The sequence below is a fragment of the Sedimentimonas flavescens genome (assembly GCF_025154035.1).
Classification (GTDB): domain Bacteria; phylum Pseudomonadota; class Alphaproteobacteria; order Rhodobacterales; family Rhodobacteraceae; genus Rhodobacter; species Rhodobacter flavescens.
On record NZ_JAOALJ010000005.1, the window covers coordinates 109,690 to 220,765 of the forward strand.

Below are 111,076 nucleotides of genomic sequence, written 5' to 3' on the forward strand. Positions count from 1 at the left end.
GCGGGTGCGCTTGCCCTTGGTGGGCTTGCCCCACGGGGTCACCGGGTGACGGCCACCCGAGGTGCGGCCTTCACCACCACCATGCGGGTGGTCGATCGGGTTCATCGCGACGCCGCGGACGGTCGGGCGGATGCCCATGTGACGCTTGCGGCCCGCTTTACCGAGGTTCTGGTTCGAGTGGTCAGCGTTCGACACGGCACCGATGGTGGCCATGCATTCCTGACGCACCAGACGCAGTTCGCCCGACGAAAGGCGGATCTGCGCGTAGCCACCGTCACGGCCGACGAACTGGGCGTAGGTGCCCGCGGCACGCGCCAGCTGACCGCCCTTGCCGGGCTTCAGCTCGACGTTGTGCACGATCGTACCGATCGGCATGCCCGAGAACGGCATCGCGTTGCCCGGCTTGATGTCCTGCTTCGCGCCCGCGATCACGGTGTCGCCGACAGCCAGACGCTGCGGGGCCAGGATGTAGGCCAGCTCGCCGTCCTGGTACTTGACCAGCGCGATGAAGGCGGTGCGGTTGGGATCGTATTCGATACGCTCGACCGTAGCCGGAACGTCGAACTTGCGACGCTTGAAATCAACGACGCGGTAGAGACGCTTCGCGCCACCACCCTTGTGCCACATCGTGACGCGCCCGGTATTGTTCCGGCCACCGGTCTTGGTCAAACCCTCGACGAGGGCTTTGACCGGACGGCCTTTCCAAAGCTCCGAACGGTCGATCAGAACCAGCCCACGCTGGCCCGGCGTCGTCGGCTTATACGACTTGAGTGCCATGCTTTCTGTCTTCCGTTAGCTTGCGGCGGGTTGCCCCGCCTGTCTGTGTGTAAAGGGCGCCGAAGCTCCCCAAGTGCAAAAGTCACCGGCCCCGGAACGAATCCGAGGCCGCTAGACAGGCGCGATGTAGCAGGGATGGAGAGAGGTGGCAAGTAAGTAGGTAGAGTTCCACTTAAGATCAGCATCAATGCGTCTACACGCGCCCGCGTTTGCTCTGCCTCACCGATTTGCATCTTGCTATATCGCACCACTGATGCAATATCGCACACTGCATGCGGAATCGCACGATCTTCGTGAGCAACTCATCAAGACGCAAACGGAACTAAGGAGACACTCATGCCAACCACCATTGACACCGTTGCGCCCGCCAAGACCTATGGGAAGGGGGATGCGCTTTACGTTCAAGCGCAGCAAATCTGGATCATCCTCACTGCATTTGTGATGTCGAAGTCGTTCCCTGGGACAAGCTGGGAGAAGTTTGACCACCCGAATGATCGAATCTACTATTCCGAACTCGCCGCGAAAATGGGACGCCCCGGCGCTCAAAGAACTCTTAGCCGTCAACTTGAAATCGTGGGGCGGTACTGCGTAATGAACAACCTTCCCGCACTTAACGCGATCGTCGTGAACAAGACATCTCAGATTCCTGGTGATGGTGTGGTGCTCCATCAAGGTCGCGACGAGTTTCAAGAGATCGCCACGGTCAACAACTTCGACTGGTTCACGGTTCGTCCGCCGACCGTGGGCGCCCTCCGTAAGGTCTATGACTGGATCAACGCGAGTTACTGAGACCGACGGACCCGACCGTGCAGCTCGCGCCTACAAGACTGTTGCATACACAGCGAGCGTGCGGCCATTTCACACACCAAACGAAAAGGCCCCCGCTCGCGCGAGGGCCTTCCCAATTCATGCAACCGAGCCTTAGAGGCCGGTCGAAACGTCGATCGTCTGACCGTCTTCCAGCGTCACGTAGGCTTTCTTGACGTCCGAGCGCACGCCCGGCTGGCCACGGAAGCGCTTCGTCTTGCCTTTGGTGATGGTGGTGTTGACCGCTTTCACCTTGACGCCAAAGAGAGCCTCGACGGCCTCCTTGATCGCAGGCTTGGTCGCGGTTTTCGCCACCTGGAACACGACCGCGCCATTTTCCGAGGCCATGGTGGCTTTCTCGGTGATGACGGGCTTCACGATCACGTCGTAATGTTCGGGTTTCGCGCTCATTTCAGGCGAGCCTCCAGAGCTTCGACACCCGCTTTCGTGATGACCAGGGTCTCACGCTTGAGGATGTCATAGACGTTGGCGCCCATCGACGGCAGAACGTCGAAGCCTTCGATGTTGCGCGCGGCTTTGAGGAAGTTCTCGTTCACCTCGGCGCCGTCGATCACCAGGACCTTCTTCCAGCCCAGCTCCTTGGCGGCTTGCGCCAGCAGCTTGGTCTTGGCTTCGGCCAAATCGGCAGCTTCCAGAACCACAAGGTTACCCGCCTTGGCTTTCGCCGAGAGAGCGTGCTTGAGGCCCAGGGCGCGGAACTTCTTCGTCAGGTCATGGGCGTGCGAACGCGGGGTCGGACCCTTGTACACACCACCGTGACGGAAGATCGGAGCCTTCTTGGAACCGTGACGAGCGCCGCCGGTGCCTTTCTGGCGATAGATCTTCTTGGTCGAGTAGGACACGTCCGACTTGCCCAGCACCGAGTGGGTGCCAGCCTGCGCCTTCGCGCGCTGCCAGCGCACGACGCGGTGCAGGATGTCCGCACGCGGCTCCAGACCGAAGATGTCATCCGACAGTTCGATCGAACCGGCTTTGCCGGCGTCGAGCTTGATCACATCGAGTTTCATGCTTCACCCCCTTCGACCGAAGCTTCTTCAGCCGGAGCAGCAGCGCCCTTCAGACCGGCCGGCATCGGAACGTCCGACGGCAGCGGCTTCTTGACGGCGTCCTTGATGGTGACCCAGCCGCCCTTGGCGCCCGGAACCGAGCCCTTGACGAGGATCAGGCCACGATCGGCGTCGGTCTTGACGACCTGGATGTTCTGCGTGGTGACGCGAACAGCACCCAGATGACCCGCCATCTTCTTGCCCTTGAACACCTTGCCGGGGTCCTGGCACTGGCCGGTCGAACCGTGCGAACGGTGCGAGATCGACACACCGTGCGAGGCACGCAGACCGCCGAAGTTGTGGCGCTTCATCGCACCGGCAAAGCCTTTACCGATCGAGGTACCGGCGATGTCGACGAACTGACCGTTGTTGTAGTGTTCGGCCGAAATCTCGGCGCCCACTTCGATCAGGTTCTCCGGCGACACGCGGAACTCGGCCAGCTTGCGCTTCGGCGCCACGTTCGCTTTCGCGAAGTGGCCGCGCATGGCGGCGGTGGTACGCTTGGCCTTCGCTTCGCCCGCGCCGAGCTGAACGGCGGTGTAGCCGTCCTTCTCTTCGGTGCGCTGCGCGACGACCTGGAGGTTTTCGAGTTGGAGAACGGTCACAGGAACCTGCTTACCGTCCTCGAGGAACAGCCGGGTCATGCCCAGCTTCTTGGCGATAACACCAGAACGCATCGTCGCCTCCTCAGACCTTGATCTCGACGTCGACGCCGGCAGCCAGGTCGAGCTTCATCAGCGCGTCCACGGTTTGCGGGGTCGGATCGACGATGTCGAGAAGACGCTTGTGCGTGCGGATTTCCCACTGGTCGCGCGACTTCTTGTCGATGTGCGGACCACGGAGAACCGTGAATTTCTCGATTTTGTTCGGCAGCGGGATCGGGCCGCGAACCGTAGCACCGGTACGCTTGGCGGTGTTCACGATTTCCTGGGTGCTGGCGTCCAGCACGCGGTAATCGAACGCCTTGAGCCGGATGCGGATGTTTTGACCAGTCATTTAGTCTTGCCTCTCGCAGGGGCTTTCAGGTTGAGAGGCAGACACCGCCGAATGCGACGCCTGCATCGAACCACAATCTCTTGGAGATCAGGGGCGCCGGATATGCGCGTTACCCGAGTCTGTCAAGAGCAAATGGCGCGCCTTTCGGCGCACCACTCATATTCACTCGCGATGTCGCGGACGGGCCCGTTACAGGCCCGTCGAGACGTCGATCACTCGATGATTTTCGAGACGACGCCGGCACCGACGGTGCGGCCGCCTTCACGGATAGCGAAGCGCAGCTTCTCTTCCATGGCGATCGGGGCGATCAGTTCGACTTCGAACTTCAGGTTGTCGCCCGGCATAACCATCTCGGTGCCTTCCGGCAGCTTCACGGTGCCGGTGACGTCCGTGGTGCGGAAGTAGAACTGCGGACGGTAGTTCGCGAAGAACGGCGTGTGACGGCCACCTTCCTCTTTCGTGAGGATATAGGCTTCAGCTTCGAACTTCGTGTGCGGCTTCACCGAACCCGGCTTGCACAGAACCTGACCACGCTCAACGCCGTCACGGTCGATACCGCGCAGCAGCGCGCCGATGTTGTCGCCAGCTTCACCGCGATCGAGCAGCTTGCGGAACATCTCGACGCCCGTGCAGGTGGTCTTCTTGGTCGCGCGGATACCGACGATCTCGAGTTCGTCGCCCACGTTCACAGCGCCACGCTCAACACGGCCGGTCACAACGGTGCCGCGGCCCGAGATCGAGAACACGTCTTCGATCGGCATCAGGAACGGCTGGTCGACAGCGCGCTCCGGGGTCGGGATGTACTCGTCGACAGCGGCGATCAGAGCGCGGATCGAATCCTCGCCGATCTCGTTGTCGCGGCCTTCCATCGCGGCCAGAGCCGAGCCCTTGATGATCGGAATATCATCGCCGGGGTAGTCGTACGACGACAGCAGTTCGCGGATTTCCATCTCGACGAGCTCGAGCAGCTCTTCGTCGTCGACCTGGTCAACCTTGTTCATGTACACGACCATGTACGGAATGCCGACCTGACGGCCGAGCAGGATGTGCTCGCGCGTCTGCGGCATCGGGCCGTCGGCCGCGTTCACAACCAGGATCGCGCCGTCCATCTGCGCCGCACCCGTGATCATGTTCTTCACGTAGTCGGCGTGGCCGGGGCAGTCGACGTGCGCGTAGTGACGGTTCGCCGATTCATATTCAACGTGGGCCGTCGAGATCGTGATCCCGCGAGCCTTCTCTTCCGGCGCGCCGTCAATCTGGTCGTAGGCCTTGAATTCACCAAAGTACTTGGTGATCGCAGCCGTCAGCGTCGTCTTGCCGTGGTCAACGTGGCCAATCGTGCCGATGTTGACGTGCGGTTTCGTCCGTTCAAACTTTGCCTTTGCCATAATGGCCTCCTGTAGTCCTTAAAACCCGTGGGAAAGGCGCCCGGGTTACCCCGGACGCCGTCGCCCTTAGGCGTATTTCTTCTGGATTTCGTCCGAGATGTTCTGCGGAACGGCTTCGTAGTGATCGAAGATCATGGTGAAGACCGCACGGCCCGAGGACATCGAACGCAGGTTGTTGATGTAGCCGAACATGTTCGCCAGCGGCACCATCGCGTTGATCACGTTGGCGTTGCCGCGGGTGTCCTGGCCCTGAACCATGCCGCGACGGCTGGTCAGGTCGCCGATGATGCCGCCGGTGTATTCTTCCGGGGTCACCACTTCGACTTTCATGATCGGCTCGAGCAGCTTCGCACCGGCCTTCTTCAGGCCTTCGCGCATGGCAGCACGGGTCGCGATTTCGAAGGCCAGCACCGACGAGTCGACGTCGTGGTACGCACCATCAATAAGCGCGACCTTGAAGTCGATAACCGGGAAGCCCGCGAGCGGACCCGAGTCCATGACCGACTTGATGCCCTTTTCGACGCCGGGGATGTATTCCTTCGGCACCGCACCGCCCACGATCTTCGATTCGAACGAGTAGCCCTCGCCCGGCTCGGTCGGGGTGATGACGAGCTTGACGCGCGCGAACTGGCCGGTACCACCGGTCTGTTTCTTGTGCGTGTAGTCGATCTCGGCTTCGCGCGAGATGGTTTCGCGGTAGGCCACCTGCGGAGCACCGATGTTCGCCTCGACCTTGAACTCGCGACGCATACGGTCGACGAGGATATCGAGGTGAAGTTCGCCCATGCCCTTCATGATGGTCTGGCCCGACTCGAAGTTGGTCTCGACGCGGAACGACGGGTCTTCGGCAGCCAGGCGAGCGAGGGCGAGGCCCATCTTCTCCTGGTCGGCTTTCGACTTCGGCTCGACCGCGATCTCGATAACCGGATCGGGGAAGGTCATGGTTTCCAGAACCACCGGCTTGGCGGCGTCGCAAAGCGTGTCGCCCGTGGTGGTTTCTTTCAGACCGGCCAGCGCGATGATGTCGCCAGCGAACGCTTCATCGATCTCTTCACGGTTGATCGAGTGCATCATCATCATACGACCGATGCGCTCTTTCTTGCCCTTGGTCGCGTTCAGAACCGAGTCACCCTTCTTCATCACGCCCGAGTAGATGCGGGTGAAGGTCAGCGAGCCGACGAAGGGGTCGTTCATGATCTTGAACGCGAGGCCCGAGAAGGGCTCATCGTCCGTAGCATGACGCTCGATGTTGCGGGTTTCGGTCTCGTCGCCCGGAGCGAAGCCGACGTATGCCGGAACGTCCAGCGGACCCGGCAGGAAGTCGATCACCGCGTTGAGCAGCGGCTGAACGCCCTTGTTCTTGAAGGCCGAGCCAGCGAGAACTGGGAAGAACGCCATCGCGAGCGTACCCTTGCGGATCAGCTTGCGCAGAGTGTCCTCGTCGGGCTCGTTGCCCTCGAGGTAGGCTTCCATCGCGTCGTCATCCATTTCGACGGCGAGTTCGACCATCTTGCCGCGCCATTCGTCGGCGAGGTCCTGCAGCTCTTCACGGATCGGCTGACGGATCCAGCTTGCGCCGAGATCTTCGCCCTTCCAGACCCATTCTTCCATCTTGATCAGGTCGATCTGACCTTCAAGCTGGTCTTCGGCGCCGATCGGGAGCGCAACGGGGCACGGGGTGCCGCCGGTGCGGTCCTTGATCATTTCGACGCACTTGAAGTAGTCCGCGCCGATCTTGTCCATCTTGTTGACGAACACGATCCGCGGAACCTTGTAGCGGTCAGCCTGACGCCACACGGTTTCGGTCTGGGGTTCGACACCGGCGTTGGCGTCGAGCAGGCAGACCGCACCGTCGAGAACCGCCAGCGAGCGTTCGACTTCAATGGTGAAGTCCACGTGGCCGGGGGTGTCGATGATGTTGAAGCGGAACTGGGTGTCCGAGGTGCCCTCTTTGGTCGGATCTTCCTGGCGCTGCCAGAAAGTGGTCGTCGCGGCCGAGGTGATGGTGATACCGCGTTCCTGCTCCTGCTCCATCCAGTCCATCGTCGCGGCGCCGTCGTGGACTTCGCCGATCTTGTGGGACTTGCCGGTGTAGTAGAGGATCCGCTCGGTCGTGGTCGTTTTGCCCGCATCGATGTGGGCCATGATCCCGAAGTTGCGGTAGCGGCTCAGCGGATAGGCGCGTGCCATTTTTCGTGCTCCTGTTACCAGCGGTAATGGCTGAACGCTTTGTTCGCGTCGGCCATCTTGTGGGTGTCTTCGCGCTTCTTCACGGCCGAACCACGCGAGTTCACCGCATCCAGAAGCTCGCCGGCGAGGCGCTCTTCCATGGTGTTCTCGTTACGGTTCTTGGCGGCAGTGATCAGCCAACGAATGGCCAGCGCTTCGCGGCGGGTCGGGCGAACCTCGACCGGCACCTGGTAGGTCGCACCACCCACACGACGCGAACGCACTTCGACCGAAGGCTTCACGTTGTCGAGGGCTTCGTGGAACACTTCGATCGGCTCGCGCTTGAGCTTGCCTTCGACGCGCTCCAGGGCGCTGTAGACGATGCGTTCGGCGGCCGATTTCTTGCCGTCGATCATCAGGTTGTTCATGAACTTGGTCAGCACGCGATCGCCATACTTGGCGTCCGGCAGAACTTCGCGCTTCTCAGCAGCGTGACGACGAGACATCTGGTGATCTCCTTATTTCGGACGCTTCGCGCCGTATTTCGAACGACGCTGACGGCGGTCTTTGACGCCTTGGGTATCCAGCACACCGCGCAGGATGTGGTAACGGACACCCGGAAGGTCTTTCACACGGCCGCCGCGGATGAGCACAACGGAGTGCTCTTGCAGGTTGTGCTTTTCGCCCGGGATGTAGGAGATGACCTCGAAGCCGTTCGTCAGGCGCACTTTGGCGACCTTACGCATAGCCGAGTTCGGTTTCTTCGGCGTCGTGGTGTAGACGCGGGTGCAGACGCCGCGCTTTTGCGGGCACGACTGCAGGTGCTGCGACTTCGAGCGCTGCACCTTGGGCTGCCGCGGTTTGCGGATCAGCTGTTGGATGGTAGGCATTCCGGTTCCCCGTATTTGCTCTGTCAATACTCGCAGCCCGGCAGGGTGGGACCCAAACTGGACTGCGCCACTTCTCGACGACGCTCCACGCGGACCGTGAAACGCCAAACCGCACCCTTCCCTGCCGAGTGGCCGGGTCGAATGCGCCTTAATTTCAGAGGATCGAGGGTAAACCCCGGGATAGTGCCGCTGAAATCTGTCGCCCTTGGGACATACTAAGCCCGTCGGGTAGCGGCGCTATATGGGGAGTCGCGGGTATTGTCAACCGCAGGGTCAAACCCGCTCCTTGCCACCAAGGCGAAACCAACCGAGGCGGCCTTCGAAGGCGGCGTAAAGCAACCAGGCCCCGCTGAGCGTGACCAAGGCCGCAAAGACCGCATCCGAGACGAAATGCCGCCCCGTGACCACCCGCTGCGCGGCGATAAAGGCCGGAATGAACACGGCAACCACGATGGCGTAATTGCCTACCCAACGCTCTATCCGCTCAGCCGAGAAGCGCCAGAGCAGGATCACCAGCGCCAGAGCGACCGCCGCCGAGACCTCGCCCGACACAAACGAGCAGTTGCGCGCACATTGATCGACGAAGCTCCAGGCGGGCGTGAAGGTCAGATCGCCGCCAAACTCGGTGACCGTGGCCGGGCGGGCACGGCCCGAGTAGGCCTTGAGAAAGCCGTTCACCAGCAGGCCGGGCAGCAGAAGGTAGAGCGTAAAGACAAAACCCCAGGCCCGCGCCGACAACCCAAGCACGTTACGACGGCGCGCCAGCGCGCGCCACATCGCGAAGGGCGACAGGAGGAAGACGAGGATTGAGAGATCCCAGATGCGCTGGCGTAGGAACTCCCACATCGGGTTTCCGATCACGCGAAAGCCGTCCCAAGGGTTCCAGAACAGGTTCGACAGCACCAGATCCACCGAGGGCGCGCCGACGAACAGCGCCAGCGCCGCCAGCCATCCGGCCAACAGCCAGCGCCCCGTCATCTGGTAATCAATCGGCGGCATTCAGACACTCCGCATCCACAAGGTAAGGCGCAACTGCCCGGCTCGACCAATATCCCGACAGGGAAAAGGCCGCGAGCGGGGCAACGGGCCCCGCCCCACAATCCGGGGCTGCGGCCTGAATTGCAAGGATGCGTCCGGTAAAGCCTTCGGGAAGCGCGTAGTTCTGCTCGTAATAATGCCGCGCGCGGCCTTCGGGGCGCGGGGCATAGATCGCGATGCCGCTGTCGCGCCCTGTGTAGAGCAGATCGGCCAGGATATCGCGGTTCGCGGCCAGGACCGGAACGCCCTCGGCCCGCGCCAGATCGAGGATCTCGCGGCTCAACTCGGCCCGGCCAAGATAGCGGCGCACGAGCGGCTCGCCGTCGCGCTCGGGCCAAGGGGCCAGAAGGGTCAACAGCGGGAAGGCCACCACGATGATCAAGTTCAGCGCGAGCGCCACACGGCGCCACAGCCCCGGCAGGATCATCGCCGCCAGAACCGTCCCCGGGAAGTAGGCGGCCACCGCCCAATTGGCATAGGCCTGCGAGAGCAGCGCCTGCACCGTCACCGCGACCAGCGGCGGCAGGCTCAGCACCGCCAGCACGCCGCGCACGTTCCGGCGCGCCGTGACGACACCCCAGATCAGAGCAGCCATGGCGATCGGCCCAAAAACCGCGAACTGGCTGGCCAGAAACTCGGCCATCGAGGCGAAATTCAACGTCGCACCACCGCGCACCCAGCCGACATTGTCCATCGTATGCTCGACGGTGGTCAGATCATGGGTCAGGTTCCACAGCACGTTGGGCGAGATCACCGCGCCGAAGGCCAAAGCCGCCAGCAGCGCATTGCGCCAGCCGATGCGGAACTGCGGGGCCAACAGCATGGCCAGCACTAGGCCCGGGATCAGGTAGATCGCGGCATATTTCGCCAGAAACGCAGCACCTGCACTCGCCCCGGCCAGAGCGGCGTCAGGCGCCCTGCCCTCTTGCGCCGCGCGCAGCCAGAACAGCAGCGCCAGCGCATAGAACGGCGCCATGATCGTATCGGTCGAGATCAGCAACGAGCCGACCACCACGAAAGGCAGCGTGACGTAAAGCACCGCCGTCCAGATCGCGGCGCTCCGATCAGCCAACCGCGCCGCGACGGCACCAAGCACCAGCGCGGTCACCCCGTGCAACACCGCCCCCGGCATCCGGACCCAGAACGGGCTGTCCGATCCCGCCAGATCGGTCACGAGCCGGATCGCCCAGCCGATCAACGGCGGTTTGGAGTAGTAGCCAAAATCGAGGTTCTGGCCCCAAAGCCAGTATTGCGATTCATCAACAAACAGGTCCGTCCGGTTGAAGGCCAGCGCCAACAGCCGCAACCCGGAGATCGCGGCGACGAAGACAAACGCTGGCCGGAACCAGCCCTGCGCCTCAGGCTTCATCGCGACGCTTGGCATAGATCAGCCAAAGGTTGCGAATATAGATGATCACGCCAAGTGCCTGCCCGAGAATGAACACCGGGTCAGTGCGGTAGATCGCATAGCTGAGCAGCATGACGCCCCCGGCCAGCGAGAAATACCAAAACGCCAGCGGGATCACGGAATCCCGCGCGCGCTCCGAGGCGATCCACTGCACCAGAAAGCGCGCGGTAAACATCCCCTGCGCAAGGAAGCCAAAGACAACCCACCAAAGCTCGGTCGTGCTGTCCACGTGCAGAACGGTCATCAGCCAGTGCATGGATTACTCCGCGATCTCAGTGGGGCGGGATTTCTTGCGACGACGCAAGAGCCAGGCAACGCCGGCCAGATCGACGACGCCGACAAGCCCGCGTTGCAGGTTGGAATAATGCGAGCGCCCCCCGCCCCGCTGGCGGTGACTGACATCGACATGGGCAACCTGCCAGCCGTCGCGCGCAAACAGAGCGGGCAGGTAGCGGTGCATGTGATCGAAATAGGGAAGGCGCAGGAAAGCCTCGCGGCGGAAGGCCTTGAGCCCGCAACCGGTGTCGCGCGTCCCGTCCTTGAGCACGCGCGAGCGGATCGCGTTGGCGAATTTCGACGCGAGCTTCTTGGACATCGTGTCCTGCCGCCCGACGCGCTGCCCGGCAACGATGCCGATTGCCTCCGAGCCCTCGGCCAGAAGCGGTGCCATCAGCTTGGGAAGTTCCGAGGGCGGGTTCTGCCCGTCGCCATCGAGCGTGCAGATCACAGCGCCTTTCGCGACCAGAACGCCGGAATGCACCGCCGCCGACTGCCCGCCAGAGCGGTCATGACGCAGCACGCGCAGTCGCGGCGCGCGGGCGCGGCGCGCCAGCAAGATCGCGGCCATGCCATCGTCCGAGGCATCATCGACCACGATCACCTCGTAGTCGCACACCGGTTCCAGCGCGGCGTCGATACCGTCCAGAAGCTCCTCGATATTCGAAGCCTCGTTTTTCGCCGGGATTACGATTGTTACGTCCGTCATGGCCCCACAACCATTTGCCACCCTTGTTGGGTTGGCCTCCTCTTACTCGCAGGTCAGGCGGATGTAAACGTCACAGGCGGCGAGGGCGCGCCCCGCCGCCTGTGCAGCGATTAGCCGAACTTGGCGAAAAGCTTGGAATAGGGCACTTTGAGGCCCGATTGCGCGGCGATCCCGGCCGCCAGATCGCCGGCGCGCGCGGCGTCGCCAAACGCCTTGACCGAGGCGGCGAAGCCCTCGGCCAGCGGTGCATAGGCCGGATCGGCCGCCTCTGGCGCGGGATGAGCAAGGATTTCAGCAGCAAGGTGCTCAAGCACCGCCGCCTCGGCCTGCATCCGTGCCATGCCAGCATCACCAAGCGCCGCGAAGTCCGTCTCGAGCACCTCTTCCATCACAGCATGATAGGCGTTCATGCGGTCCGAGAAGCCGACGATATCGTTGCGCATGTGCAGCCCGGCCACGGCCTCGCGCACTTCTTCAAGCGTGAGATGCGCGGTCGGCAAATCCCCTGCCCCGACCTGCTGGCCTGCCGCAGCGATCAGCCCGTTGACGGTGGTGAAGGTCTCTGCCAGCGCAGTGTCCTCGGCATATTGCGGCGGCGGGTCGATCGTCCAGTCAGCGACGATCTGGCTCCAGGCGCCGTCGAATTTCTCGAGCGCTGCGGCGGTTTCAGCCTGTTTGCCCTGGTTGCTCAGGAACAACGCGGCGCGATAGGCGCCATAGGCCTGACGCAGCTGCGCCTCGCCCTCGCGGAACGTCACCGCCCAGGCAGGCATCGCCACCGACATCGCCAATGCGACAGCCAACATCTTTGCGCCTGTGTTCATCTCAATCTCCTTCTGGGCCAATAATCTGTTTCAACGCTATCGCCCGCGACCTCCGTCGCACCTGCGACATTCGGCCCCAGGAAGGAAAAACCCCCGCGCGAGCGGATCGCGCGGGGGTCTGGTTTTACTTGCTCAAGACGCGATTAATCGCGGCTTTCCGGCGTCTCGACCGGACCGAAATCAGCCTCTTCGACGATCGGAGCCGCCAGCGCAGCCGCGGCTTCCGCCTCGGCGCGACGTGCCTCGATGACCTTGTGGTCGCGGTCCGCAGCGATCTTGCGCACGCGGGTGGTCGCGCCACCCGTGCCCGCCGGGATCAGACGGCCGACGATCACGTTCTCTTTCAGGCCGACGAGCTTGTCGCGCTTGCCCTGAACCGAGGCTTCGGTCAGCACGCGGGTCGTCTCCTGGAAGGAGGCCGCCGAGATGAACGAGCGGGTCTGCAGCGAGGCCTTGGTGATACCCAAGAGCACCGGCTCGCCCGAGGCCGGACGGCCACCGCGCGCTTCGACCTTGGCGTTCTCTTCTTCGAACTCCGCCTTGTCGATGTGCTCGCCCTTGAGCAGCGTCGTGTCGCCCGAGTCGAGGATCTCGATCTTTTGCAGCATCTGGCGAACGATCACCTCGATGTGCTTGTCGTTGATCTTCACGCCCTGCAGTCGATAGACGTCCTGCACCTCGTCGATGAGGTAGTCGGCCAGAGCCTCGATCCCCATGATGCGCAGGATGTCATGCGGCGCCGGGTTGCCGTCCATGATGTAGTCACCCTTCTGCACGAAGTCGCCTTCCTGCACCGGGATGTGCTTGCCTTTCGGCACCATGTATTCGACCGGCTCCAGACCTTCCTGCGACGGCTCGATGGCGATGCGGCGCTTGTTCTTGTAGTCCTTGCCAAAGCGCACATAGCCGTCGATCTCGGCGATGATGGCGTGATCCTTCGGACGACGAGCTTCGAAGAGTTCGGCCACACGCGGCAGACCGCCGGTGATGTCCTTGGTCTTCGCGCCTTCGCGCGGGATACGGGCGACAACGTCACCGGCCTTGATCTCCTGACCGTCCTCGATCGACAGAATCGCGTCGACCGACATCGGGTAGGTGACCGGGTTGCCAGCCTCGTTGCGCACCGGTTCGCCATCGGCGTTGACGATGATGATCTCGGGCTTGAGGTCATTGCCTTTCGGCGCCGCCCGCCAGTCCGTGACGATCTTCTGCGTCATGCCGGTCGCTTCGTCGGTTTCCTCGCGCACGGCGATACCCGAAACCAGGTCCACGAACTTCGCCACACCCGCCTTTTCGGCGATGATCGGAAGGGTGTAGGGGTCCCATTCGTAAAGCTTGGTGCCGCGCTTGACCGCGTCGCCTTCCTTGACGTGCAGCTTCGAGCCGTAGGTGAGCTTGTGGCTCGCCCGCTCTTCGCCGTGCTCGTCAATGATCGCCATCTGCATGTTGCGGCCCATGACGATCTGTTCGCCATTGGCGTTGGTCAGCAGGTTGGCGTTGCGGAACTCGATCTTGCCCTCCTGGCTCGCTTCCTGGAAGGACTGCGAACCACCCTGAGCGATACCGCCGATGTGGAACGTCCGCATCGTCAGCTGCGTGCCGGGTTCACCGATCGACTGCGCGGCGATGATACCCACCGCTTCGCCCTGGTTCACCAGCGTGCCGCGCGCCAGGTCACGACCGTAGCAGAGCGCGCAAACGCCCTCGTCGGCCTCACAGGTCAGAGCGGAGCGGATCCGCACCGACTGCACGCCGGCCTGCTCGACCAGATCGGCCTTGCGCTCGTCGATCAGCTCGTTCTTGCGCACGATGACTTCGTCCGAACCCGGAACCAGAACGTCGTCCGCGGCCACACGGCCCAGAACACGCTCGGACAGGGGCGCGACAACTTCGCCATCGTTGACCGCGGCCGAAGCGGTGATCGCACGCTCGGTGCCGCAATCGTGCGAACGCACGATGCAGTCCTGCGCCACGTCCACCAGACGGCGGGTCAGGTAACCCGAGTTCGCCGTCTTGAGCGCGGTGTCGGCCAGACCCTTACGGGCGCCGTGGGTCGAGTTGAAGTATTCAAGAACGGTCAGGCCTTCCTTGAAGTTCGAGATGATCGGCGTCTCGATGATCTCACCCGACGGCTTAGCCATCAGGCCGCGCATACCGCCAAGCTGCTTCATCTGCGCCGGCGAACCCCGCGCACCCGAGTGCGACATCATGTAGACCGAGTTCGGCTCTTTCTCCATGCCCGCATCGTCCACGCGCACGGCCGAGATCTCTTTCATCATCTCGCCGGCCACGGCGTCCGAGCACTTCGACCAGGCGTCGACAACCTTGTTGTACTTTTCGCCCTGAGTGATCAGGCCGTCCATGTACTGCTGTTCGAACTCTTTGACCTGATCGCGCACGCCGTTCACGATGTCCCACTTGGTATCGGGGATCACCATGTCGTCCTTGCCGAACGAGATGCCGGCGCGGAAGGCCTCGCGGAAGCCCATACCCATGATCTGGTCACAGAAGATCACCGACTCTTTCTGGCCGCAGTAGCGGTAGACGGTGTCGATGACGTTCTGAACGTCCTTCTTGCGCAGCAGGCGGTTCACCAGATCGAACGGCGCCTTGGCGTTCAGCGGCAGCAGAGCACCCAGACGCATACGGCCGGGGGTGGTCTCGTAACGCTTGAAGACCTCGTTGCCCTCTTCGTCGATCTGCTTGATGCGCGCACTGATCTTGGCGTGCAGATGCACGACGCCAGCGTTCAGCGCGTGCTCCACTTCCTCGACCGAACCGAAGGTCATGCCTTCGCCCGGCATGCCCTTGCGCTCCATCGTGGTGTAGTAGAGGCCAAGGATCATGTCCTGCGAGGGAACGATGATCGGCGAGCCGTTGGCGGGCGACAGAACGTTGTTCGTCGACATCATCAGCACGCGGGCTTCCAGCTGGGCTTCCAGCGAAAGCGGCACGTGGACGGCCATCTGGTCACCGTCGAAGTCGGCGTTGAACGCCGAGCAGACGAGCGGGTGCAGTTGGATCGCCTTACCTTCGATCAGAACGGGTTCGAAAGCCTGGATGCCCAGACGGTGCAGCGTCGGCGCGCGGTTCAGCAGAACCGGGTGCTCGCGGATCACCTCGTCCAGGATATCCCAAACCTCGGGACGCTCTTTCTCGACCAGTTTCTTGGCCTGCTTCACGGTGCTCGACAGGCCCTTGGCTTCAAGGCGCGAGTAGATGAAGGGCTTGAACAGTTCGAGCGCCATCTTCTTGGGCAGACCGCACTGGTGCAGCTTGAGTTCCGGACCAGTCACGATGACCGAACGGCCCGAGAAGTCGACGCGCTTACCCAGAAGGTTCTGACGGAAGCGGCCTTGCTTACCCTTGAGCATGTCCGAGAGCGACTTCAGCGGGCGCTTGTTGGTGCCCGTGATGACGCGGCCGCGACGGCCGTTGTCGAACAGCGCATCGACCGATTCCTGCAGCATCCGCTTTTCGTTGCGCACGATGATGTCGGGCGCACGCAGCTCGATGAGGCGCTTGAGGCGGTTGTTGCGGTTGATGACGCGGCGATAGAGGTCGTTCAGGTCCGAAGTCGCGAAACGGCCGCCATCGAGCGGCACGAGCGGACGCAGTTCCGGCGGGATCACCGGAAGCACGGTCAGCACCATCCACTCGGGGCGGTTGCCCGATTCGATGAAGCTCTCGACGATCTTCAGACGCTTGATGATCTTCTTGGGCTTCAGCTCGCCGGTCGCTTCCTTCAGCTCTTCGCGGAGCTGCTCGGCGGTGGCGTCCAGATCGATCGCGGCCAGCATCTCGCGGATCGCTTCAGCGCCGATATTGGCAGTGAAAGCGTCGGCGCCATACTGGTCCTGCGCGTCCAGATACTCGTCTTCGGTCAGCAGCTGACCATAGCTCAGGTCGGTCAGACCCGGCTCGATGACGACGTAGTTTTCGAAGTAGAGGATGCGCTCGAGATCGCGCAGCGTCATGTCCAGCATCAGGCCGATGCGCGAGGGCAGCGACTTGAGGAACCAGATGTGGGCGACGGGCGAGGCCAGCTCAATGTGGCCCATGCGCTCGCGGCGCACCTTCTGGAGGGTGACTTCGACGCCGCATTTCTCGCAGACGACGCCGCGATACTTCATGCGCTTGTACTTGCCGCACAGGCACTCGTAATCCTTGATCGGGCCAAAGATACGCGCGCAGAACAGACCGTCACGCTCCGGCTTGAAGGTCCGGTAGTTGATGGTCTCGGGCTTTTTGATCTCGCCGTAGGACCACGACAGGATGCGCTCGGGCGAGGCCAGCGAGATCTTGATCTCGTCGAACTGCTTGGGCGCGGCCAGCGGGTTGAACGGGTTTTGGGTCAGTTCCTGGTTCATCTGTTATTCCTTGAATGAGGGCAGAGGGGAGGGAATGAGGGGTGAACCCCTCACTCCTCGTCCTCCGCATCCAGGAGTTCCATGTTGAGGCCGAGGCCCCGGACCTCTTTGACGAGAACGTTGAACGATTCCGGCACGCCGGCCTCGAAGTTGTCCTCGCCCTTGACGATCGACTCATAGACCTTGGTCCGGCCTGCCACGTCGTCCGACTTCACCGTCAGCATCTCTTGCAGGGTGTAGGCGGCGCCGTAGGCTTCCAGCGCCCAGACCTCCATCTCACCCAGACGCTGACCACCGAACTGCGCCTTACCACCCAGCGGCTGCTGGGTCACAAGCGAGTAAGGACCGGTCGAACGGGCGTGCATCTTGTCGTCGACAAGGTGGTGCAGCTTGAGGAAGTACTTCACGCCCACGGTAACCGGACGCGCGAACTGTTCGCCCGTGCGGCCGTCGAAGACGATCGATTGGCCCGACTTGTCAAAGCCCGCGCGGATCAGCGCGTCATTGACGTCGGCTTCCTTGGCACCGTCGAAGACCGGGGTCGCGATCGGAACGCCGCCACGAACGGTTTCGGCGCATTCCACGAAGCGGTCTTCGTCCATCGCGGCGAAGGCTTCCTCGTAGGTTTCCGCACCGTAGCCGTGCTTCATGGCTTCGCGCACCGGGGTCAGATCGCCCGAACGACGGTATTCCTTGATGGCCTCGTCGATTTGCAGGCCCAGACCGCGCGCGGCCCAGCCCATGTGCGTCTCGAGGATCTGACCGACGTTCATACGCGACGGCACGCCGAGCGGGTTCAGAACGAGGTCAACCGGAGTGCCATCGGCCAGGAAGGGCATGTCTTCCATCGGAACGACTTTCGACACGACACCCTTGTTACCGTGACGACCGGCCATCTTGTCGCCGGCCTGAAGCTTGCGCTTCACCGCGACGAAGACCTTGACCATCTTCATCACGCCCGGAGGCAGGTCGTCGCCCTGGCGGACCTTCTCGACCTTGTCCTCGAAGCGCAGCTCAAGCGCGCGCTTCTGAGCGTCGAACTGATCGTTCAACGCTTCGACTTCCTTGGCGTCGTTCTCGTTTTCCAGCGCAAGCTGCCACCACTGGCCACGCGACAGCGTGCTCAGCAGCTCGTCATTGATCTCCGAACCGGCCTTGACGCCTTTCGGCCCCTTGACGGCGGTCTTGCCGATGATCAGCGACTTCAGACGCGCGTAAATGTTGCGCTCAAGGATCGCCAGTTCGTCGTCCCGGTCGCGGGCCAGACGTTCGACTTCCTCACGCTCGATCTGCAGCGCGCGCTCGTCCTTGTCCACGCCGTGGCGGTTGAACACGCGAACCTCGACGATCGTGCCATAGGCACCCGGCGGCAGGCGCAGCGAGGTGTCGCGCACGTCCGACGCCTTTTCCCCGAAGATGGCGCGCAGAAGCTTTTCTTCCGGCGTCATCGGGCTTTCGCCCTTCGGAGTGATCTTGCCGACGAGGATGTCACCCGGGCCGACCTCGGCGCCGATATAGACGATACCGGCTTCGTCGAGGTTGCGCAGGGCTTCCTCGCCGACGTTCGGGATGTCGCGGGTGATCTCTTCCGGCCCGAGCTTGGTGTCACGCGCGGCAACTTCGTATTCGTCGATATGGATCGAGGTGAACACGTCGTCGCGGTGGATCCGCTCGGAGATCAGGATCGAGTCTTCGTAGTTGTAGCCGTTCCAGGGCATGAAGGCGACGACCACGTTGCGGCCGATGGCCAGTTCGCCCTGATCGGTCGAGGGACCGTCCGCGATGACCTGACCCTTGGCAACGATGTCGCCCACTTTCACGATGGGACGCTGGTTGATGGTCGAGGACTGGTTCGAGCGCTTGAACTTGCGCAGACGGTAGATGTCAACGCCGGCATCGCCCATGCCCAGGTCTTCGTTCGCACGCACAACGATACGCGAGGCATCGACCTGGTCGATGATCCCGCCACGCTTGGCCATGATCGCCGCACCCGAGTCGCGCGCCACGACCGCTTCCATGCCGGTGCCCACATAGGGGGCCTCCGAACGCAGCAGCGGCACGGCCTGACGTTGCATGTTCGCACCCATCAGAGCGCGGTTGGCGTCGTCGTTTTCCAGGAACGGGATGAGCGCCGCACCGACCGAAACCAGCTGCTTCGGCGACACGTCGATCAGGTCCACGGCCTCGGACGGGTTGAGCATGAATTCGCCGCCCTGACGGGTCGAGACGAGCTCATTGGTGAAACGGCCCTCGGCGTCGAGCGAGGCGTTCGCCTGCGCGACCGTGTGGCGCATCTCTTCGGTGGCCGACATGTAGACCACGTCGTCCGTCACCTTGCCGTCCTCCACCTTGCGGTAGGGGGTCTCGATGAAGCCGTACTTGTTCACGCGGGCGAAGGTGGCCAGCGAGTTGATCAGACCAATGTTCTGACCTTCGGGCGTTTCGATCGGGCACATCCGGCCGTAGTGGGTCGGGTGAACGTCGCGGACCTCGAAGCCCGCACGCTCGCGGGTCAGACCGCCCGGCCCGAGCGCCGAAAGACGACGCTTGTGCGTGACTTCCGAGAGCGGGTTGGTTTGGTCCATGAACTGCGACAGCTGCGAGGAGCCGAAGAATTCGCGCACCGCGGCCGCGGCCGGTTTCGCGTTGATCAGGTCCTGCGGCATGACGGTGTCGATCTCGACCGACGACATGCGCTCCTTGATCGCGCGCTCCATGCGCAGCAGACCGACGCGGTACTGGTTCTCCATGAGCTCGCCGACCGAACGCACACGGCGGTTGCCGAGGTGGTCGATGTCGTCGATCTCGCCCTTGCCGTCGCGCAGTTCCACCAGGCCCTTGATGCAGGCGATGATGTCTTCGCGGCGCAGCGTGCGCTGCGTGTCCGGCGCGTCGAGGTCGAGGCGCATGTTCATCTTCACGCGACCAACGGCCGACAGGTCGTAACGCTCGCTATCGAAGAACAGCGTGTCGAACAGCGACGAGGCGGCTTCGACGGTCGGCGGCTCGCCCGGACGCATCACGCGATAGATGTCCATCAGAGCGGAATCGCGGTTCCAGTTCTTGTCCGCGGCCATCGTGTTGCGGATGTACGGACCGACGTTGACGTTATCGATGTCGAGCACCGGAATATCGGTGACGCCATTGTCGAGCAGCGTCTTGACGGTGCCGCCAACAAGTTGGCCTTCCTTGTCGTAATCGGCGGTCAGCTCATCGCCGGCCTCGACATAGATGTAGCCCGTCGACTCATTGATGATGTCCTTGGCGACGAAGCGGCCCAGGATGTGCTCGAACGGCACGAGCAGCTCGGTGATCTTGCCCTCGTCGATCCACTTCTTGACCATCCGCGGGGTGGCTTTCTCGCCCGCCTTCAGGATGACCTCGCCGGTGCCGGCATCGATCAAATCGTAGGTCGGACGGGTGCCGCGCACGCGCTCGGGGAAGAAGCGCGAAACCCAGCCGCGCTTGCCCTCGGCGCGGAAGTTCACCGTGTTGTAATAGGCATCCATGATGCCTTCCTGGTCGAGACCAAGCGCATAGAGCAGCGTGGTCACCGGCAGCTTGCGGCGACGGTCGATACGCGCGAACACGAGGTCCTTGGCGTCGAACTCGAAGTCCAGCCACGAACCGCGGTAGGGAATGATGCGGCAGGCGAACAGCAGCTTGCCCGACGAATGGGTCTTGCCGCGGTCATGGTCGAAGAACACGCCCGGCGAGCGGTGCATCTGGCTCACGATGACGCGCTCGGTGCCGTTCACGATGAAGGTGCCGTTCGGGGTCATGAGCGGCATGTCGCCCATGAACACGTCCTGCTCCTTGATGTCCTTCACCGAACGCGCGCCGGTGTTTTCGTCCAGATCGAACACGATCAGGCGCAGGGTGACCTTCAGCGGGGCCGAATAGGTCAGGTCGCGCTGCATGCACTCATCGACGTCGTATTTCGGCTTTTCCAGCTCGTATTTGACGAATTCGAGAATTGCGTTGTCGTTGAAATCCTTGATCGGGAAAACCGACTGGAAAACGCCCTGGAGGCCCTCGCCGTCCTGCGGCTTTTCGGCTTCACCCGAACGCAGGAACAGATCGTAGGAAGCTTTCTGAACCTCGATGAGGTTCGGCATTTCAAGGACTTCACGGATTTTGCCGTAGAAGCGGCGGATGCGCTTCTGACCAACGTAAGCTTGAGCCATGCTCGTCGTGACCTTTCGTCTCTTCGCGGGTGCGCAACGTCGGGGCCCGGTGCGCGCCGCAGGCGAATGAAGGGGGGCGGTCCCATACCTGCCACCCGTCCCACCGGATGGCTCCCGAACCGCGAACGCCGCCTTGGAGAGGGCTAAAGGGCGATTAGCCCTCTCCGAGACAGGTTCGGCTGGGCCCGGGACAAGCCCGGACCCAGCCAATTTTCAAGCAAGTGGATGCGCAGGCATCCGGCTCGATTACTTGAGCTCGACTTTCGCGCCGGCTTCTTCGAGCTTTTTCTTGATCTCTTCGGCTTCCGCTTTCGCAGCGCCTTCTTTGACCTTGCCGCCAGCTTCCACGAGGTCCTTGGCTTCTTTCAGGCCCAGACCGGTGATCGCGCGGACTTCTTTGATCACGTTGATCTTGTTCGCGCCGGCGTCGGTCAGGACGACGTCGAACTCGGTCTTTTCTTCCTCAGCCGGGGCAGCGGCAGCAGCCGGGCCAGCCATCATGACGGCGCCACCGGCGGCCGGCTCGATGCCGTACTCGTCTTTGAGGATGGTTTTCAGTTCTTGGGCTTCCAGCAGCGTCAGGTTGACGATTTGCTCAGCGAGGGCTTTAAGATCGGCCATTTTTCCGTTCCATTCTGATATAGGGTTTTCCAACGTCGGGCTTATCCCAACGAAGGCAATTGGTTGCTTCAGGCGGCTTCCCGCTCCTCAAGAGTCTTGAGGATGCCCGCGATGTTCGAAGCAGGCGCGCCAATGGCACCAGCGATGTTCGAAGCCGGCGCACCGATGCACGAGACGATCTGAGCGATAAGCTCTTCACGCGACGGCATGGCAGCGACAGCTTTGACACCGGCCGGATCCAGAGCCTCCGTGCCCATGGCCCCGCCAAGGATTGCGAACTTGTCGTTCGCCTTGGCGTAGTCCACCGAGACCTTGGCCGCAGCCACAGGATCCTCGGAGAAGGCAAGGACGGTCATACCCGTCAGAAGGCCGGCCATGCTTTCGCAGGGCTTACCCTCAAGGGCGATCTTGGCGAGCGTGTTCTTGGCAACGCGAACCGAACCACCGGCTTCGCGCATGCGCGAACGGAGATCCTGCATCTGAGCAACCGTCATGCCTTCGTAGTGGGCAACCACCACGACGCCAGAGCTTTCGAAGATCTGGCCGAGTTCCTCGACCACTTTCTCTTTTTGGGCTCTATCCACGGTTACACTCCAAGTATGGGGGTTTCCCCCCGGCTCTCATTTTCCCCCGGGCGAATGCCCTGAGGATCGGGTCCGATCGGTTCCCGAGAAGATCGCCCGAGGTCGCCCTCGGAAATTCTCGTTCCCCATCTCAGGAAGGAAATTAAGCCGGGAACCGGCACCCTCCGTCTCGGACAGGACGGGGCGAGCGAACGCCCCGTCATTCGCCGGTTTCCCGGCAAAATCTTATTTGGCGGTCGCCGAGGTGAGGTCCAGCGAAACGCCCGGGCCCATGGTCGAGCTCAGCGACACCTTCTTGAGGTAGGTGCCCTTGGCGCCCGTGGGCTTGGCTTTCGAAACGGCGTCGACAAAGGCGCGCACGTTCTCGGCCAGCTTGTCTTCCGAGAACGAGACCTTGCCAATACCGCCGTGGATCACGCCGGCCTTTTCGACCTTGAACTGCACTTCGCCGCCTTTGGCAGCGGTCACAGCGGTCGCGACGTCCATGGTCACCGTGCCGACCTTCGGGTTCGGCATCAGGTTGCGCGGGCCGAGGATCTTACCCAAACGGCCGACCAGCGGCATCATGTCCGGGGTCGCGATGCAGCGATCGAATTCGATCTTGCCCGACTGGATGGTTTCCATCAGGTCTTCCGCACCGACGATATCCGCGCCAGCGGCCTTGGCTTCGTCAGCCTTGGCGCCACGGGCGAACACTGCAACGCGCACGGTCTTACCCGTGCCGTTCGGCAGCTGAACCACGCCGCGGACCATCTGGTCGGCGTGACGCGGGTCAACGCCCAGGTTCATCGCGATCTCGAGGGTTTCGTCGAACTTGGCCGAAGCCGCCGACTTGATCAGCTTGACAGCCTCTTCAACCGAGAGATTGTCCTTGCCTTCGAAAGCGGCGCGCGCAGCGGCCGTACGTTTACCGAGCTTGGCCATGGCTTACCCTTTCACCTCGATACCGATCGACTTCGCCGAGCCGAGGATGATCTGCATCGCGGCTTCGACGTCATTCGCCGAAAGGTCCTTCATCTTCGCCTGGGCGATCTCACGCACCTGAGCGACGGTCACGTAACCGGCGACTTCACGACCCGGCTTCGGCGAACCCTTCGGACGGTTGCGCTTGCCAACCGGCTTCAGGCCAGCGGCCTTCTTCAGGAAGTACGAGGCCGGCGAGGTCTTGGTCTCGAAGGTGAACGACTTGTCGGCGTAGTAGGTGATAACCACCGGCACCGGCATGTCTTTTTCCATTTCCTGCGTGCGCGCGTTGAACGCCTTGCAGAATTCCATGATGTTGATGCCGCGCTGACCGAGCGCGGGACCGACCGGCGGCGACGGGTTCGCGGCGCCAGCCTTGATTTGCAGCTTGAGCTGCCCGATGACTTTCTTGGCCATGTGGCCCTCTCCTTGTCACTGTCACGCCGTGCGGCGCGAAGTTTAGTGGTTCGGTCCGGACCTCAGCCCTCGCCTCCCACGGCTCCCACTCAGGCGACTTTCGACACCTGGGTGAATTCCAGCTCGACCGGTGTCGGCCGGCCAAAGATCGACACGGTCACCTTCAGGCGGCCCGCGGCGTCGTCCACTTCCTCGACCATGCCCGAGAAGCCCTCGAACGGACCGTCGGTCACGCTCACGTTCTCGCCCACCTCGAAACGGATCAGGTTGCGCGGCGCGGCGGCCTCGCCCGATTCGTCGACGCGGTTCAGGATCTGGTTCACCTCGGCGTCGCGCATCGGCATCGGCTTGCCCTGCGGCCCGAGGAAACCGGTCACCCGGTTGATCGAGTTGATCAGGTGATAGCCCCGATCGGTCATTTCCATCCGCACGAGCACATAGCCCGGCATGAAGCGGCGCTCCGAGGTGACCTTCTTGCCACGACGGATTTCGATCACTTCCTCAGTGGGAACGAGGACCTCTTCGATCTCGTCCTGAAGGCCCTTTTCTTCCACGGCCTGCTTGATTTGCTCGGCGACTTTCTTCTCGAAGTTCGAGAGAACGCTCACCGAATACCAACGCTTCGCCATGCTCACCATTGCCTTCTTCCACCGACGCGTGAGCGCCGAAATTCCATTACATCAACGGCTTGGCCGTCGCTCTCAGAACAAAAAACAGCGTGCATGACCGAATCGATGCACGCCGGCTCCCCGAAAGTCCCGCCCCTTTACCGCCCGAGTGCCGCTTTTTCAAGGGCATAAAGGCGAAACCGGCGGAACCGAAGGTCTCAGCCGATGATCTGGCTGACGCCGAAACGGATGATCCAGTCTACCAGCGAGAAGAACAGCGCGGTCAGCGCGGCCATGACAAAGACCATCCCGGTGGTCAGCATCACCTCGCGGCGCGCAGGCCAGGTGATCTTGCCCACTTCCGAGCGAACCTGCTGGAGGAACTGAAGGGGGTTTGCCATGCGTCTCATCCTCTCTTTGCAGCGTGGGCGACCCACGCGCGACCGCGTTCAGATACGCGCTCGGACGCGCGAATTCAAGCACCTTGCCGCATGTAGCGGCCGCGCCCCGGATCAGCGCCAATACAATCTGGATTTTCCGGAGGACGACCTGGCAGGGGCAGGGGGACTCGAACCCACGACCCTCGGTTTTGGAGACCGATGCTCTACCAACTGAGCTATACCCCTAGGCCGTAGGCGGGGTGCTAAAGGAGCCGCGCGGGGAAATCAAGAGCGATTTGCACCGCCACGCACAATCGCTTGCGGCTGCCCGCCCTGCCCCACGCAACGCGCCAGCGCACAAAGCAAAAGGGCCGCCCGAGGGCGGCCCTTCCGTCACGATGTGATCGAAATCACTCGATGATTTTCGAGACGACGCCGGCGCCGACGGTGCGGCCGCCTTCACGGATAGCGAAGCGCAGCTTCTCTTCCATCGCGATCGGGGCGATCAGTTCGACTTCGAACTTCAGGTTGTCGCCCGGCATAACCATCTCGGTGCCTTCCGGCAGCTTCACGGTGCCGGTGACGTCCGTGGTGCGGAAGTAGAACTGCGGACGGTAGTTCGCGAAGAACGGCGTGTGACGGCCACCTTCCTCTTTCGTGAGGATGTAGGCTTCAGCTTCGAACTTCGTGTGCGGCTTCACCGAACCCGGCTTGCACAGAACCTGACCACGCTCAACGCCGTCACGGTCGATACCGCGCAGCAGCGCACCGATGTTGTCGCCAGCTTCACCGCGATCGAGCAGCTTGCGGAACATCTCGACGCCCGTGCAGGTGGTCTTCTTGGTCGCGCGGATACCGACGATCTCGAGTTCGTCGCCCACGTTCACAGCGCCACGCTCAACACGGCCGGTCACAACGGTGCCGCGGCCCGAGATCGAGAACACGTCTTCGATCGGCATCAGGAACGGCTGGTCGACAGCGCGCTCCGGGGTCGGGATGTACTCGTCGACAGCGGCGATCAGAGCGCGGATCGAATCCTCGCCGATCTCGTTGTCGCGGCCTTCCATCGCGGCCAGAGCCGAGCCCTTGATGATCGGAATGTCATCGCCGGGGTAGTCGTACGACGACAGCAGTTCGCGGATTTCCATCTCGACGAGCTCGAGCAGCTCTTCGTCGTCGACCTGGTCAACCTTGTTCATGTACACGACCATGTACGGAATGCCGACCTGACGGCCGAGCAGGATGTGCTCGCGCGTCTGCGGCATCGGGCCGTCGGCCGCGTTCACAACCAGGATCGCGCCGTCCATCTGCGCCGCACCCGTGATCATGTTCTTCACGTAGTCGGCGTGGCCGGGGCAGTCGACGTGCGCGTAGTGACGGTTCGCCGATTCATATTCAACGTGGGCCGTCGAGATCGTGATCCCGCGAGCCTTCTCTTCCGGCGCGCCGTCAATCTGGTCGTAGGCCTTGAATTCACCAAAGTACTTGGTGATCGCAGCCGTCAGCGTCGTCTTGCCGTGGTCAACGTGGCCAATCGTGCCGATGTTGACGTGCGGTTTCGTCCGTTCAAACTTTGCCTTTGCCATATCGCGGGCGCCTCTGGTTCGGGGGCCGGAATTGGCCCGAGTCAATATCGCGGGCTACCTATTGCCCCGAAGCAGAAAAATCAAGCCCGCTTCGCGCATTCCGGCGCGTCTTGGCGCAGGTTTGGGGCGGGCCCGTCCCGGATCGGAGATCGGCGACCACGACGGCGGCGCAACAGGCCGCCGCAGCCGCTCGCGCGATCAGTTGAACCGATTGTCGCGCGGGAAGCCGCGCGGCGCCATGCGGCCCGCCGAGGCGCGCTTGGCCAGCCATTCCGACAGGTCGGTCTCGGTGCGGGTGCGCCCGGCGGGGTCTTTCCAGCTCAACCCGTCCGCGAGCGTGAAAGTGACCGCATCCGACAGACCGCCATCCTTGAACTTTTGCAGCCGCACACCCTTGCCGCGCGCCATCTCTGGCAGTTCTTCGAGCGCGAAAACCAGAACCTTGCGGTTCTCGCCGACGCAGGCGACGTGATCGCCCGACACCGGCACGCAAACCTGCGTGCGCGCGCCTTCGCGCATGTTGAGCACCTGCTTGCCCGCACGGGTCTGGGCCACCAGTTCCTCGCCCGGCACGATAAAGCCATCGCCATCGGAGGAGGCCATCAGGAACTTCTCGCCCGGCTTGGGCAGCAGGATATGGGTCACATCGGCCTCGTTCGGCAAATCGACCATCAGACGCACCGGCTCGCCCATGCCGCGCCCGCCGGGCAGGTTCGCCCCGAGCAGCGTATAGGCACGTCCGTTCGAGCCCATCAGCACGATCCGGTCCGTCGTCTCGGCATGGAGCGCGAACAGCGGGCCGTCGCCATCCTTGAACTTGACCTCGGCATCGAGCGCCTGATGCCCCTTCATGGCGCGCACCCAGCCCATTTTCGAGAGGATCACGGTGATCGGTTCGCGTTCGATCATCGCTTCGATCGGCACTTCCTCGACCTCGGTCGCATCCGCAAACGCGGTGCGGCGCGCGCCCGCGGCCGTGCCCTTGCCGAATTGCTTCTGCACATCCTTGAGTTGCCCCGAGATCCGCTTCCACTGGGCCTTGTCGCTGCCCAGAAGGGCCTCAAGCTCGCTGCGTTCCGCCAGCAGGGCGTCGCGCTCGTTGCGCAACTCCATCTCTTCAAGCTTGCGCAGGCTGCGCAGGCGCATGTTCAGGATCGCTTCAGCCTGAACGTCGGTCAGGAACACCCGCTCGCCATCGGTAACGGCCCAGTTCTCGGCCATCAGGGCGGGCTTGGGCTCATCCACGGTGCGGATGATCTCGATCACCCGGTCGAGGTTGAGATAGGCGATGATATAGCCGTTGAGCACCTCAAGGCGGTGCGCGATCTTCTCAAGGCGGTGCTGGCTGCGGCGGCACAGCACCTCGCGTCGGTGATCGAGGAAGGCGCGCAGCACCTCTTTGAGCGAGCACACCTTGGGTACCCGTCCGTCGATCAGCACGTTCATGTTCATGCTGAAGCGCAACTCTAGGTCCGAACTGCGGAACAGCATCCCCATTAGCATTTCGGGGTCGATGGTGCGGGTCTTGGGTTCAAGGACAATCCGCACATCGTCGGCGGATTCGTCGCGCACATCGGCCAGTGCCGGCACCTTCTTAGTCTGGATCAGTTCGGCCAGACGCTCGATCAGCTTGGATTTTTGCACCTGATAGGGGATCTCGGTGACGATGATCTGCCACTGGCCACGACCCAGATCCTCTTTCTCCCACCGCGCGCGCAGGCGGAACGCGCCGCGCCCGGTGCGGTAGCTCTCGCGGATCGACTCCTTCGGCTCGACAATCACGCCGCCGGTCGGGAAATCGGGGCCGGGCACCAGATCAACCAGCGTATCGTCGGAAATGCCCGGATCGCGGATCATCGCCTGACAAGCCTCGACCAGCTCATCGAGGTTATGCGGCGGAATGTTCGTGGCCATGCCTACCGCGATACCGCTTGCGCCATTGGCAAGCAGGTTCGGGAAGGCGGCGGGCAGGACGATCGGCTCTTCCAGCGTGCCATCATAGTTGGGGCGAAAATCGACAGCGTTCTCGGCCAGCCCGTCAAGGAGCGCCTCGGACGGGAAGGCCAGCCGCGCCTCGGTGTAGCGCGAGGCCGCAGGGTTATCGCCGTCGATATTGCCGAAGTTCCCCTGCCCGTTCACCAGCGGGTAGCGCATGGCGAAATCCTGCGCCAGACGCGCCATCGCATCATAGATCGCGGCATCGCCATGCGGGTGATAGTTACCCATCACATCGCCCGAGATCTTGGCCGATTTGCGGAAACCGCCCGTTGGGCTCAGCTTCAGCTCGCGCATGGCAAACAGGATGCGCCGATGCACCGGCTTCAGCCCGTCCCGCGCATCGGGCAGCGCCCGGTGCATGATCGTCGAGAGCGCATAAGTCAGGTAGCGATCACCGATCGCGCGCGACAATGGCTCGGAGGTCAGGGACTGGGGCGGGGTATCTTCGTTCTCGCTCATGCTCTCCGTGTAAATCGGCCCCGCGCCCCGGTCCAGCCTCAAACGCGCAACCGCCTCGGGCTCACGGGGGAACTCGGGCCGCGTTTTCACATTATGCTGACAGCGCCATCGCGCGATCCTGCACCAACTCGCAAGATCACGGAGGTCGCGATGCTGAAACTGACCCTGACCACGCTGGCCGCCGTGTTCATCGTGCTTGCCGTCTGGGGCCAGCCCGACGAAGATCTTGCCGCCTCCCCCGGCTGCGGCGTGGCCTGCGCACAGTCGATCAACGAAAGCGCGCCCGACCCCAACAAAACCGGCGCGCTGATCGTGCCGATCGAATATGCGCCCACCCTGGGCCCCGAGGTTCTGCGCCCCGCCCCCGGAAAGCCCGCCAAACCCTGAACCACATTGAGCCGCTTCCATTCCCTCGGGAAGTCGGCCAAAACTGCCCCCGCACATCAATGCGGGGGCAGTCATGTCGAAAACCATCCTGATCACCGGCTGCTCGTCTGGCATCGGCTACGATGCGGCGCACGGGCTGAAGGCCGCAGGCTGGAAGGTCTTTGCCACTTGCCGCAAGGAAGATGATTGCGAGCGGCTGCGCAGCGAAGGGCTGATCTCGTTTCAACTTGATGTCGCCGACCCCGCCTCGATCGAAGCCGGTTTCAATGAGGCTCTTGCGCGCGGACGCGGGCGCCTTGACGCGCTTTACAACAACGCGGCCTTTGCCTGCCCCGGCGCGGTCGAAGACCTGCCCGCAGATGCACTGCGCGAGATCTTCGAGACCAATCTCTTCGGCCTGCACGACCTGACCGCCCGCGCCATCCAGGTGATGCGCGCGCAAGGCTCGGGGCGCATTCTGCAATGCTCTTCGGTTCTGGGCCTTGTGGGCATCCGCTGGCGCGGCGCCTATGTGGCGACGAAATTCGCCCTTGAAGGGCTGACCGACGTGCTGCGGCTTGAGATGCGCGACACACCCATCAAGATCATCACCATCAACCCCGGCCCAATCCCCTCGAAGATCCGCGTCAACTCGATCCCGCATTTCGAGCGTTGGGTCGACTGGCAGAACTCAGCCCGGCGCGAGCAGTATCAGGCGTCTCTTCTCAAGCGCCTTTACGAGCCCTCGGGCAAGAAAGACCGCTTCGAACTGCCTGCCTCCGCCGTCACCGCGGCAATTCTCGAGGCGCTCGAAGCGCCCAACCCGCGCTCGCATTACTATGTGACCAAGGCCACCCATGCCGCAGCCACGATCCGCCGCCTTGCCCCCGCGCGGCTGCGCGACTGGCTTCTGGCCCGCGCCTGAGTTTTTGTGTCGCATTTCCCGACACGCCCGTTAGTCTGACGCAGCGCCCCCGAGAGGCGCCTGGGAGATTTGAATGCGCGACGACATGTTCTTCATCATCGTTGCCTCCGCATGTCTGGCCGTTCTGGTGATCCTGATGATCGGAATCGGCGGCTTCGCGAAGGGCGGCGAGTTCAACCGCAAGCATGCCAACAAGCTGATGCGCCTGCGCATCGCGGCGCAGGCGGTTGCGATCGCGCTTATTCTGCTGTTTGTCTGGCTGCGCCAGAGCAGCTGATTGAAGGAGGCCGGCCATGGTCGTTCTGAACCGCATCTACACCAAGACCGGCGACGCGGGCGAAACCGCGCTGGTTAACGGCACCCGCGTGGCCAAACACTCGCCCCGCGTCTGCGCCTATGGCACGGTCGATGAGCTGAACTCGGTTCTGGGCCTGTGCCGCCTGCATGCAGAGGGCGAGGCCGACGCAGCCCTGGCCCGCATTCAGAATGACCTCTTCGACCTCGGCGCCGATCTTGCACGCCCCGAGATGGAGAAGGATGCCGAGGCGGGCTATCCCGTTCTGCGCATCGTCGAGCCGCAGGTCTCGCGGCTCGAAGCCGAGATCGACGCGATGATCGCCCGGCTCGAACCGCTGCGCAGCTTCATCCTTCCCGGCGGATCGGCGCTGGCGGCGCATCTGCACCACGCGCGCACCGTGGCACGCCGCGCCGAGCGCGATGCCGTCGCGCTTGCCTCGACCGAAGCGGTCAACGATTGGGCGGTGAAATACCTCAACCGCCTGTCCGACTGGTTCTTCTGTGCGGCTCGGATCGCCAATGAGGAGGGCCGCGCCGATGTGCTCTGGGTTCCCGGCGCCAACCGTTGACCCTCGACAGGGCCGAATCCATCCCGCCCGCCCCTCTTCGGCCGGGTAATCCGCACCGCTAGCGCAAACATCGTTTGCGACGTGACGTAGCGACACCGAAACGGGTCGATTTTACTCTGTCCCTCGACGCGCCCCTCTTGTAACAAAATTGCCGAGAGCTTGTTCAGCCGCCTGTTTTGGGCGGAATCAACAGTAGGGAGACGCACGCCCATGAAGGTATTGGTGCCTGTTAAGCGGGTGATTGACTACAACGTGAAGGTTCGCGTGAAGGCGGACGGGAGCGGTGTCGATCTTGCGAATGTGAAGATGTCGATGAACCCGTTTGACGAGATCGCGGTGGAAGAGGCGATCCGTCTGAAGGAGAAGGGCGCGGCGAGCGAGATCGTCGTGGTCTCGATCGGCGTGAAGCAGGCGCAAGAGACGCTGCGCACGGCGCTGGCGATGGGCGCGGACCGCGCGATCCTGGTTGTTGCCGCCGATGACGTGCATCAGGACATCGAGCCGCTGGCCGTGGCCAAGATCCTGGCCAAGGTTGTCGCGGAAGAGGCCCCGGGCCTGGTGATCGCGGGCAAGCAGGCGATCGACAACGACATGAACGCGACCGGCCAGATGCTGGCGGCGCTGCTCGGCTGGGGTCAGGCGACCTTCGCCTCGGAGATTGAGATTGCCGGCGACAGCGCGAAAGTGACGCGCGAGGTCGATGGCGGTCTGCAGACCATCTCGGTCAAGCTGCCGGCGATCGTGACCGCCGACCTGCGTCTGAACGAGCCGCGCTATGCCTCGCTGCCGAACATCATGAAGGCGAAGAAGAAGCCGCTCGATGAGAAGACCGCCGCCGATTACGGCGTCGACGTGACCCCGCGCCTGAGCGTCGTGAAGACGGCAGAGCCGGCGGGCCGTTCGGCTGGCATCAAGGTGGGCTCGGTCGACGAGCTGGTGGCGAAACTGAAAGATGCGGGGGTTCTGTGATGTCGGTTCTTCTGATTGCTGAGGTGAACAGCCTCGACGCGACCTCGAAGGCGCTGAGCGCGGCCAAGAAGATGGGCCCGGTGACGGTGCTCGTGGCCGGTGCGGGCGTGGATGCGGCACCGTTCGCGGCGCTCGACGGTGTGGCCAAGGTGCTGACCGCCGATGATGCAGCCTATGCGCATGGCCTGGCCGAGCCGCTGGCCGATCTGGTCGTCTCGCTCGCCGGTGGCGTCACCCATATCGTGGCGCCTGCCACGGCCGAGGCCAAGAACGTCCTGCCGCGCGTTGCGGCGCTCTTGGATGTGATGGTGATCTCGGATGTGGTCGGCGTGGTCGACGCAGACACTTTCGAGCGCCCGATCTACGCGGGCAACGCGATCCAGACGGTGAAATCCTCGGACAAGGTCAAGGTCGCCACGATCCGCGCGACGGCTTTCGAAGCCGCGGGCGCGGGTGGTTCGGCCCCGATCGAGGCCGCGGCAAGTGCCGGCGACAAGGGCCTGAGCTCTTGGGTCGAGGACAAGGTGGCGGCCTCGGATCGCCCGGAACTGACCTCGGCCAAGATCGTGGTCTCGGGTGGCCGTGGCGTGGGTTCCGAAGCCGACTTCGCGCTGATCACGGCGCTCGCCGACAAGCTCGGCGCTGCTGTCGGCGCAAGCCGCGCGGCGGTGGACTCTGGCTTTGCGCCGAACGACTGGCAGGTCGGCCAGACCGGCAAGGTCGTGGCGCCGGAACTGTACGTGGCCGTCGGCATCTCGGGCGCGATCCAGCACCTCGCGGGCATGAAGGACAGCAAGATCATCGTCGCCATCAACAAGGACGAAGAAGCCCCGATCTTCCAGGTCGCAGACTTCGGACTCGTCGCCGATTTGTTCACGGCTATCCCGGAACTGACCGGGAAGCTCTGATCGCGGGCGCTACCAACGCAAAGCCCCGCCAATGGCGGGGCTTTTTCTTATCTCAGAGCATCCGAGCGAGAACCGGCGTGATCGCCTCGGCGATCTCGCGATGAACGACGGGGCCGGGCATGGTGCTGGCCGCTAGCTCCTCCATCGGACCGAAGATCATCCCCGCAACCCCCGTGGTACGCGCCGCAACCGATGGCTGCACCTTCACCAGAACATCGGCGAAACCGCTGATCTGGGCGACAAGCCCTTCGTCGAGCAGCAGCGGCTCCGGCCCTAGCGGGTCATGGACCGACGGATCGCGATACTCTCCCAGCCAGAGCAGCACCTTGCGGCCGCCCATCCGCTCCAGAAACGATGACATGCGCGCAACCCATGCTGTGCGCAGTTCAGCCGTGATCGCGCCAAAACGCTCCGGCGCGCGCTCATGCAGCACGCTCAGCAGGTGGCGGGTAAAGTTGAATTCGGCGAAGTCGACCTCGGGGAAGAGGCTGCGCAGCTGGTTCGAGGCCTTCAGGAACCGATCGTTCCGCCGCGGATGGACCGAGTAGAAACGGTTCGACATGTTATGCGCGCCCATCAGCTGGATCACCGTCAGCTTGGCCCGGCGCGAGGCCCCCAGCACGGCGGGTTCGTTGAAGAACACATCGATCCCGGCGTTCAGATAGCCGAAGTTGATGACCGGCAGGCCCAGCTTGGCCTCGACCAGACTGGGCCAGGGGTTCTCGACGAACTTGCCATAGGTCTCGCCACCGCCGAAGGCCGCCAGATAGGGCTCTGTCAGGTCGCGCCTTGGACCCCGAAACAGCAGCTTCGAGGGGCCGTAGCGGCACGGAAAGTAATCAAGGGCACCTTCGCCCGGATATTCGAAAGCCATTTTCCCCACCCAAGTTTCGACTCACCCAAGGGCATGATCGCAGCCAACCCTTGCCAAAGGGCTAAGGGGAAAATGTCGCGCTTTTCCGCAGCAAAACCGGCTGATTGCGCTTGTGCTGCGGCGCAGCAAAGCTATCATTCTGCAACCGCAAACGAGAGGCGAAAATGGGTATTCAATCAGTCGGAATCGTCGGCGCAGGCCAGATGGGCAACGGGATCGCGCATGTCTTTGCCCAGTCGGGCTATGAGGTGCTGCTGAACGACATCGCACAGGAAGGCCTCGACCGGGCTATCGCGACGATCACCAAGAACCTCGACCGGCAGGTCTCGCGCGAGAAGATCACCGAGGCCAACAAGATCGCCGCCCTCAGCCGCATCAAGACCACGCTGACGCTGACCGACCTTGGCCAGACCGATCTTGTCATCGAGGCCGCGACCGAGCGCGAAGCCGTCAAGGACCAGATCTTTGCCGCCCTCCTACCGCATCTGAAACCCGAAACGATCCTGGCGACGAACACCTCGTCGATCTCGATCACGCGTCTTGCCTCGCGCACCGACCGCCCCGAGCGGTTCATCGGCCTGCACTTCATGAACCCCGTTCCGGTCATGAAACTGGTCGAGCTGATCCGTGGCATCGCGACCGATGACGAGACCTACAACATCATGCTGGCCGTGGTGCATTCGCTGAAGAAGACCACCGCCTCGGCCGAGGACTTTCCCGCCTTCATCGTGAACCGCATTCTGGTGCCGATGATCAACGAGGCGGTCTACACGCTTTACGAGGGCGTGGGGAACGTCGAGTCGATCGACCAGGCGATGAAGCTTGGCGCGAACCACCCGATGGGGCCGCTTGAGCTGGGCGATTTCATCGGTCTCGACACCTGTCTGGCGATCATGAACGTGCTGCATGACGGGCTCGCCGACACCAAGTATCGCCCCTGCCCGCTGCTGACGAAATATGTCGAGGCTGGCTGGCTTGGCCGCAAATCGGGCCGTGGCTTCTACGATTATCGTGGCGAAAAGCCCGTTCCGACGCGCTAAGCGATACTCGACAAACGACAAAGGCGCGCGATTTCGCGCGCCTTTTGCTTCTCCGCCCTGGCGGGCTTAGTTCTCTTCGCCGAACCGATCGGCGACCAGCGCCTCAAGCGCATCGGCCAGTTGCTCTGCCTCAAGCCCGTGGGTGGTGACCGCGATGGTGGTCCCCCGGGACGCCGCCAGCATCAGAAGCCCCATAATCGAATCGCCGGACACGCGCATCCCGTCTTTCTCGACCTCGGCACGCGCGTCGTGGGACTCCACCACCTCGACGAACCGCGCCGAGGCACGGGCGTGCAGCCCCTTTTCGTTGACGATCTTCAAGACCTTGGAAACCATTACTTCGCGTCTGTCCCGTATGCCGTATAGCTGTTGATATATTTGCGACCGGCATCAAGAGCCGCCTCGACCGCCGCGTGGACGCCGAGACTGCGCGATTTCGCAAGCTTGATCAACAGCGGCAGGTTGGCACCGTAGATGATTTCCCGCTCGCAGGCCTCACAGGCCAGAAGGCTGAGGTTCGAAGGCGAGCCGCCGAACATATCGGTGACCACGACAACACCGTCGCCCGCATCGACCGCATCGGCGGCCGCCCGGATCTCGGACTGCTTGGCGCTCCGGTCATGGTCGTCTTCGATGGTGATGGCGCGAATACCTTCTTGCGGGCCGACGACATGCTCGACCGCCGCGAGATACTCGCGTGCCAGACCACCATGTGCCACGATCACGATCCCGATCACGCGCCGCTAGCCTCTTTCACCCCGGGCAGAACCTGTGCCTGCCGCTCCAATTCCCTGTGTCGTTTAGACACATGCCACCCTGCTTCCGCAAGCATCTTGGCCATGCTTTCCGTTACGGCAACCGACCTGTGTTGCCCGCCGGTACACCCGAAGCCCACAGACAGGTGGCTCTTGCCCTCTTCAACATGGGCCGGAAGCAGGAAAAGCAAGAGTTCCCGCACCCGGCTCACGAATTCCTCATAACGCGGATCGGCCGCAACATGCCCGGCTACCGAGGCATCAAGACCGCTCAGCGGGCGCAGTTCCGGCACCCAATGCGGGTTGGCGAGGAACCGGCAGTCGAACATCATGTCAAGCCCGCGCGGCACGCCTCGCTTATAGCTGAACGAATGGACGGTCACCGCCAGCCGGTCGCGCTGCCCCATATCGAAGAGGCGTGCGATCTCGGCGCGACAATCGTGGATCGTCATGTCGGAGCTGTCGATCAGCACATCGGCGCGCGCGCGAATGGGGGCCAGCAGGTCGATTTCCTGCGCGATGCCGACCTCGGGCGCATCCCCGGGCGACAGCGGATGGCGGCGGCGGGTTTCGGAATAGCGCCGCAGCAGCACATCGGCCCGCGCATCCATGAAAAGGATCTCAAGCCGCACGGTCGGCGTGCGAGTCAACCGGTCGATCAGCTCGATCAGCGCGATGGCCGAGAACTCGCGGTTGCGCACGTCGATGCCAAGCGCCATGGGCTGCGAAAGCGCCCCGTCCAGCAAGCGCGGCACCAGGCTGAGCGGCAGGTTGTCGATGGTTTCGTAGCCAAGATCCTCGAGCGCCGCGATCGCGGTCGAGCGGCCTGCCCCGGATGGACCGGTCACCAGCACGACACGGCTGGCAGCCTCCCTCGTGGCCTTGCCCTCGTCACTCACGCGTGTCTCCCACCCTTCAGCCATTGCAGAACAGCGAGATCAAGATGACCATGTTGCACCCGCAGCACAAGAGGCAGAAACCTGTCTAAAAGGTTTGTTTCGCGCTTCGGCGGCAGTCTCTCGGTCTCGTCGCGCGACAGATCAACCACAAGGCGAATTCGGGCGGATGGGAGGGGCTGCGCGCGCAGAATCCCAACGCCCCGCGCCTCGATCAGGCCCGAGATCGACTCGGGCGCGCTCGCCACAACATCGGGCCCGTCCGTACGCAACGCGACGCGGTCATCCGCCACCAGATACGCGCCATAGGCCATCAGTTGCAGGGCAAGCGTCGATTTCCCCGCGCCCGAGGGGCCAAGGATCAGCACCCCGTTCAGGGCATCCAGTGCAACACAGCTGGCGTGGAGAATGGACTGCGCGGCGTCCTCCACCCGAACCCCCGGGGTCAGAGCGGCAAGCCGACGACGAAGCGCGCACCGAGCGGCTCCGAAGTGATATCGGCGTCGGTCGGGCGAATATTCTCGGCCCAGATCACGCCGCCATGCGCCTCGACAATCTGCTTCGAGATCGCAAGCCCAAGGCCCGAATGATCGCCGAACTGGCCAACCGGCCGCTGCGAATAGAATCGCTTGAAGACCTTGGTCAGCGCCTCATCGGGGATGCCGGGGCCGGTATCCTCGACGACCACCAGCACGCGATTGTCGCGGCGCCGCGCCCAGATGCGCACCGCATCGCCGTCTTCACAGAACGAGATCGCATTGCCGATCAGGTTGACGAAAACCTGCGCAAGGCGCCCTTCAAGGCCACTGATCACGATAGGATCGCGCGGCAGGTCGATGATGAAGTCGATCCCCTTCTCGGCCGCCTGTTCGCCCAGATGCTTGCCGACGCTGCCGACCATTTTCATCAGATCAAAGGACTGCTCCTCTTCCTTGACCAGTTCCGAATCGAGGCGCGAGGCATTGGAGATATCGCTGACGAGACGATCGAGACGGCGTACGTCGTGGTCGATCACGTCAAGCAGTTTGGTGCGCTGATCGTCGCGCTTGACCATGTGCAGCGAGGCCACCGCCGAGCGCAGACTGGCCAGCGGATTCTTGATCTCATGCGCAACGTCGGCGGCGAACTGTTCGTTCGCATCGATCCGGTCGTAAAGCGCAGCCACCATCCCGCGCAAGGCCGCCGAAAGACGTCCGAGTTCGTCGGGCCGCGCGGTCAGGTCGGGGATGCGCACGCGGGCGGGGCTCATCTTGCGCGCGCCGCGGTCGCTACCGATCTCAGCCGCAGCAGCCAGATCGGCAAGCGGGTTCGCAATCGTCGAGGCCAGAACGAGGCTCAGCCCGATCGAGACGATGATCGCCACGACGAACATTTGCAGCACTTGCTCGCGCTCGACCCGCACCAGCTCGTCGATCTCGCCGGCGGCCGAGGTGATCGCCAGCAGGCCCACCATCCGGTCATTCTGGTAAAGCCCTGTCGCGACAGAAAAAATCGTCGACCCCGCAGGATCGCGACTGGTCGAGATCTGGGTCTTGCCCGGCTCAACCTTGGGCACCAACGCCCCGAGCATCTTCTCGATGTCGAACGACTGGTTGGCACTTTGCGTCGGGCGCATCAGCCCCGTCAGCCAGTCCCATCCGCGATTGAGCAGATCGGTGATCAGCGTGGTACGCTTGTTCGGCTCAAGCCCCTCGACCGTTCCGCGGCTGGCCGTCGGCGCCGAGTCCGAAGAGATCAGCAGGTTGCCGCGCGTGTCGAACAGGTAAAGCTGCGTGCCCTCGGGCAGCTTGATCCCGGCCAATGTGTCGGCCAGGTCGATCCCGTCACCGGCCGCAAGGTTGACGGGCGCCTCTTTCGGCATCCGCGCCTCGAAGACGTCGGCGATCAGCCCGGCCTCGTTCACGATCGCGCTTTCGCGCTGGTAGACGAGGCTGTCGCGGAACGGGTTGAGATAGAGCACCCCGGCAACCATCATGACCATGGCCATGAGGTTGAAGGTGATGATCTTGCGCGCCAGAGGCGAACGGTTCAGCGAGACGACGCCGCGCTGCGCCCGCCCCATGGACAGGTCATCTTGGACGGTGCTTTCGGCACCGGTCCAATCCTCGCCGAGGACGACATCTGTATCACCGCCTCTGGCCTGGCCCAACCCTATCCGTCCCGAAATGCTCATTCTTCGTTGTAACGATAACCGATCCCGTAGAGCGTTTCGATAGCAGAGAAATCATCGTCGGCCGCCCGCATCTTCTTGCGCAGGCGCTTGATGTGGCTGTCGATGGTGCGGTCATCCACATAGACCTGATCGTCATAGGCGACGTCCATCAGCTGATCGCGCGATTTCACGAAACCCGGGCGCAGCGCCAGCGCCTGCAACAGCAGGAACTCGGTCACCGTCAGCGTGACTTCCTTGCCCTTCCAGCTGACCGAATGGCGCAGCGGATCCATGGTCAGATGGCCCCGCACGATGACCTTCGTATCCTCGGTCACGGCAACCTCGCCGGTGCTGATCGCCTCCTGCCGGCGCAGCAGCGCGCGGATGCGTTCGACCAACAGGCGTTGACTGAAAGGCTTCTTGACGTAGTCGTCGGCGCCCATGCGCAGACCCAGAACCTCGTCGATCTCATCGTCCTTCGAGGTCAGGAAGATCACCGGCATGGAGGACTTCTGCCGGATGCGCTGCAACAGCTCCATCCCGTCCATCCGCGGCATCTTGATATCCAGCACCGCCATATCCGGCAGACGCTTTCCAAAAGCCTCAAGCGCCGCCTGGCCATCGTTGAAAGTTTCGACCTCGTATCCTTCAGCCTCAAGCGTCATCGAAACGGAGGTAAGAATGTTGCGATCATCGTCGACGAGCGCGATCCTCGACATGCTCATGCCCTCTATCTGCCTATTCATTATACTTTGGAAACATTCTCTGCTTTCCGTTTCACGGAATCAACCGGCTTGTGCGAATCGGACACCCAAGCCGAATCATTCGTGACGAAAAATTCCTACGATTGACTAAATTGCCGCACCTCAGGTTCTTGGTTGCGCTAAAACGTCGATGGTTGCGCTAACTGCGTCAAACCGTTCTGTTCCTTCGCAGAACCGTCATGTTATAGGGGCCGCATTCGACGCGACCACTCGCGACGGATCGGTATCCCTTTTGGCCGGGGGTGCCGGGAGGAACCCAATGAACGCCGCGCGACGGCATCGGGAGCTACAGATGATCACTGGACGTGTGAACCCGGCGAAACGCCTGGAAGATCAAGGCATCACTGGTCTGGGCAATGTCTATTACAACCTGCTCGAGCCGGCGCTGATCGAAAGCGCGCTCAAGCGCGGCGAAGGCACGCTTGGCAAGGGTGGCGCTTTCTACTGCACGACCGGCGCCCACACGGGCCGTTCGCCCAAGGATAAGTTCGTTGTCCGCACCCCCGACGTCGAAGATACGATCTGGTGGGAAAACAACAAACCGATGGATTCCGCCAAGTTCGACACCCTCTATGCCGACATGCTGGAGCATATGAAGGGCAAGGATTACTACGTTCAGGACCTCTTCGGCGGCGCCGACGCCGAGCATCGTCTGGATGTGCGCGTCGTGACCGAACTGGCCTGGCACGGCCTCTTCATCCGCACCATGCTGCGCCGCCCCGAGCGCGCCGAACTCGACACTTTCGCGCCCGAGTTCACCATCATCAATTGCCCGTCGTTCAAGGCCAACCCGGAACGCCACGGCTGCCGTTCGGAAACGGTGATCGCGCTGAACTTCGACAAGAAGCTCATCCTGATCGCGAACACCGCCTATGCTGGCGAGAACAAGAAATCGGTCTTCACGCTGCTCAACTACATCCTGCCCGGCAAGGGCGTGATGGCGATGCACTGCTCGGCCAACCACGCGATCGGCAACCCCGACGACACCGCCGTGTTCTTCGGCCTGTCGGGCACCGGCAAGACCACGCTTTCGGCCGATCCGTCGCGCACGCTGATCGGTGACGACGAGCACGGCTGGTCGGAAAAGGGCACCTTCAACTTCGAAGGCGGCTGCTACGCGAAAACGATCAACCTGTCGAAAGAAGCCGAGCCGGAAATCTACGCGACCTGCTCGATGTTCGGCACCGTGGTCGAGAACATGGTCTTCGACGACGAAACCCTTGAGCTGGACTTCTTCGACAACTCGATCACCGACAACATGCGCTGCGCTTACCCGCTGCACTACATCTCGAACGCTTCGGAATCGGCGCTTGGCGGTCACCCGAAGAACGTGATCATGCTCACCTGCGACGCTTACGGCGTCCTGCCGCCGATCGCGCGTCTGACCCCGGCGCAGGCCATGTATCACTTCCTGTCGGGCTTCACCTCGAAGACCCCGGGCACCGAAGTGGGCGTGGTCGAGCCGACGCCGACCTTCTCGACCTGCTTCGGCGCGCCCTTCATGCCGCGCCGCCCCGAGGTTTACGGCAAGCTGCTGCAGGAAAAGATCAACACCTTCGGCGCGTCTTGCTGGCTGGTGAACACCGGTTGGACCGGTGGCGCCTTCGGCACCGGCAAACGTATGCCGATCAAGGCGACCCGCGCGCTGCTGACCGCCGCGCTCGACGGCTCGCTGAACGCTGTCGAGTTCCGCAAGGATCCGAACTTCGGCTTCGAGGTTCCGGTCTCGGTGCCGGGCGTCGACGCCACGCTGCTCAACCCGCGCGACACCTGGGCCGACAAGGCCGCCTTCGACGCGCAGGCCTCGAAATTGGTCAAGATGTTCTCGGACAACTTCGCGCAATACGTCCCCTATATCGACGAAGACGTGAAGGCCGCAGCCATCGGCTGATAAACTACGGACAGTGAACACTGACGGGGCCGGGATCATTCCCGGCCCCTTCGCGTTTCTGCCCGCAGGTGCCATAGTTCGCCTATGATGTCCGCGATCTTCATCGCTCTTTTCTGCGCCGCTGTGCTTGGCTGGTGGCTGACGCGCCTTCCGACGCGGGTGGCCGACGCGCCCGGCGCGCCGCCGCTTCCCTCGGGGCGGCTGGCCGCGCTTTGGCCCGATCTGGAAAGCACTGGCATCGCCCCGCTGCCCGAGGCGCTGGAGGCGTTCGCGGCCCGCCTTGCGCTTTGCGATGCCGCCCGTTCCGAAATCTGCGCGCAGTATTACCTGTGGCGCGGCGATCATTCCGGCACGCTCCTGTTCGAGGCGCTCTTGCGCGCGGCAGATCGCGGCGTGCGGGTGCGACTGCTGCTGGATGACAACGCAACCGCCGGGCTCGATGCGCGGCTGGCCTGCCTCGACGCCCATCCGAATATCGAGTTGCGCTTGTTCAACCCCTTCCCCCTGCGCTTCCCGCGCCTGCTCGGCTACCTGTTCGATTTCCCGCGCCTCAATCGCCGGATGCACAACAAGATGCTGATCGCCGACGGGGCCGCCGCGATTCTCGGCGGGCGCAACATCGGGGACGAGTATTTCAACGACCTGTCCTCGATCGGACTGTTCATGGATATGGATGTCTTCGTGGCGGGTCATGCGGTGCGCGCCGCGCAAGAGACTTTTGAGACCTACTGGGCCTCGGAGCCCGCATGGCCGGCCGAACGGCTTATCCGGCAGACGCCCCGTCGGGTGCGGAAAGGTCGCAACGCTCAGGAGAGGGCACTTCAGGCCGCACGGGGGACACGGTTTGCGGCCCTGCTCGCCGAAAGCCTATCGGCCGCCGATCTGGGCACCTCGGCACTGAGCTTGCACGAGGCCCCTGTCCGCCTGATCACCGACCCGCCCGAAAAGGTCCTAGGTCGCGCGCGCAAGCGACATCACCTGTTCCCATCGCTGCGCTTGGCCCTCGGGCGCCCGCAGGAGAGCTACGATCTGATCTCGCCCTATTTCGTGCCCCGACGACGCGACGCAAAGGAAATCCGCGCCATGGCGAAACGCGGCATTCGGGTGCGGGTGTTGACCAATTCGCTTTCGGCCTCTGATACGCCCATCGTGCATACCGGCTACGCCTGGCAGCGCCATGCACTGATCCGCGCTGGCGTCGGCATCTACGAATATTCCGGCGACGGAAAGGTGCAGTTGCGTCGCGGCCTGATCGTGCGCAATCGCCACGGCACCGCCCCGTTTACGCGCAACAAGCTTCATGCCAAGCTATTCTCGGTCGATCGCAAGCGTGTCTTCATTGGCACGTTCAACTTCGACCCCCGCTCGCTGTTTCTCAACACCGAGATGGGAGTGGTCGTGGAAGATCCCGCATGGGCCGAGGATCTGCACCGCACCTTCGATCGAACCGTGCCGGATCTTGCATGGCGAGTGGGGCTGCGGCGCGGGCATCTGATCTGGACCCGCCGGACCGAGGACGGCGGCGAGGAAACCATCCGCCACGAACCCGGCGCGCAATTGTGGCAGCGCGGGCTGATCGTTCTTCTTGCCTGGCTTCCGATCAAGGGCCTGCTTTAGGGTTTCTTGCGCGTGCGCTTGACCTTGCGGGCGATGCCGCGCTCCTTTGCCTTGATCGCGGCAACCTTGCGGCCCCGCCGGAAGGGCTTCTTGCCGCCCTTGCCGGGGCCGGGAAGGCTGGCGCCCTCCAGTTCCAGCAGCTCCAGCTCCAGCCCGCCGGTCATCGGGATCGCCTCGCGCAGGCGCACGAGCACCCGCTGGCCGATGCCGATCACCGTGCCGCTGTCGGCACCGGTCAATTGCTGCGCGTCACGGTCATAGTGGAAGAACTCGCGCCCGATCTCGCGCACCGGGATCAGGCCATCGGCGCCGGTTTCGTCGAGTTTCACGAAAGCGCCGAACTTCTGCACGCCCGAGATACGCCCGGTGAACTCGCTGCCCACGCGATCCGACAGATAGGCCGCCAGATAACGGTCGGTCGTGTCGCGCTCGGCCGCCATTGAGCGGCGCTCGGTCTCCGAGATTTGCTGCGCGGTCTCATCGAGGATCTCGATATCCTGCGCGCTCAGCCCATCCTTGCCCCAGCCGTGACCAAGGATCAACGCGCGATGCACGATCAGGTCGGAATAGCGCCGGATCGGCGAGGTGAAATGCGCGTAGGACCGCAACGCCAGCCCGAAATGCCCAAGGTTCTGCGGCGCATAATAGGCCTGCGTCATGGCCCGCAACGTCGAGATGTTCACCAACTCGTCGAACTCGGAGCCTTCGGCCTGCGCCAGAAGCCGATTGAGATGCGCGGTCTTCAGCACCTGCCCCTTGGCAAGGTTGAAGCCCGATGCCTGCGCAACCTCGCGCAGCGCCTCGATCTTTTCGGGGGAGGGTTCTTCGTGCACGCGGTAAAGCAGCGGGCGGCGCAGCCGTTCGAGTTCCTCGGCGGCGGCAACATTGGCCAGCACCATGAATTCCTCGATCAGCTTATGCGCGTCGAGACGCTCCTTGAAGCGCACCGAGGCGACCTTGCCAGCCTCGTCGATGACGATCTGGCGCTCGGGCAGATCAAGATCAAGCGGTTGGCGTGCCGCGCGGGCGCGCACCAGCGCGTTGTAGCATTCATAAAGCGGTGCGATGACCTCATCGACAAGGGGCGCGGTCTTTTCGTCCGGGCGCCCTTCGCGTGCGGCCTGCACCTGCGCGTATTCGAGCGAGCCGACCGAGCGGATCATGCCGCGCGTGAAGCGATGGCTGAGCTTGTGGCCCGCGCTGTCGATCTTCATGCGCACGGCCAGAACCGCGCGCGGAACGTGTTCGTGCAGCGAGCAAAGATCGCCCGAGAGCCGGTCGGGCAGCATGGGCACGACGCGGTCGGGGAAATAGGTCGAATTGCCGCGCTTGCGCGCCTCGCGGTCCAGCGCCGAGCCGGGGCGGACGTAATGCGCAACATCCGCGATGGCAACCCAGAGGATATGGCCGCCCTCGTTATTGGGGTCATCGTCGGGCATCGCAAGACAGGCGTCATCGCGGTCACGCGCATCGGCCGGGTCGATGGTGAGGAAGGGCAGCTCGCTCAGATCCTCGCGTCCCTCCAGGTCGGCGGGGCGCGCGGCATCGACCTCGGCGATCACGGCATCGGGGAAGTCGTCGGGGATGCCATGCTGGTGGATCGCGATCAGTGAAACGGCGCGCGGCGCGGTCGGGTCACCCAGGCGCTCGATCACGCGGGCACGCGGCAGGCCCATGCGGCCGCGCGGGCCGATCTGCTCGGCCTCGACCAACTCGCCGTCGCGGGCGTCCTGCGTGGCGCCGGCCCCCACGACCCATTCCTTTTGCTCGCCCTTGTCGATGGGCACGATGCGCCCGCCCTCGGCGCCCTTGCGGAAGATGCCGACGACGCGGTGTTGGGCCTCGCCGACCTTGCGGATCAGGCGGGCCTCATAGTCATAGCCCTGCCCCGAGACCTCGGAGATGCGGGCGAGAATGCGTTCGCCCGCCGCCAGCGCCGGGTCGCCCGATTTGGCGATGAACAGGATGACCGGCTCGGGGCCTTCGCCTTCCCATTCGATGGCGCGCGCCCAGAGATCGCCGGAACTGTCGGCCGGGCGGATTTCGAGCACCGAGACGGGCGGCAGCTTGGCGCTGTCGTGGTAGGACTTGCGGCGGCGTTCGAGCAGCCCCTCGTCGGTCATCTCGCGCAGGATGCGTTTGAGTTCGATCTTGGCAGCGCCCTTGATCCCGAAGGCTTTGGCGATGTCACGTTTCGCACCGGCGCCGGGGTGGTCGGCAAGCCATGCGAGGATCTGTTCTTTGGTGGGCAACTGGTTCATGGCTTTGCCTATCATGGGCCTGTGCGGGCGTCACGCGCGAAGCGGGGCGCTGCCCCGCACCCCGGGATATTTCCGCCACATTGAAGATTCAGAGGCGTCTCGACATGTCCCGGTGCGGGATGCCCGCATCGTCATAGATGGGACCGAAGGCCGCAAATCCAAGCTTTTCGTAGAAGGGCAGCGCATGGGATTGCGAGCCAAGCTGCGCCGCGGTGCAGCCGCGGTCTTTCAGGTGCTGGCAGGCTGCCCGGATGAGCGCCGCACCAAGACCCGTTCCGCGCGCTTCGGGCAATACGCAGACCCGGCCGATCTTGCCCGTCTCGTCCTTGATGAAAAGCCGCGCGGTGCCGACCGGGCGATCCTCCACGAGAGCCAGAAGGTGGATCGCGTTGTCATCGAGATCGTCGATCTCGAGTTCCTCCGGGACGCCCTGCTCCTCGATGAAGACTGTGCGGCGCAGTGCGTGGCAGGCCGCGAGGTCTTCGGTCACGACGATCTTCATGCGAAATAGTCCCGCAGGCAGCGCATATAGATCGCCTTGAGCTGGGTGATCTGAGCGATCTCGATGCGCTCATCGACCTGGTGCATGGTCTGGCCGACGAGGCCGAATTCGAGCACCGGGCAGTGATCCTTGACGAAGCGCGCATCCGAGGTGCCGCCCGAGGTCGAAAGCTCGGGCTTGAGGCCGGTCTCGGCCTCGACGGCGCGGGCGACCAGTTCGACGAAGAGGCCGGGCGGGGTGAGGAAGCTTTCCCCTGAAATCTCGGTACGAATGCTCAGTCGCACGCCGGTTTCGGCCTCGACAAGGCGCGCGAGCCCCTCGCCCCATTGGGTCAGCGAAGCGCCGGAGTGGGAGTCGTTGAAGCGGATGTTGACCGTTGCACGGGCCTTGGCGGGGATCACGTTATTGGCCGGATTGCCGCAGTCGATGGTGGTGATCTGGAGCGTCGAGGCATCGAAATGCTCGGTGCCGCTGTCGAGCGGGTTCGCTGTCATGCGGTGCAACAGGTCCACCAGTGCGTGCAACGGGTTCTTGGCGCGATGCGGATAGGCGGAGTGGCCCTGCACGCCCTCGGCCTCGATATAGAAGGTCATCGAGCCGCGGCGGCCGATCTTCATCATCTCGCCCATCGTGTTCGGGCAGGTCGGTTCGCCGACAAGGCAGACCGACATGGCCTCGCCCTCAGTGGCCATCCAGTCCAGAAGGGCGCGGGTGCCGTCATGGCCCACGCCCTCTTCGTCGCCGGTGATGGTCAGCACGATGGCGCCTTCGGGCGGCGTCTGCAGCACGAAATCGATGGCGGCGGCGACGAAAGCCGCGACGCCCGATTTCATGTCGGTCGCGCCGCGCCCCCAGAGCACGCCGTCGTGGATCTCACCGCCGAAGGGATCGTGCGTCCATGCTGCGGCGTCGCCCACCGGCACCACATCGGTATGGCCATTGAAGCCGAAGGTCTTCGCCCCTTTCTCGCCCCAACGGGCAAAGAGGTTGGGGATACCGTTGCGATCGACGCGGGTGCAGGCGAAACCCGCCGTGCCAAGAACGCCCTCAAGCAGTTGCAGCGCGCCGCCCTCGAACGGCGTGACCGAGGGGCAGCGGATCAGATCCGCAGTAAGTTTGACGGGATCGAGCGACATGGCGGGCTCCTTGTTCGAGTTGTCCAAGGCTTAGCTGCGGGCGCGGACAAGCACAACGCCCAGCAATCCGATAACCGCGCACAGATCGGGCTTTCATTCGCGCCGAACTGCGGCATACTGGAGGCATATAAAAACTAGCCCCGAGGCAGGGCGACACGAGCAGGGCAACGTCCCTCCCCTAGACCAGACCGCCACCCCTCAAGGGTCGGCGGCGCGCGTGTTTTCTGCCATCGGCGCGCAAGAGGCACGAGGCAGTCATGCAGGCACATGCGGGTTGGATTGCGGCGCATCTCCCGGGACGGGGGCGGATCATGTTTGACCAGCACCCCCTGCCGGTTTCGGTTGTGCGCGGCAGCTTGATGGTCGAGTTCGCGCTGATCCCCGGCGAGGCCGAGATCCTGCCTCTGGCCCATGTCACCGGACGCGGGGCGCAGGCGCGGTTCTTCTCGCTCGGTTTCACGGCGGATGGACAGGTCTCGGTGATGCAGCGGCAGGGCATGGCGTTTCACGCGCTCTCTCTGGATGCTAGCGACGCATTGGCCTGTGGCGGGCCGATGCGCCTGATCTGGCGTTGGGACGTGGCGGCGGGCGAAAGCGTTCTGGCGCTTGAGTCGCTGACGGATAGCTCCCTGCGCCACCGCGTCGGGGGCCTGCCGCTTGCCATGCCGCGCGAGGATCTTCTGGCGCTGGCCGCTGGAACCGGCACAGCGCGGGTCGGGCCTCGGGTCGAATGGCTGGCCTTTGGCGATCATCGGCACCCGCTTGGGCCCGCGGGCGCACTGGCGCCGTTGACGCAAATCGCCACGCCGCAGGGCTGGCGCGCGGTTGGCGCACTACGCCCGGGCGATCTGCTCGAGACCGCCGATCACGGCGTCCAGCCGGTGCTGTGGTCGGGTCGGGTGCCACTGCCCGCGCTTGGCCATCTACGCCCCGTGCGGCTCTGTGCGCCACATTTCGGCTCCGCCAACGATCTTTGGGTCGCGCCGCACCAGCGCATCGCCCTGCCCGGCGCGGGTGGCGCGCTGACCGAGGCACGCGATCTGGTCGATGGCCTTCACGCCATCCAGCCCGACCGCCCGAATGTGCTGAACTGGCACGGGATCTTGCTGGACCAGCCCGCGCTGCTGATCGCCGAGGGCTGCCTTGTCCAAAGCCTCGACATCGGGCGCTTGCGCCGCCAGCCCGCGCTGGCCGCCCTGAGCGCAATGTCCGACACGGCCTTGCCCGAACACGTGGGCGCCGAGCGGCCGATGCTGACGCGCGAGCAGGCTTTGCAGGCACTTGGCGCTCGGAAAGCTGCCTGACGGCACACTTTGCGCGCGACACATTCGGTCACATTTTGCCGCTGATACGAATTTTTATTGCGCTGCAACTGCAAAACCCCTAAGCACTATGCAACCGCAGAAAGGAACCGATTCATGGCGCATGATGGGGCTGACATGACCAATATCCATATGACCGACCTGCTGGCGCTGACCGAGGCCACGCTGCCCGAAATCGCCAAGATCACCGCCGATGCGACCGACGCGCTGCGCGCCCTCGTGACCCGCGACGGCAAGGTCTCGGGCGCCGCGCTTGAAGAAAACCAGTTTGCCGCACACGCCCTGTCGTGGCTGGCCACCTACAACCAGTCGCTGATCCAGCTGCGCGGTTGGGCCGGTCGCATCGCCGAGGACGGTAAGTTCGGCGCCATGGAAAGCCTGATCCTGCAAATCGGCTTTGGCGAATATCTCGCGCAGATCTCGGGCGGCATTCCGATGAGCCAGGGCGAGGTTGCGCGCCTTGCCGATCTGGGCGTCAGCTGGACCCCGGGCCCCGAGGCCGCCAAGCTGATCGCCGAGGGCAACAGCCCCGCCGCGCGCCAGGCGCTGGTCGCCATGATGCGCGACAATCAGGGCCGTGCGCTCTTTGGCACCTCGGGCCTAGACGAAGACCTCGAGATGATCCGCGATCAGTTCCACCGCTATGCCGAGGAGCGCGTGATCCCCTTCGCGCACGAGTGGCACCTGAAGGACGAGCTGATCCCGATGGACACCATCAACGAACTTGCCGAACTGGGCGTGTTCGGCCTGACCATCCCCGAGGAATACGGCGGGCTTGGCCTGTCCAAGGCCTCGATGGTCGTGGTGACCGAAGAGCTTTCGCGCGGCTATATCGGCGTGGGCTCGCTTGGCACGCGCTCGGAAATCGCGGCCGAGCTGATCCTTTGCGGCGGCACCGAGGAGCAGAAGGCGAAATGGCTGCCTGGCCTTGCCTCGGGCGAGATCCTCTCGACCGCCGTCTTCACCGAGCCGAACACCGGCTCGGATCTGGGCTCGCTGCGCACCCGCGCGGTGAAGGACGGCGATGACTGGGTCGTGACCGGCAACAAGACCTGGATCACCCATGCGCAGCGCACCCATGTGATGACGCTGCTGGCCCGCACCGACCCGAACACCACCGACTATCGCGGCCTGTCGATGTTCCTGGCCGAGAAGACCCCGGGCACCGACGAAAACCCCTTCCCGACCCCGGGCATGACCGGCGGCGAGATCGAGGTTCTGGGCTATCGCGGCATGAAGGAATACGAGCTTGGCTTCGACGGCTTCCGCGTGAAGGGTGAGAACCTTCTGGGCGGCGAGGAAGGCAAGGGCTTCAAGCAGCTGATGGAAACCTTCGAGAGCGCTCGCATCCAGACCGCCGCGCGCGCCGTGGGCGTCGCCCAATCGGCCTGCGAGATCGGCATGCAATACGCCATCGACCGCAAGCAGTTCGGCAAGTCGCTGATCGAGTTCCCGCGCGTCGGCGGTAAGCTTGCCATGATGGCTGTCGAGATCATGATCGCCCGCCAGCTGACCTATTTCTCGGCCTGGGAAAAGGATCACGGTCACCGCTGCGACCTTGAGGCCGGCATGGCCAAGCTGCTTGGCGCCCGCGTGGCATGGGCCGCTGCGGACAACGCGCTGCAAATCCACGGCGGCAACGGTTTCGCGCTGGAATACGCGATCTCGCGCATCCTGTGCGACGCGCGCATCCTCAACATCTTCGAGGGCGCGGCTGAAATTCAGGCGCAGGTCATCGCCCGCCGTCTCCTGGGCTGAGCCTGCAATAATCGAGCAGTCGACGGGGCCTTCGGGCCCCGTTTTGCATTGCGCCTGTCACACATTTGAGCACTGTAGCGGCAAAGGAGCCCGCCATGATCCGCAACGCCACGCCCGCCGACGCCCCCGCCATCGCCGCGATCTACAATGATGCCGTGTGCAACACGACCGCGATCTGGAACGAGATTGAGGTCGATGCGGCGAACCGGGTCGATTGGATGCAGGCGCGTCAGGCGGCGGGGCTGCCCGTGCTCGTGCTAGAAGAGGCGGGCGAGGTCATCGGCTATGCCAGCTACGGCCCGTTTCGCGCCTTCGACGGTTTTCGCGGCACGGTCGAGCATTCGGTCTATATCCGCACGGATTTGCGTGGCGGCGGGCGCGGGCGCGCGCTGCTGGAGGGGCTGATCGAACATGCCCGCGCCGATGGGTATCACGTCATGGTCGGCGCGATCGAGGCGGGAAATGCAGGTTCGATGGCACTGCACAGCAAGCTCGGCTTTACGCATGTCGGGACGATGCCGCAGGTCGGGCAGAAATTCGGGCGCTGGCTGGATCTCGCGCTGCTGCAACTGGTGCTGGACAGGCGCGCTCAGCCCTGACGGGCAAGCGCATCGATCAGACGGTTACGGGCCTCGGGCAGTGCGCGGCGGCTGTGTTCGGCGGCGAAAAGATCGAGAAAATGGCCGGTCAGCTTTAGCCCCTGGACGATTTCGGCAACAGTCGCGGGGCCTTGGCCGAGCAAGCATTGCGGCAGGGGGAGGAGGCGCGGCGCCCAGTCTCCGGCGGCCTGACGCGCGACCGCGCGGCCCGTGCGCGGGCTGACATAGGCGAGATCCTCGCGCCCGCCGGTAAGGGCGCATCGGCTGAGGTCGAGCCCGAAGCCGAGTTCCTCGAGCAGCGCCATTTCCCACTGCAGGTAATCGACGGGCCAGCCCTCATGCGCGAGGCCGATCACGTCGAAAAGCGGTTCGGTCGCAGCATAAAGGCGCGGATGTGGTTCGCGTTCGGGCAGCGCGAAGCCAAGCATGGCGCAGACCGCGTTGAGCCCCATCAGCGCCAGCCGATCAGACATCGCGCCCGCGCGGGAGCGAAGCGGTTCGATCGTGAAACTGCCCAGATGATCTTCAAGCCGCGCGCGCCAGCCAAGCGACACATGGTGGCCCGGTTGCAGCGTGGCCGCCATCTTGCGCGACGCGCCGCCCCGCACGACGCCCGCGTGGCGGCCATGCTCAGCCGTGAAAACCTCGACAATCGCCGAGGTCTCGCCATGCGGGCGGGTGGAAAGAATGGTGCCGCGGTCGTGCCAGTCCATGCCGGTCTCGGGTGGGAGAGGCGGGGGGCTGTCTGCCCCCCGGTCCCCCCGAAGGTATTTCAGCCAAGAAGAAAGGGAAAGTCAGTCGCTCAGCCCGTCCTGCTCGAGCAGGGTCGCACCATCGCGGCTCTCGATCTCGATCACCCAAAGGTCGGGGTCGAAGCTGCGCTGTTTGCGGATTGAGGCGTCGACTTCGGGCTCGGGCCCTTCGGTCAGGGGTACCCATTTGCGCGCGCCGGTCGCAAGATCGAAGCTGCGTTGCCAGAGCGTGGCCTGACCGTCGAGTGTCGCGCATTTGACCATGACGGAGCCCGCATCGGGCTGGCCGCGTGCCGCGAGATAGGCCGGGATATGGGCGAGTTCGAGGCGTTTGAGATAGGCCCGGACCCAGAGCTCCGAGGTCAGGCGGGCCTGCATCTCAATCGCCGTCCTTGAAGTCGAGCCCCATCTCGGAATAACGCTCTGCCTCTTCGAGCCAGTTCGGGCGCACCTTGACCTGCAGGAACAGGTGGACCGGGCGGCCGAGGAATTCGCTCAGATCCGCGCGGGCGGCGGTGGAGATCGCCTTGATCGTCTCGCCGCCCTTGCCCAGAACGATGCCCTTGTGGCCTTCGCGGGCGACATAGATCAGCTGGTCGATGCGGGTGGAGCCGTCCTTGCGGTCCTCCCATTTCTCGGTCTCGACGGTGAGTTGGTAGGGGATTTCCTCATGCAGGCGCAGGGTCAGCTTTTCGCGCGTGACCTCGGCGGCTATCTGGCGCATCGGCAGGTCGGCGATCTGGTCCTCGGGGTAGAACCAGGGGCCGAGCGGGAGTTCCCCGGCGAGCCATTCGCGCAGGTCATCGACGCCGTAGCCGCGCTCGGCCGAGATCATGAAGGTCTTGACGAAGGGGAACTCGGCATTGGCGGCCTCGGCGAGCTCCAAGAGTTTCTCTGCCTTGACCCGGTCGATCTTGTTGATGGCGAGTGCGACCGGCTGGGTGCCCTCGCGCTCTTTCAGGGCCGCGATGATGGCGCGGGTGCCTTCGGTCAGGCCGCGATGCGCCTCGATCAGCAAAACGACGATATCTGCGTCGGAGGCCCCGCCCCAGGCGGCGGAGACCATGGCGCGATCCAAACGGCGGCGCGGGCGGAAAATGCCGGGCGTATCGACGAACACGATCTGGCTGTCGCCCGCCATGCAGACGCCGCGGATGCGGGCGCGGGTGGTCTGCACCTTGTGGGTCACGATCGAGACCTTCGCCCCAACCATCCGGTTGAGCAGGGTCGATTTGCCAGCGTTCGGTTCACCGATTAGGGCCACAAAGCCCGCGCGAGTCGTCATAGGATCTCCTTGATGTTCTTGCGGCTGGCATAGTGGAAATGCGCGCGGCTGGCCAGATTATTCGGCTTTGCCGCGGTCGGGAGCAGAAGGGATCGCAGCCGGCAACAAATGGCCGCCGCATCAGCAGGGCGAAGGCGGGGTGGCGAAATCAGCCCTGAGGGGCCTCCAGCCGTGCCAGAAGGGCCTTGGCGGCGGCCTGTTCGGCCTGGCGTTTGGCCTTGGCGGCGGCGCGTTCGACCTCACCATTGGCCAGTTGCGCCTCGATGGTGAAGACGGGCGCGTGGTCCGGGCCTTCGCGCGAGACGGTGACGTATTTCGGCGGCGGCAGGCCGCGCGCCTGCGCCCATTCCTGAAGCGCAGTCTTGGCGTCGCGGGCATCTTCCTCGACGGCGTCGATCCGGTCACCCCAGAGCCGCAGCACCAGATCGCGGGCAGCCTCGAACCCCGCATCGATATAAACGGCCGCTATCACCGCCTCCATCGCGTCACCCAAGAGGGCCTCTTTGCGGCGCCCGCCCGACATCATCTCGGACCGGCCGAGCTTGAGCACGGCGCCAAGATCGATCTGGCGCGCGACATCGGCGCAGGTTTCCTTGCGCACCAGCGCATTGAAGCGCGGCGCCAACTGCCCTTCGGAGGCGGACTTGTCGGCACGGAACAGCGCCTCGGCCATGGTCAGGCCCAGAACGCGGTCGCCCAGGAATTCGAGCCGCTGGTTGTCGGGCCGCGTGGCCGAGCCGATCGAGGAATGCGTCAGCGCGCGCACCAAAACCTCGGGCCGCGCGAAACGATGCCCGAGGCGCCCCATGAAGGCCTCGATATCTGCGCCGATCTTCACTCGATCGCCTTGAAGAAGCGGTCCGGACGCCAGGTCCAGAAGAAGAAGAGCGAGCGGCCCGCAGATGAGAACATCACCCGGTCGGCGCGGCCGATCAGATATTCCGCGGGCACGAAGCCAAGCCCACCGGCGGCGGCCGGGAAACGGCTGTCTTCCGAGTTGTCGCGGTTGTCGCCCATGAAGAAATACTGGCCCTCGGGGACGGCAAAGACGGGCGTATTATCGGCCACCCAGTTGTTGGTGATGTTCAGGATCGAATGGCTCGCACCGTTGGGCAGCGTCTCGATCTTGCGTTCCTTGATGCAGGTTCCGCCCTGCCCGACCGGATCGTTGGAGCAGCGCGGCATCAACCCCTGCGGGCCTTGCAGGTCCTTCACTTCGGTGAACTGGCCGCCATCTTGCAACTGCACCGGCGAGCCGTTGATTTGCAGCACGCCGTCAATCACCTGTACGCGGTCACCCGGCAGGCCGACGACGCGCTTGATGAAATCGACGCCGCGCGTCGGGTGGCGGAAGACCACGACATCACCGCGCTCGGGCTCGGAGCCAAATAGGCGGCCCTCGATCGGGCAGGCCGAGAACGGGCAGCTATGCGCCGAATAGCCATATGCCATCTTGTTGACGAAAAGGAAATCGCCGATCAGCAGCGTGTCCTTCATCGAGCCCGAGGGGATCCAGAACGGCTGGAAGAACAGGGTGCGGAACACGCCCGCGATCAGCAGTGCCCAGAAGACCGTCTTGATCGTCTCGACAACTCCGCCATCAGTTTTCGTCGCCATGCTTTTCCCGCCCTGGTCTGAAAGTTCCGCCTTCCTTGGCCCGCCGCGCCGCGCAAGTCAAGGAAGCGGCCGCGCCTCGATCACCACGAAGGCCTGCGCCCAGGGGTGATCGTCGGTCAAGGTCACGTGAACGATGGCGGAGTGACCCGGCGGCGTCATCTCGCGCAGGCGTTCGGCCGCCCATCCGGTCAGCTCCATCACCGGCTGGCCCGAGCGCAGATTCGTCACGCCCATGTCCTTCCAGGCGATCCCCATGCGCAGCCCGGTGCCAAGCGCTTTCGAGCACGCCTCTTTCGCCGCCCACCGTTTCGCATAGGTGCCGGCGGTATCGGCGCGGCGCTCGGACTTGGCAATCTCGGTCTCGGTGAAGACACGGTGGCGGAAGCGGTCGCCGAAGCGTTCGAGCGTCGCGGCGATCCGGTCGATATTGGCGAGGTCGGTGCCGATGCCGAGGATCATCCGCTCACTCGCCCCGTGCGGCGTCCATCAGGTGACGCATCTGCTTGATCGCGTTTTCAAGCCCGATGAAGACCGATTCCGCGATCAGGAAATGGCCGATGTTCAGTTCGCGCACCTGCTTGATCTCGGCGATCGGGCCGACGGTCTCGAAGGTCAGGCCGTGGCCCGCGTGAACCTCTAGCCCGAGACTATGGGCATAGGCGGCACCGGCGCGCAGGGCCTCCAGCTCGGCATCACGTTCGGCGAATTGACCGGCATAATGCAGATCGCAGTAATGACCGGTGTGCAGCTCGACCACCGCCGCGCCAATGCGGGCCGATGCCTCGATCTGCCGCGGGTCGTGGCCGATGAACATGGACACCCGCGCCCCCGCTTCGCGCAACGGCGCGATAAAATCGCCAAGACGATTGTCGTCACCCGCCACATCGAGCCCGCCCTCGGTTGTGCGCTCCTCGCGTTTTTCGGGCACAAGGCATACGGCATGGGGCCGCGTCGCGAGCGCGATGCGCTGCATCTCCGGCGTAGCCGCCATTTCGAAATTCAGCGGAATGCCGATCCCTGCTTTCAGAACAGCCATGTCCTCATCGCGAATATGGCGGCGATCCTCGCGCAGATGCGCGGTGATGCCGTCGGCGCCTGCGGCCTCTGCCAGCCTGGCGGCGCGCAGCGGGTCCGGATAGGCTGAGCCGCGCGCGTTGCGAATGGTGGCGACGTGGTCGATGTTCACGCCAAGACGAAGCGAATGGAGCATGATGTCCTCCGAAGATTGCGCGCGGAGTATGCGCGAGAGCCGTGGCGGTTTGAAGGGTATCCCGAACGCTTTGCCAAGAATTCTGGTGGCGTTCAGACGTCTTCGGTCGGCGGTTCCTGGCGGTTGTTCTCTTTGCGCTCTTCGCGCTTGTGCGCAAGTTTGGCGCGGATCTTCTCAAGCCGCTCCTTGAGCCGCGTGCGCCGGCGCTTCTGGTAAGCGTCAATGATCGGCAAAGAGACATAGTAGCAGATCAGCCCCGAGACGATGCCGGGAATGAAGCCGCCGACCAGATAGGGCAGCCAGATATCGTTGAAGAACTGCGCCAGCCCGCCCCATTCGGTCTGGGCGGGCGTGAAGGCTGCGACGATATTGTGCTTCAGATCGTGCCCGGCCGCGAGGAAGGTCTCACCCAGTGTATCGACCTGATGGCCATCCACCGTGCGCCCGAGCATCCACTGCCCCAGCTTGACCGAGCTGACGGCGATGATGGGAAAGGTGATCGGATTGCCGAAGAACGTGGCAAGAAGCGAGGCGATGATATTGCCGCGCACCATGAGCGCGACTGCCGCCGCAGTCAGAAAATGAAACCCGAAAAACGGCGTGAACGAGATGAAGACGCCTGCGAAGACCCCGCGCGCGATACGATGCGGCTGATCAGGAAGGCGATTGACGCGGTGTTTGACGTAGTGAAAAGCGCGGGTCCAGCCGCTGCGGGGCCAGACTGACTCGCGCAGGGTGCTCAGGAAGGGGCGTTTTTCGCGCCGTTTGAAAACCACCGTTCTTCCTTCCGCCCGCCAGGGCTGCCTCAGGGCTTGCGCGCCAGATCTCGCCAGCGCTGGACCTGCGCCACATCTGTCTCGGCCTCGAGCGCCGTGAGCAGCGTATGCAAATGTTCCACATCCCGCATCTCGACTTCAACCATCAGCGAGTAGAAATCCGGCTTGCGGTCCATGAATTGCAGATCCGAGATATTTGCCTTCTGCTGCCCGATCAAGGTGCAGATATGGCCCAGCACCCCGGCATCGTTCGAAATCGTCAGCTTGAGCGTGGCCGAGTAAACCGGCGGGTGCTGTCCGGGCTGCCAGTGCAGATCCACCCAGCGACCCGGCTGCTCTTCGAATTCCTCAAGCGCGGGGCAGTCGATCGCGTGGATGACCACGCCCTGACCGCGATAGGTGATGCCAACGATCCGCTCGCCCGGAAGCGGCTGACAGCAACAGGCCCGGCGGAAGCTCTGATCCGCGCCAAGGCCGATCACCGCGCGCGTCGGCTCGATCGTTTCGGCGCCGCGGGCGATAAGTTCGGGGTACAGCGCCTCCAGCACCTCGCGCGCGGTCAATTCGGCCGAACCGAGGCGGGCCAGCAGTTCGATGTCGTCGGGTAGCCCGAGCGCCTTGGCCGCGGTGCGCAGCGCCTTGTCGGTGACCTTGCGCCCGACATGCTCGAAAGCCACGCGGGCAAGCTCGGCCCCGAGCTTGACGAAGCGCGAGCGATCCTCTTCGCGCAGGCTCTTGCGGATCGCGCCCTTGGCGCGGCCGGTCGCCACGATATCAAGCCAGGTCGGCTGCGGGCGCTGCCCGGCGGCGGTGATGACCTCGACCGACTGACCGTTCTTGAGGCGGGTCCAGAGTGGCACGCGAATGCCATCGACCTTGGCGCCGACGCAGGAATTGCCGATCCTGGTGTGGATCGCATAGGCGAAGTCGATCGGTGTCGCGCCCTTGGGCAGCTTGATCACGTCGCCCTTGGGCGTGAAGCAGAACACCTGATCGGAATACATCTCGAGCTTCACGTTCTCGAGGAACTCGTCGTGATCGCCCTCGGCAAAACGTTCGGTCAGCGAGTTGAGCCACTTCGCCGGATCGACCGCAAAGGGGTTCTCGGCGCGCTGCCCGTCCCGGTAGGACCAGTGCGCCGCCACGCCCGCCTCGGCGACCTCGTGCATCTGCCGGGTGCGGATCTGCACCTCGACGCGCTTGCCATCGCGGCCCGACACAGTGGTATGGATCGAACGGTAGCCGTTCGTCTTGGGCTGGCTGATGTAATCTTTGAACCGCCCCGGCACCGCGCGCCAGCGGCGGTGGATCAGCCCCAGAACCCGGTAGCAATCCATCTCGGAGGCGGTGATGACGCGAAAACCGTAGATGTCGGAGAGCCGCGAGAAGGCAAGCTGCTTTTCCTCCATCTTGCGCCAGATCGAATAGGGGCGCTTGGCGCGGCCAAAGACATCCGCGTCGATCTGCGCCTCTTCCAGCAGGTGGCGGATGTCATGCGTGATCTTGGGAATCACGTCGCCCGATTCCTTTTGCAGGCTGACGAAGCGACGGATGATCGAGGTGCGCGCCTCGGGGTTGAGGACCTTGAAGGACAGATCCTCCAGCTCCTCGCGCATCCATTGCATACCCATGCGCCCGGCCAGCGGCGCGAAGATCTCCATCGTCTCGCGCGCCTTCTGCGCCTGCTTGTCCACACGCATCGACTTGATCGTGCGCATGTTGTGCAGACGGTCGGCGAGTTTCACCAGGATCACCCGCAGATCCTTGGACATGGCCATGAACAGCTTGCGGAAGTTCTCCGCCTGTTTCGAGGCGTTCGAGGACAGTTGCAGGTTGGTCAGCTTGGTCACGCCATCGACCAGTTCCGCAACCTCGATGCCGAACAACTCGGAGACCTCGGTATAGGTCGAGCGCGTGTCCTCGATCGTGTCGTGCAGAAGCGCGGTGATGATCGTGGCGTCGTCCAGTCGCTGCTCGGTCAGGATGGCGGCAACGGCGACGGGATGGGTGAAATAGGGCTCGCCCGAATGCCGGAACTGCCCTTCATGCATTTTCAGACCGTAGGCATAGGCCTTGCGGATAAGTTCGGAATTTGTGCGCGGGTTATAGTTGCGAACGAGCGCGATCAGGTCTTCGACGTCGATCATTTCGCGCTGCGATCCCCCCTCGCGCCTGTTTCTTGGCGATCAGCCGCGACCCTGCGCGTCCATCAGCGCGCGCAGCATGCGCTCTTCGCTCATGTCGTCTTCCTTCGGACGATCCATCTCACCGCCCATGAGCAGCGACATGGCGTCATCTTCCGGCTCGTCGACCTCGATCTGGGTCTGGTTCGACTCGATCAGACGCTCGCGCAGATCGTCTGCGGCCTGGGTCTCTTCGGCGATCTCGCGCAGCGCCACGACGGGGTTCTTGTCGTTGTCGCGATCCACGGTCAGCGCGGCACCCGCGGCGACTTCGCGCGCACGGTGGGCAGCGAGCATCACCAGCTCGAACCGGTTCGGAACCTTGTCAACGCAATCTTCAACCGTCACGCGGGCCATCTGCAACTCCAATCAGACTTGGGAGGTGTGAGGGGCCTATTTAGGCGCTCCAAAAGGTATTGACAAGCGTTTCATCCACAGACTTCGCCGGGTCAAACGCTTGCAGCCCCGCTTTTTCCGCCTCGGGCAGGGCCGAGACCATCTCTGCAACCGTCTTTCCGCTAACCGGGTGGCGCCAGAGCGGCGCGATCTCGGCAAGGGGAATCAGCACGAAAGCCCGATCCGCCATGCGCGGATGCGGCACGATCAGTTGATCGGGCGTCTCGCACTTCTGCGCCTCAAGCGGCAGGTTCGTCCACCGGGTTAAGGTCTCGGGATCGGGCAACACCGCATCGCCCATCGCCAACAGATCAAGGTCGATCTTGCGGGCCTCCCAACGATGGGTGCGCGAGCGTCCAAGCGCCTCTTCTACCCGATGCAGCGCCGCCAAGGCTTCGGGCGCGCCCATATTCCCCCGCACGACGGCGCAGGCGTTCACGAAATCCGGCCCCGATCCGGCGGGAAAAGCAGGCGAGCGGTAGAAGCGACTCACCGCCATAAGATGAAGCCCTTCGGCTGGTAAGTTTGCCAGCGCGGATCGGACAGTTTCCGCCGAGTAGCCTGTTTCCGAAGGCAGATTTGACCCTAGGGCAACCAAAAACGTGTTACTATACATAAAGGTAGATACCCTCGCGCCGCGGCTGTTGCTATGTCCTAACATGCTAATCGTGCCCTGTCGGCGTAATTGGTCAATTTTATTTTCCGCGCCAACCACTCAACGGCGTCATCGGCAGGCCTGATGGAAAGGACATTTTGATGTTTTACAAAGACGAACGGCTTGCGCTGTTCATCGATGGTTCGAACCTTTACGCAGCGGCTAAGTCGCTCGGGTTCGACATCGACTACAAACTGCTCCGACAGGAGTTCGAGCGCCGCGGCAAGCTGGTTCGGGCCTTCTATTATACTGCCCTGCTCGAGAACGAAGAGTATTCGCCGATCCGTCCGCTGGTCGACTGGCTGCATTACAACGGCTACGCGATGGTGACGAAACCGGCCAAGGAATACACCGACTCGATGGGGCGCCGGAAGGTCAAGGGCAACATGGACATCGAGCTTGCCGTGAACGCGATGGAGCTTGCGCCCCGTCTCGATCACGCGGTCCTGTTCTCGGGCGACGGCGATTTCCGCCCGCTTGTCGAGGCGCTTCAGCGCCAAGGCGTGCGCGTCTCGGTCGTTTCGACGATTCGCTCGCAGCCGCCGATGATCGCGGACGAGCTGCGCCGTCAGGCCGATAATTTCATCGAGCTGGATGCGCTGCGCGACGTGATCGGACGCCCGCCGCGCGAGCCGCGCGAAACCGAGACCTCGACCAACGCCTGATCTCTTTCTATATCTGCCGCGCCGGGTGCCTGCCGCGCCCTGAGGAAGACGATGGAAGAGACCGCCTCACTGTTGGGACTGTTTTTCTCGGCGATGCTGGCGGCCTCGCCGATCCCGATGCAGTCGGAAATTGTCTTCGTCGCGATGCAGACGGCGGGGCTGGCACCCGTGTGGCAGATGCTGCTGGTTGCCGGTGTCGGCAATACGCTTGGCGCGCTGATCACCTACGGGTTTGGGCGCGGAGCGAACCACTGGTCGGACCGGCGCTGGTTTCCGGCTACGCCGCAGCAGATGGAGCGCGCGCATCGCTGGTTCGAACGCTGGGGCATCTGGGTTTTGCTGCTCAGTTGGGCACCGGGGGGCGATCTGGCCTGCCTTGTCGCGGGCGTGTTGCGCATGAACCTGTGGATCTTCATTCCGATGGTCGCGCTGGCCAAGACCGGGCGCTATGCCGCCGTCGCATGGGTGACGGCACAGGCCATGGGTGCGGGCTGACACATCCCCTCTGGACCTGGGGCCGCCCGCCGCATACCTGTGGGACAACAGGAGATGCCGATGAAGCCAGCACTGACCCTTTATCTCGCCGCCCCGCGCGGCTTTTGCGCGGGCGTGGATCGCGCCATCAAGATCGTCGAGATGGCGCTCGAGAAATGGGGCGCGCCGGTCTATGTCCGCCACGAGATCGTGCATAACAAATTCGTCGTGGACAGCCTGCGCGACAAGGGCGCGGTCTTCGTCGAGGAACTGGACGAATGCCCCGATGACCGCCCGGTGATTTTCTCGGCGCATGGCGTGCCGAAATCGGTGCCCGCCGAGGCGCGGCGCCGCCACATGGTCTTTGTGGACGCCACCTGCCCGCTTGTGTCCAAGGTCCATATCGAGGCCGAGCGCCACCACGCCGAGGGCCTGCAAATGGTCATGATCGGCCATGCCGGTCACCCCGAGGTTCTGGGCACCATGGGCCAGCTGCCCGAAGGCGAGGTGCTGCTTGTCGAGACTGTCGCCGATGTCGCCACGCTGACGCCGCGCGACCCGGATCGCCTGGCCTTCATCACCCAGACCACGCTTTCGGTCGATGACACGGCAGGCATCGTGGCTGCCCTACAGGCGCGTTTCCCAAGCATCGTCGGCCCCGCCAAGGAAGACATCTGCTACGCCACCACCAACCGTCAGGCCGCGGTCAAGACCATCGCGCCGCGGATCGAGGCGCTCCTGGTGATCGGCGCGCCGAACTCGTCGAACTCGCGCCGCCTGGTCGAGGTGGGCAGCGCCGCGGGCTGCGGCTATTCACAGCTTGTGCAGCGCGCCACCGACATCGACTGGCGTGCACTGGGCAGCGTGCGCACGGTCGGCGTGACCGCCGGGGCCTCGGCCCCCGAGGTGCTGATCAACGAGGTCATCGACGCTTTCCGCGACCGTTTCGATCTGACGGTTGAACTGGTTGAGACCGCGCGCGAAGATATCGAATTCAAGGTTCCGCGCGTTCTGAGGGAAGCTTCATGAGCATCGAGTATTTCCTGACCGTCCTGATCGTCTGCCTCGCGCCGGGGATTGGCGTGGTCTACACGCTCTCGGTCGCGCTTGGGCAGGGGCTGCGCGCGGGTATCTGGGCCTCGGTCGGCTGCACGCTGGCGACGCTGGTGCATCTGGGCGTGGCGATGGCGGGGCTGGCGGCGGTGCTGCACAGCTCGGCCGTGCTGTTTCAGGCGGTGAAATTCGCGGGCGCGGGCTATCTGATGTGGATGGCCTGGGGCACGCTGAAGGGCCAGGGCGGGCTTGAGCTGCGCGCGGCAGAACCCGAGAACGTCGCCCGAATCGTGCGGCGTGGCGTGACGCTGAACCTGCTCAACCCCAAGATTCCGATGTTCTTCATGGCCTTCCTGCCGCAATTCATGGCGCCCACCGACGGGATCGAGGTGATGGCGGCGCTTGGCGGAGGCTTTGCCGTTATGACCTTCGCGGTCTTCGTGGGCTACGCGACGCTTGCGGCCTCGGGGCGGCAGGCCGTGTTGTCGCGCCCCGCTGTCATGGCCTGGCTGCGCCGCGCCTTTGCTGCCTCTTTCGCGGCCCTTGGCCTGCGACTTGCGATGGAGCGCGCCTGACCCATGCCCGATCTTTACGCATGGACCGATGGCGCCTGTTCGGGCAACCCCGGCCCCGGTGGCTGGGGGGTGCTTCTGCGCGCAATGGATGGCGAGCGCATCGTCAAGGAGCGTGAGCTTTCGGGCGGCGAGGCCGACACCACCAACAACCGGATGGAACTGCTGGCCGCGATCAACGCGCTTGAGCGCCTCAGCCGCGATGTCGCCATAACGATCACCACCGACTCGGCCTATGTGAAGAACGGCGTGACCAGCTGGATCCACGGCTGGAAGCGCAACGGCTGGAAAACCGCCGACAAGAAGCCGGTGAAGAACGTCGATCTGTGGCAGCGCCTTGATGAGGCGCAGGCCCGCCACCGGGTCACCTGGAAATGGATCAAGGGCCACGCCGGCCACGCCGAGAACGAGCGCGCGGATGAGCTTGCCCGCGCCGGCATGGCGCCCTTTAAGGTCAAGGCATGAGCGGGCTGGCGGGCCTGCCGGTCGGGGCGATCCTCGATTATGCCTCGGTGCTGATCTTCGCGCTGACCGGGGCGCTGGTGGCCTCGCGCCAGCAACTTGATGTCGTGGGTTTCATCTTCATCGCCGCGCTGACGGCGGTCGGCGGGGGCACGCTGCGCGATCTGCTGCTGGGGCGCGACCCGGTATTCTGGGTCGGGCGACCGGGTTTCATCCTGTTGATTGCGGCCGCCGCTGTTCTGGTATTCTTCACCGCGCATCTGCTGGAAAGCCGCTATCGCGCGCTACTCTGGCTCGATGCCTGCGCGCTGGCGGTGGCGGTGCCCGCGGGTGTTGCCGTGACGATGGCGCTTGGCCATGGCCCGGTGATCGTGCTGATCATGGGCGTCATCACCGGCAGCTTCGGCGGCTTGATGCGCGATGTGGTCTGCAACGAGGTTCCACTGACCCTGAAACAGGGTGAGCTGTACCTAAGCTGCGCCTTTGCCGGTGCCGCCGCCGCGCTGATCCTGACGGCGCTTGGCTTTGCCGGGTTGCCTGCGCTGATCGGCTGCGGGCTGGTAACGTTTGCACTGCGCGCGGGCTCGTTGCGGTTTGGCTGGAGCCTGCCGGTCTACAAGGCCCGCCCGCCCCGCACGCGCGGCTAAAGGAACAGACTCAGCACCAGCGGCGCAAGGAAGGCGGTCAGCACCGCGTTCAGCCCCATGCCGATCGAGGCAAAGGCCCCCGCCGTATCATGCACCTGAAAGGCGCGCGCCGTGCCGATGCCATGCGCCGCGACCCCCGTGGCAAAGCCGCGCGCGCGCCAGTCTTTCAGTCTTAGCGCGTTCAACATGGGCGTGACGAAAATCGCTCCGATCATGCCGGTCAGCAACACCAGCACGGCGGTCAGCGTCGGCGCCCCGCCAAGTGATTCCGAGATCCCGATGGCCACCGGCGCCGTGGCCGATTTCGGTGCGAGCGCCGCCAGAAGCGCGGTATCCGCCCCGAATGCCCAGGCAATCGCCAGCGCCGAGAAGACCGCCGTGAACGACCCCGCCAGCAGCGCCACCACGATCGGCACCAGCGCCCGCCGCACCGCACCCAGGTTGGCCTGCAAGGGCACGGCAAGGCAGACCGTCGCCGGGCCGAGCATGAAGTGGACGAACTGCGCGCCCTCGAAATAGCTTTGGTACTCGGTGCCGGTCAGCCCCAGCAGCACCGCAAGCAGGATGACAGCGATCATCACCGGGTTGGCCCATGGCTTGCGCCCCGAGCCGCGAAAGATCGCATCCCCCGCCCAATAGGCAAAGAGCGTCGCGCAAAGCCACAGGAGCGGCTTTGAGGCAAGGTAGGACCAGATCAGCGCGGCGTCAGTCATCGGCGCGGCTCCCGACAAGGCGCGCGACCCAGGTGAAGGTCACCGCCCCCACCACGATGGCCAGAAGCGTCGAGACCACCAGCGCCACCGCCAGCGCCACCCCGTGAGAGGCGAGCGTGGGCATATGAGCCACCACCCCCACGCCCGCAGGCACGAACAGCAGCGACAGGTTCTGCAACACCCCCTGCGCCGTTGGCCGGATCAACTCGCGCAACCGCGTCGACACGGACAGCGCGACCACCAGCCCGACCATCCCCAGCACCGGTCCGGGCAGCGGCAAATGCCCCGCGCGCGAAATCACCTCGCCCGCAAGCTGGAACAAAAGAATGATGGCAAGTGCCCCGACCATGCGCGCCCCCTTTGGTTTCCCGTTCCTAGGCTAAGCCCGATTGCGCAGGCCCGAAAGCCGAAATCCGCGCATATCTTGTGGATAAGCCGCGCGAAACCGCCAGATCATGGGGCACGGCGTTGACTCAGAGGGCCGTGCGCCCGACACTCGGCACTGTTTCAGGATTCGGAAAGGCCCCGGCTTGCGTTTCACCCGCCTCAGACTGAATGGCTTCAAAAGCTTCGTGGACCCCACGGATCTGGTGATCCATGACGGGCTGACCGGGGTCGTGGGGCCGAACGGCTGCGGCAAGTCGAACCTGCTTGAGGCGCTACGGTGGGTGATGGGCGAAAACCGCCCCTCGGCCATGCGCGGCGGCGGGATGGAGGACGTGATCTTTGCCGGTGCCGCCACCCGTGGCGCGCGGCACTTCGCCGAGGTCTCGCTACAGATCGACAATACCGAGCGCCTCGCCCCCTCGGGCTTCAACGAGGCCGACACGCTGGAAATCGTGCGCCGGATCACGCGCGACGCGGGCTCGGCCTATAAGGTCAACACCAAGGATGTGCGCGCGCGCGACGTGCAGATGCTGTTCGCCGATGCCTCGACCGGCGCGCATTCGCCCGCGCTGGTGCGGCAGGGCCAGATCGCCGAGCTGATCAACGCCAAGCCCAAGGCGCGCCGCCGCATCCTTGAGGAAGCAGCCGGGATCTCGGGCCTCTACCAGCGCCGCCATGAGGCCGAGTTGAAGCTGAACGGGGCCGAGCAGAACCTGCTGCGCGTCGATGACGTGATCGAGCAATTGGGCCAGCAGCTTGCGCAGCTTGCCCGTCAGGCGCGTCAGGCCGCGCGCTACCGCGAGATCGGCGACGATCTGCGCAAGGCCGAGGGCGCGCTGCTCTATCGTCGCTGGCGCGAGGCCGAGGCCGCGCGGGGTGAGGCCGAGGGCCTTTGGCGCGAACGGATGCAGGGTGCGGCGCAGGCCGAACTCGCCGCCCGTGCCAGTGCCAAGGACCGCGCCACCCGTGAAGACGCCCTGCCCCCCCTGCGCGAAGAAGAGGCGATTGCGGGTGCGATCCTCCAGCGCCTAGTCGTGCAGCGCGACCAGCTGACGGATCAGGAAACGCAGGCCGCGCAGCGCATCGAGACGCTGAAATCGCGCATCCTGCAACTTGACCGCGATATGGAGCGCGAGGCGGGCCTGAACCGCGATGCGGGCGAGACGATCGAACGGCTCGACTGGGAAATGGGGCAGCTGCTCAAGGCCGCCGAGGGACATGAGGACAAGCTGTCGGCCGCCGCCGATGCCGCGTCGGAAGCGTCCTCGGTCCTGCAAGACCGCGAGGCCACGCTGAGCGAGTTGACCGAAGATGTCGCCCGTTTGGCCGCGCGCCACCAGTCGGCGCAGCGTCTTGTCGCCGACAGCCGCACCACCGCCGAGAAGTCGGAAGCCGAAGCCGCGCGTGCCAGTGAGGCCGCCGAAGCCGCGCAAGAGGCGCTCGATCATGCGGGCGAGGCTTTCGAGGCGGCGCAATCCGCTCAGGAAGAGGCCGTCGAGGCCGCCGAGATCGCCGAAGAGGCGCTGGCCGCCGCCGAAGAGGTCCGCGCCGAAGTGCAATCGCGCGAAAGCGCCGCCCGCGCCATGCGCTCGGAGGCCGAGGGCGAGGCTGGCGCGTTGCGCGCCGAGGTTGCCGCACTTGCCCGCCTGGTCGAGCGCGAGGCCGCGACCGGCAAGCAGTTGCTTGACCGTGTGCGGGTGGACAAGGGCTATGAGGCCGCGCTTGGCGCCGCGCTCGCCGACGATCTGCGCGCCCCCGAGGTGGACGCCGGCGCGAAATCCGGCTGGGGTCTGCTGCCCGACTATGACGCCGCGCAGGGCCTGCCGGCTGGGGTCGAACCGCTCTCGCCCCATGTCGATGTACCCGCGGTTCTGGGCCGCCGCATCTCGCAGATCGGGCTTGTGGCCGACCGCGACGAGGGCACGCGGCTACAGGCGCAGTTGAAACCCGGCCAGCGGCTGGTGTCGATGGCGGGCGATCTGTGGCGGTGGGACGGCTTCCGCGCCGGGGCCGAAGATGCGCCGACGGCCGCCGCCCTGCGTCTGCAACAGCTCAACCGCCTAGTCGAACTCAAGCGCGACCTCGAAGAGGTCGCCGCCCGCGCCGAGGGCGCGCGGCAGGCGCATGAGATGCTGACCCGGCAACTGGCCGATGCCTCGGCCGCGGATGCCCGCGCCCGCGAGGCCCGCCGTGCCGCTGACCAGCGCCTGGCCGAGGCGGGCCGCGCGCTGAGCCGGGCCGAGGCCGAACGCTCGATCTCGGCGGGCAAGGTGGAAAGCGCGCGCCTTGCCGTGAAGCGCCACGAGGAAGCTGCCAGCGCTGCGCGCATGGCGCTGGCCGAGGCCGAGGGACAACTGGCCGCCCTGCCCGATCTCGATGCCGCTCGCTCCGAGGTGGATGCGATCAAGATGACGGTCGAGGCCGCGCGCGTGACCATGCTCACCCGCCGCTCGGCCCATGATGAGATCCGCCGCGAGGGCGAGGCCCGCCTGCGCCGCCGTCAGGAGGTGACCAAGGAAATCTCGGGCTGGAAGCACCGCCTTGAGACCGCCGAGAAACGCTCGGCCGAACTGGCGCTGCGCCGCGAAGAGACCGAGGCCGAGTTGGAAGACGCGGCCGCCATGCCCGAAGAGCTTGCCGCCAAGCGCGAGGAGCTGAACGAGGCCATCGCCACCGCCGAGGCGCGCAAGGCCGCGGCGACTGACCGGCTTTCTGCCGCCGAGGGCGCGCTGCGCGAGGCCCAGATTGCCGAGCGCGAGGCCGAGCGTCTGGCCGGCGAGGCCCGCGAGGCCCGCGCCCGCGCCGAGGCCCGCGTCGATGCCGCGCGTGAAACCGTCGCCTATGCCGCCGAGCGGATCATGGAAGAGACCGAGCAAACGCCCGAGGCGCTGCTTGAAACGCTTGGCTCCGACCCCGACAAAATGCCCGACTCCGAGACGCTCGAGGTCGAGGTCGCCCGCCTCAAGCGCCAACGAGAGGCGCTTGGCGCGGTCAACCTGCGCGCCGAGGAAGACGCCCGCGAGGTGCAGACCGAGTACGACACGTTGGTCAAGGAAAAGTCCGATCTCGAAGAGGCCATCCGCAAGCTGCGCGCGGGTATCGCGGGCCTTAACCGCGAGGGGCGCGAGCGCCTGCTGACCGCCTTCGAGCAGGTCAACGAAAGCTTCCGCACGCTCTTCACCCACCTCTTCGGTGGCGGTACGGCGAACCTGCAACTGGTGGAATCCGACGACCCGCTGGAAGCGGGACTTGAGATCATGTGCCAGCCGCCGGGTAAGAAACTCTCGACCCTCTCGCTTCTGTCGGGGGGCGAGCAGACGCTGACCGCGATGGCGCTGATCTTCGCGGTGTTCCTGGCCAACCCGGCGCCGATCTGCGTGCTCGACGAGGTGGACGCACCGCTTGACGACGCCAACGTCACCCGATTCTGCGACCTGCTGGATGAAATGACGCGCCGCACCGACACGCGTTTCCTGATCATCACCCACCACGCAGTGACCATGAGCCGGATGGATCGCCTGTTCGGTGTGACCATGCAGGAACAGGGCGTCAGCCAGCTCGTCTCGGTCGATCTCAAGCGCGCCGAGCAGCTTGTAGCCTGACGGGAACCGAAATTACCCCGATCTCGCCCAGATCGCGCCCAGATTGGTGAACAAAGTGTAAGGAGCCCGATAGAAAGGACTCCGGCCATGAAGTTCCTGTCCAAGACCTCCGAAATGATGCACGCCTCCAGCGCCCGCCTGACGGGTCTGCATGGGATCGGGGTTTTCGCGGCGGGGTTCGTGCTGATGCCGATGGCGATCATGCGCGGCGACAACATCTTCTTGCTGGCGGCGGTGCTGTTTGGCTCGCTGATCCCGAGCATGGGGCTGGCATTGCGGCACCGGGTACCCGACTGGCTCTATCATCCGGTGGGCATCAAGCAGGCGCTGATGGCGCATATCCTGCTGACCGTGGCCCTGCTGATCGAAATCGGCGCCTCGGCTGCCGTCATCCTGCTGCTGCCGGTCGAGTCCCTGACCGAAGCGCAGGGCCTGATGATCTTCGCCGTCATCCCGCTGACCATCTATTGGGAAATGAGCTTCCTTGCCCTCATGCTGACCCCGATCACCAAGGCCTTCCGCGTCGCCTCCGCGAAACTCTCGCAGGTTCTGGCCGGACCGGCGATCCCGCAAACCATTGCGGTGCATAACGGCTCTTGAGCGTCCACGCGCCTGCGCCTAACCTCCGTGCAACACCAGCACGGAGGTTTTTCATGTCCCGCATCGACGCCCGCCTGAGCGAACTCGGCATCACCCTGCCCGGCGCGCCCGCGCCCGCGGCCAATTACGTGCCCTTCGTGCGCAGCGGAAACCAGCTGTTTATCTCGGGCCAGATCTCGAACGGCCCCGAGGGGCTGATCAAGGGCCGCCTTGGCGCCGATATGGATGTGAGCGAGGGCGCGCTGGCTGCACGGTTCTGTGGGCTGGCGCTGATCGCGCAGGCCAAGGCCGCGCTTGGCGATCTCGACCGGATCAAGCGTGTGGTCAAGCTGGTGGGTTTCGTGAACTCGACCCCTGACTTCATCGACCAGCCCAAGGTGATCAACGGCTGCTCCGACCTGATGGTCGAGGTCTTCGGTGAGGCAGGACGCCATGCGCGTTCGGCGGTCTCGGCGGCCTCTCTGCCGCTTGGCGTCGCCATCGAGATCGAGGGGATCTTCGAGGTCGAATGATGCTGCCCGAGGCGTTTCTGCGCGCCCCGATCGCGCATCGCGCGTTGCATGACCGTGCAGCGGGCCGCCCCGAAAACAGCCGCGCTGCCGTGCGCGCGGCGGTTGCGGCGGGGTACGGGATCGAGATCGACATCCAGCCCTCGGCCGACGGGGTGCCGATGGTGTTTCACGACTACGACCTACGCCGTCTGACCGGCGTGCCGGGCCGCGTGCGGGCCTTTACCGCGCGCGAACTTGGCGCCACCAGCCTGCTTGATGCCGAGGATGGCATTCCTACATTGGCCGAGGTGCTCAAGATCGTCGGCGGCGCCGTTCCGCTGCTGATCGAACTCAAGGACCAGGACGGCGCAATGGGGACCGATGTTGGCCCGATGGAGCGCGCCGTCGCCGAGGCCCTTCGCGACTATCAGGGACCGGTTGCGGTGATGTCCTTCAATCCGCATTCGGTGGCAGCCTTCCACGCGGCGGCGCCCGGGGTTCCGGTCGGCCTGACGACCTCGGCCTATCGCGCCGAGGGCTGGCCGCTGCTGCCCGCCGCAGTACGTGCGCGGCTGGCGCTCATCCCCGATTATGACGCCGTGGGGGCCTGCTTCATCTCGCACGAGGCGGCCGATCTGGGCTCCGCGCGCGTGACCGAACTGAGATCGCAGGGGGCGGCAATCCTGTGCTGGACGATCCGATCCACCGATGCCGAGGCCCGTGCGCGCAAGGTCGCCCAGAATGTCACGTTCGAGGGATATGCAGCGTCGCTCCCTTGACGTGACGCCACGTCATGCCACCTTTGGCAAAAGGAAAAGGCATGAGCGAAGCAGTTGAAATCACGCTTTTATCCGGGGTTCGCGAACTCCCGGCGGCGGTCTGGGACGCTTGCGCCTGTCCCGAGGCCGAGGACGGGCGCGCCCGCGACCCGTTCACCACCCACCGTTTCCTGAGCGCACTTGAGACCTCCGGCTCGGTCGGGCCGGGAACCGGGTGGGAGCCGCGCCCGATGATCGCCTCGAAAGGCAGTGAGATCATCGCCGTGGCGCCGCTTTACCTCAAGTCGCACAGCCAGGGCGAATATGTCTTTGACCATTCCTGGGCCGATGCCTTCGAGCGGGCCGGCGGGCGCTACTATCCCAAGCTGCTATGCGCGGTGCCTTTCACACCTGTCACCGGGCGGCGGCTGCTGACCCGACCGGGGCATGAGGCCGAGGGGCGCGCGGCGCTGCTGGCGGGAATGGCGCAGATCACCGCCAATGCCGGGATCTCCTCGGCCCATGTCACCTTCTGCACCGCAGATGAGGCTGCCCTCGGCACCGGCGCCGACTACCTCTATCGGCTTGGCCAGCAGTTTCACTGGTTCAACCGCGGCTATGGTTCATTCGACGATTTCCTGGAGGATCTGTCCTCGCGCAAGCGCAAGGCCATCCGCAAGGAGCGCGCGCGGGCGCAGGCTTTCGGCGGCACGATCCGCGCGCTGACCGGCGAGGCGATCGAGCCCGCGCACTGGCAGGCGATGTGGGAATTCTATCAAGACACCGGCAGCCGCAAGTGGGGTCTCCCCTACCTGACGCGGGCGTTCTTCGATCTGCTGCACGAGATGCGCGACGATGTGCTTTTGGTGATCGCCGAGCGCGATGGCCAGCCCGTCGCCGGGGCGCTGAACCTGATCGGGCGCGAGGCACTTTTCGGCCGTTACTGGGGCTGCGTCGAAGACCATGCCTTTCTGCACTTCGAGCTTTGCTACCATCAGGCGGTGGACTGGGCCATCGCGCAGGGGCTGGCGCGGGTTGAAGCGGGGGCCCAGGGCGCACACAAACTGGCGCGCGGATACCTTCCCGTGCCGACCCATTCGCTGCACTGGATCGGGCACCCGGGCCTGCGCCACGCCGTCGCGGATTATCTTGAGGCCGAGCGCGCGGCCGTTCAGGAAGATATCGCCGCACTCACCGATCTTGGTCCGTTTCGCGGCGGCTAAGAAATGCTTGGCCGACCGCGGCGGCGCGCTATGTGGATAAAAAAGGAGGATACCATGGCGAAGGTTGAACTTCTTTCCCTCGATGAGCGGCAGGCTCTGCTGCCACCTTTGGAAGAGACCGGCTGGCGCGCCGACCCGGAGGCGGACGCGATCCGCAAGGTCTGGAAATTCCGCAGTTTCTCACAGGCTTGGGGGTTCATGTCCCGCGCGGCGCTGATCTCCGAGAAGATGAACCACCACCCGGACTGGCGCAACGTGTTCAATGTCGTGGATGTCACGCTCAGCACGCATAGCTGCGGCGGGATGAGCATTCTCGATGTGGAACTGGCCCGCGCGCTGGATGCGCTGCCGTCCGAGGCGGTGATCGAGCAGGACCATTCGCAGCCCATCGCCTGTCTTTGCGGTCAGGCCTGATTGCGCCTGCCTGCGCAGGCGCCCGGGGGCGGCGCGCTGCGCGCGCCGCCCCCGCCTGCCCTTGTCAGAACGACTCGAGCATCGTCTCGCCCGAAGAGGTTTCGCACACGCCGCCGTTCTCCTCCTTGTTGAGTACCTTGACGACACCGTCCTCGACCAGCATCGCGTAGCGCGACGAGCGGTTGATCAGGCCGATCGGCGGGGCGGTGAAATCCATCCCGATCGCCTTGGTGAAGGCACATTCCGAATCGCCCAGCATGGTGATGCCCGCCGCCGTCGCGCCGGTGAACTCACCCCAGGCCTTGAGCACGAAGGGATCGTTGACCGCGAGGCAGATGATCTCATCCACACCCTTGGCCATCAGCTTGTCCTTGGTGCGGATGAACGAGGGGACATGGGCGGTCGTGCAAGGCCCGGTGTAGGCCCCCGGCAGACCGAACAGCACCACGCGCCGACCCGCGAGCTTGGCGCCCAGATCGACGGCTTCCGGCCCGTTCTCTCCCATTTTCAGCAGCGTGGCGCCGGGAAGCTTGTCCCCTACCGTAATACCCATGTGTTTCTCCCTTCGCGTTGCACAGGTTTGCCCGGAGGATATAGGGTCGGCGCGGAAAGTGACCAGAGGTGATGGTATGGCAGGCATCGTGATTGTGGGGGGCGGGCAGGCGGCGGCCTCGATGGCGGCAAAGCTACGCACGCTTGGCTATGCGTGGGAGGTGACGATCATCGGCGACGAACCGGTGCCCCCCTACCAGCGCCCGCCGCTCTCGAAGGCCTATCTGCTCGGCGATATGCCGCTGGAGCGGCTGACCCTGCGCGCTGACGACTGGTGGGCTGCCAACAACATCCGCCTGATGACCGGCACGCGCGTGACCGCGATCGACCGCGCCGCGCGGCAGGTGCGGATGGGCAGCGAGGTGCTTGGCTATGACCAGCTTGCGCTCTGCACCGGCGCCACGCCGCGCTGGCTGCCGGAGGGCATCGGCGGCCGCCTTCCCGGCGTTCATGTCGTGCGCACCTTGGCCGATGTCGATGCTATGGCGCCCGAGTTTGTCGCGGGGCGGCGCCTTGTGGTGATCGGCGGGGGCTATATCGGGCTTGAGGCCGCCGCCGTCGCCCGCAAGCTTGGGCTGACCGTCACCGTGATCGAGGCCGCTCCGCGCATCCTTGGGCGCGTGGCCTGCGCTGAGACAGCCGACGCGATCCGCGCGCTACATACCTCCCATGGAGTTGAGATCATCGAGGGCACCGGCCTCACGCGCCTGACCGGAGCCGACCGCGTGACCGGTGCAGAGCTGGCCGATGGCCGGGTGATCGAGGCCGATTTCGCCATCGTCGGGATTGGCGTCACCCCGGCCAGCGCCCTCGCCGAGGCAGCAGGTCTGGAGGTCGAGAACGGGATCAAGGTGGATGCCCACTGCCGCACCTCGGACCCGGCGATCTGGGCGGCGGGCGATTGCGCCTCGTTCCTCTCCGCAGATGGGCGCATCCGGTTGGAATCGGTGGGTAATGCCATCGACATGGCCGAGACCGTGGCCGAGAACATGCTGGGGGCGAGCCGCGCCTATGCTCCGAAAGCGTGGTTCTGGTCGGACCAATTCGACGCCAAGCTGCAAATCGCCGGCCTCAACGCGGGGTACGATCAGGTCGTGACCAGAGGCGGTGATGGCCAAAGCTTCTGGTACTTCCGCGCAGGGCGATTGATCGCGGTCGACGCGCTGAACGACGCCCGCGCCTACATGATCGGTAAACGTCTGATCGAGGGGGGCAAGCAGGTCTCACCGGACGAGGTTGCCTCTACGACCGACCTGAAGGCGTTGATGAAATGAGGATCATCGGAGGCGAGAAACGCGGCCTGAAACTGGCCGAGGTGGGCGAAGGCGACGCGCGTGCACATCTGCGTCCGACGACGGATCGCGTGCGCGAGTCGATCTTCAACCTGCTCATCAACGGCACCCACGGCAACCCGGTGCCCGGTGCGCGCGTGCTGGACATTTTCGCCGGCACCGGCGCACTCGGGCTCGAAGCACTCTCGCGCGGCGCGGCGCGGGTGGCTTTCGTCGATGACGGCGCGGCATCGCGCGCGCTCTTGCGCCGCAATATCGAGTTGATGCGGGCCATGGGCATGACCGATGTGTGGCGACGCGATGCGACGAACATGGGGCCCTGCCGGGGCGCGGGCTACGATCTGATCTTCCTCGACCCGCCCTATGGCAAGGGGTTGGGGGAGAAAGCCCTGGCTTCCTGCCTCGAGAACGGCTGGATCGCGCCTGGCGCGATGATCGTCTGGGAAGAAAGCCTGCCCCCCGCGGTGCCTGCGCCGCTCGAACAGATCGACCAGCGCAAGTATGGCGACACGCTCGTTACCCTAGCCCGGATGCCCGCATGAAACCATCGGCCGTTCTCTTTGATTGCGACGGCGTCCTTGTCGACAGCGAACCCGCGACCTTTGCACTGATCCAGGAGGATTTCGCCACCTACGGCCTCAAGCTCAGTATCGCGGAACTGGAGCAGATGTTCATCGGCGGCACCATCGAAGGGGTCGCCCGTCAGGGCCGCGCTCTGGGTGCCCATCTGCCCACCGATTGGGTGGAAAGCTATTATGAGAGGCTCTACGCGCGCCTGCGCTCGGGGATAGAGCTTATGCCGGGGATACGGGATCTCCTCGATAGGCTCGACGCGAAGGGCATTCCCTACGCAGTCGGCTCAAACGGCCGGATGGCCAAGATGGAGGCGACCCTCGGGCAACACTCCGATATCAGGGCGCGGCTCGCGGGGCGGCTATTTTCGGGACAGGATCTGGGCTGTCCGAAGCCCGCGCCCGACCTCTACCTGATTGCGGCACGCAGCCTTGGCGCCGATCCATCGCGCTGCGCCGTTATCGAAGACAGCCCGACGGGCGCCCGGGCTGCCCGTGCCGCGGGCATGCGTTGCCTTGGGTACGCGCCTCATGGACCCAATCCAAGACTGGCCGCCGAAGGAGCAGAAATCTTCGCGTCGATGCACGAAGTTCCTTCGCTCCTTGGGATCTGACGCTACAGCTGGGGGCTTCGCGCCCCCGGACCCCCGCGAGGTATTTTCGCCAAGAAGAACGCGGCATTTCTCCTTGTTGAAATACCTCGGGGGTGAGGCGTGAAGCGCCGAGGGGGCAGCGCCCCCTTCCCTTCCCAACCGAGAATGTACCGCGTAACGGTGGAAGGCTTGCGAATCCGGAGACATACCCCTATATCGACCCGCGAGAGGTTGGCGCGGGCGAGCGCCTCGCCAACCCGGTCAGGTCCGGAAGGAAGCAGCCGCAACGAGCCCCGCTTGGGTCGATGTCCAGCCTCTCACCCTCTCTCCACATCGGTTTGACTTGGCCCGCCCCGCGGATAGACTGCGGCGCGACGAGAGGAGACGCGCATGTCCGACACGCCCGAGACCGGCTATCAGGTTCTGGCCCGCAAGTATCGACCGGCGACCTTTGCCGACCTGATCGGGCAAGAGGCGATGGTGCGCACGCTCAAGAACGCTTTCGCCGCCGACCGGATCGCCCATGCTTTCGTGATGACCGGCGTTCGCGGGGTGGGCAAGACCACCACGGCGCGGATCATCGCAAAGGGCCTCAACTGCGTTGGCCTCGATGGCAAGGGCGGCGCCACGACCGACCCCTGCCTGCAGTGCGAGCATTGCAAGGCCATCGCCGAAGGGCGCCATGTCGATGTGATGGAGATGGACGCGGCCTCGCGCACCGGCGTGGGCGACATCCGCGAGATCATCGAGAGCGTGCATTACCGGGCGGCCTCGGCGCGCTACAAGGTCTACATCATCGACGAGGTGCACATGCTCTCGACCAGTGCCTTCAACGCGCTACTCAAGACGCTTGAGGAACCGCCCGCCCACGTCAAATTCATCTTCGCCACGACCGAGATCCGCAAGGTTCCGGTCACGGTGCTTTCACGCTGCCAGCGTTTCGACCTCAAACGGATCGAGCCCGAGGTGATGATGGCCCATCTGGCCCGTGTGGCCGAGAAGGAAGGCGCGCGGCTTGCGCCCGACGCAATGGCGCTGATCACCCGCGCCGCCGAAGGCTCGGTGCGCGATGCGATGTCGCTGATGGATCAGGCGATTGCCCATGGCGCGGGCGAAACCACGGCCGAGCAGGTGCGCGCAATGCTGGGGCTGGCGGACCGGGCGCGGGTGCTCGATCTCTTCGACATGATCCTCAAGGGCGACGCGGCGGGTGCGCTGACCGAGATCGGCTCACAGTATTCCGACGGGGCCGACCCGATGGCGGTGCTGCGCGATCTGGCCGAGATCACGCATTGGGTCTCGGTCATCAAGATCACGCCCGAGGCGGCTGACGATCCGACCGTTCCGCCCGAGGAGCGCACGCGCGGTCAGGCGCTGGCCGCCGCGATCCCGATGCGGGTGCTGAGCCGCTTCTGGCAGATGCTGCTCAAGGCCATCGAAGAGGTCGCCAATGCGCCCAATGCGATGATGGCCGCCGAGATGGCGATCATTCGACTGACCCATGTCGCTGACCTGCCGGACCCTGAGACGCTGATGCGCAAGATCCAGTCCGGGCCGGGCGGCGCGAGCGGGCGCGGATCGGCGCCGGGCGGCGGGCCGGGGAATGGGCCGACCGCACAGGCAGAGCCAATGGCCGGGGCAACCATGCGCGGGATCTATGGCACGCCTGTTGCGCGGGCGGGCAACGCGGCCGTGGCGCGGGCCGCGCAGACCGAAACCGCGCTGGCGCGCTTTGCCCGCTTCGAGGACGTGGTCGAACTGATCAGCCGGATGCGCGACGTCAAGCTGCTGCTCGATGTCGAGAAATGCGTGCGCCTTGTGCGTTACGCACCCGGCCGGATCGAGTTCCAGCCGACCGAGGACGCGCCGCGCGATCTGGCGGCAACGCTCTCGCAGCGGCTTGCGGGCTGGACCGGGGCGCGGTGGGGTGTTTCGATCGTGTCCGAGGGCGGCGCGGAAACCATCGCCGAGATCCGCAACGCCGACCGCCGTGCCGCCGAGGCCGAGGCGCGCTCGAACCCGGTGATTGCGGCTATTTTCGAGGCCTTCCCGAAGGCCGCCTTCGACGATATCACCACCGCCGCACAGATCGCTCTTGAGCAGCAGGCCGAAGCCCTGCCCGAGGTCGAAGACGAATGGGATCCTTTCGAGGACAATTAAGGAGAACACGATGTTCAAGGGCTTGGGCCAACTGGGCGACATGGCCAAGATGATGAAGGCCGCCAAGGATATGCAGGAGCGCATGGCGGCGCTTCAGGAAGAGCTGAGCACGATCATCGTCGTGGGCGAATCCGGTGCGGGGCTGGTGCAGGCAAGCGCCACGGCCAAGGGAGAGCTGACCGGGCTGTCGATTGACCCCTCGATCCTCGTGGCCTCGGAAAAGGAAGTGGTCGAGGATCTGATCCTGGCCGCGATCAAGGAAGCGCAGCACAAGGCCAAACTGCGCGAGATCGAAGAGCAGAAGAAGCTGCTTCAGGAACTCGGCCTGCCTGCCGACATGCCGCTGCCAACCTGAGATGAGCGGCGCGCGCGACGAGATCGAGGAGCTGATCGCGCTGATGGCGCGACTGCCGGGGCTTGGGCCCCGCTCGGCCCGGCGCGCGGTGCTGCATCTGATCCGCAAGCGCGCCGGGTTGATGGCGCCGCTTGCACAGATGATGGCCCATGTGGCCGAGACCGCCCGCGAATGCGCATGTTGCGGTAATATCGCGGTCGGGGCTATCTGCGACATCTGCGAGAACCCGGCCCGCGCCACCGGCGAGATCTGCGTGGTCGAGGATGTCGCCGATCTCTGGGCGATGGAGCGTGGCGGCGCCTTCAAGGGGCGCTACCATGTTCTCGGCGGCACGCTGAGCGCGCTGGATGCGGTCGGCCCCGAAGAACTCGGCATCCCGAAACTGATCGAGCGCGTCGGCGCCGAGGGCGTGCGCGAGGTGATCCTGGCCCTCAATGCCACGGTCGAGGGGCAGACCACCGCGCATTACATCGCCGAGGCACTCGAGGGCCGCGATCTGCGGATCACGAGCCTCGCACAGGGCGTGCCGATCGGCGGCGAGCTTGATTACCTCGACGACGGCACGATTCAGGCCGCGCTTCGCGCCCGGCGCAGTTTCTGATGGCGACATCCCCCGAAACCGCGGCATTTCTGCTGGAGCAGTTGGGGGATCGGGTCCGGCTGCGGCGCATGTTCGGCGAATATGCCGTCTATGCGGGCGGCAAGACAGTCGCGCTGCTCTGTGACGATGCGCTTTTCGTGCGGCAAATCCCCGAGGCCAGCGCCTATCTTGGCGATCCTGTCGCGAGTTTTCCCTATCCCGGCGCAAAGCCCTGGTGGCGGGTTGAGGCGGACCAGTGGGAGGATGCCAACTGGCTGAAGGGCCTGATCGCGGTCATGGAGGCAGCACTGCCCGAGCCTGCGCCGAAGAAACGGCGGAAATCCGGGCAAGAGGCGCGCGGAGCGGGCGGCAAGGATTGAACGCCCCGCGCCCGCCCGCTATCAGGGTAGAAACCCGTTTCACCCGAGTATCCTCATGAACCGACTTTATCACGTCGCGCTCTCGCCCTTTTGCCGCAAGGTCCGGCTGACGCTGGCCGAGAAGAAGATCGAGGTCGAGCTGGTCGAGGAGCGCTACTGGGAACAGCATCCCGATTTCCTGCGCCGCAATCCGGCGGGCAAAGTTCCGGTCTTGCGTATCGACAGCCGGGTGATGAGCGAAAGCCAGGCGATTTGCGAATACCTGGAAGAGACCGTTCCGCAGCCGCCCCTGATGCCGCGCGACGCCGAGGCGCGCTATGAAGTGCGCCGCCTCTGCGCCTGGTTCGACGACAAGTTCAACGAGGAAGTCACCCGCAAGGTGATGGGCGAGCGGGTCTGGAAAAAGATCATGAAGAAGGGTTATCCCGACAGCAAGACCGTCAAGGAAGGGCTTGGCGCGATCAAGTATCACCTCGATTACATGGGGTGGCTCTTGGATCAGCGGCGCTGGCTGGCGGGGGACAACATGACGCTGGCGGATTTCGCGGCGGCCGCGCATCTGAGCTGTCTGGACTATATCTCGGACGTGGACTGGAACCGCTCGGAAACCGTCAAGGACTGGTATGCCAAGATCAAGTCGCGCCCGGCCTTCCGGTCCTTGCTGGCCGATCAATTGCCGGGAATGCCGCCCTCGCCGCAATATGCCGAGCTGGATTTCTGAGCGCGACCGGGGGCGCTGCCCCCGGACCCCCGGGATATTTTCGCCACATTGAAGGGAAAGACCCGTGACGGATCTGAAAGCCGCGCTGAGTAGGAAAGCCCTTGAGGAAGGGTTTTCGAAGCTGCGCGTGACTCGTCCCGATGCGGTTCCCGAAATCGCGGGGCGGCTGGAGGCTTTCGTTGACGCCGGGATGCACGGGCAGATGGGCTGGATGGCCGAGCGCATGGGCTGGCGCGGCGACCCGGCGGCGCTTTGGCCCGAGGCGCGTTCCGTAGTGATGCTGGCCGAGGTCTATACGCCCGACGAGGATCCGATGGCGGCGGTCGCGCACCGGGACCATGGGGCGATCAGCGTTTATGCGCGGGGCAAGGATTACCACGATCTGGTCAAGAAGCGGCTGAAGCGCGTCGGGCGCTGGCTGCTTGAGGAAGCGACACGGCATGGAATTCAGGGCGAGATCAAGGTTTTCGTCGATACCGCGCCGGTGATGGAAAAGCCGCTTGGGCAGGCCTCGGGGCTTGGGTGGCAGGGCAAGCACACGAACCTGCTGGCGCGCGATCTGGGCAGTTGGTTCTTTCTGGGGGCGATTTTCACGACGCTGGAGCTGGCGCCCGATGAACCCGAGGTCAGCCATTGCGGGAATTGCCGTGCCTGCCTCGACGCCTGCCCGACTGGGGCCTTTCCGGCGCCCTACCGCCTGGATGCACGGCGCTGCATTTCCTACCTGACAATCGAGCACAAGGGACCCGTCGATCCCGAGTTGCGTCCGCATCTGGGCAACCGGATCTACGGCTGCGACGATTGTCTGGCCGCCTGCCCCTGGAACAAGTTTGCCGCCCAAGCGCGCGAGATCGGCTATGAGAACCGGATCGGCGCGCCGACACTCGCCGAACTGGTCGTGCTGGACGATGCCGCCTTCCGTGCGCGATTCGCAGGCTCGCCCATCAAGCGGATCGGGCGCGACCGGATGGTGCGCAACGTGCTTTATGCGATCGGCAACTCGGCGAACGAAGCGCTGCGGCCGCTGGCGCTGGCGCTGCGGGACGACCCCGATGAGGCGGTGGCGGATGCCGCGCGTTGGGCAGCCGAGCGACTGGCACCCTGATCCGGCGCGCAGAATTGTAAGGGATACAGCCTTTCCGCTTTTCTTCGCGAACATCCGGGCTACCGTCGCTGCATGAAACCGAGCACCCCGATACCGGCGGCTTCAAGCCTGCAGAACTCGCCCCTGACCGGCATCCTGTTCAAGCTGGTCTCGGTGCTGGTGTTCATTGTCATGTCGGCGCTGATCAAGGCCACCGGAGGCGCCATCCCGGCGGGTGAGACGGTGTTCTTCCGTTCGGCCTTCGCGATTCCGGTGATCCTAGGCTGGCTGGCCTGGCGGCGCGAGCTGGGTCAGGGGCTGCGTGTCACCAACCCGATGGGTCATGTCTGGCGCGGGGTTGTCGGCACCTCGGCGATGGGCTTCGGCTTTGCCGGTCTGGTGCTGCTGCCGCTGCCCGAGGTCACCGCGATCGGCTATGCGAGCCCGCTGCTTGTCGTGATCTTCGCCGCGATGTTCCTGGGAGAGGAGGTGCGCGCCTTCCGCCTGTCCGCCGTTGCGCTTGGGCTGGCGGGCGTGCTGATCGTGCTCTCGCCCCGGCTTGGCGCGGTGGGCGAGTCTGGCCACCGCGAGGCACTTGGCGCGATGCTGGTGCTGATGGGGGCATTATGTGCCGCGCTGGCGCAGGTCTTCATCCGCAAGCTTGTCGCGACCGAGCGGACCTCGGCCATCGTCTTCTGGTTCTCGATCACCTCGACCCTGCTGTCGCTGATCACCATTCCCTTCGGCTGGGTCATGCCGACGCCCACCGAGGCCGCGCTGCTGGTCGCAACGGGTCTGCTGGGTGGCGTGGGGCAGATTCTGCTCACCTCCAGCTACCGCTACGCGGATGCCTCGATCGTGGCGCCCTTCGACTATGCCTCGATGATCTTCGCTCTGCTGATCGGCTATTTCGTCTTCGACGAGGTGCCGACTCTGGTGATGTTGGCAGGTGCCACGCTGATCATCCTGGCGGGCGTGATGATCATCTGGCGCGAGCGGCAACTGGGCCTGAAGCGCGCGGCGCAGCGAAAGGTAATGACCCCACAGGGCTAGGTCCGGATGCGGCAGCCGGTCCGGTCGCAGAATCGGCTGAGTTGTGCTAGGGTTCCTCACTGAGCAAGCTGAGGAGGCCAAGATGACCCGTCATATTACCGACCACGCTGCCCCGAAGGCCGAAGGCACCCGGACCGAGCAATTCGTGGATATCGAACGCAAGAAAGGTATCCATCCCGCGGTGGCAGAGCTGAACCAGCGGGCGGCAGATCGCAGCCCGCGCAAGGTTCAGGAGTTCCTGCGCATCGACCGCGAGCAGAAGGACGCAGTCTGAGCCCGTTCCGAGCTTCGCGAGACCGAAAATGCAAAAGGCGCGCCCCGGGGCGCGCCTTTCCATTTCTGCTCTCGTGCATCAGGCGCGCACGAGACGCTCATAGCTTTCCGAGATATCGCGGGTCAGCGCACCCACTTCGAAGTGGAAGTCGCCGATCTGGCCCACCGGAGTGACCTCGGCGGCGGTGCCGGTCAGCCAGCACTGCTCGAACCCGGCCAGTTCCACCGGCTCGATGTGACGCTCGTGCACGGTGACGCCCTTTTCCTTGAGCATCTGGATCACGGTCTGACGGGTGAGACCGTTGAGGAAGCAATCGGGCTTGGGCGTATGAACCTCGCCATTCTTCACGAAGAAGACGTTCGCGCCGGTCGCCTCGGCCACATAGCCGCGATAATCCATCATCAGCGCGTCCGAGCAGCCCTTGGCCTCGGCGGCGTGTTTGGACATGGTGCAGATCATGTAAAGACCGGCGGCCTTGGCCTCGGACGGGATCGTCTTGGGGTCGGGACGGCGCCATTTCGAGATGTCGAGCTTGGCGCCCTTCATCTTGGCGTCGCCGTAATAGTTGCCCCACTCCCAGCCGGCCACAGCCAGACGGACCGGGTTGCGCTTGGCCGAGACACCCATGTCGTCGCCCGCGCCGCGCCAGGCAACCGCGCGCACATAGGCGTCTTTCCAGCCATTGGCGGCCAGCATGTCGTACTTGGCCTTCTCGATTTCCTCGACCGAGTAGGGGATCTCCATATCGAGCAGGTTGGCCGAGCGGTGCAGACGCTCGGAATGCTCCACGCTCTTGAAGATCTTGCCGTTGTAGCAGCGCTCGCCCTCGAAAACGGACGAGGCATAGTGCAGCGCGTGGGTCAGGACGTGGACCTTGGCGTTACGCCACTCCACCATCTGACCGTCCATCCAGATCCAGCCATCGCGATCATCATAAGCCCCGGCCATTTTATCCTCCTTCGGATCACCCGGTTTTTCGAATATTGCGCAGAAAATGTCCGCTTCGGACATAATATTGCGCAAATTGTGGGCTTCGGTAGCAATTGATTCTTGGAAAGTCAACATCGCTGACATAAAGTCACCGAAAAGAGAGGGTGATCAATGGCAGACAGCGGCACGCAGGGAGGCGAGACCCTGCTGTTCCTGACGGACGAGCAGTTGCGCAAGGGGATCGAGGCGATGTTCTTCGCCTATCGCGGCTTCACCGCCGACCCGGACCGAATCCTCGAGAAATACGCCTATGGGCGCGCCCATCACCGTGCCATTCACTTCATCAACCGTCAGCCCGGCCTGACGGTGACGACCCTCTTGTCGGTTCTGGGCGTGACCAAGCAGTCGCTCAACCGGGTGCTGCGCACGCTGATCGAGGATGGGCTGGTCGAAAGCCGCGTGGGCCGCAAGGACAAGCGCGAGCGGCATCTGTTCCTGACCGAAAAGGGCGAGGCGCTGGAGCGCGAACTCTCGGGCGCGCAGCGCGAGCGGATGCGCGCGGCCTATCGCGCCGCCGGGCCGCAGGCCGTCGCGGGCTTCCGCCAGGTGCTTGAGGCGATGATGGATTTCGAGATGCGCCGACACTACCAGATGATGAAGGACGGCACTTGATGGGCGGAACGGCAAATTCTCCGCATTTGCTGATCGTGGATGATGACGAACGCATCCGGGGGCTCTTGCACAAATTCCTAGCACGCAACGGTTTTCTGGTCACCGCTGCGCGCGATGCCGCCCATGCCCGGCGGCTGCTGGCGGGGCTGGAATTCAACCTGATCGTGCTTGATGTGATGATGCCGGGCGAGGACGGGCTGAGCCTGACGCGCGACCTGCGCGCCCGCAAGGTGGCCACGCCGGTCCTGCTGCTGACCGCACGCGGCGAGACCCGTGAGCGGATCGAGGGGCTTGAGGCAGGGGCCGACGACTATCTTGCAAAACCCTTCGAGCCGAAAGAACTGCTGCTGCGCATCAACGCGATCCTGCGGCGCGTCCCGACCGAAATTCAGACCGGGCCGAAATACATCAGCCTCGGGCCGCTGCGCTACGATCAGGACCGGGGCGAATTGTGGCAGGGCGAAGCGCCGGTGCGCCTGACGGCAACCGAGGTCGCGCTGATGCGCATCTTCGCCGCGCATTCCGGCGAGGTCGTCAGCCGCGCCGAACTGATCGACGAGTTGGGCCGCGATCGGGCTGGCAGTTCGGACGAGGGCGCAGGCGACCGCGCCGTCGACGTCCAGATCACCCGCCTGCGTCGCAAGATCGAGCCGGACCCGCGCGAGCCGCGCTATCTGCAGACGGTTCGCGGGCTGGGATACATGCTCGCCCCGGACTGAGTCGCACCGGCAACTGGGAACTGGCGGCCTCAGCGCCTTGCGCCATGGGCTTTCGCAATGTTTGCGCAAAACATACGCGCCATTTGCGGCAAAACACCCAAGCTACTGTTGCATCGCGGCAATTGGCCACGTCTGCACGTGAATGTCTGCTGGACTGACAGGTTTGTGATTGCTAAAGAACCCCCCATGTTCGGCGGCACTTAGTGCGGCCCGGCAAGTCGTATCGGCCTGATTTTCAGGCCCGGGAAGGGAGAAGATACGTGTCCCACGCAGAAGATCACGCAGGCACCCGGAGGGATTTCCTCTACTACGCGACCGCCGGCACCGGCGCCGTGGTTGCGGGCGCGGCCGTCTGGCCGCTTGTGAACCAGATGAACGCATCGGCTGACGTCAAGGCACTCGCCTCGATTTACGTCGATATCTCGGGCATCGAGCCCGGCACCCAGCTGACCGTCAAATGGCGCGGCAAGCCGGTGTTCATCCGCCGCCGCACCTCGGATGAAATCGACGCCGGACGCGCCGTCGATGTCACCACCCTTATCGACCAGTCGGCCGAGAATGCGAACAAGCCGGGCGCTGACGCCTCGGATGAGAACCGCACCCTCGACGACGCTGGCGAATGGCTGGTGATGATGGGCGTTTGCACCCACCTGGGCTGCGTCCCGCTTGGCGACGCTGGCGAATTCGGCGGCTGGTTCTGCCCCTGCCACGGCTCGCACTACGATACCGCCGGCCGCATCCGCAAGGGCCCCGCGCCGCGCAACCTCGATATTCCGGTGGCCCAGTTCACCGATGAATCCACGATCCTGCTGGGCTGAGGGAGAAGCTAAATGGCTGGAATTCCGCACGACCATTACGAGCCCAAGACGGGCATCGAGAAGTGGCTGCATTCGCGTCTGCCGATCGTGTCGCTGATTTACGACACCATCATGATCCCGACGCCGAAGAACCTGAACTGGTGGTGGATCTGGGGCATCGTCCTGGCCTTCTGCCTCGGGCTTCAGATCGTCACCGGCATCGTTCTGGTGATGCACTACACCCCCCATGTGGACCTGGCCTTCGCCTCGGTCGAGCATATCATGCGTGACGTGAACGGCGGCTACGCCATCCGTTACATGCACGCCAACGGCGCCTCGCTGTTCTTCCTTGCCGTCTACATCCACATCTTCCGCGGCCTCTACTACGGTTCGTACAAGGCCCCGCGCGAAGTGACCTGGATCGTCGGCATGGTGATCTATCTGATGATGATGGGCACCGCCTTCATGGGCTACGTGCTGCCGTGGGGCCAGATGTCGTTCTGGGGCGCCACCGTTATCACCGGTCTTTTCGGCGCGATTCCGGGCGTTGGCCCCGCGATCCAGGACTGGCTGCTTGGCGGACCGGCCGTGGACAACGCCACGCTCAACCGCTTCTTCTCGCTGCACTACCTGCTGCCCTTCGTGATCGCGGCCCTCGTCGCCGTTCACATCTGGGCCTTCCACACCACGGGCAACAACAACCCGGCCGGTGTCGAGGTGCGTCGCGGCTCGAAAGCCGAAGCCCAGAAAGACACCCTGCCCTTCTGGCCTTACTTCGTGGTGAAGGATCTCGTCGCGCTCGCGCTCGTCGTGACCATCTTCTTCGCGGTCGTCGGCTTCATGCCGAACTACCTCGGCCACCCGGACAACTACATCGAGGCGAACCCGCTCTCGACCCCGGCGCATATCGTGCCCGAATGGTACTTCCTGCCGTTCTACGCGATCCTGCGGGCCTTCACGGCCGACGTCTGGGCGGTGATCCTGGTCAACAAGATCACCTTCGGCATCGTTGACGCGAAGTTCTTCGGCGTTATCGCGATGTTCGGCGCGATCATCGCGATGGCCCTGGCTCCGTGGCTGGACACCTCTAAAGTCCGCTCAGGTCAGTTCCGTCCGATGTTCAAGTGGTGGTTCTGGCTGCTGGCGATCGACTTCGTCGTGCTGATGTGGGTTGGCGCGATGCCGACCGACGGGATCTACCCCTACATCTCGCTGATCGGCGCGACCTACTGGTTCGCCTACTTCTTCGTGATCCTGCCGCTTCTGGGCATCATCGAAAAGCCGCTGCCGATGCCGGCCACGGTCGAAGAAGACTTCAACAACCACTACGGCAACCCGGCCGAGTAAGAAACAGGACCTGAAATCATGAAAAAACTTCTGATCTCTGCCGTTTCCGCGCTCGTGCTTGGCGCCGGCTCGGCCTTTGCCGCGGGCAGCGAGGGGCATATCGAAGATATCGCCTTCTCGTTCGAAGGACCCTTCGGACGCTACGACCAGCAGCAGCTGCGCCGTGGCTTCCAGGTCTACCGTGAGGTCTGCGCCGGCTGTCACGGGCTCAAGTTCGTCCCGATCCGCTCGCTTGCGGATGAGGGCGGCCCGCAGATGAACCCCGACTGGGTGCGTGCCTTCGCGGCCGAACTCGACGAGGCCATCGACAAGGACACCGGCGAGCCGCGTCCGCGCAAGGAAACCGACATGTTCCCGACCCGCCAGGGCGAGGGCATGGGACCGGACCTGTCGCTCATGGCGAAGGCTCGTGCGGGCTTCCACGGCCCCTACGGCACCGGCATCAACCAGCTTGTCCGCGGCATCGGTGGCCCCGAGTATATCAGCGCCATCCTCACCGGCTTCAGCGGCGAGGAAAAAGAGGAAGCGGGTTCGTTCTTCTATGAGAACCACGCATTCCCGGGTGGCTGGATCGCGATGAGCCCGCCGCTCTCGGAAGACCTGGTCGAGTATGAAGACGGCACCCCGGCGACTGTCGAGCAGATGGCTGAGGACGTTTCGGCCTTCCTGATGTGGACCGCCGAACCCAAGCTGATGGGCCGCAAGAACATGGGCTTCACCGCCGTCATGCTTCTGGGCCTGCTGACCGTCCTGCTCTACCTGAGCAACAAGCGCCTCTGGGCGCCGTACAAGGGTAAGAAAGCCTGATCTCTCAGGTGATCGACTAAACGGCAACGCGCCCCCTCGGGGGCGCGTTTTCGTTTCCGCACTCGCGCGGTTGCTTTCCCATGGCAGCGCCTGCGGCAATGACCTACGATGCCCCCAATTCAAGGAGACCTCATGCCCGCCACTCGCGCCCCCCGTCTGTGCGTCCTGATCGACGCCGACAATGTCCCCGCAAGCTATGCCGAATCCATCTTCGAAGAGATCTCGGGTCTGGGCGAGGCTTCGGTTCGCCGGATTTATGGGGACTGGTCCTCGGCCCGGCTGACCGGGTGGGCGAAAAAGGTCAACGCGCTTGGCATGGTCGCCGATCAGCAGTTCTCGAACACCAAGGGCAAGAATGCCTCGGATATCGGCCTGGTGATCGCAGCGATGGATTTCCTGCACTCGGGGCTGTTCGACGGCTTCGTGCTGGTCTCGTCTGACAGCGACTTTACCCGCCTCGCCTCGCGTATCCGCGAGCAGGGGCTGGATGTCTATGGCATCGGCGAGCAGAAGACCCCCGAGGCCTTCCGTAACGCCTGCAAACGCTTCATCTATGTCGAGAACCTCGGCGCCGAGAACGCGCCAGCCGACACCTCGCCGCCGGAACCCGGCACCCCGGCCACCGAGCCGCCACGCAGCGAAACGACGAAGCTGCCGCCCTCGAAGGCCATCCCCATCGTCGTCGCCGCGATGAAGCGCATCGGGCTTGAGGAGGAATGGTATTCGCTTGGGCAACTGGGGCAGTTCATCACCCTGTCGCATCCCGACTTCGACACCCGCACCTATGGCGCGGCGAAGCTTTCGGACCTGCTCAAGAAGACCGGCCGTTTCGAAGTCAAACAGGGCCCGGGCAACCACCTGATCGTGCGCGACAAGGCCTGAGTGCGCTCAGCGCGCAGCCCCGTAGCGGGCCATGAACATCTCGATGGCTCCGTCGATAGTGCGCTTTACGTCGCGCGGCGCACAGCAGCTATCGACGCCGAAGATCAGCCGCGCGTGGATGTCTGCCTTGCACAACTCGGCGAACTGGTCTGCGGCCAGCTCAAAATCCTCAATCACCAGCTCGCCCCGGCTTGCCGCCTCGCGCAGGTAGTCCACCAGCCGCTCGCGCACCATGATCGGGCCGGAGTGGTAGAATTCATGCCCAAGCTGCGGGAAGCGGTCGCTTTCGGCGACACAGATGCGGAAGATGCCGCGCCCGAAATCCGAGGACATGAAGGCGATGATCTTCTCGGCGGCAAAGCGCAGCACGTCGCGCACCGGGGCCTGTCGGTGGATCAGTTCCACGGCCTCATCGGCCTGCCGCGCGCATTCGGTCTTGGCGACTTCCATGAACAGAAGCTGCTTGTCGGGGAAATAGCTGTAGAGCGTGGCTTTCGAAACGCCTGCTTCGCGCGCGATGTCATCGACCGAGGCCCCCTCGAACCCATCGCGCAGAAAGACCGTGCGTGCACCGTCCAGCACCTGAGCGAACTTGCGGCCCTTGCGGATCTTCGGTTTGGTCTCTGCCTCGGCCATGGGTCCTCCGTTCCGGCCACGCGCCGGACGGCCCAACATAAACCGTGCAGTTCAGCCGGGGCAAGGCCGGGCGATCAGCCTGCGATCAACTGCTCATCCCATTCCGCGACGGCGCGCAGCGAGGGGCGCGCCATGACCCGCGCCACCCAGTCGCGGATGACCGGCACGTCGGGCATGATCTGCGGAAACCAGCCGAAGGGCGAGAAGACCAGCAGATCGGCTGCGGTGAAGCGCTCGCCCATCAGGTAGGGGCCTTTCTCCAGCGCGGCGCGCAGCGTGTCGGCCATCTCGGCCGGGCCCCGGAACGTGGCGCGAAAAACCGGATGATCGACCTCCATCACCTGCCCCACCAGCACGGGTTCAATCACGCCCTGGTAGTAGAACAGCCACGAGAGGAACTCCCCCCGCCCCGCCTCGCCGGGGGCCGGGGCAAGGCTGGCCTCAGGGAAGGCCTCGCACAGGCTCAGCACGATGGCGCCGCGTTCGCGCACCGGGCCGGTCGGGGTGACGAGATAGGGCACCTTGCCCTCGGGGTGCGGATTCAGCGGGTCGCGTCCGCCCGAGCCATCCTGTCGCGGAATCGAAACCGGGCGGATCTCGACCCGGTCCGTGGCGCCAAGCTCATGGATCAGCGCAACGATGGTGGACGAACGACTACGCGGCGCGTGATAAAGGATCATGATCTGCCTCCCGACTCTGGTCGGCAGAGCATCGCACAGAACCGGCCCGCCCGCGAGAGATCAGCCGATGCGGCCGCGCACGCCACCGGTCTGGGCGCGATCCAGCAGCAGGTGATCGAGGATCACGCAGGCCATCATCGCCTCGGCCACCGGCACGGCGCGGATGCCCACGCAGGGGTCGTGGCGGCCCTTGGTGATCACCTCAACCTCTTCGCCCGCCGTGTTGATAGAACGGCGCGGCGTCAGGATCGACGAGGTCGGCTTAACCGAGAAGCGCACGACGATGGGCTGGCCAGTGGTGATCCCGCCAAGGATGCCGCCTGCGTGGTTCGACAGATACTCGGGGCCGTTCGGACCCATGACGATCTCGTCGGCATTCTCGATGCCGCTCAGCGCGGCGGCAGCCATGCCCTCGCCGATCTCGACACCCTTCACGGCGTTGATCGTCATCATGGCGGCAGCAAGGTCGCTGTCCATCTTGGCATAGATCGGCGCGCCGAGGCCGGGCGGGCAGCCCTCGGCCATCACTTCGATCATCGCGCCGACCGAGCTGTGCCCCTTGCGGATCGCGTCGAGATAGTCTGCCCATTCGGCGACCACGGCAGCATCGGGGATGAAGAACGGGTTACGCAGGATCTCGTCGCGGTCAAAGCGCGCGCGGTCGATATGCTTGGCGCCCATCTGCACCATATAGCCGGTGATCCGCAGATCGGGCGCCAGCGCCCTGAGCACCGCCTGCGCCACACCGCCGGCCGCCACCCGCGCCGCGGTTTCCCGCGCGCTGGAACGCCCGCCACCGCGATAGTCACGGATGCCGTATTTCTGGTGATAGGTGATGTCGGCATGGCCGGGGCGGAACTGCCGCGCGATCTCGCCGTAATCCTTGCTGCGCTGGTCGGTGTTCTCGATCATCAGCTGAATCGGGGTGCCGGTGCTCTTGCCCTCGAACACGCCCGAGAGGATGCGCACCTGATCGGGTTCCTGCCGCTGCGTGGTCATCTTGGACTGACCCGGACGGCGGCGGTCGAGGAAGACCTGGATGAACTCTTCCGTAATCTCGATGCCGGGAGGGCAGCCATCTACCGTGGCCCCAAGGGCGGGCCCGTGGCTTTCGCCCCAGGTGGTGACGCGGAACAGGTGACCGAAGGTGTTGAAGCTCATGGCGGCTCTCCTTTGGCCCTCGGATAAAGGCGCGGCGGGCCACACTCAAGCGATTTCCCTTGCGGGAAGCGCGCTTTGCCCTATGTTGCGCGCTACCTCGGGGTGCTGTGGGCGGTTTTGCCCAAGCTGAGATGCGCTATGCGAACCCGTTGAACCTGAACCGGTTAAGACCGGCGGAGGGAAGGTTTCCGGCTCGTCCCGGCCCCGACTCCGCCCGTCGGCTTTGGAGGACGAGATGAAGAAAACTCTGATGCTTGCGGGTCTTTTGGCTGCCAGCCCGGCGCTGGCCGACGAAAAGCCCGTGCTCACTGTCTATGCGCCCGAGTATTTCACCAGCGAATGGGGGCCGGGGCCTGCCATCGAGAAGGGCTTTGAAGAGGTCTGCGCCTGCGATCTGCAATTCGTGGCGGGCGACGTGCTGCCGCGCGTTCTGCTCGAAGGCGACAAGACCGAGGCCGATGTAGTGATCGGGCTGAACACCGACGTTCTGGCGCGCGCCCGTGCGACCGGCCTCTTTGCGCCGCATAACGAAGACACCTCGGCCCTGACCCTGCCGATCGCGTGGGATGACGACACCTTCCTGCCCTTCAACTGGAGCGAGACGGCCTTCATCTACGACAAGACCAAGCTCGCCAACCCTCCCGCCTCCTTCCAGGAGCTGCTGGATGCCCCGGACGATGCCTACAAGATTGCCATTCAGGATCCGCGCAGCTCGATCTCGGGTCTGGCGCTTCTGCTCTGGGTCAAGTCGGTCTATGGCGATCAGGCCGGTGAGGCTTGGGCCAAGCTTGCCCCCAAGATCCTGACCGTCACACCCGGCTGGTCCGAGGCCTATGGCCTCTTCACCGATGGCGAGGCCGATATGGTGCTCAGCTTCACCACCTCGCCCGCCTATCACATCATCGCTGAAGAGGATGACACCAAGGTCGCCGCGATCTTCCCAGAGGGGCATTACTTCATGACCGAGGTCGCCGCGCAGATAAAGACGACCGACACCCCCGAGCTGGCGCAATCCTTCATGTATTACATCCTGTCAGATGCATTCCAGGGCATGATCGCCACCGCGAACTGGTCCTATCCGGCCGTCATCAAAGAGGGCTTCCTGCCCGAGGGCTTCGCCGCCCTGCCGCGCCCGAAAAAGACCTTCTTCTATCCCGAGGATGAGGCCGAGGCCCTGCGTGTCCCGGCACTGGCGGAATGGGAAGCGGCGCTCGCGCACTGATCTGGCCCGCACTGGCCGCCACGCTGGTCGCGGCGCTGGTGCTGGTTCCCCTCGGCGCGGTGACGATCCGCGCCGGGGGTTTTGGCGGCTTGCGCGGGGGGGATCTCTCGGCGCTGTGGTTCACGCTCTGGCAGGCGGCGGTTTCAGCCGCGCTTTCATGCCTCTTGGCCCTGCCCGTGGCCCGCGCGCTGTTTCGGCGCCGCTTCACCGGGCGCGGGTTGCTGATCTCGCTGCTCGGCGCGCCCTTCATCCTGCCAACCGTGGTCGCGGTGATCGGGCTGATCGCAATTTTCGGGCGGCGCGGCATGGTCAACGCCGCACTTGGCGGGCTCGGCCTGCCCGAGTTCTCGATTTACGGCGCGCATGGGGTCATCCTTGCCCATGTCTTCTTCAACCTACCCTTGGCCACGCGCATGGTGCTGCATGGCTGGCAGGCGATCCCGTCCGAGCGGTTGCGTCTTGCCGCCTCGCTCGACTTTGGCCCGCCCGAGATCCAGCGCCATCTCGAATGGCCGATGCTGCGCAGCGTGCTGCCCGGCGCTTACCTTGCGATCTTCCTCGTCTGCCTGACGTCATTTGCCGTTGCGCTGATTCTGGGCGGCGGCCCCGGCGCCACCACGGTCGAAGTCGCGATCTATCAGGCCTTCCGCTTCGATTTCGACCTTGGACGCGCGGCCTCGCTGGCGCTGATGCAAGTGGCGATCTGCGTCGCGGCGCTAGCCCTTACCGCTTGGATCACCCGGGGCGAGAGCTTCGGCGCGGGCCTTGACCGCCCGCTGGCCACACCACTTGGGCAAGGCGCGCTCCTGCGGATGCAGGACGGGCTGGCGATCTCGGCGGCAACGGCGTTTCTCTTGCTGCCCATCGGCGCGATCCTGGCACGCGGCCTGCCCGCGCTGACCGATCTGCCGCCCTCGATCTGGGCCGCCACGCGCATCTCTCTCACCCTCGCCGGCGCATCGACCGCACTGACGCTGGCGCTTGCCCTGCCGCTCGCGCTGGCGGCCCCCCGCCACCGTTGGGCCGAGACCGCTGCGATGCTGCCCATGGCCGCCTCGGCTCTGGTCGTAGGCACGGGCCTCTTCCTGATCGCGCGGCCCTTCGTGAACCCCACAAGCCTGACGCTACCCGTCACCCTCATCGCCAACGCAACGCTCAGCCTGCCCTTCGCGGTGCGTATCCTGCTGCCCGAGGTCCGCACCCTGCAAAACGACTATGACCGGCTGGCGGCCTCGCTTGGCCTAAGCGGATTTGCCCGCCTGCGCTACCTGACGCTACCGCGCCTTGCCCGCCCACTGGGGTTCTCTGCGGGGATCGCGGCGGCATTCTCGATGGGCGATCTGGGGGTGATCACGCTCTTCTCAGACGGCCGCACACAAACCCTTCCCCTTGCGCTTTTTCAGCTGATGGGCGCCTATCGAATGGATCAGGCCGCCGCCGCCGCCTGCCTGCTCATGGCCCTCACCTTTGCCCTCTTCTGGGCCTGCGACCGGATCGGACACCATGCTGACCCTCGATAAGCTGCGCATCGAACAGGGCGAGTTCTCGCTGACCGCCGACCTGAGCGTGCCCACCGGCGCGCGCGTCGCGGTGATGGGCCCCTCGGGGGCAGGCAAATCAACGCTTTTCTCGACCATCGCAGGCTTCATCCAGCCTACCGCCGGGCGCATCCTGTGGAACGCCACCGAGCTGACCGAGATGCCCCCGGGCAGCCGCCCGCTCTCGATCCTCTTCCAGGACCAGAACCTGTTCCCGCACCTCAGCGTCGCGCAAAACCTCGGCCTCGGCCTCGACCCAAAGCTGCGCCTCAGCCGCACCGACCATGCCCGGATCACAGAGGCCCTCGCCCGTACCGGCCTGCAAGGGTTGGAAAACCGCAAACCTGCATCCCTCTCGGGCGGTCAGCAATCGCGCGTCGCATTGGCCCGCGCACTCCTGCGCGCGCGCCCGCTCCTGCTGCTCGATGAGCCTTTCGCCGCCCTCGGCCCGGCACTCAAGGCCGAGATGCTCGCCCTCGTGGCCGAAATCGCCGCCGAGCAGGGCACGACCGTCCTCATGGTCTCGCACGACCCCGACGACGCCCGCACGATCTGCCCCGACACGATCCTCGTGGCGGATGGCACAGCCCTCCCGCCCCAACCGACCGAAAGCCTGCTGAATAACCCACCCGAGGTCCTCAGGGCCTATCTCGGCCCCTGAGATTCTTCTTGGCCGAAATACCTTCGGGGGTCCGGGGGCAGACAGCCCCCGGCCTTGGCCTCAGTAAATCACCACCGCCCGGATCGATTCACCCTTGTGCATCAGATCGAAGGCCTCGTTGATCCGCTCAAGCGGCATGGTGTGAGTGATCATCGGGTCGATCTCGATCTTGCCGTTCATGTACCAATCGACGATCCCCGGCACATCGGTCCGCCCGCGTGCGCCGCCAAAGGCCGTGCCCTTCCATACCCGGCCCGTCACCAGTTGGAACGGACGGGTCTGGATCTCAGCCCCCGCAGGCGCGACGCCGATGATGACCGATACGCCCCATCCGCGATGCGTGCATTCCAGCGCATCGCGCATCACTTTCACATTGCCGGTGCAGTCGAACGAGTAATCCGCCCCGCCGATCTGATCGAAGGGGGTCTTGGTCAGATCGACAATATGCTGCACGACCGAGCCTTCGATCTTCGAGGGGTTCACGAAATGGGTCATGCCGAAATGCTCGGCCATCTCGCGCTTGCCGTCATTCAGATCGACGCCGATGATCATGTCGGCCCCGGCCATCTTGAGGCCCTGGATCACGTTCAACCCGATCCCACCTAGTCCGAAGACCACAGCCTTGGCACCGATCTCGACCTTGGCCGTGTTGATCACCGCGCCGATACCCGTGGTCACGCCGCAACCAATGTAGCAGACCTTGTCAAAGGGCGCGTCGTCGCGGATCTTGGCCAGCGCGATCTCGGGCATCACCGTGTGATTGGCGAAGGTCGAGCAGCCCATGTAGTGATAGATCGGCGTGCCATCGAGCATGGAAAACCGCGTCGTGCCGTCCGGCATCAGGCCTTGGCCCTGCGTTGCGCGGATCGCGGTACACAGGTTCGTCTTCTGGCTCAGACAGCTCGGGCACTGGCGGCACTCGGGCGTGTAGAGGGGAATCACATGATCGCCGGGCTTGAGCGTGGTCACGCCCTCGCCGACTTCCAGCACGATTCCCGCGCCCTCATGGCCCAGAATCGCCGGAAACAGGCCTTCCGGATCGGCTCCCGACAATGTGAATTCGTCAGTATGGCAAATGCCAGTGGCCTTAATTTCCACCAAAACCTCGCCGGCCTTCGGTCCTTCAAGGTTCACTTCCATGATTTCAAGCGGTTTCCCGGGGGCAACGGCAACGGCGGCACGGGTTCTCATCGGCAATTCCTCCTAGTATAGATTTTGACAAAGCCTGTGGTATTGCCCAGGCAAACGCAAGAATAGGTACGACATGATGCTCAGAATTACCGTCATGACGGTCGCGGCGCTGACGCTGGCGGCCTGCCAGTCCGAACCGATCGAAGAGGCCCCGCCGGTCATGCCGGCGCCCTATATGACCCCCGCCGTCACGCAGACCGGCGGGCTTGAGCAGCGCGAGCCCGACACCTGCCAGGCAGTCGATTACATCTCGGCGCTCGGCCAGCCCGGCGCGATCATCCCGACGCTCGGCATCACGCGCCCGGTCAACGTTGTGGAATGGCGCGGCATTGAGCCCCAGGAATACAACCCGCAGCGTATCGTCTTCCGCCTGGATGCGGCGGGCAACATTTTCAACATCGATTGTGGTTGAGCCATGCGTAACATCGTTTCAAGCCTGATGCTCGTGTCCGCCCTTGCGGCGTGCTCGCCCGAGGAACCGGCGCCGACCGACTGCACCGCAGCCGATCATCAGGCGCTCATCGGGCAATCGGAGACCGTTCTGGAAACCATGACCTTCGCCGTGCCCGTGCGCGTCATACATCCCGGCGATATGGTCACCATGGACTTCCAGCCGAACCGGCTGAATTTCCACATCGACGCGGGCGGCAAGATCGAAAAGATCGAGTGCAACTGAGCGCGGTTACATCTTGAAGCGGCCGTGGCAATCCTTGCAGGCCGCATTCACCGCATTCATCGAGGCCGCAAGGCCGCGCGCGCTTTTCCAGTCGAGGCCGATAGCAGCCTTGTAAAGCCGGTCGGCCTTCTGGTTGAACTCGCCCCGGTAATACCAGATGTCGGGCAGCGCATCCGAGGCCGGGTCGTCCTCCTCGGCATCGAACACCACGGGGATCAGGTCGGCGGTCGTTGAAAACGCCGCCGCGGTTTCCTCGGCCAGCGCGGCGTCATAGGGCACCTTGCCCGCAGCCATATCGCCCAGGATCGTCACCTGCGCCTTCATCGCCCGCATGACCTGCACGCGCTTGAGCACCGCCGGATTGGTCGGATCTTCCTTGGCAAGGGCGACGCCAGCAACAAGCATCAGCCCCAGGGCAATCGTCAGGCGGGTCGGTTTCACGCGGGCCTCCGTAGCAACAATGGGCGCAGGATGGGGCGAAACGCGGCCAAGGGCAATCGTCGGGCGCAAAAATGCCTGTGATGCGCCCCGGCAGGGCGAACGGTGGGGGCTGTTGACCGCCCTGCCGGGGACTTAGCGATTTCCGCTATCCCCAATCTCGCCCGCAAACACGGCAGCTTTGGGGTGCGCGCCCGGGCGAGACCGCGAAGATTCCGTGGCAATTTCGCGACCAGCGACCGCCCCCTGCGCGCGAGGGTTGATTTGGCGCAGGCCCGGTGTCACCATTCTGACATGACCATGCAGCCGCCGACCCCGTTCCCCGGCCCGCGCCCTGCCCCCGAGCAGGTCGCCTTCGATCGGGCCGAACTGGGGGCCATCCTGTCAGTCTATGGGCGCATGGTGGCGGCAGGCGAATGGCGCGACTACGCCATGAGCTTCCTGCGCGAGATGGCGGTCTTCTCGATCTTTCGCCGCGCGGCCGAGCATCCGATCTACCGTATCGAAAAGCGCCCCGCGCTGCGCAACAAACAGGGAATGTATGCGGTCGTGGGCATGGACGGGCAGATCCTCAAGCGCGGGCAAGATCTGCCGACGGTGCTGCGCGTGCTGGAACGCAAGCTGATCCGCCCGATCGACTAGGCGGGGCGCTTGATCCCGTAGAACGTCCCCTCGCCCGCGGCTTCGATCCGTGCAAGACACGCGCCGATCTCTTCATAGGCGACGCTCATCGTATGGCCATTGGCATGGATCAGCCGCTCGGGCGAGACCGCGATGGCGACATGGCCGCGCCAGAAGAACAGATCGCCGCGCAGCAGCGGGGTGCCGGGCGAAAGGAAGGCACCGAACTCGGCCCGCTGCAGATCGGAATCTGCTGCACAGGGGCGGTTGCAGGCATGGAGCGCCACCTGCACAAGGCCCGAGCAATCGATGCCGTCGCGCGAATTCCCGCCCCATAGGTAGGGCGTTCCAAGCAGGCTCTCGGCAAGCGTAACGGGATCGGCGGGCGGATCGTCCAACGCGCGCAGGTGCTGGAGCGGAATGAACCCTTCGGGTGTGCGGGCAAAGCCGCCCTCCTGCGCCAGAACGGCCACGCGCGCACCCAGTGACAGGCGCATCGCCTCGCCGCGCTTGATCGAGGCCTCGCGATAGACATGGGTTGCGGGCGCGATCACCCGATGCGTAGCGAGCTGCGGCGCGGCCAGGCAATCAGCCGCCACCCAGCCGCAATAGCCATCGGCAACCGATTGCACGAAGACATGCGCGCCCTGCCGGTCAATCACCACCAGATCGGCGCCGAACAGCAGTTGGCGGTCACGCAGCCCCTCGGGGCTGGCGAGCAGATCGGCCACCGGACAAGCCAGCCGTGCGGCATCGCCCTTGGTGAAGGCGGCAGCCTCGACCTGCCCGCGCAGGGATTCGAGCGCGACACGGCCGGAAAACGGGGTCAGGCGGCGGTCGCTCATAGCTCCAGCACCTCGGGCAGCGCGGCCAGAATCGCGCGCGCGCCCTGCCCCACGCCGCCCTTTGGCCGCCCGGGCTTTGCGGCAGGTTGCCAGCCGTAGATGTCGAAATGCACGAAACGCTCGGTCTCGGTCACGAAGCGGCGCAGGAACAGGGCTGCTGTGATCGACCCGGCCATCCCGCCCGAGGGCGCATTGTCCAGATCGGCGATGCCCGGCTCGATCATTGCCTCATAGGGCGCCCAGAACGGCATCCGCCAGAGCGGATCGGCGACCTGAGCGGAAGCGCGCGCCAGCGCCCCGGCGAGATTGTCGTCATCGGTGTAGAAAGGCGGCACATCGGGGCCAAGCGCGACCCGCGCGGCCCCGGTCAGCGTCGCCATGCACAAGATCAGGTCGGGCGCCTCCTCATCGGCATGGGCCAGCGCATCGGCCAGCACAAGCCGCCCCTCGGCGTCGGTGTTGTTGATCTCGACGGTCAATCCCTTGCGCGAGGTGTAGATGTCCTGCGGGCGGAAGGCATCGCCGGCCACCGCGTTCTCCACCGCCGGGATCAGCACACGCAACCGCAGCGGCAGGCCATGTCCCATGATCATATGCGCAAGGCCCAACACTGTGGCCGCCCCGCCCATATCCTTCTTCATCAGGCCCATTGAGGCGGCGGGCTTGAGGTCGAGCCCGCCGGTGTCAAAGCACACGCCCTTGCCCACCAGCGTCAGTTCTGGTCCGCTCTCGCCCCACCGCAGGTCGATCAGCCGCGGCGCGCGGGTGCTGGCGCGCCCGACCGCATGGATCAGCGGAAAGCCCTGCGCCAGAAGCGCCTCGCCCTCGACCGTATGCACATGCGCACCATGACGCGCGGCCAGTGCCCGCGCGGCGCCCTCAAGCTCGACCGGGCCGAGGTCATTGGCGGGGGTGTTGATCAGATCGCGGGTCAGCGCCTCTCCCTCGGCGATGATCTCCAGCCGGGCGGCATCCACGCCCTCGGGGCAGACCAGCCGCGCCTTCGGGGTCGACCCTGCCGCGTAGCGCCGATAGCGATAGCCTTCCAGCAACCAGCCAAGCGCCGCTTCCTCGGCCTCTGCGTCGGAGGACAGCCCCTCGATCCGCCAATTGCCCTCGGGCAGGGCGCTTGCCGCCTCGGCTACAGCGAACCGCCCGCGCGCGCGCTTTGCGGCGCTACCGATACCGAACAGCGCCCCTGCAACCGCGCCACCTTCGGCTGGCAACAGGCAGAGCTGCCCCAAGGCCCCGGTAAAGCCCTGCGCGGCCGCCCATGCGCTTTGCGCGGGTGTCAGCGCCTCGGGTCGGGCCTCTGCCTCGCACAGCCAAAGCGGCAGGCTGGCCGCATTTGTCGGGGCAAAGCGCATCTCGGGACGGTCGGGCAAGAACGGCAGGGCGGTCATCGGGGTCTCCGGATAAGGCGGCCTTTGGGCCACCCTAGCGCGGACGCCGCCATCCGCAAGGCCCTAGCCCGTGCCCGCCCCGCCGGGCGAATGCCCCAGCCGGGCGCACAAGCGGCGCTGCCGATCCAGCCGCCATATGCCGCTTTCTCGACCCCACAGACCCAGGGCGACGCCTCAAGTTACACCGCGCCCGCGCCAAAAAATTCTGTTGAACAGCACAAGAATCCTCTCGAAAATCAAAATCCCCGCCCCTATGTATCTGCAGCCATCGGAAAGGGACGAAAATGAAGGAACACGTGCGGCCACTGCCCAACTACCTCGTTCAGCGTTTTCAAGGGTGGAAGGCCACCACCTACAATGAAAATCGCTCCTGGTATCGCCGTCTTGCCGAAGACGGGCAACATCCCCGCGCCATGGTGATCTCGTGCTGCGACTCGCGTGTCCACGTGACCTCGATTTTCGGCGCGGACTCGGGCGAGTTCTTCCTGCATCGCAACATCGCCAACCTCGTGCCGCCCTATAACCCGGACGGTGATCACCACGGCACCTCGGCGGCGGTCGAATATGCCGTGCGCGCGCTCAAGGTTTCGCATCTGATCGTTCTGGGCCATTCGCAATGCGGCGGCGTTGCGGGTTGTCATGCGATGTGCACTGGCAAGGCCCCCGAGCTTGAGGAGAAGACCTCGTTCGTGGGCGCTTGGCTGAACCTGCTGCGCCCGGGGTTTGAGCGCGTCAAGGATCTGCCCGAGGCCGAGCAGGTCAATGCGCTTGAGAAACAGGCGGTCGTCATCAGCCTCGAGAACCTGATGACCTTCCCCTTCGTGCAGGCCGCGCTTGAGGCTGGCGACATGACCCTGCACGGGCTGTGGCACGACATCGGCGAAGGCGGGCTGAGCCAGTTCCTGCCCGAAGAAGGCATCTTCGAGGCGCTCTGAAGATTGACGGCCCCGCCAGCGCGGGGCCGTTTCATTTCAGCGCAGCACCTGACCCGCAGGCCAGCGGATCGTGGTCTCCAGATCGACCGTCTGCTTGGCTCCGGCCTCCAGATCGAAGCGCCAGGCCAGCAGGCCGCGCTTGTCGTCGTAATTCTCCTCGGTGGCTTTCGGCGTAGCGCTGTAGCTGATCTCAAGGTCTTCCTGCTCGCCATAGGGCACGCGGTCGATCAGGCGCACCGGCCAGGTCTCGCCGGTCAGATTTTCGACCTCGATGCGCACGGTCTCGTTGCGCTCGTTGGATTTCGAGATCACACCGCGGTCGCCCTCCTGCGCTTGCTCGACGATGTGGCGTAGCTGCATCCCGTCGATGGCCCCGAAGCCAAGGCGCAGCTCGGCCCCCGCCGCCACCAGCGGCAGGTGAGTGGCGCCGATGACCGCGCCATCGAGCCAAAGCGTTGCCGGACCGGGCAGCAGAACCTGCCCGCCTTCATTGCGCGCCTCGGCGATGCGATACGCGGTGGAGTCGAGCATCGGCACCGCCTCGGCCAACACCTCGGCGGGCAATTCCAGCCGGTCCAGTTGCAGGCGCAGATCCTCGACGCCATCGCGGATATCGACCGCACTGTCATAGCGATAGGTGACCGTCTCGCCGACCATCTCAAGCGCGCCTGCACCAACCAGGCTCTCATCGGCTGCGGCCATGGGTGCGGCCTCCATCGCATAGCCACGCTCGACCTTGGCAAGCTGTCGCGGCTCCTCGGGCGGGCCAAAACGCAGGAACTCGGGCCACAACTCCGAGGGCGCGCTGCGTTCGGACGGGCGCTCCGTCGAAAGGGTCAGGGAGACACCGTTCCAATCCTCGCCGCTGGCCTGGCGCACCGAAACGAGGCGATCGAGCGAAAGCACGCCCTGCGCACGATCCAGACGCACATCATAGGCGGGCTGCCAGCCGGCATCGGAAACGAAGGTGGTAATGGTCACCGTTCCCACCCCGCTGACCTGCATCAGCACGGCATCGCTGTCGCGCGCGGGGTGTTCCAGTGCGGCCAGCGCCTTGCGGGCTTGCTCAAGCGCCTCGCGATCGGGGCGCAGGGCCAGATCGGCCGCGCGCGCTTCGGCCTCGGCGGCCAGCGCCTGACGCGAGGCCTCCAGCACCCCCTCGGCCACGGTCGCGGCAAGGGCGGCGACCTGATCGGGCGGGGTATTGGCCGTATCGAGCCTGTTGAGGAACGCGACCCGCGCCTGCGCGGCCTGCGCCTGAGCCCGGATCGCGGCGACGGCGTCCTCGCCTGCGGCCAGCGCAGCCTCCAGCCGCTCAACCTCGGCGCGCGCGGCCTCAATCTCGGGCGAGGTGATCGCGTCGCTTGCCGGTTGACGCTCGTCGATCAGGGTGACAGCGCCGATCCGCACGCCCTCGCCACTGACGCGCAGCGAGGCGATATCGGTGCCATCGGGCAGGTTCGGCACAAGCACCTCGGATTCACCCTCGGCCACGGTCACGCTGCGGCTGACCTGCGCGCCCCAGGGGAAGAGGGTCACGGCGTTGATCTGGGCGGGGTGTTCGACCGGAGCCGCCAGAAGCGCCGAGGGCGCGGCGGCCAGCAACAAAACGGTGGTGAGCGAAAATTTCATGCGGGGCCTCCCGGAATACCTGCGCGCAGGGTCACCGGGGGGCAGCACAAAAGCAAGAGGGCGCCGATCAAGGCGCCCTCACGTTTGGGTCAGCAGATCGCGGCGCGATCAGCCCTTCTTGAGGCAGCGGTTGCCAAGCGTCTCGGCGATCTGCACGGCGTTCAGTGCGGCGCCCTTGCGCAGGTTGTCCGACACGCACCACAGGTTGATGCCGTTCTCGATGGTCGAGTCCTGACGGATGCGCGAGATGAAGGTCGCGTAGTCGCCCACGCATTCCTTGGGCGAGATGTAGCCGCCCGCTTCGCGCTTATCGACGACCATGATGCCCGGCGCCTCGCGCAGGATGTCACGGGCCTCGTCTTCGTCGAGGAACTCTTCGAACTCGATGTTCACCGCTTCCGAGTGGCCCACGAAAACCGGCACGCGCACGCAGGTCGCGGTCAGCTTGATCTTCGGATCAAGGATCTTCTTGGTCTCGGCGGTCATCTTCCACTCTTCCTTGGTGGAACCGTCGTCGAGGAAGACGTCGATATGCGGGATCACGTTGAAGGCGATCTCCTTGGTGAACTTCTTCGGCGGCACCTCGGCGGTCGGGTTGTAGACAGCCTTGGTCTGCTCCCACAGCTCGTCCATACCATCCTTGCCCGCGCCCGACACCGACTGGTAGGTCGAGACGACGACGCGCTTGATGCGCGCGCGGTCATGCAGCGGCTTGAGAGCCACCACCAGCTGCGCGGTCGAGCAGTTCGGGTTCGCGATGATGTTTTTCTTGCCGTATTGCTCGACAGCCTCGGGGTTCACCTCCGGCACGACCAGCGGGATCTCCGGGTCGTAGCGGTAGAGCGACGAGTTATCGATGACGATGCAGCCCTGCGACGCGGCGATGGGGGCGTATTTCTTCGTCGCCTCCGAGCCAATAGCAAAGAGAGCGATATCGTAGCCCGAGAAGTCGAAGCCCTCGATATCCTTAGTCTTCAGGGTTTTATCGCCAAAGCTGACCTCAGTGCCAAGGCTCCGGCGCGAAGCCAGAGCAACAACCTCATCGGCAGGAAACTGGCGCTCGGCCAGGATGTTCAGCATTTCGCGGCCCACGTTCCCCGTGGCGCCGGCGACGACGACTTTATAGCCCATCAGGACCTCCTTGCTCAAAAGAACGAGGCCGCTTAGCGAACATTGCGCGATTTGGAAAGGGATTCGTTACGATTTACGCAATGTGATGCGGGAATCCCGCGCCACCAAATCGGCCGCCCAATCGGCCTCGGAGGTGAAGTCATGCGGCACCTGCTCGGCCGTGCGCCGCCCCGAAAGCGAGAGCGAGGCGAAGAAGTCGAAGCCGTAAAGCGTGAGCGAGGACATGGCGCTGCGCGCGATCAGGTCGATCATCATCGCGCCGGTCGTGGGCGGGGCGCCAAGGGCTGCGTGCAGCCGCGCGTAATCGGCCAGCGGATGCAGGTAGAAACCGGGGCTTGTGGCAGTTGACCAGTCCAGCCGCTTACGCTTGGGGCTCATCCACAGATAGCGGGCAGGGCCGATCCGGGCCCGGTCAGCGGCACTGAGGCGCGTGGCCAGCGCCAGCCAGTCAGTCCGCGTGCCATGGCTGCGCGGGGATGGCATCGGCGCGCGGTTGATGCGGATGACCAGATCGGCACCGTCGATCTCGGCGCCGCAGTCGGTCTCGGCCAAGGCGCGGGCATTGCCGATCAGCGCGACACGCTTGCCCGCCAGCGTGGCCAGAAGGTCCGACTGCGCGACGGAAAGCGTTGCCAGAGGGGCCTCCCGGCGCAGGGTGCGCGCCAGCAGGAACGCCAGCCGGCTCACGCCAGCATCTCGCGGTAGATGGCGATGAGGGCGGCGGCTTCGCGCGCGATCGAGAAGTCGCGCAGTACATGGGCGCGGCAGGTTTCGCGCATGGTCGCCAATGCTTCGCGGTCGTCGATCAGGATGCGCAGGGCCTCGGTCAGTGCCTTGGCATCGTCGGGCGCGCAAAGCATCCCGGTCTCGCCCGGCAGGATCTGCGCATCGAACGCGCCAACGCCATGGCAGGCCAGCGCAGGCGTGCCGCAGGCCATCGCCTCGATCGGGGTCAGACCAAAACCCTCCCACCGCGCGGGGGCAACGAACAGATCGATGGCCTGGTAAAGCTGCACAACCTCTTCCCAGGGCCGCTCGCCCAGGAAGCGCACGCGGTCGGACAGGCCCGCCGCCGCAAGGCGCTCTTCAAGGTCCCGCTGATAGGCCTCGTGCTCGGCCGTAGCTCGGCCGGTGAAGACGATATGCGCATCGGGGCGGGAGGGCAGCAGTTCCAGCGCGGCCTCGACAAGCAGATCCTGCCCCTTCTGATGCCGGATACGCCCGAAGCAGCCGATCACCAGCCCCTGTGGCAGCCCAAGCGCCGTGCGCAGGGCGTCTCGGTCGGAGGCCGGCCGAAACACCTCGGTGTCGATGCCGTGCATGATCATCTCAGCTTCGCGTTTCAGATACGAGGCCGCCTGCGGCGAGGTCGCCACCAGCCGATCCATGCGCCGGATCAGGCCCTTGGTGAAGCCCGAGTGGTCGCGTTGCGCGGCGGAGGTGAAGAGCAGCTTGTAGCGCAGGCCGATCGCGCGCAGCATCAGGCCCAGAACCATCTCGGTATTGCGCCGTGCGTGCCAGACGCGCAGGCGGCGCGGCAGGAAAGGCACCCGCCAGAGCGGGATATGCGGCACCTCGGGCGGCAAGCCCGGCCCAGTCGCCACGATCCCGATATCGCGCGCCTGCACCGGCACAAGGCGCAGCACCGTCGTCGTAACCCCCGACAGGCGGTGCCTGAGGTTCGGGGCGATGACGTCGATCTGATCGGGCTTGGGTATCTGCATGGCGGCGTTCTAGCTTGTCTGATCCGGCTTGTCTCGAGTGAAGAGGTAGAAGCACAGGCCGATCACCACCGGCACAAGGAAGAACAGGAACAGCGTCGCATAGGCGGCCTGGGGTGAGCCCTCAGCCGCCGCGTATTCATAGACAGGACGCGAGGCGAACTGCGCCAGCGCGACCCCGGTGATCGAGAACATGTTGAGCAGCGTCACCCCGCGCCCGACCAGATGCGGCGGGAAGAAGGCCCGCCCATGCGCCATGATCGCCGGGAAGGAGGCGCCGAAGAACCCCACCACCGCCAACATCGCCGTCGCCGTCCACAGCCCCACGCCTGGCGCCAGCCACAGCGCCGCCAGCGCGACGGCCAGCACGGCGTTGCCTGCCAGCACGACCCGTTTATGGCTGCCCAGCAGGCGGTCGGCAGGGCCATAGGCGAAATTACCCGCGATCATCGCTAGCCCCATCACCAGCGTCACATTGCCGATCAGCACCGCATCCGCGCCATGCACCGAGGTCAGATACGGCCCGGCCCAGAGCCCGCGGATACCCGCCGCGGCCGCATAGTTCGCTGCCGTCAGCGGCAAGAGCAGCCATAGCCCCGGCAACCGCAGGATATCCAGAACCGAGCCGCGCTTGCCCGTGGGCTGCGGCAACCGCTCGGGGTCACGGGTGAAGACAAAGACCGCCGCCGCCACGGCCAGCGTGATACCGGTCAACGCCCAGAGGGTGGCGCGCCAGCCGATGGCCTCAACCGTGGCCGCCAGCGGCGCCGCGCCGGCCAGATTGCCAAGGCTGCCCACGCCGATGACGGCGCCCGCCAGAAACCCGAAGGCCGCCGGAGGGAAGCTGCGCGCAAAAATGTAGTAAGACCCCATCAGCACGGGCGAGCAGCCGATCCCGATCAGGATCATTGCGAGATGGATACCCCATGGCCCGCCCGCCATGGCAAAGGCCGCAGCGCCGCCACCGCCGCCAAGCGCCAGCAAGATGCCCACCGTCCGGCGCGGGCCGATGCGATCCAGCGCCTCGCCCACCGGGATCTGCATCAGCCCGAAGGCCACATACCAAAGCCCCAGCGAAACCGCGAGATCACCCGCGCTCGCCCCCAGTTCGGTCTTGAGAACCGGCGTCAGAACCGCAAGACACGCACGGTAGAATTGGCTGAGCACATAGCCCGCCACAAGAAAGGCAATGGATAGGCGCATAGGTTCCCTCGAAGATCGCGCACAAGCTGCCGTATGGGCGCGGGATGCGCAAGGGGCCGCGACCTTGCCAAGCAAGCGCCCAGCCGACAGGATGGCGCCAATCGAAGGAGACCCCGATGACCCCGACCCGACTGATGCTGCGGCTTTATTTCGGAGAGCTGATGCTTGGCCCCGGCAAGGCCGACCTGCTTGCGGGGATCGCGGAAGAGGGCTCGATCTCGGCTGCCGGGCGCCGCATGGGCATGAGCTACAAACGCGCCTGGATGCTGGTCGAGGCGATGAACGCAGGCTTTGCCGAGCCGCTCGTCGAAAGCGCGCGCGGGGGGACAAAGGGTGGCGGCGCGGCGCTGACCGAGGCGGGGCAGCAGGTGCTGGCCGCCTATCGCACGCTGGAAGCCAAACTGCGCGAGGCGGGCGCGGATGAGCTGGCGACGATCGGCGCGCTGGTGCGCAGCGATATGTCCGATGGGAAATAAGGCTTGCACCCTCACGCACCGCACTGTTATGTCCGACAAAACATATCGAGTCCAAGACCCCATGCGCCTTCTGCCCATTCTTGCCCTGACCATGGCCCCGCTTGTCGCCCAGGCCGATGAGGTTCTGGTCTTCGCGGCGGCCTCGATGCAGACCGCGCTCGATGAGATCGCCGCACAATGGCACGCCGAGACCGGCCATACCGCGACCCTCGCCTATGGCGGCAGCGCCAAGCTGGCGCAGCAGATCGCGGCCGGGGCGCCTGCGGATCTGTATATCTCGGCCTCGACCCAATGGATGGACAGCCTTGAGGCCGCAGGCGCACTGGCTGAGGGCTCGCGCCGCGATCTGCTGGGCAACCGTCTGGTGCTGATCGCCTCAACGCCGGGGCCGATCACGCCGGAGGCTCTGCCTGATCACCTAGGAACTGGTTATCTCGCGATGGGCCTGGTCGAGGCTGTTCCGGCCGGGCAATACGGCAAGGCCGCGCTGGAGCATCTGGGGCTGTGGCAGACCCTCGCCCCGCAGGTCGCGCAGACCGACAACGTGCGCGCAGCCTTGGCGCTGGTGGCCACGGGCGAGGCGCCCTTCGGGATCGTCTATGCCACCGATGCGGCGGCAGAGCCGCGCGTGCATGTCGCCGCCGAGTTCCCCTCTGACAGCCACCCGCCCATCTTCTACCCCGTTGCACAGATGCACGATGCCCCTAACGCCGATACCGCCGATGCGTTTCTGGCCTTCCTTGGCTCGGCACAGGCATCCGATATCTTCACCGCGCAGGGCTTTACGGTGATCGCGGCCCCATGACCGGATTGACGCCCGAAGAAGCTACGGCCCTGATGCTCTCGCTGCGCGTGGCGGGGGTGGCGGTGCTGGCCTCGCTGCCGGTCGGGCTGGCCGTGGCGATGGTGCTGGCGCGGGGGCGCTGGCCAGGGCTGTGGCTGCTGAATGCGCTGGTGCACCTGCCGCTGATCCTGCCGCCGGTCGTCACGGGCTACTTCCTGCTGCTGGCCTTCGGGCGCAAGGGGCCGGTGGGCACCTTTCTTGAACAGGCCTTCGGGCTGGTCTTTGCCTTTCGCTGGACGGGCGCGGCGCTCGCGGCGGCGGTCATGGGCTTTCCGCTGATGGTGCGCGCCATGCGGCTGGCGATCGAGGCTGTGGACCCCAGGATTGAAGAGGCCGCGAGCACCCTTGGCGCCTCGCGCCTTGCGGTCTTTCGCAGCGTGACCCTGCCGCTGATCCTGCCCGGCGTGATCGCGGGCGCGGTGCTGGCCTTCGCCAAGGCGATGGGCGAGTTCGGCGCCACCATCACCTTCGTGTCGAACATTCCGGGGCAAACGCAGACCCTGCCCTCGGCCATCTACACCGCACTTCAGGTGCCGGGCGGGGATGCCGCCGCCGGACGGCTGGCGCTGATCTCGGTCATCGTCGCCATCGGCGCGGTGCTGCTGTCCGAGTTCATCGCGCGCCGCGTTGCCGCGCGGATCAGGGGGGCGTGATGCTGGCGGTCTCGCTGCGCCATGATTTCGGCGGCTTCGCACTGGATGCGGCCTTCACCGCGCCTGCCGGGGTCACGGCGCTGTTTGGCGCCTCGGGCAGCGGCAAGACGACGGTGGTCAATACGGTCGCCGGGCTGATGCGCCCCGATGCGGGCCGGGTGGTGGCGCAGGGCGAGGTCTTGCTCGATACCCATGTCGGGATCTGCCTGCCGCCGAACCGCCGCCGCATCGGCTATGTCTTTCAGGACGCGCGGCTCTTTCCGCATCTGGACGTGCGTGCGAACCTGTTGTTTGGTGCGCGCTTTGCCCCGCGCGGCGCCACGGGCCCCGCCTTCGACCGCGTGGTAGAGATGCTTGGCATCGGCGCGCTGCTTGAGCGCCGCCCCGGCGCGCTCTCGGGCGGCGAGAAGGCGCGCGTCGCCATTGGCCGTGCCCTGCTGTCCAAGCCGCGCCTGCTGCTGATGGACGAGCCGCTGGCCGCCCTCGACGCCCCGCGCCGGGCCGAGATCCTGCCCTTCGTCGAGCGGCTGCGCGATGCGGGCCTGCCGATCCTTTACGTCAGCCATTCGGTGGCCGAGGTTGCCCGCCTTGCCGATACGCTGGTAGTGCTGGGGGAAGGCCGCATCCTGGCCTCTGGCCGGGCCGAGGATGTTCTGGCCGACCCCGCGCTTGCCGCGCAGTTCGGCGCGCAAGAGGCCGGCGCCCTGCTGCGTGCCCGCGTTCTGGGAACCGACGCCGACGGGCTGACACGGCTGCAAACCGCGACCGGAACAGTCTGGGTCTCGCAACCCGCGCCGGTGGGGTCCGAGCTGCGGATCCGCATCCACGCCAGCGACGTGATCCTTGCGCGCGAGGCGCCGCAGGGCCTCTCGGCGCTCAATATCCTGCCCGGAACGGTCGAGAAGATTGAAACCGACAGCTGCCAGCGCGCCTGGGTTCAGCTGCGCATGGGCGACGAGGCGATCCTTGCGCGGCTCACCCAACGCTCGGTCACGGCGCTTGGGCTGGCACCCGGTGTGCCCTGCCATGCGATCCTGAAATCGGTGGCAGTGGCGCGTGACGATCTGGCAGAGACGCATAAATGAAAAGGCGCGCAGGCCCCTGCCCGCGCGCCTCAAGGGATGGGGGAAGCTCTTAGGCCTCCAGCGTCTCGACGGCCTTGGCCTCGACGGTGCTCGGCCCGGCAATCTCGATCCGGCGGGGTTTCAGCGCCTCGGGCACCTCGCGCACCAGTTCGATATGCAGCATCCCGTCGGCATGGCTCGCACCCGTGACCTTCATGTGATCGGCCAGCGCAAAGCGGCGCTCAAACGCGCGGGTGGCGATGCCGCGGTGCAGGTAGGTGCGGGCGGCCTCTTCCTCGGCCTTTTTGCCGGAAACGATCAGCGCGCCTTCCCGCAATTCCACGTTCAGCTCATCCGAGCCGAAGCCCGCGACGGCGATCGAGATGCGATAGGCGTTCTCGTCGGTTTTCTCGATGTTGTAGGGGGGATAGGTCGGCTGGGCCACCTCGGCCGAAAGCACACGATCCATCATGTCGGCCACACGGTCGAAGCCGACGGTGGCACGGTAAAGCGGCGAAAAGTCAAAACTACGCATGGTCTCATCCTCAACTGAGCGATGTCGTCTAGCCCTCCGCATCGGGACGGGCGGTTCATCCAAGGCCCTTGCGGCGCCCCGGTGAGACTGATCTGGGGAAGGTGAAACGCGGTTTCAAGACCCTCAGGGCCGCAGGAACTTGGCCCCGTCGCTACGCGTCGCAAGCGAGCGCGTGGCCGGCGCGCGATTGGCCATCACCGCCTCGATATCGGCCACGCGGCTGACCAGCGTGCCCAGAGAAACCGGCTGGTCATTCAGCCGCGCCTTGGCCGAGATGACCGAGACGATCCGCATCACCCCGTCGCGCAGCGCAAAGACCGGCGCACCCGAAGACCCGAAGTCGATCGAGCAGTCCATCAGCACGACATCATCGGGCCGGTCGAGCACCTTGCACAGCTTTTGCAGCGCGGGCGCCTCGGCCCGGTCATGAGCATAGGACACGACGCCCACATCCTCGCCCCGGCGCGGAGGGGTGTCGATCGCGAAGGGTTGCAACTGGGGCAGACGGATCGGCTGGTCCAGCTCGACCAGCGCCAGATCCCAGGCGACGCGGTCGAAACGGTCCGGCCCCTGATAGAGGTATGAGGGATGCGCAACCGCGCGCCGCGCGCCGCGATAGGCCACCGCGCGCCCGTTGCGCAGACCCGCGCTGAACTCGATCTTATCAGCCGAGATCATCTGCCCGGTGTGGCTGTCGAACAGGCAATGTGCTGCCGTCAGCACGAGATCGGGCGCGATCAGCGTTCCGGTGCAAAACCCCGTCCCGCCAAGATCGAGCCGCCCGACCGCCTCCCAGCCACGGCTGTCCGAGCCCGTGGTCAGGCTTTGCAGCGCGCTCGGCTCGGCCCCGGCGGGCGCGGCAAGCAGCAAGATGGCCAGGATCAGTCGGAGCATGGGTGCCTCGTGGGTTGACCCTTTCTAGACCGGCCCTTGGGCGAGATTAAGGCAAATCGGCCAGCGCGCGCGGCTTTGGCCCGCCGGTGGCCCAATCCAGCAACTCGACCGTATGCACCACCGGCACCCCGGTGCCCGACCCGATCTGGATCATGCAGCCGATATTGCCCGCCGCGATCACCTGCGGCGCCTTGGCCTCCAGCGTGGCAACCTTGCGGCGCTTGAGTTCGGCCGAGATCTCGGGCTGGAGCAGGTTGTAGGTGCCAGCCGAGCCGCAGCACAGATGACTGTCGGCGGGTTCGACCACGGTAAAGCCCACGCGTTTGAGCAGATCCTTCGGCGCGGTCTTGACTTGCTGGCCGTGTTGCAGCGAACAGGCCGCGTGATAGGCCACGCGCAGATCCTTGGGCGCGCCTTCGGGCAGACCGATACGCTGGAGAAACTCGCTGATGTCGCAGGTCAGCCCCGAGACCTTGGCGGCCTCGACAGCCATCGGATCGTTGCGGAACATATGGCCGTAATCCTTGACGGTCGTGCCGCAGCCCGAGGTATTGATGACGATCGCGTCCAACTCGCCCTCGCCCAGATAGGCGCGGATATTGCGCGCGGCCTGATCGTGGCTTTCGCCCTCGCGGCCCATGTGATGCGTCAGCGCCCCGCAGCAGCCGAGGTTCTTCGGGATTACTACATCGCAGCCCAGACGGCGCAGCAGGCGGATCGTCGCATCGTTGATATCGGTGTTCAGCGCGCGCTGTGCGCAGCCGATCTGCAAGGCTACGCGGTAGCGCCGCTCTCCCATCGCCGGGAAGGTCTGCGGATCGTCATTGCGGCTGACCGGGGGGATCTCTTTCGGCGCCATGGAAATCATCGCGCGCAGCCGCGCATCGGGCAGAAGCCTCGCGAAGGGCTTGGCGATCTTGGCGCCCAGCATCGCCAGCCGGAACCGCCCCGGATAAGGCACGATCTTCGCCAGCGTCCAGCGCAGCAGCCGGTCGAACGGCGGACGCTTGTAGGTCTTCTCGACATGGGCGCGCGCATGGTCGATCAGATGCATGTAATGCACCCCCGAGGGGCAGGTGCTCATGCAGGCCAGACAACTCAGGCAGCGGTCGATATGCTTGACGGTCTTGGCATCGGCGGGACGCCCGGCCTCAAGCATATCCTTGATCAGGTAGATCCGCCCGCGCGGGCTGTCGAGTTCATCCCCCAAGACCTGGTAAGATGGGCAAGTGGCCGTGCAAAACCCGCAATGCACGCAGGATCGCAGGATCTCATTGGCGCGCGCCACGCCCGGATCGGCAAGCTGCTCAGCGGTGAAATTCGTCTGCATCAGCCCATCCTTCCGGGGTTGAGAATACCGCGCGGATCAAAGCGGGCGCGCAACCCTCGCGACAGCGCGGCAACGGGCGCGGCCTCCGGCTCGAAGGCCGCAGCCTGCCCGCGCAGGCAAATCGCATGGCCGCTATAGGGTGCCGCTTTCGCACGAACATCGGTGCCCTCGGGCAGCAGCGCCCAGATCAGCCCGCCGCCCCAGTCCAGCACCACCTCGCCGCCAAGCCGTGCGACCACACCCGGCGCGTCCGAGGGCTTGATCGAGAACCGCCACAGATCGCCAGAACGTCCATGGAAAGGCCGCACCTCGGCCAGATCGGCCCAGATCGCAGCGCTTCCGTCACGTTCGATCCGCGCACCATAGGGCGCCAACAACGCAGCCAGCCGCTCCGCGCGATAGGCGACCGACTCCGCCAGCCCCTCGACCCGGACGACAGCGCCGATTCCTGGCAACCACCCCGCACCCGAAACGTCATAGGGCGAGCCAAGCGCGCGCGACAGCGCCGCCACCGCCTCACCCGCGGGAATGTCCATCACCACGCTCGCCTGCGCTGGCGCCGCGGGCAACAGCTTGAAGGCCACCTCGCTCAACACCCCCAAGGTGCCCCAGCTTCCGGCCATCAGTTTTACCAGATCGTAGCCGGTAACATTCTTCATCACCCGCCCGCCGTTCTTTACCACGGTCCCCGACCCATCGACGTAGCGCACCCCGATCAGACTGTCGCGACAAGCCCCGGCCTGCACCCGCCGCGGCCC

118 protein-coding genes, 1 tRNA gene, 1 other RNA gene and 1 riboswitch (2 of these 121 running past the window's edge) are annotated in these 111,076 nt (G+C 64.7%); of the genes, 54 read left to right on the plus strand and 66 right to left on the minus strand.

The window, feature by feature from the left end; genetic code table 11:
- Positions 1–777, minus strand: the 5' portion of a protein-coding gene (gene rplB, locus N3C64_RS10605) for a 50S ribosomal protein L2 (protein ID WP_218630881.1). It extends 60 nt beyond the left edge of the window; 777 of the gene's 837 nt are visible here — the first part of the coding sequence; its start codon is at positions 775–777; the stop codon falls past the left edge of the window.
- A 336-nt stretch (positions 778–1,113) separates the two neighbouring features.
- Here rplB and N3C64_RS10610 point away from each other — a divergent pair, with 336 nt between their 5' ends.
- Positions 1,114–1,566 (plus strand): hypothetical protein, encoded by a 453-nt coding sequence (locus tag N3C64_RS10610; protein WP_260014318.1) that lies wholly within the window; start codon positions 1,114–1,116, stop codon positions 1,564–1,566.
- 132 nt (positions 1,567–1,698) lie between these two features.
- Here the strand turns inward: N3C64_RS10610 and N3C64_RS10615 are convergent, their stop codons facing one another.
- From N3C64_RS10615 to parC, 24 genes are all read right to left on the minus strand, one after another.
- The gene (locus N3C64_RS10615; RefSeq protein ID WP_218630883.1) at positions 1,699–1,995 is read right to left on the minus strand and encodes a 50S ribosomal protein L23; all 297 of its coding nucleotides are present in this window, start codon (positions 1,993–1,995) and stop codon (positions 1,699–1,701) included.
- On the minus strand, positions 1,992–2,612 hold the full coding sequence (gene rplD / locus N3C64_RS10620; RefSeq protein ID WP_218630884.1) for a 50S ribosomal protein L4: 621 nt from the start codon (positions 2,610–2,612) through the stop codon (positions 1,992–1,994). The genes N3C64_RS10615 and rplD overlap by 4 nt, the downstream gene beginning before the upstream one ends.
- A complete protein-coding gene (gene rplC / locus N3C64_RS10625; protein WP_218630885.1) occupies positions 2,609–3,328 on the minus strand; it encodes a 50S ribosomal protein L3 in 720 nt (239 codons plus the stop codon). Before rplC ends, rplD begins: the two co-directional genes overlap by 4 nt.
- Before the next feature lie 10 nt (positions 3,329–3,338).
- Positions 3,339–3,647 (minus strand): 30S ribosomal protein S10, encoded by a 309-nt coding sequence (gene rpsJ, locus N3C64_RS10630; protein ID WP_218630886.1) that lies wholly within the window; start codon positions 3,645–3,647, stop codon positions 3,339–3,341.
- Between the two features lie 212 nt (positions 3,648–3,859).
- Positions 3,860–5,035, minus strand: coding sequence for an elongation factor Tu (gene tuf / locus N3C64_RS10635; RefSeq protein WP_218630887.1), 1,176 nt, complete (start codon positions 5,033–5,035; stop codon positions 3,860–3,862).
- Positions 5,036–5,101: 66 nt separating this feature from the next.
- A complete protein-coding gene (fusA, locus tag N3C64_RS10640; protein WP_218630888.1) occupies positions 5,102–7,225 on the minus strand; it encodes an elongation factor G in 2,124 nt (707 codons plus the stop codon).
- Positions 7,226–7,239: 14 nt separating this feature from the next.
- Positions 7,240–7,710: a 30S ribosomal protein S7 gene (gene rpsG, locus N3C64_RS10645; protein ID WP_218630889.1), complete on the minus strand. Its 471-nt coding sequence runs from the start codon at positions 7,708–7,710 to the stop codon at positions 7,240–7,242.
- 12 nt (positions 7,711–7,722) lie between these two features.
- Positions 7,723–8,094, minus strand: coding sequence for a 30S ribosomal protein S12 (rpsL, locus tag N3C64_RS10650; RefSeq protein ID WP_010399029.1), 372 nt, complete (start codon positions 8,092–8,094; stop codon positions 7,723–7,725).
- Between the two features lie 273 nt (positions 8,095–8,367).
- On the minus strand, positions 8,368–9,093 hold the full coding sequence (locus N3C64_RS10655; protein ID WP_260014334.1) for a phosphatase PAP2 family protein: 726 nt from the start codon (positions 9,091–9,093) through the stop codon (positions 8,368–8,370).
- The gene (locus tag N3C64_RS10660; protein ID WP_260014336.1) at positions 9,080–10,501 is read right to left on the minus strand and encodes an ArnT family glycosyltransferase; all 1,422 of its coding nucleotides are present in this window, start codon (positions 10,499–10,501) and stop codon (positions 9,080–9,082) included. The genes N3C64_RS10655 and N3C64_RS10660 overlap by 14 nt, the downstream gene beginning before the upstream one ends.
- Positions 10,491–10,796, minus strand: a complete 306-nt coding sequence (locus tag N3C64_RS10665) for a lipid-A-disaccharide synthase N-terminal domain-containing protein (protein ID WP_260014338.1) — start codon at positions 10,794–10,796, stop codon at positions 10,491–10,493. Before N3C64_RS10665 ends, N3C64_RS10660 begins: the two co-directional genes overlap by 11 nt.
- Positions 10,797–10,799: 3 nt before the next feature.
- Entirely contained in the window at positions 10,800–11,525 is a 726-nt protein-coding gene (locus N3C64_RS10670; RefSeq protein ID WP_260014340.1) for a glycosyltransferase family 2 protein, read from the minus strand.
- A 110-nt stretch (positions 11,526–11,635) separates the two neighbouring features.
- Positions 11,636–12,349 carry a hypothetical protein gene (locus tag N3C64_RS10675; protein ID WP_260014342.1) on the minus strand — a complete coding sequence of 238 codons (714 nt, stop codon included), beginning with the start codon at positions 12,347–12,349 and terminating at the stop codon, positions 11,636–11,638.
- 143 nt (positions 12,350–12,492) lie between these two features.
- On the minus strand, positions 12,493–16,719 hold the full coding sequence (gene rpoC / locus N3C64_RS10680) for a DNA-directed RNA polymerase subunit beta' (RefSeq protein WP_218630895.1): 4,227 nt from the start codon (positions 16,717–16,719) through the stop codon (positions 12,493–12,495).
- Positions 16,720–16,769: 50 nt separating this feature from the next.
- The gene (gene rpoB, locus N3C64_RS10685) at positions 16,770–20,906 is read right to left on the minus strand and encodes a DNA-directed RNA polymerase subunit beta (protein WP_218630896.1); all 4,137 of its coding nucleotides are present in this window, start codon (positions 20,904–20,906) and stop codon (positions 16,770–16,772) included.
- A 246-nt stretch (positions 20,907–21,152) separates the two neighbouring features.
- Positions 21,153–21,527, minus strand: coding sequence for a 50S ribosomal protein L7/L12 (gene rplL / locus N3C64_RS10690; protein WP_218630897.1), 375 nt, complete (start codon positions 21,525–21,527; stop codon positions 21,153–21,155).
- Between the two features lie 68 nt (positions 21,528–21,595).
- Positions 21,596–22,111: a 50S ribosomal protein L10 gene (gene rplJ / locus N3C64_RS10695; protein ID WP_218630898.1), complete on the minus strand. Its 516-nt coding sequence runs from the start codon at positions 22,109–22,111 to the stop codon at positions 21,596–21,598.
- 225 nt (positions 22,112–22,336) lie between these two features.
- Entirely contained in the window at positions 22,337–23,035 is a 699-nt protein-coding gene (gene rplA, locus N3C64_RS10700; protein WP_218630899.1) for a 50S ribosomal protein L1, read from the minus strand.
- 3 nt (positions 23,036–23,038) lie between these two features.
- The gene (gene rplK, locus N3C64_RS10705; protein WP_218630900.1) at positions 23,039–23,491 is read right to left on the minus strand and encodes a 50S ribosomal protein L11; all 453 of its coding nucleotides are present in this window, start codon (positions 23,489–23,491) and stop codon (positions 23,039–23,041) included.
- An 89-nt stretch (positions 23,492–23,580) separates the two neighbouring features.
- The gene (gene nusG, locus N3C64_RS10710; RefSeq protein WP_218630901.1) at positions 23,581–24,120 is read right to left on the minus strand and encodes a transcription termination/antitermination protein NusG; all 540 of its coding nucleotides are present in this window, start codon (positions 24,118–24,120) and stop codon (positions 23,581–23,583) included.
- 197 nt (positions 24,121–24,317) lie between these two features.
- On the minus strand, positions 24,318–24,500 hold the full coding sequence (gene secE, locus N3C64_RS10715; RefSeq protein WP_218630902.1) for a preprotein translocase subunit SecE: 183 nt from the start codon (positions 24,498–24,500) through the stop codon (positions 24,318–24,320).
- A gap of 149 nt (positions 24,501–24,649) precedes the next feature.
- Positions 24,650–24,725: transfer RNA gene (locus N3C64_RS10720), tRNA-Trp, on the minus strand.
- Between the two features lie 164 nt (positions 24,726–24,889).
- Positions 24,890–26,065, minus strand: coding sequence for an elongation factor Tu (gene tuf, locus N3C64_RS10725; RefSeq protein WP_218630887.1), 1,176 nt, complete (start codon positions 26,063–26,065; stop codon positions 24,890–24,892).
- 198 nt (positions 26,066–26,263) lie between these two features.
- A complete protein-coding gene (gene parC, locus N3C64_RS10730; RefSeq protein WP_260014347.1) occupies positions 26,264–28,522 on the minus strand; it encodes a DNA topoisomerase IV subunit A in 2,259 nt (752 codons plus the stop codon).
- A 150-nt stretch (positions 28,523–28,672) separates the two neighbouring features.
- Between parC and N3C64_RS10735 the strand changes: the two genes are divergently transcribed.
- The 6 genes from N3C64_RS10735 to N3C64_RS10760 all read left to right on the plus strand — a co-directional run bounded on the left by N3C64_RS10735 (position 28,673) and on the right by N3C64_RS10760 (position 32,556).
- A complete protein-coding gene (locus N3C64_RS10735) occupies positions 28,673–28,909 on the plus strand; it encodes a hypothetical protein (RefSeq protein WP_218630904.1) in 237 nt (78 codons plus the stop codon).
- Positions 28,910–28,982: 73 nt separating this feature from the next.
- Complete coding sequence (locus N3C64_RS10740; protein WP_260014349.1) at positions 28,983–29,813, plus strand: SDR family NAD(P)-dependent oxidoreductase; 831 nt, start codon at positions 28,983–28,985, stop codon at positions 29,811–29,813.
- A 73-nt stretch (positions 29,814–29,886) separates the two neighbouring features.
- The gene (locus tag N3C64_RS10745) at positions 29,887–30,090 is read left to right on the plus strand and encodes a twin transmembrane helix small protein (RefSeq protein WP_218630906.1); all 204 of its coding nucleotides are present in this window, start codon (positions 29,887–29,889) and stop codon (positions 30,088–30,090) included.
- Positions 30,091–30,106: 16 nt separating this feature from the next.
- Positions 30,107–30,679: a cob(I)yrinic acid a,c-diamide adenosyltransferase gene (locus tag N3C64_RS10750; protein WP_260014351.1), complete on the plus strand. Its 573-nt coding sequence runs from the start codon at positions 30,107–30,109 to the stop codon at positions 30,677–30,679.
- Between the two features lie 210 nt (positions 30,680–30,889).
- Positions 30,890–31,648, plus strand: coding sequence for an electron transfer flavoprotein subunit beta/FixA family protein (locus N3C64_RS10755; protein WP_218631619.1), 759 nt, complete (start codon positions 30,890–30,892; stop codon positions 31,646–31,648).
- The gene (locus N3C64_RS10760; protein ID WP_260014353.1) at positions 31,648–32,556 is read left to right on the plus strand and encodes an electron transfer flavoprotein subunit alpha/FixB family protein; all 909 of its coding nucleotides are present in this window, start codon (positions 31,648–31,650) and stop codon (positions 32,554–32,556) included. The genes N3C64_RS10755 and N3C64_RS10760 overlap by 1 nt, the downstream gene beginning before the upstream one ends.
- Before the next feature lie 52 nt (positions 32,557–32,608).
- Here the strand turns inward: N3C64_RS10760 and N3C64_RS10765 are convergent, their stop codons facing one another.
- On the minus strand, positions 32,609–33,430 hold the full coding sequence (locus N3C64_RS10765) for a DUF6473 family protein (protein WP_260014354.1): 822 nt from the start codon (positions 33,428–33,430) through the stop codon (positions 32,609–32,611).
- A 164-nt stretch (positions 33,431–33,594) separates the two neighbouring features.
- On the opposite strand from N3C64_RS10765, the gene N3C64_RS10770 reads away from it, so the two are divergent.
- The gene (locus N3C64_RS10770) at positions 33,595–34,470 is read left to right on the plus strand and encodes a 3-hydroxybutyryl-CoA dehydrogenase (RefSeq protein ID WP_260014355.1); all 876 of its coding nucleotides are present in this window, start codon (positions 33,595–33,597) and stop codon (positions 34,468–34,470) included.
- Between the two features lie 66 nt (positions 34,471–34,536).
- Here the strand turns inward: N3C64_RS10770 and N3C64_RS10775 are convergent, their stop codons facing one another.
- Genes N3C64_RS10775 through N3C64_RS10800 form a run of 6 tightly spaced genes read right to left on the minus strand, consistent with a single transcriptional unit; the run spans position 34,537 to position 38,992 of the window.
- Positions 34,537–34,806: an HPr family phosphocarrier protein gene (locus tag N3C64_RS10775; RefSeq protein ID WP_260014356.1), complete on the minus strand. Its 270-nt coding sequence runs from the start codon at positions 34,804–34,806 to the stop codon at positions 34,537–34,539.
- Positions 34,806–35,207, minus strand: a complete 402-nt coding sequence (locus N3C64_RS10780) for a PTS sugar transporter subunit IIA (protein WP_218630505.1) — start codon at positions 35,205–35,207, stop codon at positions 34,806–34,808. Before N3C64_RS10780 ends, N3C64_RS10775 begins: the two co-directional genes overlap by 1 nt.
- On the minus strand, positions 35,204–36,124 hold the full coding sequence (gene rapZ / locus N3C64_RS10785) for an RNase adapter RapZ (protein ID WP_260014357.1): 921 nt from the start codon (positions 36,122–36,124) through the stop codon (positions 35,204–35,206). The genes N3C64_RS10780 and rapZ overlap by 4 nt, the downstream gene beginning before the upstream one ends.
- On the minus strand, positions 36,121–36,552 hold the full coding sequence (locus N3C64_RS10790) for an HPr kinase/phosphorylase (RefSeq protein WP_260014359.1): 432 nt from the start codon (positions 36,550–36,552) through the stop codon (positions 36,121–36,123). The genes rapZ and N3C64_RS10790 overlap by 4 nt, the downstream gene beginning before the upstream one ends.
- Positions 36,553–36,566: 14 nt before the next feature.
- Positions 36,567–38,294, minus strand: coding sequence for a sensor N-terminal transmembrane domain-containing protein (locus N3C64_RS10795; protein ID WP_260014360.1), 1,728 nt, complete (start codon positions 38,292–38,294; stop codon positions 36,567–36,569).
- A complete protein-coding gene (locus tag N3C64_RS10800) occupies positions 38,291–38,992 on the minus strand; it encodes a response regulator transcription factor (RefSeq protein WP_218630638.1) in 702 nt (233 codons plus the stop codon). Before N3C64_RS10800 ends, N3C64_RS10795 begins: the two co-directional genes overlap by 4 nt.
- 337 nt (positions 38,993–39,329) lie before the next feature.
- Between N3C64_RS10800 and N3C64_RS10805 the strand changes: the two genes are divergently transcribed.
- Together N3C64_RS10805 and N3C64_RS10810 are read left to right on the plus strand one after the other, a co-directional pair.
- Positions 39,330–40,928, plus strand: coding sequence for a phosphoenolpyruvate carboxykinase (locus N3C64_RS10805; protein WP_260014361.1), 1,599 nt, complete (start codon positions 39,330–39,332; stop codon positions 40,926–40,928).
- Positions 40,929–41,015: 87 nt separating this feature from the next.
- Positions 41,016–42,545, plus strand: a complete 1,530-nt coding sequence (locus N3C64_RS10810) for a phospholipase D-like domain-containing protein (protein WP_260014362.1) — start codon at positions 41,016–41,018, stop codon at positions 42,543–42,545.
- Here the strand turns inward: N3C64_RS10810 and rnr are convergent.
- From rnr to dapE, 3 genes are all read right to left on the minus strand, one after another.
- Positions 42,542–44,806, minus strand: coding sequence for a ribonuclease R (gene rnr, locus N3C64_RS10815; RefSeq protein WP_260014363.1), 2,265 nt, complete (start codon positions 44,804–44,806; stop codon positions 42,542–42,544). The two genes, N3C64_RS10810 and rnr, sit on opposite strands and share 4 nt — an antisense overlap.
- 88 nt (positions 44,807–44,894) lie before the next feature.
- The gene (locus tag N3C64_RS10820; RefSeq protein WP_260014364.1) at positions 44,895–45,308 is read right to left on the minus strand and encodes a GNAT family N-acetyltransferase; all 414 of its coding nucleotides are present in this window, start codon (positions 45,306–45,308) and stop codon (positions 44,895–44,897) included.
- Positions 45,305–46,444 (minus strand): succinyl-diaminopimelate desuccinylase, encoded by a 1,140-nt coding sequence (gene dapE / locus N3C64_RS10825; protein WP_260014365.1) that lies wholly within the window; start codon positions 46,442–46,444, stop codon positions 45,305–45,307. Before dapE ends, N3C64_RS10820 begins: the two co-directional genes overlap by 4 nt.
- A 311-nt stretch (positions 46,445–46,755) precedes the next feature.
- Here dapE and N3C64_RS10830 point away from each other — a divergent pair, with 311 nt between their 5' ends.
- The 3 genes from N3C64_RS10830 to N3C64_RS10840 all read left to right on the plus strand — a co-directional run bounded on the left by N3C64_RS10830 (position 46,756) and on the right by N3C64_RS10840 (position 50,123).
- Complete coding sequence (locus N3C64_RS10830) at positions 46,756–47,748, plus strand: Hint domain-containing protein (protein WP_260014367.1); 993 nt, start codon at positions 46,756–46,758, stop codon at positions 47,746–47,748.
- A 114-nt stretch (positions 47,749–47,862) separates the two neighbouring features.
- Entirely contained in the window at positions 47,863–49,524 is a 1,662-nt protein-coding gene (locus N3C64_RS10835) for an acyl-CoA dehydrogenase family protein (protein WP_260014370.1), read from the plus strand.
- Between the two features lie 95 nt (positions 49,525–49,619).
- A complete protein-coding gene (locus N3C64_RS10840) occupies positions 49,620–50,123 on the plus strand; it encodes a GNAT family N-acetyltransferase (RefSeq protein ID WP_260014372.1) in 504 nt (167 codons plus the stop codon).
- Here N3C64_RS10840 and recO read toward each other — a convergent pair.
- The 11 genes from recO to folK all read right to left on the minus strand — a co-directional run bounded on the left by recO (position 50,114) and on the right by folK (position 59,003).
- Positions 50,114–50,836, minus strand: a complete 723-nt coding sequence (gene recO / locus N3C64_RS10845; protein WP_218630517.1) for a DNA repair protein RecO — start codon at positions 50,834–50,836, stop codon at positions 50,114–50,116. The two genes, N3C64_RS10840 and recO, sit on opposite strands and share 10 nt — an antisense overlap.
- An 81-nt stretch (positions 50,837–50,917) precedes the next feature.
- Positions 50,918–51,253 carry a DUF1491 family protein gene (locus N3C64_RS10850; protein ID WP_260014374.1) on the minus strand — a complete coding sequence of 112 codons (336 nt, stop codon included), beginning with the start codon at positions 51,251–51,253 and terminating at the stop codon, positions 50,918–50,920.
- Position 51,254: 1 nt separating this feature from the next.
- Positions 51,255–52,160 carry a GTPase Era gene (gene era / locus N3C64_RS10855; RefSeq protein ID WP_218630519.1) on the minus strand — a complete coding sequence of 302 codons (906 nt, stop codon included), beginning with the start codon at positions 52,158–52,160 and terminating at the stop codon, positions 51,255–51,257.
- Positions 52,161–52,308: 148 nt separating this feature from the next.
- Positions 52,309–52,998, minus strand: a complete 690-nt coding sequence (gene rnc / locus N3C64_RS10860) for a ribonuclease III (protein ID WP_218630520.1) — start codon at positions 52,996–52,998, stop codon at positions 52,309–52,311.
- The gene (gene lepB, locus N3C64_RS10865) at positions 52,995–53,777 is read right to left on the minus strand and encodes a signal peptidase I (RefSeq protein WP_260014376.1); all 783 of its coding nucleotides are present in this window, start codon (positions 53,775–53,777) and stop codon (positions 52,995–52,997) included. Before lepB ends, rnc begins: the two co-directional genes overlap by 4 nt.
- A 57-nt stretch (positions 53,778–53,834) precedes the next feature.
- Positions 53,835–54,236 (minus strand): holo-ACP synthase, encoded by a 402-nt coding sequence (gene acpS, locus N3C64_RS10870; RefSeq protein ID WP_218630522.1) that lies wholly within the window; start codon positions 54,234–54,236, stop codon positions 53,835–53,837.
- 4 nt (positions 54,237–54,240) lie between these two features.
- Positions 54,241–54,987 carry a pyridoxine 5'-phosphate synthase gene (locus N3C64_RS10875; RefSeq protein ID WP_218630523.1) on the minus strand — a complete coding sequence of 249 codons (747 nt, stop codon included), beginning with the start codon at positions 54,985–54,987 and terminating at the stop codon, positions 54,241–54,243.
- Positions 54,988–55,079: 92 nt separating this feature from the next.
- Positions 55,080–55,763 (minus strand): DUF2062 domain-containing protein, encoded by a 684-nt coding sequence (locus tag N3C64_RS10880; protein ID WP_260014377.1) that lies wholly within the window; start codon positions 55,761–55,763, stop codon positions 55,080–55,082.
- Between the two features lie 29 nt (positions 55,764–55,792).
- Complete coding sequence (locus N3C64_RS10885; protein WP_218630525.1) at positions 55,793–57,910, minus strand: RelA/SpoT family protein; 2,118 nt, start codon at positions 57,908–57,910, stop codon at positions 55,793–55,795.
- Between the two features lie 39 nt (positions 57,911–57,949).
- Entirely contained in the window at positions 57,950–58,303 is a 354-nt protein-coding gene (gene rpoZ, locus N3C64_RS10890) for a DNA-directed RNA polymerase subunit omega (RefSeq protein ID WP_218630526.1), read from the minus strand.
- Positions 58,304–58,343: 40 nt separating this feature from the next.
- Positions 58,344–59,003, minus strand: coding sequence for a 2-amino-4-hydroxy-6-hydroxymethyldihydropteridine diphosphokinase (gene folK, locus N3C64_RS10895; RefSeq protein ID WP_311201876.1), 660 nt, complete (start codon positions 59,001–59,003; stop codon positions 58,344–58,346).
- 95 nt (positions 59,004–59,098) lie between these two features.
- Between folK and N3C64_RS10900 the strand changes: the two genes are divergently transcribed.
- From N3C64_RS10900 to N3C64_RS10925, 6 genes are read left to right on the plus strand one after another with little or no spacing between them, the layout of a single operon-like run.
- On the plus strand, positions 59,099–59,662 hold the full coding sequence (locus tag N3C64_RS10900; RefSeq protein WP_218630527.1) for a LabA-like NYN domain-containing protein: 564 nt from the start codon (positions 59,099–59,101) through the stop codon (positions 59,660–59,662).
- A 51-nt stretch (positions 59,663–59,713) separates the two neighbouring features.
- Positions 59,714–60,157: a YqaA family protein gene (locus N3C64_RS10905; protein ID WP_218630528.1), complete on the plus strand. Its 444-nt coding sequence runs from the start codon at positions 59,714–59,716 to the stop codon at positions 60,155–60,157.
- A gap of 54 nt (positions 60,158–60,211) precedes the next feature.
- A complete protein-coding gene (gene ispH, locus N3C64_RS10910) occupies positions 60,212–61,165 on the plus strand; it encodes a 4-hydroxy-3-methylbut-2-enyl diphosphate reductase (protein WP_218630529.1) in 954 nt (317 codons plus the stop codon).
- Complete coding sequence (locus N3C64_RS10915; RefSeq protein WP_260014378.1) at positions 61,162–61,764, plus strand: LysE family translocator; 603 nt, start codon at positions 61,162–61,164, stop codon at positions 61,762–61,764. The genes ispH and N3C64_RS10915 overlap by 4 nt, the downstream gene beginning before the upstream one ends.
- Positions 61,765–61,767: 3 nt before the next feature.
- The gene (gene rnhA, locus N3C64_RS10920; RefSeq protein ID WP_218630531.1) at positions 61,768–62,226 is read left to right on the plus strand and encodes a ribonuclease HI; all 459 of its coding nucleotides are present in this window, start codon (positions 61,768–61,770) and stop codon (positions 62,224–62,226) included.
- Positions 62,223–62,870, plus strand: coding sequence for a trimeric intracellular cation channel family protein (locus tag N3C64_RS10925; RefSeq protein ID WP_260014379.1), 648 nt, complete (start codon positions 62,223–62,225; stop codon positions 62,868–62,870). The genes rnhA and N3C64_RS10925 overlap by 4 nt, the downstream gene beginning before the upstream one ends.
- Here the strand turns inward: N3C64_RS10925 and N3C64_RS10930 are convergent.
- Both N3C64_RS10930 and N3C64_RS10935 read right to left on the minus strand, forming a co-directional pair.
- Positions 62,867–63,583 (minus strand): LrgB family protein, encoded by a 717-nt coding sequence (locus tag N3C64_RS10930; RefSeq protein WP_260014381.1) that lies wholly within the window; start codon positions 63,581–63,583, stop codon positions 62,867–62,869. The genes N3C64_RS10925 and N3C64_RS10930 overlap by 4 nt on opposite strands.
- A complete protein-coding gene (locus N3C64_RS10935; RefSeq protein WP_260014383.1) occupies positions 63,576–63,932 on the minus strand; it encodes a CidA/LrgA family protein in 357 nt (118 codons plus the stop codon). Before N3C64_RS10935 ends, N3C64_RS10930 begins: the two co-directional genes overlap by 8 nt.
- Positions 63,933–64,113: 181 nt before the next feature.
- Here N3C64_RS10935 and smc point away from each other — a divergent pair, with 181 nt between their 5' ends.
- The 6 genes from smc (at position 64,114) to N3C64_RS10965 (ending at position 71,058) form a co-directional block, all read left to right on the plus strand.
- On the plus strand, positions 64,114–67,572 hold the full coding sequence (gene smc, locus N3C64_RS10940) for a chromosome segregation protein SMC (protein WP_260014384.1): 3,459 nt from the start codon (positions 64,114–64,116) through the stop codon (positions 67,570–67,572).
- A gap of 87 nt (positions 67,573–67,659) precedes the next feature.
- Positions 67,660–68,172, plus strand: a complete 513-nt coding sequence (locus tag N3C64_RS10945; protein ID WP_218630536.1) for a hypothetical protein — start codon at positions 67,660–67,662, stop codon at positions 68,170–68,172.
- Positions 68,173–68,225: 53 nt separating this feature from the next.
- Complete coding sequence (locus tag N3C64_RS10950) at positions 68,226–68,684, plus strand: RidA family protein (protein WP_260014387.1); 459 nt, start codon at positions 68,226–68,228, stop codon at positions 68,682–68,684.
- Entirely contained in the window at positions 68,681–69,442 is a 762-nt protein-coding gene (locus N3C64_RS10955; protein WP_260014389.1) for a glycerophosphodiester phosphodiesterase family protein, read from the plus strand. Before N3C64_RS10950 ends, N3C64_RS10955 begins: the two co-directional genes overlap by 4 nt.
- Before the next feature lie 41 nt (positions 69,443–69,483).
- Entirely contained in the window at positions 69,484–70,644 is a 1,161-nt protein-coding gene (locus N3C64_RS10960) for a GNAT family N-acetyltransferase (RefSeq protein ID WP_260014391.1), read from the plus strand.
- 54 nt (positions 70,645–70,698) lie between these two features.
- Entirely contained in the window at positions 70,699–71,058 is a 360-nt protein-coding gene (locus N3C64_RS10965) for a 4a-hydroxytetrahydrobiopterin dehydratase (protein WP_260014393.1), read from the plus strand.
- 64 nt (positions 71,059–71,122) lie between these two features.
- Here the strand turns inward: N3C64_RS10965 and N3C64_RS10970 are convergent, their stop codons facing one another.
- Positions 71,123–71,611, minus strand: coding sequence for a peroxiredoxin (locus N3C64_RS10970; RefSeq protein WP_218630541.1), 489 nt, complete (start codon positions 71,609–71,611; stop codon positions 71,123–71,125).
- Between the two features lie 76 nt (positions 71,612–71,687).
- Between N3C64_RS10970 and N3C64_RS10975 the strand changes: the two genes are divergently transcribed.
- The 12 genes from N3C64_RS10975 (at position 71,688) to N3C64_RS11030 (ending at position 80,674) form a co-directional block, all read left to right on the plus strand.
- On the plus strand, positions 71,688–72,884 hold the full coding sequence (locus N3C64_RS10975) for an NAD(P)/FAD-dependent oxidoreductase (protein ID WP_260014395.1): 1,197 nt from the start codon (positions 71,688–71,690) through the stop codon (positions 72,882–72,884).
- Positions 72,881–73,444 (plus strand): 16S rRNA (guanine(966)-N(2))-methyltransferase RsmD, encoded by a 564-nt coding sequence (gene rsmD / locus N3C64_RS10980; RefSeq protein WP_260014397.1) that lies wholly within the window; start codon positions 72,881–72,883, stop codon positions 73,442–73,444. The genes N3C64_RS10975 and rsmD overlap by 4 nt, the downstream gene beginning before the upstream one ends.
- Entirely contained in the window at positions 73,441–74,088 is a 648-nt protein-coding gene (locus N3C64_RS10985; RefSeq protein ID WP_260014398.1) for an HAD family hydrolase, read from the plus strand. The genes rsmD and N3C64_RS10985 overlap by 4 nt, the downstream gene beginning before the upstream one ends.
- A gap of 203 nt (positions 74,089–74,291) precedes the next feature.
- An RNA gene (ffs, locus tag N3C64_RS10990) (signal recognition particle sRNA small type) lies at positions 74,292–74,390 on the plus strand.
- 67 nt (positions 74,391–74,457) lie between these two features.
- Entirely contained in the window at positions 74,458–76,227 is a 1,770-nt protein-coding gene (locus N3C64_RS10995; RefSeq protein ID WP_260014400.1) for a DNA polymerase III subunit gamma/tau, read from the plus strand.
- 10 nt (positions 76,228–76,237) lie between these two features.
- The gene (locus N3C64_RS11000; protein ID WP_260014402.1) at positions 76,238–76,582 is read left to right on the plus strand and encodes a YbaB/EbfC family nucleoid-associated protein; all 345 of its coding nucleotides are present in this window, start codon (positions 76,238–76,240) and stop codon (positions 76,580–76,582) included.
- A gap of 1 nt (position 76,583) precedes the next feature.
- Complete coding sequence (gene recR, locus N3C64_RS11005) at positions 76,584–77,183, plus strand: recombination mediator RecR (RefSeq protein WP_260014404.1); 600 nt, start codon at positions 76,584–76,586, stop codon at positions 77,181–77,183.
- Positions 77,183–77,542, plus strand: a complete 360-nt coding sequence (locus tag N3C64_RS11010) for a TfoX/Sxy family protein (protein ID WP_260014405.1) — start codon at positions 77,183–77,185, stop codon at positions 77,540–77,542. The genes recR and N3C64_RS11010 overlap by 1 nt, the downstream gene beginning before the upstream one ends.
- A 55-nt stretch (positions 77,543–77,597) precedes the next feature.
- Positions 77,598–78,263, plus strand: coding sequence for an FtsZ-binding protein FzlA (fzlA, locus tag N3C64_RS11015; protein ID WP_218630549.1), 666 nt, complete (start codon positions 77,598–77,600; stop codon positions 78,261–78,263).
- A 64-nt stretch (positions 78,264–78,327) separates the two neighbouring features.
- A complete protein-coding gene (gene queG, locus N3C64_RS11020) occupies positions 78,328–79,368 on the plus strand; it encodes a tRNA epoxyqueuosine(34) reductase QueG (RefSeq protein WP_260014406.1) in 1,041 nt (346 codons plus the stop codon).
- A gap of 72 nt (positions 79,369–79,440) precedes the next feature.
- On the plus strand, positions 79,441–80,400 hold the full coding sequence (locus tag N3C64_RS11025) for a DMT family transporter (RefSeq protein WP_260014407.1): 960 nt from the start codon (positions 79,441–79,443) through the stop codon (positions 80,398–80,400).
- Between the two features lie 82 nt (positions 80,401–80,482).
- On the plus strand, positions 80,483–80,674 hold the full coding sequence (locus tag N3C64_RS11030; protein ID WP_218630552.1) for a hypothetical protein: 192 nt from the start codon (positions 80,483–80,485) through the stop codon (positions 80,672–80,674).
- 78 nt (positions 80,675–80,752) lie between these two features.
- On the opposite strand, the gene N3C64_RS11035 is transcribed toward N3C64_RS11030, so the two are convergent.
- Positions 80,753–81,622, minus strand: coding sequence for a branched-chain amino acid aminotransferase (locus tag N3C64_RS11035; RefSeq protein ID WP_218630553.1), 870 nt, complete (start codon positions 81,620–81,622; stop codon positions 80,753–80,755).
- Between the two features lie 153 nt (positions 81,623–81,775).
- Here N3C64_RS11035 and N3C64_RS11040 point away from each other — a divergent pair, with 153 nt between their 5' ends.
- The 6 genes from N3C64_RS11040 to N3C64_RS11065 all read left to right on the plus strand — a co-directional run bounded on the left by N3C64_RS11040 (position 81,776) and on the right by N3C64_RS11065 (position 86,828).
- Entirely contained in the window at positions 81,776–82,276 is a 501-nt protein-coding gene (locus N3C64_RS11040; protein WP_218630554.1) for a MarR family winged helix-turn-helix transcriptional regulator, read from the plus strand.
- Positions 82,276–82,995 (plus strand): response regulator, encoded by a 720-nt coding sequence (locus N3C64_RS11045; RefSeq protein WP_218630555.1) that lies wholly within the window; start codon positions 82,276–82,278, stop codon positions 82,993–82,995. The genes N3C64_RS11040 and N3C64_RS11045 overlap by 1 nt, the downstream gene beginning before the upstream one ends.
- Positions 82,996–83,255: 260 nt before the next feature.
- The gene (gene petA / locus N3C64_RS11050; protein ID WP_218630556.1) at positions 83,256–83,813 is read left to right on the plus strand and encodes a ubiquinol-cytochrome c reductase iron-sulfur subunit; all 558 of its coding nucleotides are present in this window, start codon (positions 83,256–83,258) and stop codon (positions 83,811–83,813) included.
- Positions 83,814–83,825: 12 nt separating this feature from the next.
- The gene (petB, locus tag N3C64_RS11055) at positions 83,826–85,139 is read left to right on the plus strand and encodes a cytochrome b (protein WP_218630557.1); all 1,314 of its coding nucleotides are present in this window, start codon (positions 83,826–83,828) and stop codon (positions 85,137–85,139) included.
- Between the two features lie 15 nt (positions 85,140–85,154).
- The gene (locus tag N3C64_RS11060; RefSeq protein WP_218630640.1) at positions 85,155–85,946 is read left to right on the plus strand and encodes a cytochrome c1; all 792 of its coding nucleotides are present in this window, start codon (positions 85,155–85,157) and stop codon (positions 85,944–85,946) included.
- 132 nt (positions 85,947–86,078) lie between these two features.
- A complete protein-coding gene (locus tag N3C64_RS11065; protein WP_260014412.1) occupies positions 86,079–86,828 on the plus strand; it encodes an NYN domain-containing protein in 750 nt (249 codons plus the stop codon).
- A gap of 6 nt (positions 86,829–86,834) precedes the next feature.
- Here N3C64_RS11065 and N3C64_RS11070 read toward each other — a convergent pair whose 3' ends face one another.
- The 3 genes from N3C64_RS11070 to aroC form a co-directional block, all read right to left on the minus strand.
- Positions 86,835–87,464: a TetR/AcrR family transcriptional regulator gene (locus N3C64_RS11070; protein ID WP_218630559.1), complete on the minus strand. Its 630-nt coding sequence runs from the start codon at positions 87,462–87,464 to the stop codon at positions 86,835–86,837.
- Between the two features lie 74 nt (positions 87,465–87,538).
- Complete coding sequence (locus N3C64_RS11075) at positions 87,539–88,144, minus strand: glutathione S-transferase family protein (protein WP_236021185.1); 606 nt, start codon at positions 88,142–88,144, stop codon at positions 87,539–87,541.
- 60 nt (positions 88,145–88,204) lie between these two features.
- Positions 88,205–89,305, minus strand: a complete 1,101-nt coding sequence (gene aroC, locus N3C64_RS11080; protein WP_218630560.1) for a chorismate synthase — start codon at positions 89,303–89,305, stop codon at positions 88,205–88,207.
- Positions 89,306–89,393: 88 nt separating this feature from the next.
- Positions 89,394–89,504: riboswitch (TPP riboswitch) on the plus strand.
- A gap of 36 nt (positions 89,505–89,540) precedes the next feature.
- Between aroC and thiB the strand changes: the two genes are divergently transcribed.
- Genes thiB through N3C64_RS11095 form a run of 3 tightly spaced genes read left to right on the plus strand, consistent with a single transcriptional unit; the run spans position 89,541 to position 92,726 of the window.
- Positions 89,541–90,527, plus strand: coding sequence for a thiamine ABC transporter substrate binding subunit (thiB, locus tag N3C64_RS11085; RefSeq protein WP_260014415.1), 987 nt, complete (start codon positions 89,541–89,543; stop codon positions 90,525–90,527).
- On the plus strand, positions 90,503–92,047 hold the full coding sequence (locus N3C64_RS11090) for a thiamine/thiamine pyrophosphate ABC transporter permease ThiP (RefSeq protein ID WP_260014417.1): 1,545 nt from the start codon (positions 90,503–90,505) through the stop codon (positions 92,045–92,047). Before thiB ends, N3C64_RS11090 begins: the two co-directional genes overlap by 25 nt.
- Positions 92,031–92,726, plus strand: a complete 696-nt coding sequence (locus N3C64_RS11095; protein ID WP_260014419.1) for a thiamine ABC transporter ATP-binding protein — start codon at positions 92,031–92,033, stop codon at positions 92,724–92,726. The genes N3C64_RS11090 and N3C64_RS11095 overlap by 17 nt, the downstream gene beginning before the upstream one ends.
- 60 nt (positions 92,727–92,786) lie before the next feature.
- Here N3C64_RS11095 and N3C64_RS11100 read toward each other — a convergent pair whose 3' ends face one another.
- Positions 92,787–93,917 carry an S-(hydroxymethyl)glutathione dehydrogenase/class III alcohol dehydrogenase gene (locus N3C64_RS11100; RefSeq protein ID WP_218630564.1) on the minus strand — a complete coding sequence of 377 codons (1,131 nt, stop codon included), beginning with the start codon at positions 93,915–93,917 and terminating at the stop codon, positions 92,787–92,789.
- A gap of 73 nt (positions 93,918–93,990) precedes the next feature.
- On the opposite strand from N3C64_RS11100, the gene N3C64_RS11105 reads away from it, so the two are divergent.
- On the plus strand, positions 93,991–94,329 hold the full coding sequence (locus N3C64_RS11105; RefSeq protein ID WP_218630565.1) for a hypothetical protein: 339 nt from the start codon (positions 93,991–93,993) through the stop codon (positions 94,327–94,329).
- Between the two features lie 3 nt (positions 94,330–94,332).
- A complete protein-coding gene (locus N3C64_RS11110; protein WP_218630566.1) occupies positions 94,333–94,593 on the plus strand; it encodes an I78 family peptidase inhibitor in 261 nt (86 codons plus the stop codon).
- Positions 94,594–94,599: 6 nt separating this feature from the next.
- On the opposite strand, the gene N3C64_RS11115 is transcribed toward N3C64_RS11110, so the two are convergent.
- Positions 94,600–95,034 (minus strand): c-type cytochrome, encoded by a 435-nt coding sequence (locus N3C64_RS11115; RefSeq protein WP_218630567.1) that lies wholly within the window; start codon positions 95,032–95,034, stop codon positions 94,600–94,602.
- Between the two features lie 291 nt (positions 95,035–95,325).
- Here N3C64_RS11115 and N3C64_RS11120 point away from each other — a divergent pair, with 291 nt between their 5' ends.
- Entirely contained in the window at positions 95,326–95,673 is a 348-nt protein-coding gene (locus N3C64_RS11120; RefSeq protein ID WP_218630568.1) for a DUF2794 domain-containing protein, read from the plus strand.
- On the opposite strand, the gene N3C64_RS11125 is transcribed toward N3C64_RS11120, so the two are convergent.
- Both N3C64_RS11125 and N3C64_RS11130 read right to left on the minus strand, forming a co-directional pair.
- Positions 95,670–96,497, minus strand: coding sequence for a C40 family peptidase (locus tag N3C64_RS11125; protein WP_260014421.1), 828 nt, complete (start codon positions 96,495–96,497; stop codon positions 95,670–95,672). The genes N3C64_RS11120 and N3C64_RS11125 overlap by 4 nt on opposite strands.
- Positions 96,494–97,900, minus strand: a complete 1,407-nt coding sequence (locus N3C64_RS11130; protein WP_260014422.1) for a leucyl aminopeptidase family protein — start codon at positions 97,898–97,900, stop codon at positions 96,494–96,496. The genes N3C64_RS11125 and N3C64_RS11130 overlap by 4 nt, the downstream gene beginning before the upstream one ends.
- Positions 97,901–98,184: 284 nt before the next feature.
- Between N3C64_RS11130 and N3C64_RS11135 the strand changes: the two genes are divergently transcribed.
- The gene (locus N3C64_RS11135; protein ID WP_260014423.1) at positions 98,185–98,835 is read left to right on the plus strand and encodes a carbonic anhydrase; all 651 of its coding nucleotides are present in this window, start codon (positions 98,185–98,187) and stop codon (positions 98,833–98,835) included.
- Between the two features lie 36 nt (positions 98,836–98,871).
- Here the strand turns inward: N3C64_RS11135 and N3C64_RS11140 are convergent, their stop codons facing one another.
- The 5 genes from N3C64_RS11140 to N3C64_RS11160 form a co-directional block, all read right to left on the minus strand.
- A complete protein-coding gene (locus N3C64_RS11140; protein WP_260014424.1) occupies positions 98,872–100,467 on the minus strand; it encodes a DUF4139 domain-containing protein in 1,596 nt (531 codons plus the stop codon).
- Positions 100,468–100,575: 108 nt separating this feature from the next.
- Positions 100,576–101,598: an aspartate-semialdehyde dehydrogenase gene (locus tag N3C64_RS11145; RefSeq protein WP_218630572.1), complete on the minus strand. Its 1,023-nt coding sequence runs from the start codon at positions 101,596–101,598 to the stop codon at positions 100,576–100,578.
- A 66-nt stretch (positions 101,599–101,664) separates the two neighbouring features.
- The gene (locus tag N3C64_RS11150; protein ID WP_260014425.1) at positions 101,665–102,285 is read right to left on the minus strand and encodes a glycosyltransferase family 29 protein; all 621 of its coding nucleotides are present in this window, start codon (positions 102,283–102,285) and stop codon (positions 101,665–101,667) included.
- Complete coding sequence (locus N3C64_RS11155; protein WP_260014427.1) at positions 102,282–103,322, minus strand: glycosyltransferase family 4 protein; 1,041 nt, start codon at positions 103,320–103,322, stop codon at positions 102,282–102,284. The genes N3C64_RS11150 and N3C64_RS11155 overlap by 4 nt, the downstream gene beginning before the upstream one ends.
- Positions 103,323–103,331: 9 nt before the next feature.
- Positions 103,332–104,522, minus strand: coding sequence for an MFS transporter (locus N3C64_RS11160; protein WP_260014429.1), 1,191 nt, complete (start codon positions 104,520–104,522; stop codon positions 103,332–103,334).
- A gap of 116 nt (positions 104,523–104,638) precedes the next feature.
- On the opposite strand from N3C64_RS11160, the gene N3C64_RS11165 reads away from it, so the two are divergent.
- The 4 genes from N3C64_RS11165 (at position 104,639) to modC (ending at position 107,580) form a co-directional block, all read left to right on the plus strand.
- Positions 104,639–104,998: a winged helix-turn-helix domain-containing protein gene (locus N3C64_RS11165; RefSeq protein WP_260014431.1), complete on the plus strand. Its 360-nt coding sequence runs from the start codon at positions 104,639–104,641 to the stop codon at positions 104,996–104,998.
- A gap of 61 nt (positions 104,999–105,059) precedes the next feature.
- Positions 105,060–105,803, plus strand: a complete 744-nt coding sequence (modA, locus tag N3C64_RS11170) for a molybdate ABC transporter substrate-binding protein (protein ID WP_260014433.1) — start codon at positions 105,060–105,062, stop codon at positions 105,801–105,803.
- Positions 105,800–106,495: a molybdate ABC transporter permease subunit gene (gene modB, locus N3C64_RS11175; RefSeq protein ID WP_260014435.1), complete on the plus strand. Its 696-nt coding sequence runs from the start codon at positions 105,800–105,802 to the stop codon at positions 106,493–106,495. The genes modA and modB overlap by 4 nt, the downstream gene beginning before the upstream one ends.
- On the plus strand, positions 106,492–107,580 hold the full coding sequence (gene modC / locus N3C64_RS11180) for a molybdenum ABC transporter ATP-binding protein (RefSeq protein WP_260014437.1): 1,089 nt from the start codon (positions 106,492–106,494) through the stop codon (positions 107,578–107,580). Before modB ends, modC begins: the two co-directional genes overlap by 4 nt.
- A 49-nt stretch (positions 107,581–107,629) precedes the next feature.
- Here the strand turns inward: modC and N3C64_RS11185 are convergent, their stop codons facing one another.
- The 4 genes from N3C64_RS11185 to N3C64_RS11200 form a co-directional block, all read right to left on the minus strand.
- A complete protein-coding gene (locus N3C64_RS11185; protein WP_260014439.1) occupies positions 107,630–108,094 on the minus strand; it encodes an Hsp20 family protein in 465 nt (154 codons plus the stop codon).
- Positions 108,095–108,217: 123 nt separating this feature from the next.
- Complete coding sequence (locus N3C64_RS11190) at positions 108,218–108,988, minus strand: trypsin-like serine peptidase (protein WP_218630581.1); 771 nt, start codon at positions 108,986–108,988, stop codon at positions 108,218–108,220.
- A 46-nt stretch (positions 108,989–109,034) separates the two neighbouring features.
- On the minus strand, positions 109,035–110,318 hold the full coding sequence (glcF, locus tag N3C64_RS11195; RefSeq protein WP_260014441.1) for a glycolate oxidase subunit GlcF: 1,284 nt from the start codon (positions 110,316–110,318) through the stop codon (positions 109,035–109,037).
- Positions 110,318–111,076, minus strand: the 3' portion of a protein-coding gene (locus tag N3C64_RS11200) for an FAD-binding protein (protein ID WP_260014443.1). 315 nt of this gene lie beyond the right edge of the window; 759 of the gene's 1,074 nt are visible here — the last part of the coding sequence; its start codon lies beyond the right edge, outside the window — the gene reads right to left on this strand; it ends in the stop codon at positions 110,318–110,320. The genes glcF and N3C64_RS11200 overlap by 1 nt, the downstream gene beginning before the upstream one ends.

Coding starts and splice junctions, on each gene's coding strand:
- N3C64_RS11000 (WP_260014402.1), top strand. CDS start 76,238: ATGTTCAAGGGCTTGGGCCAACTGGGCGACATGGCCAAGATGATGAAG.
- N3C64_RS10670 (WP_260014340.1), bottom strand. CDS start 11,525: ATGACGGACGTAACAATCGTAATCCCGGCGAAAAACGAGGCTTCGAAT.
- N3C64_RS10985 (WP_260014398.1), top strand. CDS start 73,441: ATGAAACCATCGGCCGTTCTCTTTGATTGCGACGGCGTCCTTGTCGAC.
- N3C64_RS10885 (WP_218630525.1), bottom strand. CDS start 57,910: ATGATCGACGTCGAAGACCTGATCGCGCTCGTTCGCAACTATAACCCG.
- acpS (WP_218630522.1), bottom strand. CDS start 54,236: ATGATCCTCGGCATCGGCACCGACCTCGCCAATATCGACCGGATCGCC.
- N3C64_RS10975 (WP_260014395.1), top strand. CDS start 71,688: ATGGCAGGCATCGTGATTGTGGGGGGCGGGCAGGCGGCGGCCTCGATG.
- N3C64_RS10905 (WP_218630528.1), top strand. CDS start 59,714: ATGGAAGAGACCGCCTCACTGTTGGGACTGTTTTTCTCGGCGATGCTG.
- N3C64_RS10945 (WP_218630536.1), top strand. CDS start 67,660: ATGAAGTTCCTGTCCAAGACCTCCGAAATGATGCACGCCTCCAGCGCC.
- rnr (WP_260014363.1), bottom strand. CDS start 44,806: ATGAACCAGTTGCCCACCAAAGAACAGATCCTCGCATGGCTTGCCGAC.
- N3C64_RS10965 (WP_260014393.1), top strand. CDS start 70,699: ATGGCGAAGGTTGAACTTCTTTCCCTCGATGAGCGGCAGGCTCTGCTG.
- folK (WP_311201876.1), bottom strand. CDS start 59,003: ATGTTAGGACATAGCAACAGCCGCGGCGCGAGGGTATCTACCTTTATG.
- rplK (WP_218630900.1), bottom strand. CDS start 23,491: ATGGCCAAGAAAGTCATCGGGCAGCTCAAGCTGCAAATCAAGGCTGGC.
- fusA (WP_218630888.1), bottom strand. CDS start 7,225: ATGGCACGCGCCTATCCGCTGAGCCGCTACCGCAACTTCGGGATCATG.
- N3C64_RS10930 (WP_260014381.1), bottom strand. CDS start 63,583: ATGACTGACGCCGCGCTGATCTGGTCCTACCTTGCCTCAAAGCCGCTC.
- N3C64_RS10745 (WP_218630906.1), top strand. CDS start 29,887: ATGCGCGACGACATGTTCTTCATCATCGTTGCCTCCGCATGTCTGGCC.
- modB (WP_260014435.1), top strand. CDS start 105,800: ATGACCGGATTGACGCCCGAAGAAGCTACGGCCCTGATGCTCTCGCTG.
- thiB (WP_260014415.1), top strand. CDS start 89,541: ATGAAGAAAACTCTGATGCTTGCGGGTCTTTTGGCTGCCAGCCCGGCG.
- N3C64_RS10955 (WP_260014389.1), top strand. CDS start 68,681: ATGATGCTGCCCGAGGCGTTTCTGCGCGCCCCGATCGCGCATCGCGCG.
- N3C64_RS10655 (WP_260014334.1), bottom strand. CDS start 9,093: ATGCCGCCGATTGATTACCAGATGACGGGGCGCTGGCTGTTGGCCGGA.
- N3C64_RS11065 (WP_260014412.1), top strand. CDS start 86,079: ATGCCCGCCACTCGCGCCCCCCGTCTGTGCGTCCTGATCGACGCCGAC.
- N3C64_RS10610 (WP_260014318.1), top strand. CDS start 1,114: ATGCCAACCACCATTGACACCGTTGCGCCCGCCAAGACCTATGGGAAG.
- N3C64_RS11105 (WP_218630565.1), top strand. CDS start 93,991: ATGATGCTCAGAATTACCGTCATGACGGTCGCGGCGCTGACGCTGGCG.
- N3C64_RS11160 (WP_260014429.1), bottom strand. CDS start 104,522: ATGCGCCTATCCATTGCCTTTCTTGTGGCGGGCTATGTGCTCAGCCAA.
- N3C64_RS10835 (WP_260014370.1), top strand. CDS start 47,863: ATGGCGCATGATGGGGCTGACATGACCAATATCCATATGACCGACCTG.
- N3C64_RS11110 (WP_218630566.1), top strand. CDS start 94,333: ATGCGTAACATCGTTTCAAGCCTGATGCTCGTGTCCGCCCTTGCGGCG.
- N3C64_RS10795 (WP_260014360.1), bottom strand. CDS start 38,294: ATGAGCATTTCGGGACGGATAGGGTTGGGCCAGGCCAGAGGCGGTGAT.
- N3C64_RS11040 (WP_218630554.1), top strand. CDS start 81,776: ATGGCAGACAGCGGCACGCAGGGAGGCGAGACCCTGCTGTTCCTGACG.
- rplC (WP_218630885.1), bottom strand. CDS start 3,328: ATGCGTTCTGGTGTTATCGCCAAGAAGCTGGGCATGACCCGGCTGTTC.
- dapE (WP_260014365.1), bottom strand. CDS start 46,444: ATGTCGCTCGATCCCGTCAAACTTACTGCGGATCTGATCCGCTGCCCC.
- N3C64_RS10925 (WP_260014379.1), top strand. CDS start 62,223: ATGAGCGGGCTGGCGGGCCTGCCGGTCGGGGCGATCCTCGATTATGCC.
- rpsJ (WP_218630886.1), bottom strand. CDS start 3,647: ATGACTGGTCAAAACATCCGCATCCGGCTCAAGGCGTTCGATTACCGC.
- N3C64_RS11030 (WP_218630552.1), top strand. CDS start 80,483: ATGACCCGTCATATTACCGACCACGCTGCCCCGAAGGCCGAAGGCACC.
- tuf (WP_218630887.1), bottom strand. CDS start 26,065: ATGGCAAAGGCAAAGTTTGAACGGACGAAACCGCACGTCAACATCGGC.
- rplA (WP_218630899.1), bottom strand. CDS start 23,035: ATGGCCAAGCTCGGTAAACGTACGGCCGCTGCGCGCGCCGCTTTCGAA.
- N3C64_RS10970 (WP_218630541.1), bottom strand. CDS start 71,611: ATGGGTATTACGGTAGGGGACAAGCTTCCCGGCGCCACGCTGCTGAAA.
- N3C64_RS10665 (WP_260014338.1), bottom strand. CDS start 10,796: ATGCACTGGCTGATGACCGTTCTGCACGTGGACAGCACGACCGAGCTT.
- N3C64_RS10660 (WP_260014336.1), bottom strand. CDS start 10,501: ATGAAGCCTGAGGCGCAGGGCTGGTTCCGGCCAGCGTTTGTCTTCGTC.
- rplD (WP_218630884.1), bottom strand. CDS start 2,612: ATGAAACTCGATGTGATCAAGCTCGACGCCGGCAAAGCCGGTTCGATC.
- rnhA (WP_218630531.1), top strand. CDS start 61,768: ATGCCCGATCTTTACGCATGGACCGATGGCGCCTGTTCGGGCAACCCC.
- N3C64_RS10875 (WP_218630523.1), bottom strand. CDS start 54,987: ATGCTCCATTCGCTTCGTCTTGGCGTGAACATCGACCACGTCGCCACC.
- N3C64_RS11090 (WP_260014417.1), top strand. CDS start 90,503: ATGGGAAGCGGCGCTCGCGCACTGATCTGGCCCGCACTGGCCGCCACG.
- N3C64_RS11075 (WP_236021185.1), bottom strand. CDS start 88,144: ATGATCCTTTATCACGCGCCGCGTAGTCGTTCGTCCACCATCGTTGCG.
- fzlA (WP_218630549.1), top strand. CDS start 77,598: ATGAACCGACTTTATCACGTCGCGCTCTCGCCCTTTTGCCGCAAGGTC.
- ispH (WP_218630529.1), top strand. CDS start 60,212: ATGCCGATGAAGCCAGCACTGACCCTTTATCTCGCCGCCCCGCGCGGC.
- recR (WP_260014404.1), top strand. CDS start 76,584: ATGAGCGGCGCGCGCGACGAGATCGAGGAGCTGATCGCGCTGATGGCG.
- N3C64_RS11190 (WP_218630581.1), bottom strand. CDS start 108,988: ATGCTCCGACTGATCCTGGCCATCTTGCTGCTTGCCGCGCCCGCCGGG.
- N3C64_RS11155 (WP_260014427.1), bottom strand. CDS start 103,322: ATGCAGATACCCAAGCCCGATCAGATCGACGTCATCGCCCCGAACCTC.
- N3C64_RS10995 (WP_260014400.1), top strand. CDS start 74,458: ATGTCCGACACGCCCGAGACCGGCTATCAGGTTCTGGCCCGCAAGTAT.
- glcF (WP_260014441.1), bottom strand. CDS start 110,318: ATGCAGACGAATTTCACCGCTGAGCAGCTTGCCGATCCGGGCGTGGCG.
- N3C64_RS11130 (WP_260014422.1), bottom strand. CDS start 97,900: ATGACCGCCCTGCCGTTCTTGCCCGACCGTCCCGAGATGCGCTTTGCC.
- N3C64_RS11120 (WP_218630568.1), top strand. CDS start 95,326: ATGACCATGCAGCCGCCGACCCCGTTCCCCGGCCCGCGCCCTGCCCCC.
- N3C64_RS11100 (WP_218630564.1), bottom strand. CDS start 93,917: ATGAGAACCCGTGCCGCCGTTGCCGTTGCCCCCGGGAAACCGCTTGAA.
- N3C64_RS10950 (WP_260014387.1), top strand. CDS start 68,226: ATGTCCCGCATCGACGCCCGCCTGAGCGAACTCGGCATCACCCTGCCC.
- N3C64_RS10760 (WP_260014353.1), top strand. CDS start 31,648: ATGTCGGTTCTTCTGATTGCTGAGGTGAACAGCCTCGACGCGACCTCG.
- N3C64_RS11135 (WP_260014423.1), top strand. CDS start 98,185: ATGAAGGAACACGTGCGGCCACTGCCCAACTACCTCGTTCAGCGTTTT.
- N3C64_RS11095 (WP_260014419.1), top strand. CDS start 92,031: ATGCTGACCCTCGATAAGCTGCGCATCGAACAGGGCGAGTTCTCGCTG.
- N3C64_RS11185 (WP_260014439.1), bottom strand. CDS start 108,094: ATGCGTAGTTTTGACTTTTCGCCGCTTTACCGTGCCACCGTCGGCTTC.
- N3C64_RS10755 (WP_218631619.1), top strand. CDS start 30,890: ATGAAGGTATTGGTGCCTGTTAAGCGGGTGATTGACTACAACGTGAAG.
- N3C64_RS11010 (WP_260014405.1), top strand. CDS start 77,183: ATGGCGACATCCCCCGAAACCGCGGCATTTCTGCTGGAGCAGTTGGGG.
- rpsG (WP_218630889.1), bottom strand. CDS start 7,710: ATGTCTCGTCGTCACGCTGCTGAGAAGCGCGAAGTTCTGCCGGACGCC.
- parC (WP_260014347.1), bottom strand. CDS start 28,522: ATGAGCGAGAACGAAGATACCCCGCCCCAGTCCCTGACCTCCGAGCCA.
- N3C64_RS10960 (WP_260014391.1), top strand. CDS start 69,484: ATGAGCGAAGCAGTTGAAATCACGCTTTTATCCGGGGTTCGCGAACTC.
- rpoC (WP_218630895.1), bottom strand. CDS start 16,719: ATGAACCAGGAACTGACCCAAAACCCGTTCAACCCGCTGGCCGCGCCC.
- N3C64_RS10770 (WP_260014355.1), top strand. CDS start 33,595: ATGGGTATTCAATCAGTCGGAATCGTCGGCGCAGGCCAGATGGGCAAC.
- N3C64_RS11125 (WP_260014421.1), bottom strand. CDS start 96,497: ATGAGCGACCGCCGCCTGACCCCGTTTTCCGGCCGTGTCGCGCTCGAA.
- modA (WP_260014433.1), top strand. CDS start 105,060: ATGCGCCTTCTGCCCATTCTTGCCCTGACCATGGCCCCGCTTGTCGCC.
- N3C64_RS11035 (WP_218630553.1), bottom strand. CDS start 81,622: ATGGCCGGGGCTTATGATGATCGCGATGGCTGGATCTGGATGGACGGT.
- N3C64_RS10735 (WP_218630904.1), top strand. CDS start 28,673: ATGCTGAAACTGACCCTGACCACGCTGGCCGCCGTGTTCATCGTGCTT.
- N3C64_RS11045 (WP_218630555.1), top strand. CDS start 82,276: ATGGGCGGAACGGCAAATTCTCCGCATTTGCTGATCGTGGATGATGAC.
- rplL (WP_218630897.1), bottom strand. CDS start 21,527: ATGGCCGATCTTAAAGCCCTCGCTGAGCAAATCGTCAACCTGACGCTG.
- N3C64_RS10805 (WP_260014361.1), top strand. CDS start 39,330: ATGATCACTGGACGTGTGAACCCGGCGAAACGCCTGGAAGATCAAGGC.
- N3C64_RS10740 (WP_260014349.1), top strand. CDS start 28,983: ATGTCGAAAACCATCCTGATCACCGGCTGCTCGTCTGGCATCGGCTAC.
- N3C64_RS10615 (WP_218630883.1), bottom strand. CDS start 1,995: ATGAGCGCGAAACCCGAACATTACGACGTGATCGTGAAGCCCGTCATC.
- N3C64_RS10830 (WP_260014367.1), top strand. CDS start 46,756: ATGTTTGACCAGCACCCCCTGCCGGTTTCGGTTGTGCGCGGCAGCTTG.
- lepB (WP_260014376.1), bottom strand. CDS start 53,777: ATGGCGACGAAAACTGATGGCGGAGTTGTCGAGACGATCAAGACGGTC.
- N3C64_RS10810 (WP_260014362.1), top strand. CDS start 41,016: ATGTCCGCGATCTTCATCGCTCTTTTCTGCGCCGCTGTGCTTGGCTGG.
- N3C64_RS10775 (WP_260014356.1), bottom strand. CDS start 34,806: ATGGTTTCCAAGGTCTTGAAGATCGTCAACGAAAAGGGGCTGCACGCC.
- N3C64_RS11025 (WP_260014407.1), top strand. CDS start 79,441: ATGAAACCGAGCACCCCGATACCGGCGGCTTCAAGCCTGCAGAACTCG.
- recO (WP_218630517.1), bottom strand. CDS start 50,836: ATGGACTGGCACGACCGCGGCACCATTCTTTCCACCCGCCCGCATGGC.
- petB (WP_218630557.1), top strand. CDS start 83,826: ATGGCTGGAATTCCGCACGACCATTACGAGCCCAAGACGGGCATCGAG.
- aroC (WP_218630560.1), bottom strand. CDS start 89,305: ATGAGCTTCAACACCTTCGGTCACCTGTTCCGCGTCACCACCTGGGGC.
- rpsL (WP_010399029.1), bottom strand. CDS start 8,094: ATGCCTACCATCCAACAGCTGATCCGCAAACCGCGGCAGCCCAAGGTG.
- N3C64_RS10750 (WP_260014351.1), top strand. CDS start 30,107: ATGGTCGTTCTGAACCGCATCTACACCAAGACCGGCGACGCGGGCGAA.
- nusG (WP_218630901.1), bottom strand. CDS start 24,120: ATGGCGAAGCGTTGGTATTCGGTGAGCGTTCTCTCGAACTTCGAGAAG.
- N3C64_RS10935 (WP_260014383.1), bottom strand. CDS start 63,932: ATGGTCGGGGCACTTGCCATCATTCTTTTGTTCCAGCTTGCGGGCGAG.
- N3C64_RS10900 (WP_218630527.1), top strand. CDS start 59,099: ATGTTTTACAAAGACGAACGGCTTGCGCTGTTCATCGATGGTTCGAAC.
- rsmD (WP_260014397.1), top strand. CDS start 72,881: ATGAGGATCATCGGAGGCGAGAAACGCGGCCTGAAACTGGCCGAGGTG.
- N3C64_RS11165 (WP_260014431.1), top strand. CDS start 104,639: ATGACCCCGACCCGACTGATGCTGCGGCTTTATTTCGGAGAGCTGATG.
- N3C64_RS11140 (WP_260014424.1), bottom strand. CDS start 100,467: ATGAAATTTTCGCTCACCACCGTTTTGTTGCTGGCCGCCGCGCCCTCG.
- N3C64_RS10850 (WP_260014374.1), bottom strand. CDS start 51,253: ATGCAGGCCCGCCTGACCTCGGAGCTCTGGGTCCGGGCCTATCTCAAA.
- secE (WP_218630902.1), bottom strand. CDS start 24,500: ATGGCAAACCCCCTTCAGTTCCTCCAGCAGGTTCGCTCGGAAGTGGGC.
- N3C64_RS11070 (WP_218630559.1), bottom strand. CDS start 87,464: ATGGCCGAGGCAGAGACCAAACCGAAGATCCGCAAGGGCCGCAAGTTC.
- N3C64_RS10675 (WP_260014342.1), bottom strand. CDS start 12,349: ATGAACACAGGCGCAAAGATGTTGGCTGTCGCATTGGCGATGTCGGTG.
- era (WP_218630519.1), bottom strand. CDS start 52,160: ATGACGACTCGCGCGGGCTTTGTGGCCCTAATCGGTGAACCGAACGCT.
- tuf (WP_218630887.1), bottom strand. CDS start 5,035: ATGGCAAAGGCAAAGTTTGAACGGACGAAACCGCACGTCAACATCGGC.
- N3C64_RS10765 (WP_260014354.1), bottom strand. CDS start 33,430: ATGGCTTTCGAATATCCGGGCGAAGGTGCCCTTGATTACTTTCCGTGC.
- N3C64_RS10800 (WP_218630638.1), bottom strand. CDS start 38,992: ATGTCGAGGATCGCGCTCGTCGACGATGATCGCAACATTCTTACCTCC.
- N3C64_RS11145 (WP_218630572.1), bottom strand. CDS start 101,598: ATGGGCTATAAAGTCGTCGTCGCCGGCGCCACGGGGAACGTGGGCCGC.
- rpoB (WP_218630896.1), bottom strand. CDS start 20,906: ATGGCTCAAGCTTACGTTGGTCAGAAGCGCATCCGCCGCTTCTACGGC.
- N3C64_RS10820 (WP_260014364.1), bottom strand. CDS start 45,308: ATGAAGATCGTCGTGACCGAAGACCTCGCGGCCTGCCACGCACTGCGC.
- N3C64_RS10840 (WP_260014372.1), top strand. CDS start 49,620: ATGATCCGCAACGCCACGCCCGCCGACGCCCCCGCCATCGCCGCGATC.
- N3C64_RS10915 (WP_260014378.1), top strand. CDS start 61,162: ATGAGCATCGAGTATTTCCTGACCGTCCTGATCGTCTGCCTCGCGCCG.
- rpoZ (WP_218630526.1), bottom strand. CDS start 58,303: ATGGCCCGCGTGACGGTTGAAGATTGCGTTGACAAGGTTCCGAACCGG.